The organism is Aeromonas sp. 2MA4, from assembly GCF_029237305.1.
GTDB lineage: Bacteria > Pseudomonadota > Gammaproteobacteria > Enterobacterales > Aeromonadaceae > Aeromonas > Aeromonas salmonicida.
This window is the reverse complement of sequence record NZ_JAACFY010000017.1, coordinates 1-111,828: the sequence shown is the minus strand read 5'-3', so window position 1 is coordinate 111,828 and position 111,828 is coordinate 1. Positions and strand designations below refer to the sequence as shown.

Genomic DNA, 111,828 nt, shown 5'->3' with positions numbered 1-111,828 from the left:
TGAAGCGCGTCTCATAGGCTTCGGCCAGCGCGGCTTGGAGTATGGGATCCTGCTCCAGCAGATTGAGGTCAACCGGCATGCCCGTGATCTTGGTCAATACTCGCTCCAGCTTCTGGCGCTGCAAAATGGGGCGTTCTTCGTTGAAGTTGACCTTGCCGCGAATGTTCATGCTGATCTTGGGTCTCTCCTTGAGCGCTTGCGCCAGCTTGGTCAGCCTGATCTGCTGGGTTGGAGTGAGGGCAGGCTCACCCAGCAGGAAGGGCAGCTCATCCAGATCCTCAGTGCCTCCGGTCAACGAGGCCAGCAGAGAGAAGGGGGACGTAATGGCCTTTCTGAGGGTATTGCCCAGTACATCCCAGAAGATATTGCCGAGGCTGAAATCTGGCTGATCCAGATTGCCTTTTACCTTCAGGTTCATCTGGATGACGCCGTTGGCATCGCTGAGCAGGGCGATGGCCAGCCCCAGCGGCATGTCCTTGGCCTGCTCGCTCTTGATCTTCTCTCCCAGTTGCAGCTTCTTGATGGTGATGTCGTTATCCCCCTCCAGCCGATTGCCCTGCAGCTTGTAGTTCAGCTTCATGGAGAGCTGTCCCTTGTCGATGGCATATCCGGCGTAGGTACTGGAGTAGGGGGTGAAAGTGGTGAGCTCCAGGTTGCTGAAGGTGACCGCCACATCGAGCACGGGCTGCTCGATCAGCAGATTGGTGTTGCCGCGAATGGTCACGGGGGCATAGCGGTCAACCTTGCCGTTGAAGGCGAGATCCGAACGTTGGCCGGGAATATTGCTGATATGGCGGCTCTGGCCGCTGAGGGAGGCAATGTCCACCACGAATTCCGGGCTCAGGCTGCGATCGGCAAAGCGCAGGTTGCCCTGTTCGGTACGGACCTGATCGATGGTAATGCGGGGGACGGGCCCGTTGGCGGGCTCTGTGCTGGCGGCTTGTGGCAGCACCAGTTGCTGGAGGTTGGTGATCCCATTTTCGTTGATTTCGATGCGGGCGAAGGGTTTGCGCAGCAATATGTCGCCTATCTTCACCTGCTGGCTGATGCCGTCATAGTGCAACCCGCTCAGCTCCAGACGATCTATCTGCAGCAGGCGTTGATTGTCGGCCCGATCCAGCACGAACAACTGGTCTATGTCGAGCCCCCCTGTGACCTCGAGTGTGCTCAGCGCCCCCTCGGCGTTGGTGGTCAAGGCCAGTCTGGTACGGCTGGCAAGCTGGCCGTCGCGCACCGTGATGCGCAGCAGATCCTGCAGGTAGGGTTGGGCCCATTTGAGGGGCAGCCCCTGCTGCTTGAACTCGCCCTTGAGGGTGAAAGGGGCCAGGGTGAGGTCGCCGTTAAATCCGAGGGAACTCTGGGTGTTGAGGGTGGCATTGAGGTTGAGCGGGCTGGGCTGACCAGACTGACTGCCAAGGGGACCCAGCGTGAGGTTCAGTCCGGAGATCTCGCGCAGCAGCGGCTTGCCGCTGCTCGACTCGGTCAGCTTGAACTCCCCCTGGCTGATGCGCGTCTCCTTGAGCGACCAGCGCCAGGGGTTGCCCGGAGCCGGCTTTTTGCCCGAGGGTTTATCCGCAGGCTGGGGGACAAGCAGTGCTGTCAGGTCCAGCTGCTGCGTGGCGTCGAGGGTTGCCGTGACCGCCGGGGCCTTGAGTGCGATCTTGTCGATCCTGACCGACTGCTTGTTGCCATCCAGGGCTATGCCTGCCAATGCCAGTTGTTTGAAGCGGGCAAACTCGGCGCCCTTGTTCTGCTTGAGTTGCCAGTCGCTCAAAGTCAGCTTGCCCTTTGACAATTGCCAATCCAGTCCATGCTTGCCCTGACTGAGCTGGTAGTTCAGTTCGGCGCTGGCCTCGCCCTTGACCAGATTGACCTTGAGGTAGGGGGCCCAGAGCGGCGCGAAGGGCGAGAGCGCAAGCTTGCCGAGACTGAGCTGGCCTTTGCCTGCCCCCGTCATGATATCGAGCTGGCCGCTCGCCTTGAGCGGGCTCTGCTTGTTGAGCCGGGCGGTCAACTGGAAGTGGTTGGTATTTTTCGCCGCAGTGGAGAAATCCGGCAGTTGCAGATCGAGCCCGCTCAGGGTGAGCGGGGGTATCCAGCCCGCACTGTTTTTCTTGCGACTGTCCTGGTAGCTGATTTGACCCTGTACGGCGGCCAGTTTGGCTATCTGTACCAGAAGGGGTTCGCTGCTGGTCGTGACGGGCGTCTGTGAGGGCGTCAGCACGCTGGCCAGGGCATCGGTCAGATTGAAACGTACCTCACCTTTGCTGTCGACCCGACGGATGAGATTCACCATCGGCTTGGTGAGGGTGGCGTCACTCAGAATAATGGCCTTCTGCCGCCAGCTCTGGCCAAGCTCGGGGACAAGCTGCAACTGCTCGAATGCAATGATGGGTTGCTGTTTTTCATCGAGCAGCGCCGAGGGACCGATGGCAAGGGAGGGATGGCGCAGGCTGACATGGATCTCCCCCAGCGTCAGGTTCAGACCATAGTGTTTGGCCAGCCAGGCGGGCAGGTGGCGCTGGGTGAGAGTCGGCGCTTGCCATAACAGGACCAACAGGGAGATGAGCAGTGCGGCGAAGAGATAAAGGGTATAGCGCAGCAGGCGGACACGCAGGGGTTTGGGCATGAAGGTCTCCAATTGATGCGCACAGGGTAGCAAGTTTTCAGGACATAATCATGGTGCCGCTTGATGCTGTACGCCGTACTTTGTCCACAAGCGTGTCAGGGCTCCGCTTTTCTTCAACTCGGCCAGCCAGGTTTCCAACTGGCGGGTCGAGATGTCTGCCGTCGGGCTGAGCAGTGCTCTCAGCTCATACTGCTGATCCCACTTGTCTGACCGCAGCAACTGGGCAGCCAGCTCGGGATACTGTTGGCTGAACTGGTTGAGGTAAGCGAGGTTGAGGATGGCCACCTCGCCGCGCCCCTTGAACAATCCCTGTATGGCGGTGGCATTGTCTTTCACCAGCGTGATGCGAAAGTGCTGCTTGAGCGCGTCCGCATTGGCATTGAAGTCGGCAAATCCATAGTGATAACCGGTGACGCCGATAAGCTTGCGCTGATCAATGTGTTCGAAGAAGGTTTGATCACGCCCTGGCACCTTGAGGGCGACATATATTTCGCCCCCCAGCAGTAAAGGTGGGGTCATGTGAACTTGTTCCGCATCCCAATTCCAGCGGATATCCTCGAACAGCATGAGGGAGAAGCGGCCGACAGCCAGCGCCTGATAGCGATAGGTGGCCGAGGTGGGGACAAAGACGAAACGTACCTCTTGCTGAACTTCGTTGAGCGCCGAGATGAGATCCAGCGTCAGTCCCCGATAGCGGTTTTCACTCTCCTTGACCACGAAGGGAGCATAGGGGTAGCCCCCGACCCGGATCAGGGGGTGGCTCCAGGCCGTGGAGCAGAACAAGAGTAACAACCAGCACCAGCATTTCATCGGGGGCACCAAGATGGTGAGATGATCCCAGATTCGGTTAATCTGCGCTGGTTTTCAAGCTGTTAAGGGAATTTGCACAGCGCAGCTCGGCGGCTTCCAGCTCTGCCATCACCATCTGGATATCCTCCAGTTGCTGGTGCAGGGATTGGCGCTTGGCATTGATGAGCTGGATCATGGAGTGGAGCTGGGTCTTGCTCGACCGATCCGTGTCATACATGTCGAACAGCTCGCGGATTTCCGCCAGGCTGAAGCCGAGCCGTTTGCCGCGCAATGTCAGCTTGAGGCGGATCTTGTCCTTGTGGCTGTAGATGCGGGTCTGTCCCTCCCGGGTCGGGGTGATCAGTCCCTCATCCTCGTAGTAGCGGATGGTCCTTGGCGTGATATCAAATTCATGGGCCAGCTCCGAGATGCTGTAGGTGATCTCCTTGCCGGGCAGGGACGGTGGCATGGTAGTGACTCCTGTTAGTGCGAGGATGACTGGCAAAGGCGCATCCGCAGCCGCTCTGCATTGGCGTGGAGGGCCTGGCCGACCCGGGAGCCGTTGGGACGGCCGAGCCGTTCGCTTACCCATTGGCCGGTGGCCGCCAGCTTGTCCAGATCCACCCCTGTGCTCATGCCAAGGCCGTGCAGCAGATAGATCACCTCCTCCGAGGCGACGTTGCCGGAGGCCCCCGGTGCGTAGGGGCAACCGCCGAGTCCTGCTACCGAGCAGTCTATGGTGCGGATACCGCGCTCCAGCGCCGGCAGCAGGTTGGCCAGCCCCTGGCCATAGGTGTCGTGAAAATGGACCGCGAGCCGTCCTGCCGGGATCTCGTGCAGCACAGCATCCAGCATGGGGGCGACCGTGCCAGGGGTACCGACTCCTATGGTGTCCCCCAGCGAGATCTCATGACAACCGAGATCAAGGAGTCGCTCGGCCATGGCCGCTACCCGTTTCGGGCGGGTCGGACCATCGAAGGGGCAGGCGATGACGGTGGAGAGATAACCGCGCACCTTGATGCCGAGGCGGCGTGCCTCCTGCACCAGAGGGGCGAAGCGCACCAGTGACTCCTCCACACCGATGCCGATATTGGCGCGGGTAAAACCGTCAGAACAGGCGGTGAACAGACCAATCTCGTCAGCCCGGGCGGCAATGGCGGCCTGCAGGCCTTGCAAGTTGGGCACCAAGGCACCGTAGCGGGTTAGCCCCTTGCGCGGCAGGGCCTTGAACAGTTCGGCAGAGTCGGCCATCTGCGGCACTCGCCTGGGGGAGACGAAGGCCCCCACCTCGATGCGCTGCTGGCCGCTCTCGACGAGACGGGCTATCAGCTCAAGCCGCTGGATAAGGGGCAGGGCATTGGCTTCGTTTTGCAGGCCATCGCGCGGGCCCATCTCCACCAGGCTTACCCTGTCGTCCTGCATGCCAGATTCTCTTTTCATGTACTGCTCTCTTGCGTCTTCAGCGTGCTTTCATCGGCCAGGCCGGCATCGGTAAAACGTACCAGCACGGCGCCCTGACTTACCTGTTCCCCTGCTTTGCATTGCAGGGTATCGATCACACCGTCTTGTTCGGCTTTCAAGACGTGCTCCATCTTCATCGCCTCCAGTACCAGCAGGGGTTGCCCTTTGCTGACGTGTTGCCCGACCTCGACCAGCAGTGCCACTACGATGCCATGCATGGGGGCAATGGCGCCCTGCATGGTGGTGCTGGTGTGATCATGATGGGTCTGGTGCGCGTGATCATGGGGGCAAAAGCGAATACGTTGCCCATCCAGTTGCACCATGAAATCCCTCGCCCCAACAGCCTGTATTGGGTAGCGCTGCCAGCCCCCTGCATGTTGCAGGCGGATATGATCAGCGCCCAGCGCATAGGGAATGTGCTCTCCCTGCCACTCAAGCTTGCCTGCACATTCGGTGAGGCTCAGTACCCGTGCCTCCTCGCCGATCTGCACCGCCGCCGTCCAGCTTTTGCGTTGACCCAGACGAAAGCCGGATGCCTGTTGCCAGAGGGCGCTGCCTGCACTGCGGCTGGCAAGCCAGAGGGTGGCCAGCGGCCAGGCAAGCTCGGGCACTGCCAATGGTTCTGTGGGGATGGGCCACTGGGTGTGATGGCGCATGGCCAGCACGTCCGGCTCCTGACACAGGCGCAGCAACAAGGGGCCGTTGTGCACCAGGGGGCCGAGTTCCAGCGCACCCAGCGCATCGGCGAGCCTGCCAAAGGCTTCTGCTCGGCTCTGGCCGTGGGCAATCAGCTTGGCAATCATGGGATCGTAATAGGGGCTGACGTCATCTCCGGCAGTCACACCTGTGTCGATGCGCACACCGTCCGGCCACTGCAGCCACTCTATGGGGCCGCTGGCGGGCAGAAAACCGGCTGCCACATCCTCGGCATAAAGGCGCGCTTCAACCGCATGGCCGTGCAGAACCACCTCCTCCTGGGTCAGGGGCAGGGGCTTGCCTTCGGCGACCGCCAACTGCCAGGCCACCAGGTCCTGGCCGGTGACACACTCGGTGACAGGGTGTTCCACCTGCAGGCGAGTGTTCATCTCCATAAAGAAGAATTCGTCCCCGCACAGCAAAAATTCGATGGTACCTGCCCCTCGATAATCGATGGCTTTGGCAGCGGCGACGGCGGCTTGCCCCATGGCTTGGCGCAGTGACGGGGGGATGTCGGGGGCGGGGGCCTCTTCAATCACCTTCTGGTGGCGTCGCTGCAAAGAGCAATCCCTGTCCCCCAAATAGATGGCGTTGCCGAGGCTGTCGGCAAACACCTGCACCTCCACATGACGGGCCTTGGGCAAGTAGCGCTCCAGCAAGACGCTGTCATCGCCAAAGGCGCCCAGCGCTTCGCGTTTCACGGCCGCCAGCGCCTCGTCAAATTCGTCGATCTGTTCGACCAGGCGCATCCCCTTGCCACCGCCCCCGCTGGCCGCCTTGATCAGCAGCGGCAAGCCGGTCAGCAATGCCTGCTCGCGCAGCAGCTCGAGGCGCTGATCCGCGCCGTGATAGCCGGGCAGCACGGGAACGCCGGCTGCCTGCATCAGCGACTTGGCGCCGGACTTGTCCCCCATGGCGAGGATAGCGGCGCCACTGGGGCCGATAAAACGCACACCACGCTGCTCGCAGGCGGTGGCAAAGTCGCTGTTTTCCGACAAAAAGCCGTAGCCGGGATGGATGGCATCGGCGCCTGCCTGCTGGGCGATGCGCAGTACCTTGGCCGCATCGAGATAGCTCTCCCGCGCGGGGGCAGGTCCCAGATGCCAGGCTTCGTCGGCTTCCCGCACATGCATGGCATTTTGGTCGGCATCCGAGTAGAGGGCTATGGTGTGGATGCCGAGCCGACGGGCTGTCTTGATGATGCGCACGGCGATTTCGCCGCGGTTGGCAATCAACAGCCGTCTAATCGGCGTCTGGTTGGTCATGACGGCTCCTCACATTGCGCTGAAAAAGCAAAATGGGATGATGCGCGGCGGGTTTCCTCGCCGCGGTTGGCGATCTGCAGTCGCTTGACGATGTTGCTGTGAGTCATGCTTCATCCTTGAAACGGGGGCGCCAGCTGGGGGGGCGTTTATCAAAAAAGGCCTGCATCCCCTCCTGAGCCTCGAGCCCGACCCGCACCCGGGCTATGGTCTCGACGGTTTTCTCTTCATGGAGGCGGGCGGTATGGCTTTCGATGGCGGCCAGTAGTCGCTTGGTCTCCTTCATCGCCTCCGGGCCGTTGCGACACAGGCGCATGGCCAGCGCGCGCCCTTCGGCCAGCAGCTGCTCCGGCTTGGTCAGCTGGTGCGCCACATTGAGCCGACAGGCGGTGATGGCATCGAAGGGTTCGGCGCTCAGCATGTAGCGGCGCGCCTGGCGCATGCCCATGGCGCGCACCACATAGGGGCTGATCACCGCAGGTACCAGCCCCAGGCTCACCTCGGAGAGGCAGAAGCGTGCATCTTCGCTGGCCAGCACCAGATCGCAGGCACAGACAAGGCCCAATGCACCGCCATAGGCAGCTCCCTGCACTAGCGCCAGGGTGGGGAAAGGGAGCTCATCCAGGGTTTGCATCAGCCTCGCCAGTACCCGGGCGTCTTCCCTGTTGTGTTCAAAGTCGGCGTGAGCGAGATTGCGCATCCAGTTGAGATCGGCGCCGGCACAAAAGTGCCTGCCCTCGGCGCGCAGCAGCAAGGCATGGGGGCGTTCGGCGAGCGATTGACCATGAAGATGGGCCAGTTCGTCGAGGCAATCGAGCAGCCCCAGCATGAGATCGGCATCAAAAGCGTTGTGGCGAGCGGGGCGTGACAGCACCAGTTCGGCCAGGGGCCCATGGCGCTCCAGGCGAAATCCCGCCGGAGGATCATTGAAAAGTGGATCGGACATGACGAACTCCTTACATCCGGAAGATGCCGTATTGCTCAGGTCCCGGCTCAGCACCCCGGCAGGCGGCCAGCGCCAGCGCCAGCACTGTGCGGCTTTGCGCCGGGTCTATGACGCCGTCATCCCATAACCGCGCGCTGGCGTAATAGGGATGACCCTGCTGTTCATACTGCTCGATCACGGGCGCGCGGATGGCGGCGGCTTCCTGCTCGCTCAATACCTTGCCCTCAACGGCCAGCTTGTCCCGGCGCACCTGTACCAGCACACCGGCAGCCTGCTCGCCGCCCATGACAGAGATGCGACTGTTGGGCCAGCTGAACAGAAAATCGGGCTCATAGGCGCGGCCACACATGCCGTAGTTGCCCGCGCCGAAGCTGCCGCCGACGATCAGGGTTATCTTGGGTACCCGGCTGCAGGCTACGGCGGTGACCAGTTTGGCCCCATGTTTGGCGATGCCTTCCCGCTCTGCGGTACTGCCCACCATAAAGCCGGTGATATTTTGCAGGAACAGCAGGGGAATGGAGCGCTTGTTGCAGAGCTGGATAAAGTGGGCGCCTTTCTGGGCGCTGTCGCTGTGCAACACACCGTTGTTGGCAAGGATCCCCACCTGCATGCCACAGATGCGGGCAAACCCCGTCACCAGGGTAGTGCCGAACAGTGCCTTGAATTCGTCAAATACGGAGCCATCCACCAGACGGGCGATGAGCTCGCGGGCATCGTAAGGGCGCTTGAGGCTGGTGCCCACCAGACCGTATATCTCTTCAATGGGGTACCGGGGTTCGTCATAGCCCGGGTCGCGCGAAGCGAAACCCGACGCCGGAATGGTATTTTCCCCCAGATTACCAACCAAGGTGCGGGCTATGGCCAGGGCATGGGCATCGTCTCGCGCCATGTGATCCGCCACGCCTGAGTGGGCGCAGTGCACCTCGGCGCCGCCCAGGGCCTCGGTGCTGATCTCCTCACCGGTGGCCGCTTTGACCAGTGGGGGCCCCGCCAGAAAGATGGTGGCCTGTTCCTTGACCATGATGGATTCATCCGCCATGGCGGGTACATAGGCGCCCCCGGCGGTGCAGAGCCCCATCACCACCGCCAGCTGGGGAATGCTCCGGGCGGACATGCGGGCCTGGTTGTAGAAGATGCGACCGAAGTGCTCCCGGTCGGGGAACACCTCGTCCTGCATGGGCAGGAAGGCGCCGCCGGAATCCACCAGATAGAGGCAGGGCAGGCGCAGGCGCTCGGCGATTGCCTGGGCCCTCAGGTGTTTTTTCACCGTCAGCGGGTAGTAGGTGCCCCCCTTGACGGTGGCATCGTTCACCACCAGCAGGCAGAGCCTGCCCGCAATCTGGCCGAGCCCTGTTATGATGCCGGCGGCGGGCACAGGCTCGTCATAGACCTGCCAGGCAGCCAGCGCAGAGAGTTCGAGAAAAGGTGAACCCGGGTCCAGCAGCTGGTTGATGCGCTCTCGGGGCAGCAGCTTGCCACGGGCCTGATGGCGGGCGTTGTTGGCCGCGCCCCCGCCCTGGGCTATCTCGGCGAGCCGGACATTGAGATCCTCGACCAGCGCCTGCATTGCCGTTTTGTTGGCGGCAAATTCCGGGCTGGCCGTGTCGAGACGGGAGTGTATCTGACTCATGCGTGCTCTCCCATCAGCTCTCGACCGATGAGCCAACGGCGGATCTCCGAGGTGCCGGCGCCTATCTCGTAGAGCTTGGCGTCCCGCAGCAGGCGGCCGGTGGGATACTCGTTGATGTAACCATTGCCCCCCAAGAGCTGAATGGCATCCAGCGCCATCTGGGTGGCATTCTCGGCGGCAAACAAAATGGCGGCGGCGCAATCCTTGCGACTGGTGCGGCCCTGATCGCAGGCGCTCGCTACCGAGTAGACCAGAGCCCGGCTGCTGGCCAGACGGGTATACATGTCCGCCAGCTTGCCCTGTACCAGCTGGAACTCACCTATGGCCTGGCCGAACTGCTTGCGCTCGCGCACATAAGGCAGCACAACGTCCATGCAGGCCTGCATGATGCCAAGGGGGCCGGCGGCCAGCACCACCCGTTCGTAATCGAGGCCGCTCATCAGTACCCGGGCCCCGCCGTGCAAGCTGCCGAGCAGGTTCTCCCGGGGGACGCGGCAGTTGTCAAATACCAGCTCGCAGGTACTGGAGCCGCGCATGCCGAGCTTGTCGAGCTTCTGGGCCGTGGTGAAACCTTGTGTACCCGCCTCGACGATAAAGGCCGAAATCCCCTTGGGTCCGGCGCTGGTATCGGTTTTGGCATAGATGACAAAGGTGTCGGCATCCGGGCCATTGGTGATCCACATCTTGTTGCCGTGCAGCACGAAATGATCGCCATCGTGCTTGGCGGTAAGCCGCATGCTGACAACATCGGAGCCTGCTCCCGTCTCGCTCATGGCCAGTGCCCCCACGTGCTCGCCACTGACGAGGGAGGGCAGATAGCGCGCCTTCTGATCAGGGGTGCCGTGGCGGTGGATCTGGTTGATGCAGAGGTTGGAGTGGGCGCCGTAGGAGAGGCCGACCGAGGCGCTGGCGCGACTCACCTGCTCCATCACCAGCACGTGGGCCAGATAACCGAGGCTCACGCCGTCATACTCTTCCGCCACAGTAATGCCGTGCAGCCCGAGTTCGCCCATTTGGGGCCAGAGATCCCGCGGAAACACGTTGCTGTGATCGATCTCGCTGGCGCGCGGCGCTATCACTTTCTGGCAGAAGGCCTCGACCTGCTCGGTCAGGGCGCTGAGGGTCTCATCCATCACTGCGTGCATCCTTGCTCTCCTTTGAATGGTTGGTTCTCACCCATCTGACAGCCCCTATGGTCGTAAACAGGGTGTCAAACTGGTCAGTCCATTTGTGAGTTAAGTTTACGTTAGCGTAAACGTAAATTGATTGTTAGTCTAAGGTAAATTTGTCGGGTGGCGGCTGCAAGGTGGCTCGTCCCCCTCCATCAACCGACCTCAAGGAGTGAGCGGCATGACAAGCCAATATCCATTGCAGCCTGCCAGCAAGGAGAGCAGGGCATGAGCAACCATCAGACCCAGTACGGTGATGTGCCGCTTTATATCGGTGGCGAGGCCTGTGCTTCCACGAGCGAGGCGTGGATCGAGGTGACCAATCCGGCGGATCAGAGCCTGCTGGCACGCGTGCCCAAAGCGACCCCGGCCGAGGTGGAGCGCGCGGTGCGCAGCGCTCACGACGCCTATCTGCTGTGGCGGGATGTGCCCGCCCCCGAGCGGGCGCGGGTCATGTTCAACTACCAGCATCTGCTTAAAGCCCATCACGATGAGCTGGCCTCCCTGCTGGCCCAGGAGACCGGCAAGAATCTGGCGGATGCCAGGGGGGATGTGTGGCGCGGCATCGAGGTGGTGGAGCAAGCCTGTGGCATCGCCAGCCAGACCATGGGGGAGACAATGGGCAACGTGGCGCGCAGGGTCGATGGCCACTCCTGGGTGCAGCCGCTGGGGGTCTGTGTCGGCATCACGCCGTTCAACTTCCCCGCCATGATACCCCTGTGGATGTTCCCGCTGGCGGTGGCTTGCGGCAACGGCTTCGTGCTCAAGCCTTCCGAGCAGGATCCGCTTACCCCCATGCGGCTGGCCGAGCTGTTCACCGAGGCGGGAGCCCCCAAAGGCATCCTCTCCGTTGTACACGGCGGCGCCGAGCAGGTGGATGCGCTGCTGTGTCATCCCGATGTGAAGGCGGTCAGCTTCGTCGGCTCTGCCCGGGTCGGGGCTCACGTCTATCGCACCGCCACCGAACACCTCAAACGGGCCCAGTGCTTTGTCGGTGCCAAGAACCACATGGTGATCATGCCGGATGCCAACAAGGGGCAGGTGCTGAGCAACCTGGTGGGGGCCGGCGTTGGCGCGGCCGGTCAACGCTGCATGGCCATCAGTGTGGCTGTGTTTGTCGGCAGTGCCCGCGACTGGATCCCCGAGCTTGCCGCCGAGTTTGCCAAGGTAAGGCCCGGGGTCTGGCACGATCCGGAGGCTGCCTATGGTCCCCTCATCAGCCCGGATGCGAAAGTCAGGGTAGAGGGCCTCATCGAGGCGGGGATCAAGGAGGGGGCTGAGTGTCTGCTCGATGGTCGCTTCTGCGATGTGGCGGGCTATCCGGTGGGCAACTGGGTGGGGCCGACCCTGTTTCGCGGCGTGACGCCCGAGATGCGAATTTATAAAGAGGAGATTTTCGGCCCTGTGCTCGCCTGCCTGGAAGTAGACAATCTGAACGAAGCGCTGACCCTCATCAACACCAACCCCTACGGTAACGGTACCGCCATCTTCACTGGCTGCGGCGCTGCGGCCCGCAAGTTTCGCCACGAGGTGGCCGTGGGTCAGGTGGGGATCAACGTGCCCATTCCGGTGCCGCTGCCATTTTTCTCCTTCACCGGCTGGCGTGGCTCTTTTTACGGAGATCTGCACGCCTACGGCAAGCAGGCGGTGCGCTTCTATACCGAGACCAAAACGGTGACTGAGCGCTGGTTCGACGAGGATATTCCCACAGGCCCCAATATGACTATCAGCCTGCGTTAAGGGGGGCGAAAAGACACAGGACTTGGCAATGCCGACCGGCGCGAACCTGACATCAGCCTGCGTTGAGCGCGGGCCACAGAGACAACAGACAAAGGATACAAGGAAGCGGACAAGATGGACTTTACCCTGACCGAGGATCAACAGGCTTATGTCGAGGCGGCCACCGCCTTTGCCAATGAGGCGTTCAAACCCCATGCCGCCCGCTGGGACAGAGATCACGAGTTTCCCATCCCTACCATCAAGCAGGCGGCGGCGCTCGGCTTTTGCGGCCTCTATACCCCGGAACAGTACGGCGGGCTCGGTCTGCCCCGGCTCGATGCCAGCCTGATTTTTGAGCGCCTCGCCATGGGCTGCACCTCCACCACGGCTTATCTGACCATCCACAACATGGTGAGCTGGATGCTGGGCAGCTGGCTGCCTGCCGCGGTTGCCGAGGAGTGGGTGCCCAGGCTCGCCAGCGGCGAACTGCTGAGCTCTTATTGCCTGACCGAGCCGGGGGCTGGCTCAGATGCGGCGGCCCTCAAGACTCGTGCGGTGCGTGACGGTGAGGACTACCTCATCGACGGCAGCAAGGTGTTCATCTCGGGGGCGGGCAGCACGGATGTGCTGGTGGTGATGGCTCGCACCGGAGGTGACGGGGCCAAGGGGATCTCTGCCTTCATGGTGCCCGCCGATAGTGAGGGGATTGTCTACGGCAAGGCGGAGGAGAAGATGGGCTGGAACAGTCAGCCGACCCGGGAGGTGGCCTTCAACGGGGTGCGCATTCCCGCCAGCTATCGGCTGGGGCAGGAGGGGGAAGGCTTCAAGTTCGCCATGCAGGCGCTGGATGGCGGGCGTATCAACATCGCCACCTGCTCTGTGGGTACCGCTCAGCAGGCGCTGGACGATGCACTGCGCTATGTGCAGCAGCGCCAGCAGTTTGGCCACCCCATCAGCGAATTCCAGAGCGTGCAGTTTCGCCTCGCCGACATGGCCACCGAGCTGGCAGCAGCGCGCCTGATGGTACGCCAGGCTGCCGACAAGCTGGACAGAGGCAGCCCGGACAAGAGCGCCTGGTGTGCCATGGCCAAGCGTTTTGCTACCGACGTGGGTTATCGCGTCTGTGACGAGGCTCTGCAACTCTTTGGCGGCTATGGTTATATCCGCGAGTATCCGCTTGAGCGCTACCTGCGCGATACCCGGGTACACCGCATTCTGGAAGGCACCAACGAGGTGATGAGGTTGATCATCGCCCGTCGCCTGCTGGCAGACGCTGGTCTGTCGCTGGAGTAAGGGGACAGGCACCATTGCTTGGACGACGCCAGGGCGGGGGATGGGATTGTGCATCGTCTGCCGCTTGCTGGCGAAGCCCGGCCTGTCGCTGACGTAACATATTATCTGCCTCCGAGACGTCATCAGGCTTTGTGAGCCAGCCGAAGGTTGGCTCCATTCAACCCTGTCATCATGGGGCAGTCTCATTCACAAGGACAATGCAATGACAAGGATCAGGCTCGAATATCATGGTCACGTGGCCTATATCACCCTCGACCATCCGCCCGCCAACACCTGGACCCTGGCCAGCTTGCAGGCCTTCTTGCAGATGATGGTGGAGCTCGACAGTCGCCCCGATGTGGTGGCCCTGGTGATCCGCGGGGCGGGGGACAAGTTCTTCTGCGCCGGCGCCGATCTCAAGATGTTTGCCGATGGCGATCTGGACCATGCTCGCGAGGTAGCCGAGGCCTTTGGTCATGCCTTCGAGGCGCTGGCGCGTTTTCATGGCGTCAGCATAGCCGCCATCAATGGTTACGCCATGGGCGGCGGGCTGGAAGTGGCGCTGGCCTGCGACATCCGCATCGCCGAGCTGCAAGCCAAACTTGGGTTGCCGGAAGCGTCCGTGGGCTTGCTGCCCTGCGCCGGTGGCACCCAGCGGCTCACAGAGCTGGTGGGGCCTGGCTGGGCCAAGCGCATGATCTTGTGCGGCGAGAAAGTCAGTGCCACCCTGGCCTACGAGATGGGGCTGGTGGAGGAGGTGGTCAAAGAAGGTCACGCCTGGGACGCGGCGCACCAGATGGCCCAGCTGGTGGAGCGTCAGAGCCCGAGCGCCCTGCGCGCCTGCAAGACCCTTATCAATCAGGGGCGCAGCGGCCATCGTGATGCCGCCTTGCCGCTGGAGCGCAGCCTGTTTCTCGAGCTGTTTGCAGACGCCAACCAGCGTGAAGGGGTGGCGGCCTTCCTGGAGAAGCGCCCGCCCCGCTGGCAGTATGAAAAATCCAATGGAGTGACGAATGAGTGAATCGGTTCGCATAGAGACCCATCCCACGGCGGACGGCCACCATATCGGCGTCTTGACCCTGGACAGCCCTGCGTCTCTCAATGCCCTGAGCCTGCCGATGATCCAGGCTCTGCAGCGCGAGCTAACGCGCTGGGAGCAGGATCCCGGCGTGGTCTGCGTGCTGTTGCAAGGGGCCGGCGAGAAGGCATTTTGCGCCGGTGGTGACATCCGCTCCTTCTATTACCGCAAACAGGAGGAGAGCGAGCAGGCGCTGTTTGGCTATGCGCGGGATTTTTTTGAGCAGGAGTATCAGCTCGACCACCATATCCACCGCTACGGCAAGCCCCTCATCTGTGTGGCGGATGGCATCTGCATGGGGGGGGGCATAGGCCTGTTCGCCGGCGCCGACTTTCGGGTGGTGACCGAGAAGAGCCTGTTCGCCATGCCGGAGGTGACGATCGGCCTCTATCCGGATGTGGGGGCCAGCTGGTTTTTGAGCCGGATGCCGGGGCGACTCGGGCTCTGGCTCGGTCTGACCGGCGCCCGTTTCAACGGCGTGGATGCCATCGGCCTTGGGCTGGCGGATCACGCCATCGCCAGCAGTGAGCGTGCAGCCTTGTTGCCTCGCCTGGCCGGGTTGGACTGGTGTGGCAGCCAGGCGCCCCGCGAGCAGATCGATCAGCTGTTGAGGGGCTTGCAGGCAGAGGCAGACAAAAAGCTGCCAGCGCCTGTGCTTTTGCCCCACAGGGCCAAAATTGACGCCCTGCTGGTCGGTCGCACCCTGCAAGGGGTGCTGGACAGCGTGTTTGATGCCAGCTTCGATCCCGATCAGGGTGAAGGGTGCCTGGCGCAGGCCCGCGAAACATGCCGCAGTGGCAGCCCCATCAGCCGCGCCATTCTGTGGCGCCAGTATTGGCAGGCGCGTCGCCAGTCGCTGGCCGAGGTGTTTGCCGATGAGCTGGCGCTGTCGGTCAATTGCGTGTTGAAAGGGGATTTTGTGGAAGGGGTGCGGGCACTGCTCATCGACAAGGACAAGTCCCCCCATTGGCAGGCGCCGCAAGCTGGCACTGAGTGGCTGGATGCCTTCTATCACTGGCCCGAAGGGAAAAACCCTCTGGTGCCTTGAGCCTTCGACGGGAAGGCATCAAGGCGGATGAACGGACACAGGTTGCTGGAGAGCCAGCACGGCAAGGAGCAAACGAGATGACAAGGATTGGATTTATCGGGCTGGGCAACATGGGGGGCCCCATGGCCGCCAATCTGGCCAGGGCGGGGCACGGTGTCCGGGTATTTGACTTGATGCCGGAGAGTGTCGCCAAGGCGATCGCGGCTGGCTGTATCGCCGCCGGGGATGCCCGCGAGGCGGTGGCCGATTGCGAGGTGGTCATCAGCATGCTGCCCGCCGGTGAGCATGTACGCGCGCTCTGGCTCGGCGAGAGTGCTGGAGAGAGGGGCGGACAGGATCTGCTGGCGGCCTTGCCAACGGGAGCCCTGGTGATCGACTGCTCCACCATAGATGTGGCGTCGGCCCGCCAGGTAGGGGAAGCGGCGAAAGTGCGGGGCATTCGCTTTGTCGATGCCCCCGTTTCGGGTGGCGTGGCGGGGGCGAGCGCAGGGACCCTCACCTTCATCGTCGGCGGTGAACTGGCGGATTTCGAGGCGGCCAGCCCCATTCTGGCCCACATGGGGCAGAACCTGTTCCATGCCGGGGCGCTGGGGGCGGGTCAGATCGCCAAGATGTGCAACAACATGCTGCTCGCCATCCACATGGCGGGCACGGCCGAGGCGCTGGCGCTCGGGGTGAAGGAGGGGCTGGATCCGAGTGTGCTCTCCACCATCATGGGCAAGAGCTCGGGCAACAACTGGAGCCTGGAGCGCTACAACCCCTGGCCTGGTGTGATGGAAAACGTGCCCGCCGCCCGCAATTATCAGGGGGGCTTTATGACCCGCTTGATGGTCAAAGATTTGGGACTGGCCATGGCACTGGCCGAGCATGCCCACAGCGCCGTCCCCATGGGGGCGCTTGCCCGCAACCTGTTCAACCTGCACGCGAGTCAGGGCCAGGAGAGCAAGGATTTTTCCAGCATCGTCGAGCTCTATCTGGATAAAATGCGGGATCAGTCCAAAGCCGGTTGATCTCGGGTGCTCTGCACTCAACTCATTCACCCAATCATGTATGGCCAGACAAACTGGCAAGGAGTACCCATGGATATCAAGCAGAAGATCATCGCCGTCACGGGCGCGGGGCGGGGGCTCGGCCGGGCCATTGCCCTCAGTCTGGCCAGCCAGGGCGCCGTACTGGCGTTGATCGATGTGAATCGTGCGGATTTGGAGGTGACCGAAGCCGAGGTGCGCAGTCGCGATGGTCAATGCACCCTGTTCGTCTGCAACGTGGCGAGCGAAGCCGAGGTTGAGGCGACCTTTAGTGCCATCAAAGAGCAGCTCGGCGCCTTGCATGGCCTCATCAACTGCGCCGGCATCCTGCGGGACGGCATGCTGATCAAGGTGAAAGAGGGTGCGCTGGTGGAGAAGATGAGTCTGGCCCAGTGGCAGGCCGTCATCGACGTCAACCTGACCGGCACCTTCCTCTGTGGTCGCGAAGGGGCAGCCCTGATGGCACAGGGGGGGCAGGGGGGCGTTATCGTCAACATCTCCTCCATTGCCCGTGCCGGCAACATGGGCCAGAGCAACTATGCCGCCAGCAAGGCGGGAGTGGCCTCTCTGGTGGTGACCTGGGGGCGGGAGCTGGCCCGCCACGGCATTCGGGTGATGGGCATAGCCCCTGGCGTGTTTGCCACCGACATGACGGCGGCGATGAAACCGGAGGCAATGGCCCGCATGCAGCAGGCCATCCCGGTTGGCACCCTGGGGGAGGCGCACCAGCTGGCCGACACCGTGCATTTTATTCTCGCCAATGACTATCTGTCGGGCCGTATGATAGAGCTCGACGGTGGCCTGAGACTCTAGTTTTGTCGTCCACCACTAGATGCCCCTGGCCGCTGGTACAGGGGCATTTTTATTGTGCGCTTGACTCGCGGGCCGGCCCGGCGGCGCTGACGGTCATCTGCATGCCCATGCAGGTCTGATCCGGAAAAACGGGGGCCAGGTCATGGAAAAATGTGAAATATCAACGGGTCTTTCTTAATTTGAACCAGCTCACAGGCACTCGGGGTCAGTACTGTAAAATTGCGCGCGGTCAAGACGGGGCATGATTGACGGTATGAGGGATTGCGGTCGGAATAGTCATGCAATATAGTTGCCGCCTTTTTCACGGGGTACGGATTTTTCGCCCCTCCCATATTGCGCGCAGTATGAATACGGACGCTCTGCCGCCGCCTAATCAAACAGGATTGAGATGGACAAGAAACTAGGGCTTGGCGCCCTCATCTCGCTGGTGATCGGCTCCATGGTCGGCGCCGGGGTCTTCAGTCTGCCACAAAATATTGCCGCTCATGCCAGTGCCGGGGCCGTTGCCCTGGGTTGGGCCATCACGGGTCTGGGCATGATTTGCCTCGCGCTGGTTTACCAGAATCTTTCCATGCGCCGCCCGGATCTCGATGGCGGTATCTTCAGTTACGCCAAAGCTGGTTTCGGCGATTTCATCGGTTTCAACGCCGCCTGGGGTTACTGGCTCTGTCAGCTGCTGGCCAACGTCTCCTATGCCATCGTCGTGTTCAGCGCCCTGAGCTACTTCTTTGACACGCCGGACAACGTCATCTTCGGTGACGGCAACACGCCGGTGGCCATCATACTGGCCTCCATCCTGATCTGGTCGGTGCATGCGCTGGTGCTGCGCGGGATCCAGGTCGCCGCTCTGGTGAACATCATCACCACCATCGCCAAGATGGTGCCGCTTATCGTGTTCTGCGTCGCCATACTGCTCGCCTTCAACATGCAGACCTTCACCCTGGATATCTGGGGCCACGACAACGTGGAGCTGGGATCCGTGATGGATCAGGTCAAGTCCACCATGAAGGTGACGCTCTGGGTCTTCATCGGCATCGAAGGGGCTGTGGTGGTCTCTGCCCGTGCCCGTCACCGCAAGGACGTGGGCCGTGCCACCGTGCTGGCGCTGCTCGGCGCCCTGACGCTCTATGTCATGGTGACCCTGTTCTCTCTGGGGGTCATGAGTCAGCCGGAACTGGCCCAGCTCAAGAATCCTTCCACCGCCATGATCCTTGAAAAAGTGCTGGGTCCCTGGGGCGCCTGGCTCATCAACATAGGTCTGGTGATCTCCGTGATGGGGGCCTTGCTTAGTTGGACAGTGCTGGCGGCGGAAGTACCTTACATAGCCGGCAAGACAGGTGTCTTCCCCAGCTGGTTTGCCAAGGAGAACAAGAACGGCTCGCCGCAGGTGTCGCTCTGGTGTTCCACCTGTCTGGTGCAGATCTTCCTGATCATCATCTACTTCCAGAGCAGCACCTATCTGGCGCTGGTCAACATCGCCACCTCGGCGGCGCTGGTGCCCTACGTCTTCTCCGGTGCCTATGGCCTCAAGCTGGCAATGAAGGGAGAGACCTACGAGGGTCAACCCCATCAGCGCAAGCGTGACCTGCTGCTTGCCTTGGTGGCCACTACTTATGGCTGCTGGCTGGTCTATGCCGCCGGTGTGGAGTACCTGCTGCTGGTGGCACTGCTCTACAGCCCGGGTATTTTCATTTACTGGAAGGCGCGTCAACACCACGGGTTGCGCGGCCTCAACCGACTGGAGCAGGGGATGACGGCGGCCCTGCTCGGGTGCGCCGTGCTGGCCTTCTACAAGGTGATGGACGGTACCATTCCCTTGAGTTAACCGGCACAATGAAGAGATGGCCCAAGGGCCATCTCTTTTTTTATGCGCGTGTTGGCCTTGGTGCCATGGCGCCATGGCGTTGCCTCGGGAAGGAATGTTTATGCTGTTTATGGGTTATCTGTTGCTGGGCGCGTTTGCTGGCATGCTGGCTGGGCTGTTCGGCATTGGCGGCGGTCTTATCATAGTGCCCGTGCTGGTGGTGAGCTTCAGGGCCATGGGATTTGAGCCCGACATCATCACCCATCTGGCACTTGGCACCTCGTTGCCCACCATGATCTTCACCGGTTTCAGCTCGCTGCGGGCTCACCAAGAGGCAGGTGCGGTCGACTGGGTGATGATACGGCGTCTCGGGGTCGGCATGTTGATTGGTGCCTGGCTCGGTGGCATGACCGCCAACCAGCTCAGTGCCGGCACCCTCAATGTCATCATCGGCTGTTTCGCCTGGGCCATGGCATTGCAGATGGGGCTCAACCTCAGGCCAAAGGCGGAGCGCCATCTGCCCGGCCCAGTGGGAACCGGCATAGCGGGCACCCTCATCGGCTGGATGTCGGCACTGTTCGGCATTGGCGGTGGCTCGCTGACAGTGCCTTATCTCTGCTGGAACAGCGTGCCGATGCGCAACGCGATTGCAGCCTCTGCGGCCTGCAGCATGCCCATAGCGCTGGCGGGCAGCCTCAGCTACCTCTACGCCGGCTGGGGCCATGCGGACTTGCCCGAGTGGAGTGTCGGTTTCATCTATCTGCCCGCCCTGCTCGGCATAGTGCTCACCAGCACCCAGTTTGCCCGGGTGGGCGCCAGGCTGGCACATCGACTTTCTCCCAAGCGGCTCAAGCAGGCCTTCGCCTTGCTGATGTTGCTGGTCGGGGCGAAATTCATGCTGTTTAGCTGACTCATTCGGCAGATTGTTGAAAAATAAGGCAAACGGTACGTCCGCAGGTAGAAAGCCATTGCAATGAAATGGGACTTTGCTATTCTCCTCGCCGGTGGTCCCATTGGTCCTCTCGCATTGATAACTCGTCAACCTGGTCAGGACCGGAAGGTAGCAGCCAAGGCGGGGGACTCGAGTGCCGGGATGTGGCTGGTGGGGCCACCACCTGTTTCTGCAATTCAATTAGTTACATCTTATAGCCCCCTTCAGACCTCTTGGTAATCCACTTTGTGTGGATGAATCAGGAGTCCTCAAAGTGAATCTCTGGCTCAACTTCCACGGCATCTGGTATTACCGCAAAGTCGCCATACTCCCCTGTGATCGTCGTAAAGAGATCAAAAAATCCCTGCATACCCGAGACAAGCTTTGTGCACGCCACAAGGTCGCCCAGCTGCTTGCCTTTGTGCGTTCCAGAGCGAAGCCCATTCAGTTGCATGCAGACGTCACTGTCGATCCACAAGAGCAATCAGTAGCCCAGCCGACGACTCCGGCGGCCAAACCGCTTGCACCGCTCCTGTCGGTCTTGAGTGACCGTTATCAGAAAGAGAAGGCCCTCTCCTAGGCTCCCAAAGAGCGAAAGAACCAGAAAAACTATCTCGGTTCCTTCATCGAGGCACTCGGCGACAAGCCAGCGGCAGGCTACGGCAAGGCTGATGTGGTCAAGTTCAAAGATAGGCTGCTGAACTCTGGCAAGAGCCCGACCACTATCAACAAGTATCTGCAGAAGCTCTCCCTGCTGTTTAACTGGCTGGCCAATCATCATGAGGGGGTCGTCAACCACTTCGCCGGATTGAAGCTACAGCGGGTCAAGGAGGTGAACTCACGAGGTGGATACACTGCAGAAGAACGTCGCCAGTTTATCGGGTGGGCTGAGCAGCAGGAGCCCCACCGCAGGTGGATAGCCCTGCTGGGTCTGTTCACAGGGGCCCGTGCCAACGAGATCTGCCAGCTCTATGCTGACGATGTGCAGCAGGTCGACGGCATATGGTGCCTGAATATTCGCGGCGGGCGATCAGACCAGAAGCTCAAGACAGCCAACAGTGCTCGCCTTGTGCCGCTCCATCGACACCTGCTCCAAGCAAGTTTTATCGAGTTCGTGCAGGGAAGGGCAGGGGGGCGACTCTTCACCGAGTTACCTCATCGCCAGGACGGATACAGCCATCTTTGGGGGCAGTGGTTTAGTCGTCATCGCCCTGTAGACAAAGACTTCCATAGCCTGCGGCATACCGTGGCAACATCATGGTGTACCGCTACAGTACGCGGCGGCGATCTTGGGGCATACCAATGGTGCCATCAGCTATGACAGGTACGGTGGTGGCATAGCAGTCGAGAAGTTGCAGGCAGCTATCGAAGAGGCTCTATATGAACGAGCGTAGAAGCTTGCTGAGTAGCGAGTGCGAGAAGAAGGGGCCGGTGTTTGCCCCTATGAGATGATGAACTTGTGTCGCAATGGTTGAGCCGATTGGACGGCATGTTAATGCTAAATCATGTTTAAACAGCATTTTTTGTACTTAAGTTCACTACCACAAGGACAAGGCTCATTTCTTCCCACTTTCTGCGCACGGGGTCGGTTGTCCGAGTAATTACGATCTGGCCTAGAAGTAGATGGGGTCGCACGTGATGTGCCAAAGTTGTTGATTGTCTGTTCTAGGATGATTTGCTGTTCAATGACGACCGTTTTATCGTCTTTCATCAAGGACATTGCGGTCATTACTGTTGTCAGGAAAGCGAGAAGTAGGCCAAGAAAGGTGTAAAGTTCCATTCTTGTTTTTGGAAGAATGTCGCTGATGCAGGCTAACTCAGGAGCTTCATTTTCAATTTGTTCCTGAACTTCCTCTCTTGTTAGTTTTTCCTTTTGGGCTCTATTGAGTATGTTTACGTAACGACTCAATTGTTCAACAGTCTTTCTTGGCGCATCAATTATCTCGATGACATTTCCCAAGACATTGAACACCCCATCGGGGACACTGCCCATCCCACCGCAAGCTGGACAAGGACCAGATTTATTACCTGATAAAGAAAAATTATGGATACTACCTTCAAAAGCAAATCCAGATGGAAACGCGGTTCCACAGTTGTCGCAAATCGCAGGGAAATTGGGCATTCTGCATCCTGTATGATTGCTCAAGTAATGTGCTTAATGTTACCCGTTTGAAGATGGGGCAACAACAAGAAGCTCGCAATCGACATCTTGCGAATTCCATTGGTAAGTTCTGGAAAAATTCGTGAGGACTTTTAAGGCGTTACCTTCACCCCGCTATCCTCCGTCCCCCCTATTTTCTGCCACTCTCCTAGCCGCCTACTGCTCTTCTGTTCTCCTTCATCTTCAGCATGTCCTGCTGTTCGTCTTAGTGGGGCCTTGTTGGCTCTGGTCTTTTGTGTGTATCACCTTACTGGCCGTTGAACACCACAGTCAGCAATCACAAGACAACACAAGGACGAATCAATGAATACCACAGTTGATAAAGTGAAAAACGTTGTGACTCGAAACACCTATGTTTCGCTGAGTGCGAGTGCGGACCAGATTAACTTCAACGAGATCTTCTCCATCACGGATCCCAACATTGCCCCCCAGGCGTTTGCGATGGCGCAGGTTTTCCAGCAGGCGCTGGTGCCCACTGATGACAAGAAGTCGCTTCGCTTTGATGTGCAAACAGCCATAAACCTCATCAAAAAAGCATCCTGAAATGGCGGTGATCAACTTCACCGATCAAGTGGTCGAACAATCCAACTCAGCCGTCCAGTTGATGGTAGACAAGGTGCTGGAGATATTGAGCAAGGTGTTGGGAGTCGTGCTTGGTGCAGCGCCGAAGCAAAAACTGACCGAGTCCATCGCGAGTGCGTTCACCGGCCTGGATGAACAAAAGAATGATGCCTGGATTTTCTGGGAGCACACGACAGCCCACAAGACTACCTATCAATACAACATCCTGTTCGGGGTCCAGTCCAAAGAAACCGGCCTGTTCCTCTATGGCCTGCCGATGGGGATGGAGATCACCGTCGATATCGAAAAGGAAAAAGTCCTTTTCATCACGCTGAAGGACAAAGAGTCCTACCGTGTACATCTGCAATCGCTCTCTGTTGTTGAGATGATCAAGGCGCACAGCAACCTGAAGCTGGCAGCGAAAGCTGGTGGGAAGGATCCGCATCAGGAAGCGCAAGAGTTCTTCGCTCTGCAGAAGAAAAAAGAGCCGGTCCGCATCTAATTACCGACATGCCTCAACCAAAACGCCCTTCTGTGAAGGGCGTTTTTTTATCTGGTGTCATGTGGTGATGTTCTTCTTCCATGTCAAACACAGCCAATACAGCGTGACGCAGGTTGTGTCGAGGGAACCTTCATTACATAACAACAGCCGAGTCATGCTCGACATGAAGGGGATGTTGGAGCGTAAAGCCAGCGCTTTCCTTGGGTTGTGTCGCGCTAGCCTGGGTTATCTCATGTGTTTCTGGCTCACTTGCCAAGGCGCAAGGTATCTGCGCCCATGCCTACAGCGGCCGTTATGAAGGACTAAAAAAGCCCTCTCAGGCGCCAGGCAACCTTATGCACGTCTGGCCCAGTCGTCAGCCGTTATGAGTGACGCACTCAAGGGACTTGGGTATTGGCACTGACTTGGTTGACGAGTGCATATAGGGGAGCAGACGTTCGGTTTCTTTCTTCACCACCGAGTAGCATTCACAGCTTAATCGCTCGAGTTTGGGACGATCCAGCACAGTGATTTGGCCCCGACGATATTCGATGACGCCCAGTTTTTGCAGTTTCCCTGCCGCCTCGGTGACGCCTTCACGGCGAACACCCAGCATATTGGCAATCAATTCCTGAGTCATCGTCAACTGGTTGCTGGGCAATCTGTCCAGCGATAGCAACAGCCAGCGGCACAGTTGCTGATCAATGGAGTGATGCCGATTGCAAACCGCCGTTTGTGCCATCTGAGTCAACAAGGACTGAGTGTAACGCAGCATCAGATGCAACAAATCGCCGTGGACATTGAACTCGGTCTTCAACAGCTGTCCTTTCATGCGGTAGGCGTAACCTGCGCTTTGCACAATGGCACGATTAGTGGTGCTTTCTCCGCCCATAAACAGCGCGACACCGATCAATCCTTCATTACCGACGACGGCAATTTCGGCAGATGCACCGCTTTTCATCACGTACAAGAGTGAAACGATGCAGTCGAGAGGAAAATAAACATGGTGAAGCGTATCACCTGATTCATAGAGCACCATGCCTAAAGGAAAGTTCATCAACTCAAGATGGGGATGCAATCTGCTATATGTGTCAGCTGATAGCGCAGCCAGCAGGTGATTCTGCTGGGGATGATAATTATCAGTCATACATATTCCAAATGTTAAACAAAACTTTCACCAGCCTATCATAGTCACAGATTGTTTACCTTCGGTATGTGCGCTATCGCACATAGAGGGATATATATACGTGATGAGGATTAAACAAGGGCATTTTATGTGCTCTATCGTACAGACTAGCCTGACTGGCAGGATTATTATTTTGAGTGACAAGGAATATATATACAGTCAATTTCATAGCGTAGTGACAGGGAGGTGGCGGGCTGAAAAGAACCTCCCTGAATAGTGTTTATCCATTCACTCCTGCGTTGACCCGTGTCTTATGTAACACCGCCAGGTAATATTTCAATTCATGGCTGGCGTCCTTTCACCAAGTATCATGCTGTCAGGTCGGATCGTGATTATTTCATCCGCCCTTTGTCATATTGAACGGGAGAGTAATGATGAGTGAACAAAAGCAAGTCATGTCAGGCGAAAGTGTTTCTGATTCGGTTGACGATACCAGCAAGAGGTTGCATGACGCTGTCGACAGTGCATCCAAGACAGTTCATCCTGCGCTGGATAATTTGAGCGAGCGCTCCCATCAAACGGTAGATAAATTAGCTGACGTTGCTATGAATGTTGCCGAATCCATTGAACAGAAAAGCGATAGTCTGCGAGAAATGAAAATGAAACTGTTCGACCAGTGCCGTACTCAAATTAATGACAAGCCGCTCATGGTGCTCGGTATTGCCATCTCCACCGGATTTTTAGTGGGTTGGTTACTGAAGAAGCGTTAATGAACACGGAGCGAATCACAGAGAGTGCGCCCATTCCTGACGCAGAATTGACACCGACGGAGTCGGTGTCAATTACCAGCCTGGCGACCTCTGTTTTTGGACTGCTTGGTGAACAACTGCAAGAGCGATTGCAGTTATTCAGGCTGGAAGTACAACAAGCAGTCAGTAGCCTGATTGGCATGCTTGTCTGTGGTCTGGTCGGGGCTTTTTTATTAGTCAGCTTGTGGTTGATGTTGGCTGCGGCCTCACTATGTTGGTTACTCGAGCAGGGAATGGCTACGAGTAGCGCCTTATTCATCATCAGTGTGGGCAATGGACTCGCCATTGGCGGGGTCATGATACTGTATCGTCGTTATCAGCAGAATATATGTATCGATGCGGTGGCGACCAGCAATGCACCCGTGCCATCAGACGAGTCCTCAACCATGCCTGGAGCACCTTTATGAAGCAGCCTGTAGCGTGTCATACACGCCCCCTTGTTCAGGGCTCCCGCCGGGAGAAGATTGCTATCTTGCGGCAGCGACTGCAGTCCCGTCAGTTGACGATAGTCGGGCTGTCCCATCTCATGAAGCAGGCACTGCAAACGAGGCTCACTCATCCTCTTGTGCTTTGTTCTGCTGCCTGCGCGGGTTTTGTGCTTGGTTATGAGGGACCGCAAAGGCGAGGCGCGCCAGTCACCACCGGCAGAGTGACGTCAAGTTTGGTGTCGGGCATAGATATGTTTTTGCTGGTGTCACGGCTGCTTGGTCAGCCAGAACAGAAAAACAAAGACATGTCACACCGTCAATAACACATGGCAGAATGGCCACATGTTATATTCATGCTCATGAATATATGCTTGCTTAAGCATGGTTATTATAATTCATGAGCAATCACAACCCATTATTTAGGAGAGTATATGCTATATACCCTTGCTATAGTGATGCTTCTGCTTTGGGCTGTTGGTCTGGTAACAGCCACTACCCTTGGTGGTTTCATTCATGTGCTGCTTGTTATCTCGGTAGTTGTTGTTTTACTTCGTATTATCCAAGGTCGTCGAGTGCTATGACATAATCTGACGTGTGCGCTGGTGAATATACTAACGTTAACCAATTTCAGATGTCACATTATGAATGTGGTGGTCAGTTAACTGGGCGTCATGTTCGTTAGCGCACAGACGACAAGATGATATAGCCGTAAATTATAATGTAGCATGCCAATCAATAAGGTGCTGGCTGCTTGGCTCAACAAGCGTGAGTGTGTGGTTATCGTTATTCACAGTAACGCTATACAGAGTTCTGGCACTCACAGACACCATGTTCTAATGAAGCATACATTTCAGTTTTTAATTTGAAGTGTTTAACACTATTTGGAGTAAACATTAAATGAAAACTACAAATCGCTTTTCAATTCTGTTGGCTATCGCCGTTCTGGTCACTGCAGTAGGTTGTGCATCAACTAAAAATAAAGCAGGCACGGGTGAATACTTGGATGACTCAGTGATTACCACCAAGGTTGTCACGGCTATCTTCAATGATCCGGACCTGAAATCAGCCGAGATCAATGTAGAGACCTTTAAAGGTGTCGTACAGTTGAGTGGTTTTGTTAAAGACAGCGCCAATATCAATAAAGCCGTTGTTGTCGCCAAAGGTGTCAACGGTGTCACCTCTGTCAAAAATGATCTGCGCTTGAAATAAGGCAGTGACAGTCACTATCCAAGTTGCCTAATCCAATGACTTGGCCCTGAATATGCCCCGGGGCGGATCTTGTTATGTGATCTTCCCCAGGTCGAAAAGGGCACGCTGATCACCATGTAAATATGTCTTGGTCAGTTTGATAGCGAGGCCGAACGTTGAATTTATGCTCCTGTTCCGGGAGCATTTTTATATCTATTGATGCTGCATTTTCCCGGGATTTTTCCTGCCATCCGGTGGTGATGAAGGGTGTCAGGTGGTGGTCGATTGCTTCAACGACGTAGGGTGGGTCGATCTGGTGCGCGAAGGCTTTGACTGCGTAGTACGGGTGGGCGCGCTGGGAGCCTCGAGTCTGGTGGCCCGCCTCCAGTGAATGAGTTTGGCGCTAATTGAATCGCGACGTCTCTTTTAGAGACGCATTTGGATTTGATGTCAAGTTTGATATTTGATGATTTGCTCATTATGAGATCTGGCCACGGTCGCTTGGCTAGTCGGGTTCCGTTTCACCTGTCATATTTAAGGCGGTGGCCCAGTGCCGTGATCGGAGCAAGTTTATGCGGGTGGAACGTCAGCGTCTTATTCGTTCATTGTTTGATGAATACATAGAAATGTATTCGGCACGTGATGTTCGTCTTGTTACCTGGTTTAGTGACAATTTCAGTGGCTATGCAGGCAGTAGTGACCAGCTTGTCACCGATCGGGAAGAGTGGATACGCATCACTCGCAAAGATTTCGCACAAATCCCCGAGCGGATCCATATCGAAATGCTGGATCTGTCATTGCAAGATTTGACAGAGGATGTGGTCGTCGCGACCGGTTTTTTCCACATTCACCTGCCCATACCTGACCATATCTTGTCGCGGGAGACGGCCAGATTGGTGTTGATCTTCTGCCACGAAGAGGGCGAGTGGAAAATCGCCCATAGCGGGATCTCGCTTCCTTACGGGTTGGCGCAGGATACCGAAGTCTATCCCGTGGCGCGCTTGTGCGAGCGCAACCTCGAACTGGAACGCATCATTGAGATCCGCACTCATGAGTTGGCCGAAGCCAATCGGCAGTTGGAAATCCTGAGTAACACAGATGCCCTGACCAACATTGGCAATCGACGCCTGTTCGATCACATCCTGCAGCAGGAGTGGAACCGCGGGTTGCGCAGCGGCATGCCACTGGCCTTGATCATGCTCGACATCGATCACTTCAAGCAATTCAACGATCACTATGGTCATCTGGCCGGGGACAGCTGTCTGCGGGCGCTGGCCCAGGCGTTGTCACAGTCCGGGCGCAGGGCAGGGGAGCTGGTGGCCCGCTACGGCGGTGAGGAGTTCGTCATCTTGTTGCCCAACATGAACATGCAGGCGGCGTTTGACACGGCGCAGCATCTTCACCGTCTCATCCTGACACTGGCCTTGCCACGGGCTGACTCGCCGCTGGGGATAGTGACCGTCAGTTTCGGGGTGACCAGTTTGCAGCCCTCCACCACCCAATCAGCCATTGAACTGGTGCAACAGGCGGATGCCGCCCTCTATCACGCCAAATTGGCTGGCCGCAATTGCATCGCACTGAGCGAGTAACAAGGCGATACGTTCTCACTCCACGCCATTATCTGGGGGCACTCTCGATGGAGGCCTACCGCTTGAAAAGCCCGGGTTTGTTGGTTTTTCGATTTTCCGAAAATACGATGAGCATGCGCTGCAGGGCGATAAAGCAAAACAGCAGCAGTCCTATGATGATCTTGGTCCACCAGGAGCTGAGGGTGCCGTCGAAGTTGATATAGGTCTGGATCAATCCCTGGATCAAGACGCCAAACAGCGAGCCAAAGACGGTGCCTACGCCACCACTGAGCAAGGTACCGCCAATGACCACGGCGGCGATGGCATCGAGCTCGACCCCGACGGCGGCGAGCGGATAGCCCGCCGAGGTATAGAGCGCAAACACGATGCCCGCCAGGGTCGCCAGTGTGGTGGAGAGCATATAGATGCGGATAGTGGTCTGGCGCACCGAGATCCCCATCAAGGCTGCCGAGGTGGCATTGCCGCCGATGGCATAGACGTTGTTGCCAAAGCGGGTTCGATTGGCGAGCAGCATGCCAAGTAACACCACCGCCAGCATGATCAGGGCCAGCAGGCTCAAGCGCCCACCGCCCGCCATCTTCCATGACAGACTCGACAGGTAGGTAAAGGTCGGATGATCGATGGGCAGGGATTGCTCCGAGATGAGGAAGCTTGCCCCCCGCAGAAAGAACATGCCCGCCAGCGTGATGATAAAGGCCGGGATCTTCAGGGTATCGATCAGCCAGCCCATGAGGGCACCAAAACTGGCTCCCAGCATCATGACCAGGGGGATGGCCAGACAGGGGCTTACCCCCAGATCGCCAATGAGCTTGGCGAGCAAGACCCCGGTAAATGCGATCACGGCGCCCACCGACAGATCGATGCCGCCAGAGAGGATCACGAAGGTCATGCCCACGGCCACTATGCCAAGAAAGGCATTGTCGGTCAGTATGTTGCAAATGATGCGGGTAGATAAAAAGGCGGGAAAGGAGGCAAGGCACACCAGATACCCGACCAGAAACACCATGATGGTCACCATCAAGGGAAGATTGCGTTTAAACATGGCGAGCCTCCCGGGAAAACAGGTGATTGAGTGCAGGGGATTGCATGACGAGCACCGCCAGCACCACCATGGCCTTGACAATTTGATTCCACTGAGGCTGATAGCCGGAGAGCAGAATGCCGGTGTTCACCCCTTGAATGATCAGTATGCCGAGCAGGGAGAGTGCGAGGTTGAAGCGTCCTCCCATCAGCGAGGTTCCCCCTATCACCACCGCCAGAATGGCATCCATCTCCAGCCAGAGGCCGGCATTGTTGGCATCCGCTCCCCTGATGTCGGCCGCCACTATCATGCCGGCGACGGCAGCCAGCATGCCACTCAGCAGATAGGTGGCGATCACCACCATGGGAGTATTGAGGCCGGCATTGTTGGCCGCCTTGATGTTGATCCCCACGGCTTCGATGAAGAGCCCGAGCGCGGTGCGCTTGGTCAACAACCAGATGAGCAGCGCCGCCCCCAGGGTGATGATGACAGGGGTAGGAAGATAAAAGAGTGACCCGCTGCCGAGCCAGGCCAGGGCCTCGTTGTTGAAGGTGATGATCTGCCCCTGCGTGATGAGCTGGGCGATACCGCGACCCGCTACCATCAGGATCAGGGTTGCCACTATGGGTTGGATCTTGAAGACGGCAACCAGCACGCCATTCCACAAGCCGCATAAGAGCCCGACTCCGAGCACGGAGCACAGAATGACGGGAATGCTGTGGTCGCCGGTGGCCATGCTTGCCATGGTTGCGCCGCTGATCGCCATCACGGCACCCACCGACAGGTCGATGCCGCCGGTGGAAATCACCAGTGTCATGCCAAGGGAGAGCAGGGCCACAGGGGCGCAGCGGTTGAGAATGTCGATCAGGCTGCCGAACAGGCGGCCATCCTGAATATGGATGGCGAAAAAATTGTCGGCGACCAGGGCGTTGATGAGCAGCACGCAGAGCAGGGCCCCGCATTGCGCCGTGCCTGTGGGCAAATACCGGCTGGCCCGCGCTCGCCGGATGGGGATGGGTAGTATGGATGACGTCATATCAGGCCTCACATGGCAATGGCATTCATGATGGCAGGGACAGAAAGCGCATCGGTCGCCAGCTCTGCCACCTGTTTTCTGTCTCGCAATACGATCACCCGATCGGCATAACTTACCAGCTCCTCCAGCTCCGATGAGATGACCAGCAGCGCCAGGCCATTGGCACAGAGTGATTCGATCAGGCGGATGATCTCGGCATGGGCCCCCACATCTATGCCCCGGGTGGGTTCGTCCAGGATCAGAAACTGCGGTTTGGTCAGCAGCCAGCGGGCCAGCAGCACCTTCTGCTGGTTGCCCCCTGACAAGAACTGGATCGGCTGCTCCGGACCCGGGGTCTTGATCGCCAGCTGTTCAATGAAGCGCGCCGTGATCTCGTCCTGCTCCTTGCGTGACAGGGGATGCAGCCAGCCCCGCTGGGCTTGCAGGGCCAGCACCATGTTCTCTCGCACCGAGGCCGAGGCGATGATGCCGGCGTTCTTGCGATCCTCCGGGCAAAAGCCAAAGCCGCTGGCGGCGGCCTGTCGAGCGGAGCGGATTGAGATAACCTTGCCGCGCACCCGGCATTCGCCACTGTCGCTGGGCTGAATGCCAAACATCAGCTCGGCGGTTTCGGTACGACCCGACCCCAGCAAGCCAGCCAGACCGACTATCTCCCCCGGCATGACGTCCAGGCTGAAGGGGGCTATCACTCCTTTCTTGCCATAGTGTTTGAATGACACTGTGGGGTGGTTGCTGCGCAGGGTTTTGCCCGCCCGCTGGAGCGCATTCTCGGCCAGCTCGCGCCCCAGCATCATCTTGACCAAGTCCAGCTGCGGCAGTGTGGCGGTTTCACGGGTGCCGACCAGCTCACCATTGCGCAGCACAGTGATGCGGTCGCTGATGTCGTAGACCTGGTCGAGAAAATGGGTAATGAAAATCAGGCTGACGCCCTTGTCTCTCAAGCTGCGCATGATGGAAAACAGCATCTGCACTTCGCTGGTATCCAGGCTCGCCGTCGGTTCATCCAGGATCAGGATCTTCGCTGACAACGAGATGGCCCTGGCGATGGCGACAATCTGCTGCATGGCGACCGAGTAGTGCCCCAGTGGCAGCGAGACGTCCATTTCGAAACCGTGGCTGGCCATGATGGCGCTGGCTTGCCGTGACATGCTGGCCCGATCGATGAGGCCAAACCGACGGGGTTCATGGCCGATGAACAGATTGTCGGTCACCGACATATTGGGGAGCAGGTTGACCTCCTGATAGACGGTGCCAATCCCCAAACGCTGGGCGTGGGCCGTGTCCGTGGGGGCTATCAGGGCACCATCCAGCTCGATGCGACCCGCATCACCTTGATAAACCCCGGTGAGGGTTTTTACCAGGGTGGATTTGCCCGCCCCATTTTCGCCGAGCAACGCCATTATCTCTCCCCGACGCAGTGAGAAATCCACCTGGTGCAGCGCGCGAACCCCGGGAAATGTCTTGCAGATCCCGGTGGCGTTTAATATGAGTTCATGATGGTTATCTGGCATGAAAATAGGCACTCCGGTATAGCCGGCCATATAAGAGGTTGCACTTATATGGCCGGCTATTAAAAGGACTGGCTCACGACGGACGTGACTTAGTAACCCATGCTCTTTTTCATGTCGAGCTGGGCCTGTGCATTGTCAGGCTGGAACAGAATCGACGCTGTCTTGATGTGTTTGGGGGGCAGGCTGCCATCTTTTTTATAAGCCAGCAGGGCGTCAAAGGCGGGGCCTGCCATATTCGGTGTCAATTCCACCGAGGCATTGGCTTCACCGGCGATCATCGCCTTGAATATATCCGGCACGCCATCAATTGAAATGATTTTGATGTCTTTACCCGGTTTCAGTCCTGCCTCTTTAATCGCCTGAATGGCACCGATGGCCATGTCGTCGTTATGGGCATAGACGGCGCAAATATTCTTGCCATTATTCTCGGCCTTGATAAAGCTCTCCATGACCTCTTTGCCCTTGCTGCGAGTAAAGTCGCCTGATTGGGTCCGGATGATCTTGATGGTGGGTACTTTGGCCACGGTATCGAGGAAGCCTTTTTTGCGATCCAGTGCCACGCTGGCGCCAACAGTGCCTTGTAACTCAACGACATTGCAGGCTTTTCCATCGAGTTGTCTGACCAGCCAGTCTGCAGCCACAGCCCCTTCATGCACGCTGTCTGCGGCGACGCCCGTCATGAAGAGCGAGTCATCTTTCACGGTAATATTGCGATCCAGCAGGAAGACGGGAATATCCGCCTCTTTGGCTTCTTGCAGCACGGGTTCCCAACCGGTCTGGACGACGGGGGCAATAAAGATGGCATCCACACCCTGGGCGATGAATGAGCGAATGGCCTTGATCTGGTTCTCCTGTTTTTGCTGGGCATCTGCAATTTTCAGTGTGATGCCACGTTTCTCGGCTTCTGTCTTGGCCACCGAGGTTTCGGCTGCCCGCCAGCCAGACTCGGAACCAATTTGAGAGAACCCCACCGTCATGTCGGCAGAATAAACAGTTCCCGAGAGCAAGACTGCACTGATAATTCCCGCCAGCTTCATCTTTTTATACATATGACACTCCTTTGTGATGCGTTTTTAAATAAACAGGGCTGAGCCAAATTGGTTATTGTGCCAACCAAGAGTAGAGGCTTATTTTTTTAGCGGCGGGCGCTGGTTCACAGAAAATTTTTGGCAGCATAATTCTTCATACAAACAGCAGGTAAGTTCATATATTCAGCAGGGGAGCTGTTGATTTATTTGCCTATTTATTTCGATCCCTGACCATTGTGTCCAGAGCCGGCGGATGAGGTGCCGTCAACAGCCGTACTGTCAGAGTCGCAGGCGCAGGACTAGTACGGCTCTGACTTCAGCTCGCTCATGGGGGAGACAACCCGCCAGAAGGCGTCGATGAGCGGGCCCTTGCTGTGGGGCGGGCGGATAAGGCCTATGGTCCAGCTCGCTTCGCGCTCGGTGAGAGGCAGGGTGAGCACATCCGGGTGCTCTATGGTGGTGGAGGAGGGCACCAGGGTCCAGGCGATGCCGGCAGCTGCGGTGGCCACCCCGGCTGCGAAGTCGTTCACATACTGGATATCGCGAAACCGCAATCCGCTCTGGGCCAGGTAGTTCATCAGATGATCGTAAAACGAGGGCGCCTTGTCCCGGCGCAGGATTGCCAGCGGTTTGTCCACCAGATCCGCCAGCTCGCTCACGCCGCTGTAACTGGCAGGCAGCACGGCGACAAAGTGGGCCTGCACCACGGGCAGGCAGTGCCACCCCTTGGGGGCGGGCAGGCGGCAGAAACCGAGATCCAGTCGCCCTTCGCTCAGGGCCAGCAGCTGGTGATGGGTGGAGAGATCATTGAGCTCTATGGTCACCTGGGGACGCTCGGCGCGAAAACGGGCGATGGCGGCGGGCACCAGTATCTTGGTGGCAACGCCAAAGCCGATGCGCAAGGTGCCGCTGTTGCCTGCCAGCACGTCACGAGCGGTGCGTGCCAGCTGTTCGCTGGAGGCCACCAGAGCGCTGGCATCTGCATAGAGCGCCCGCCCCAGCACTGTGAGGCGTGTGCTGCTGGCATTGCGCTCGAACAGCTCGCCGCCAAGCTCCTCCTCCAGCCGTTTTATCTGCTTGCTCAGGGCAGACTGGGTGACGTGCTGGCGCACCGCTGCCTGACCGAAGTGCAGCACTTCCCCCAGGGTAACGAAGGCTTTCAGATCTCTGAGCTCCATCCTGACTCCTTTCATTCCTGTCAGGAATGTTGAGTGGTTAAATTTGTCATTGGACGGAATTTTAGAACTGTTCGATGCTTATGCCAATTCATTTGGGGCGCAGTCAATCGCAGTCAATATAGAGCGCCGGTTCATTCGAGATGGCCTGCACCATCATCGCAGCAGGAGAAAAGCCAGATGCATCACCACACGTTCAACGATTTCCCCAAGGATTTCCTGTGGGGCGCCGCCTCTGCCGCCTATCAGGTAGAAGGGGCCTGGAACACGGATGGCAAAGGGCCCTCGGTGTGGGACCTCTTCACCAAGTTGCCTGGCAAGACCTTTGAGGGCAGCAACGGTGACGTGGCCGTCGATCACTACCATCGCATCGAAGAGGACGTGGCACTGATGGCCGAGATGGGGCTCAAGGCCTACCGCTTCTCGGTGAGCTGGCCGCGCATCTACCCGACCGGCCGGGGTGAGGTGAACGAGGCGGGTCTGGCATTTTACGAGAAGCTGATCGATACCCTGCTGGCCCACCAGATCGAGCCAGTGCTGACCCTCTATCACTGGGACTTGCCCCAGGCGCTGCAGGATGAATATGGCGGCTGGGAAGACAGACGCGTCATCGAGGATTTCGAACGCTACTGCGTGACCCTGTATCAGCGCTTTGCGGGCAAGGTGAAGTACTGGGTATCGCTCAACGAGCAGAACTACAACCTGACCAACGCCTACCAGCTCGGCACCCATCCGCCTGCAGTGCAAGACAGAAAGCGCTTCTTTGCCGCCAACCACATCGCTTTTCTGGCCAATGCCAGGGTGATCAAGGCGTTTCGTCAGCACGTGCCAAACGGCCTGATCGGCCCGAGCTTTGCCTACTCGCCCGCCTATCCGGCGTCGTGCGATCCCAAAGACATGCTGGCGTTTGAAAATGCCGAGGAGTTCACCAACTACTGGTGGCTGGATGCTTACTGCTTCGGCCGCTACCCCCAGGCGGCGCTGGCTTACTTGCGGGAAAACGGCGAGGCGCCCGAGATACTGCCAGGGGATCTGGAGCTGCTGCGGGAAGGCACACCGGATTACATAGGGGTCAACTACTACTACACCCTGACCTATACCGACAACCCCCTCGGCGGCCAGACCTTGCAGCGCATCAATACCACGGGGCAGAAGGGCACCACCCCCTCGAGCGGCATTCCGGGCCTCTACAAGACGGCGCCCAATCCGCATCTTGAGACCAGCAACTGGGACTGGGCCATAGACCCGACCGGGATGCGCATCGCCCTGCGCCGCCTCTCGTCCCGCTACGGGCTGCCGCTGATGATCACCGAGAACGGGCTGGGGGAGTTTGACCAGCTGGAAGCGGATGACAGCGTGCACGATGCCTATCGCATCGCCTACCTCAAGAGCCATCTCATTGCCTGTCAGCAGGCGCTGCAGGACGGGGTTGAGCTGATTGGTTACTGCGCCTGGTCGTTCACCGATATCCTGAGCTGGCTCAACGGCTACCAGAAGCGTTACGGCTTCGTCTATATCGACAGGGATGAGCAGCACGTCAACTCTTTGCGCCGCATCAAGAAAGACAGCTTCTACTGGTATCAGTCAGTCATCAGTTCGGGTGGCAAGGCGCTTTAACGCATCCCCTGGCCTTGTCATACGAAAAGGCCCTGCCGTGAGGCAGGGCCTTTTGCATGGCCGTTTTCCCGCCCAGTGATGGGATGGTTCGCTAGATGAACATGCCCCCCGAGGCCTCGATGCGCTGGGCATTGACCCAGCGATTGTCATCCGAGAGCAGGGCCGCTATCACGCCGCCTATGTCGTCGGGCTGGCCGACTCGCCCGAGCGCGGTCTGGCTGGCGATGAAGTCGTTGACCGCCTGGTTGTCCCGCACCACACCCCCGCCAAAATCAGTCTCGATGGCACCGGGTGCCACCACGTTGACGGCGATCCCGCGCGGGCCCAGCTCCTTGGCCAGATAGCGGGTCAGCACCTCGATTCCTCCCTTCATGGCGGCGTAGGCGGTGTAACCGGGCAGCGCGAAACGGGTGAGGCCGGTCGAGAGGTTGATGATGCGCCCGCCATCGCGGATCAGGGGCAACAGCTGCTGGGTCAGGAAGAAGGTCCCCTTGAGGTGAATGTTCATGAGGGTATCGAACTGCTGCTCCGTGGTCTGCTCGAAGCTGGCGTGGATGCCGATGCCGGCATTGTTGACCAGAAAGTCGAACCGATCGCGTTGCCACTCCCGTTGCAACAACTGGCGTACCTCAGCCGCGAAGGCGGCGAAGGAGGCACTGTCGGCCACATCCAGTGGCAAGGCGTGGGCTTTGACGCCGAGCGCATTGGCCTGCGCCACCACGGTGGCCGCCTCTTCGGCCTGGCTGCGATAGGTGATGATGAGATCGACGCCTTTGGCGGCGAGGGCCAGGGCCGAGTGTTTGCCGAGGCCGCGGCTGGCGCCTGTGATGAGGGCGATGGAACGGGTCATGGTACGACTCCTGTCAATGGGGTGGATGCTGGCTCGGGACGAGCCGGTAGTGCCACTCTATTGGTGCGTACATTATGGATAAAGAGGGTAATAATAGATGCACTGTTCCGTTTAAAGTGACAATGACGCCATGGATCAACTGGATGCGATGAGAATGTTTATGCGGGTGGCCGAGCTTGAGAGCTTCACCCGCAGTGCCGAGCAACTGGGCATGCCCAAGGCAACGCTCTCCGCGGGCATACGTCGGCTGGAGGAGCAGCTGGGCACTCGCTTGCTTCATCGCACCACCAGGCGGGTGCAACTGACCACGGATGGCCAGCTCTGCTACGCCCGCTGTCAGGCGTTGCTGGCCGACATGGAGGAGTTCAATGGGCTGTTTCGGCCGCATGGGCAACTCAGCGGCCAGCTGCGGGTGGACATGCCAAGCCGGATGGCGCGTCATCTGGTCATACCGGCGCTGCCCGCCTTTCTGGCGGCTCACCCTGACTTGCAACTGATGCTGAGCAGCACGGATCGGCGGGTCGATCTGGTGCGAGAAGGCTTCGACTGCGTAATACGGGTGGGGGCGCTGGAGTCTTCCAGCCTGGTCGCCCGTCCCCTGGGCCACTACCGCCAGATCAACTGCGCCAGCGCCACCTATCTGGCCCGCCATGGTATGCCACAGACCTTGGCCGACCTGGTGGGGCACCGACTGGTCCACTATGGCGCCGTGCCGGGGGACAGAGAGGCCGGGTTCGAGTACTTGCAGGCCGATGGCACCCGCGCCGTGCTGGCGATGGCCGGCGCCCTCACTGTGAACGACAGCGAAACCTATCTGGCCGCGGCGCTGGCGGGGTTCGGGATCATCCAGATGCCGCGAGTCGGGATAGAGGCATTGCTCGCCAGTGGGGAACTGGTCATGGTGTTGCCCCAGTGGCAGGCGCCTCCCTTGCCCATTCATGCCCTCTATGCCCATCGTCGTCAGCTTTCGCCCAGGGTGCGGGCCTTCATCCACTGGCTGGGCGGCGTGCTGGAGACGGCGCTCGCCAGTGAACTTGCCCCGGCATTGTCGAGCGGCCAGTGACGGGGCGCCTCCCTCTGTCATGCACGACATCGGTGGTCAGATACTCTGGTCTGGCTCTCTATAGTGGTAATCGAAGATCCCGGTTTGGCGCGGGCGGGGCAGATAGGCATAATGGCGCTCTCACAGAGCAGAGGAGATCTCATGAAATATATCGGAGCCCACGTCAGTGCCGCCGGCGGGGTGGAGAACACCATAGCTCGCGCCCAGGCCATCGGTGCCAATGCCTTCGCCCTGTTTACCAAGAACCAGCGCCAGTGGCAGGCGGCGCCGCTGTCCGAGGCCAGTATCCGAGCCTTCAAACTGGCGTGCGAGAAAGCCGGTTTTCGCCCGGAGCAGATCCTGCCCCACGACAGTTACCTCATCAATCTGGGCCATCCCGATCCCGACGGCTTGGCCAAGTCTCGCGATGCGTTTCTCGATGAGATAAAGCGCTGCGAGCAGCTGGGACTTTGCTACCTGAACTTCCACCCCGGCAGCCATTTGAAGCAGATCCCGGAAGCGGCCAGCCTGACACTGGTGAGCGAATCCATCAACTGGGCGCTGGAGCGTAGCCAGGGGGTGACGGCCGTGATTGAGAACACAGCCGGACAGGGCACCAACCTCGGCTGGTCGTTTGAACACCTGGCCACCCTCATCGACGGGGTGGAGGACAAGAGTCGGGTCGGTATCTGCTTCGATACTTGCCACGCCTTCGCCGCCGGTTATGACTTGCGCACCCCTGAGTCCTGCGCTCAGGTGTTTGCCGATTTCGATCGCATCGTCGGCTTCCAGTATCTCAAGGGTATGCACATCAACGGCGCCAAGTGCACCTTCGGCAGCCGGGTCGACCGCCATCACAGCTTGCGTGAAGGCAATCTGGGGGAGGCGGTATTCCACCACATCATGAATGACGAGCGTTTCGACGGCATTCCGCTGATCCTGGAGACCATAGACGAGACGATCTGGGGCGACGAGATCAGTTGGCTACGTAGTCTGGCAAAGGCGTAAAGCGCCGCGGCCACCGCATAAGGAGCAATGATGATGCAAGAAGATCCACACGCGCGGCCACTGCGCTGGGGCATTGCCGGAGCGGGCGCCATTGCCCGTCGCTTTTGCAAGGACGTGAATGAGCACGCGAGTCTGGGGCAGGTGGTGGCGATCGCCGCCCGTGATCAGGGGCGAGCCCGGGACTTTGCCGAGGAGCAGGGATTGCCCCTTGCCTATGGCAGCTACCAGGTGCTGGCGGCAAGCACCGAGGTGGAGGCCGTCTATGTAGCGGTGATCCACCCGGAGCACGCCGACCTGATCAAGCAGATGTTGCTGGCGGGCAAGCACGTGCTGGTGGAAAAGCCGGCGGTGACTCAAGTAGCAGATTGGGATGCGCTGGTGCAGCTCGCCCAGGCCCGTGGCCTGCTGCTGATGGAGGCCATGAAGGTGATGTGCTTCCCCGCCATGCGCGAATTGCTGCGGCGACTCGGCGCCTTGCCTGCCCCCAATCGGCTGCAGGCGGCCTTCGGCTCGGTGCAGGAGAGATCCGGCAAACTGTTTGATCCCGCCTTGGCCGGAGGCGCTGCCTGGGATGTGGGTGTCTATCCGCTCTGGCTCTACGCCGCCATCTGTCACCAGCTGGGGCTGGCTGCGGGTGAGCCGCAGGTCGCTCTTTCCCGCCAGACGGGCGAGGTGGACGAGGCCGCCAGCTTCCGCTTTGCCGGCCCCCTCGCGGCCGAGCTGGATGCCTCCATCGTCCAGGATCTCGACAAGGCGGCCTATCTGGGCGGTGAGGGTTGGGCCCTGCAACTGGTCGGCAAGTGGTGGAACCCCCAGCAGGTACGCTGGGTCACAGGCGATCCCTTGCCTGCCTGGCCGGGAGACATAGAGGCGCAGGTAGCGGGCGGTGGCATGCAGCACGAGGCGGATCATTTCGCCGCCTGTGTCAGGCAGGGATTGAGGGATTCCCCCTGGGTGCCGCAGGCCCTGACCAGACAAGTGCTGGGGTGGGTCGAGCACGGCCTGCAAGCCAGCTCGTGATCATGATTTGCAGAGAGGGCGCCGGGGCGCCCTCTCTTTTTTTGTCTGCGCAAGGGGAAGCCAGATGATCGGGCGCGATCATCGAGCCCGATCATCTTATTGCGCTTTTGTCCGAGTGGTTATGTCCGCCAGGGGTTGAGGCAGGGCCCCCTCTTGCGCGCGGCAAAACTGCAGAAAGCGGCGCAGGGTGGCGGAGTGGTATTTCTGCCGGTGCCAGATGAGGGAGAGCTGGCGGGGAAAACGCCGGGCAAGGGAGAAGGCCACCAGACGACCGGCTTGCAACCGATCCGACACCGCCAGGCGGGAGATGAAGGAGATCCCCAGCCCCTTTTCAACCGCCAGCATCACGGCCTCCAGGGTGTTGAGCTCAAGCCCTGCCTGCCAGCGAGGCAGCCCGGGCTGGATCTGTTGCTCGAATTGCTCGCGGCTGCCTGACTGTGGCTCGCGCAGTACCCAGGTTTCATCGCTCAGCTGGCTGAGCGACAGGCGACTGCGCCGGGCGAGGGGATGATCGGGATGAGCCACGATCAGCATCTCGTCATTGAGCCAGGGTTCACTCACCAGATCAGCATGGTGGTTCTGCCCCTCTATCAAGGCCAGATCCAGCTCGAAGTTGGCCAGCAAATGGCACAGCTGGTGGGTGTTGGTGATGGTGACTCTGGGGGGCAGGCCCAGCTCCTGTTTGCTGCTGGCCAGCAGGGTGGGGAGCAGGTAGTTGCCTATGGTCTGGCTCGCTCCCAGGCGAAGCTGGCCGCTTGGCTCTGCATCCGGGCTGAACAGGGTTTCAATATCCTGCATCCGGGTCAGCAGCTCTTCGGCGGCCGGTTGCAGCAAGCGCCCCTCGTTGTTGAGCTGCAATCTGGGGTGAATGCGATCAAACAAGGGGGTGGCGAGCTGACGCTCCAGCTCCTGCAATGACTGGGACACGGCGCCCTTGCTCAGGCAGAGCTCGTTGGCGGCCAGCCCCAGATTGCCGTAGCGGGCTATGGTGGCGAAGACCTTGAGTTGTTGCAGGGTCAGTTTCATGTTTGGTTTACCTGAACAATTGATTCAATTCATTTAGATATCGTAAACGATAGCGGCGCTTTATCCTATGCTCATCGTCTCTCACAAGAGGTTTCAGCCATGATCGCAAGAACTCGTCAATCCTTAGGCAAGGCACCGACCCCCATGGCGGGCCTGGCACTCGGGATCGCCAGTCTCGGTTGGTGCTGGGAAAACGCCGGCCAGTTCGATGGTCGCCTGCAACTGCTGGGCGCCGCCGTTGCCGCCGTGCTGCTGGTGATCCTCACCTTCAAGTTTCTGCTTCATCCACGCCTGCTGTGGCAGGATCTGGCTCACCCTGTGGTGGGCAGCGTTGTGCCCACCTATGCCATGGCCACCATGGTGGTCTCCAAGGCGGTCGGCATGCTGGCCCCCGGTCTGGGCGAGGGGCTCTGGTTGTGTGCCGTTGCGCTGCATCTGCTGTTTCTGGCCACGTTTGTCTGGCACAGAGCCAAGCAGTTCGAGATCCATCACATGGTGCCTAGCTGGTTTGTGCCGCCGGTGGGCATCATAGTGGCTGACGTGGCCTTTCCGGGTGGCCAGTTTGCCGCGCTGGCCGACGGCCTGCTCTGGTTCGGTATGCTCTGCTACGGCCTGATGTTGCCGCTGATGCTCTATCGCCTCATCTTCAGTCATGAAGTACCGGATGCCGCCAAGCCGACCATCGCCATTCTGGCGGCCCCTGCCAGTCTGTCACTCGCCGGTTATCTGACCGTGACCGAGGATCCTTCCTTGTTGCTGGTGGCCGTGCTGCTGGGGATCGCCATTCTGATGACCTGCATCATCTATCTGGCGTTTATCAAGTTGTTGCGCCTGCCGTTTTCACCGGGGTATGCCGCCTTCACCTTCCCGCTGGTGATAGGTGCCACCGCCCTGTTCAAGGTAAGCCACCTGCTGGCGCAGTGGCCACAAGCAACCCACTATGTGGAGCAGGTCAATCTGCTGGCCCACTTCGAACTGGGTGCCGCCACCCTGATCGTCGGCTATGTGGCCTTGCGCTATCTGATGTTCTTTTTGCCATTAAGGGAGATCAACATGGATCACGGCATCGCCCGACACGGCGCCCGCCGCTAGGCACGACTCTCCTGGAGAGACTCGGGGTAAGGGGTCAGTCAACGAGAAGGGCATGCGTGCACGACATGCTCCACTGGCCAGAAGTAGTGAGAGCGCTCCGCCATGGGTGGAGCGCTTTTTTGTCTGCGGTTAAGTGTTGAAGGAGACTGTTTTTGCCGCTGGGAAATCCATTTTTTGAACCAGCGCTCACCCTGAGGTGCTCACGATGAATTTCACTGGTATTACCTGTCAGGACGAATACAATGCAACCCCATTTTCTTCGTTTGACCTCATTCATGTCTTCCCAAGATCCTGTGTTTGATTCCTCTTTTCAGACCCGTTTATTGCGACCGCGTTACTGGCCAAGCTGGTTGGCACTCGGCGCACTCTGTGTGCTCGCCTTCGTGCCGCCTCGCTGGCGTGACAAGCTGGCAGAATGGCTGGCGCCGCTGGTAGTCAAGGTCTCCAAGAAACAGATCTACATCGCCAAAACCAACCTCGATATCTGCTTTGCCAACAAGAGCCAAGCCGAGCGTGATGCCATCCTGATGACCTCCATCCGCATCGGTCTCAAGACCCTGCTTGGATTTGGTGAATTTACCGTGCGCAGTCCCGCCTACCTGATGAAACGTATCCAGGTGAGTGGCTGGGAGCATATCGAGGCGGAGCAGGCCGCCGGCCGCCCCATGATACTGGTGGTGCCCCATAGCTGGCCGGTCGATGCTGCCGGCTACTACTTCACCCAGCGTGGCGTGCCCATGTGCGCCATGATGAAGAGTGCCCGCAATCCGGTATTTGACTGGCACATCAATCGGGAACGAGCCAAGAATGGTTGCCTTGTCTATGAGCGCAGTGCCGGCATCAAGTCGGTGATCAGAACCGTCAAGCGTGGACACAGTTTCTTCTATCTGCCGGACCAGGATCATGGCCGTGAGGCGAGCATCTTTGCGCCCTTCTTCGGCTATCCCAAGGCAACCCTGCCGGCTCTGCCGCGGTTGGTGCAGGTCAGTGGTGCCAAGGCAGTGCCCATGCTGGCCTGCTACGATGAGGCCAAGTACTGCTACCGTCTGGAGATAGAGGCGCCGTTTGCTGATTACCCCAGCGGCGATCTGATGGCGGACACCTGCCGCATGAACAAGATGATTGAGCAGCAACTGACTCGCGATCCGGGCCAATACATGTGGTTCCTCAAGATTTTCGATACCCGTGAAGAGCAGGAAGGGTCGGACGGCCTCTATGAAGAAGGGATCAAGCGGATCCGAGGTGATCTTCCTCCCGGCGCCTGACCTGTCATCGTGATCATGGCCCTGCGGGGCCATTTTTATTGGGTACGAGTCTGTGTGTTGGTAAGACCACTGCACCCCAAAGTGGAAAAAATTGTCAGGATAATTAAAATAACCGTTTATTTTCTATGACTTGATGGCGGCGATGTCTTCACACGATCCGGTTTTTGATACCTCATTTCATGCCCGTCTGCTTCATCCGCGCTGGTGGGGCAGTTGGCTGGCGCTTGGTTTTTTGTGTCTGCTGGCATGGGTGCCTCACGGTGTGCGCGGGCGTTTTGCCAATGCCGTGGCCCCGGCCTTGCTGCGACTTTCCAAAAAGCAGGCCTACATTGCCGAGACCAATCTCAAGATCTGTTTTCCCAAGCTGGATGACGCGGGCCGTAAGGCGCTGCTGCTCAAGGCGATCCGGACCGGTCTCAAGGCATTCATGGGCTTTGGCGAGCTGACCCTGCGCAGCTCCGCGCATCTCAAAAGCCGCATCAAGGTACGGGGCTGGGAGCATATAGAGGCGGAGCTGGCCGCCGGGCGCACCATGATACTGGTCGTGCCTCACACCTGGGCGGTGGACATGATTGGCCGCTACCTGACCGATGAGGGGCTTGCGCTCTGTACCATGATGAAGAGCCCGAAAGATCAGGTGTTTGACTGGTATATCAACCGCGAGCGATCCAAAGCCGGCAAGGTGTATGAGCGCAGTGTCGGCATCAAACCGGCCATCAAGTCCATCCGCAGCGGCTACAACTTCTTCTATCTGCCGGATCAGGATCATGGTCGTGAGAAGAGCATCTTCATCCCTTTCTTCGGTCACCCCAAGGCGACTCTGCCAGCCCTGCCCAAGCTGGTGAAGCTGACCGGTGCCCGTGCTGTGCCCATCCTCGCCTGCTATGACGAGGATGAAGAGTGCTACCGGCTTGAGATTGAACCCCCGTTTGATCCATATCCCACGGACGATTTGACCGCCGACGTCAATGCCATGAACCGCATGGTGGAGCAGCAGCTGAGCCAGTATCCAGAGCAGTACATGTGGTTTCTCAAGATCTTCGAAACCCAGGAACATCAAGAAGGGGAGGATGGTCTCTACGAAGAGGGAATTAAGCGGATCCGCAGCGGTCTGCCACCTGAACCCTGAAGGGAAAGACACTGGCTGGCGACCTGAGATGACAGCGGTGACAAGCGCTTGTCCTTTAAGCAGTTTGGTGAGTAAAACAGCGGCAAATGGGGCACTGGAAGGTGTCAAGGAACAGGGATATGCAAGCTGGCCTCATAGGGGCTATCTTCTGAGGCGCAAATAGGGTAAAAGGGCGGCCATGAAAATTCCAAATCGAATCCAACCTCTGGTTGATGACGGCCTGGTCGATGACGTCATCAGCCGGCTGATGAGCGGCAAAGAGGCCGACGTCTATGTGGTGCGCTGCGGCGACGAGATCCGCTGCGCCAAGGTCTATAAAGAGGCGTCCAAGCGTAGCTTCAAGCAGGCCGTGGTGTATCAGGAAGGGCGCAAGGTGCGTAACAGTCGCAGCGCCCGCGCCATGGAGAAAGGCTCCAAGTACGGTCGCAAACAGCACGAAGAGGTGTGGCAGAACACAGAAGTGGATGCCCTGTTCAAGCTGGCGGCGGCTGGTGTGCGGGTACCGCAGCCCTATGTCTGTCTCGACGGTGTGCTCTTGATGGAGCTTATCACCGACGAGGATGGCAATGTGGCCCCCCGTCTCAATGACGTGGCACTCTCACCCCAGCAGGCTGTCATCGATCACGACAAGGTGATCCGCTATGTGGTGCGCATGCTCTGTGCGGGCCTTATCCACGGGGATCTTTCCGAGTTCAACGTGCTGGTAGATGCCCAGGGTCCCGTCATCATAGACCTGCCCCAGGTGGTGGATGCCGCCGCCAACAACCAGGCCAAGGCGATGCTGGAGCGGGACGTCAACAACATGCGCAACTATTACGGCATGTATGCCCCCGAGCTGCTCAATACCCGTTACGCCAAGGAGATGTGGGCCCTGTTCGAAGATGGCAAGCTGACCCCGGAGAGCGAGTTGACCGGCCTGTTCGAGGAGAGCACAGAGGCCATCGATATCGATTCCGTGCTGCACGAGATCGAAAGTGCTGAAGAGGAAGCCCATGCCCGTCTGGCCCGAATGAACGCCGAGCAGGAAGACAGCTACTGATCGCCACTCATCATCACGTCATCAGTCACAACATGAGCGCCTTCGGGCGCTCATGTTGTTTATGGCTGCCGTTTGACGCGGCATCTGGCTCGCGGCTCAACGCAGGGGCGGGAGGCGGTAAAACCGTACCCAGCAGTCATCCCCTGCATGGTAGCGACGATCCAGCCACTGTCCGTTGGCAGCTTCAATGATCTTGAGGGAGGCTGCATTCGTTTCGTCGCAGCTGATGAGGACGGGGCCGGTCAATACATCTTGTTGCAACCAGCGCAGCAGGGTGCGGGCAACGCCCTCACCGCGGCGGGAGGGGCGGGTATCGTAACCTATGTGGCCAAGCCATTGCGCCGTGGCCGGGTTGTCACCGTGGCGTAGCCGCAGTGTACCGAGTATCTCCCCCTCCTCAAGTGCAAAGTAGGTAGTGGTGGGCAGATACCCCATGGGCAGATGACGGCCCTCTGCGTGATCGAGCTGGCTTTGCAGCCAGCCGTCAGGGTCAAATTGCGCCACCTGATAGAGCGGCAGACCGGCTTCGCCGCACTCGGTCACATAGCTGCGATAGGCGGGGACATCGTCAGGTTGCGCCGGGCGGCACTCTATGGTCGACTGCCTGTTCACGAGCCAGTGACCAAGGGTTGTAGCAGTTGCGGCTCCTCCTGTACGCAGGTCCGTTGTCGCCCCCCTTGCTTGGCCGCATAGAGCGCCCTGTCCGCTCTGGGGTATGCCTGCTCGAAGCACTCTCCTGGCTGCAGCGACGTCAGGCCTATGCTCATGCTGATGGGACCGCCAGCGAGCTGCGAGGTGGCCTGGGCGATCCGTTGCTGCAGGGTGTGGCAGTAATGTGGCAGCGTTTGCGGATTTTCCATCAAGAAAATGACCAGCTCGTCTCCCCCCAGTCGCCCCGCTATCCCCTGCCGTGGCAGGGTAGTGCGTATCACCTGACCCACCAGCCGCAACATGGCATCCCCGGCGGGATGACCGTGCCGGTCATTGATCTGCTTGAAGTCATCCAGGTCGATCAGCAACAGCTGACAGGGGTTGGCGCCTGCACTGACCTGTGCCTGCAACAGTTGCTGAAAATAGTGGCGGCTCAGCAGACCGGTCAGCTCATCCTGATTGGCCCGCCGCTCCAGCTCGCGCTGGGTCGCCAATAGTGCCTGTTGCTGGCGGGTATGGACAAGGCTGAGCAACAGATAGCTGCGGGCTATGGTAAAGAGCAGGCTGAGCAGGATCACGGGGCCGAGCAAGGGGTCGGTAAAGGTACTGGCGTTGAGTTCCGGCTGCCAGAGGTGCTTGGCTATCCGGAGCAGCTGCAGCAGCAACTGCAGACCGAGCAGCAGTATGGCAAAGCGCAATACCCGATAGAGGGGGGCCAGACGTTGATAACGCCAGAGCTGCCAGATCAGTACCGCGAATTGCAGGGAGAGCACGGCGGAGAGGACCATGATCCGGCTGTGGACGTCAGACAGGGGCCGCAGGCTGGCGGTCAGGGCAAACAGCACAAATCCGATGAGCGCTATGGCAGGGCAGAGCCAGCCAAGCTGGTCTGCCTCGCGTCGAAAGAAGTGGCGCAAGCCCCGCTCATACAGCAGGGGCGCGGCAAGCAGCAGCAGGTTGGTCAGCAGTATGTTGGCAAGGGAGATATCCCCCTCGAGCGGCCGGAGCAGCAGGCCGCAGAACGAAGCGGCGATGGCCAGTTCGCTGACAGACCAGTAGAGCAGGCCCCTGATGCGGCGCTGGGTATGCCACACATAGGCAAAAATGACCGCGACCCCGACATGGGACAGCGTGACAAACAGTACCAGACTCAGCAATTGTGCGGAGGAAAACAGATTATGCATCAAGGGTCTCTCAGGGCTCTTCCACCTGTTAACCGCGTCCCGACCTATGAGGTCGATAGCTGGCAGTGCTGGATCACAGCATGAATCCAACCCATTATCAATGGCTTAAGCATCCAGCCATGCATCACTGCGACGCGACCGCCCTGGCAGCCGCTGATGCGTGTGTGGGGAAAAGCAACCCCTGATCCGCTGCCCGTCACTCAGCCAGTACTGGCAGGATCATGACGGTGGCTTCTCGGCCCAGATGGGTCAGCAGGCGGCGTACATCGTCCAGCCGGATGAGCAGGGTGGCGGTATTGACCAGCGGATGGCACTGCACCTGTTCGGCCTGCCAGACTTGCTCATCCACCACCAGTTCCACCACCTGCTCCGTATCACGCACCATGGCGAGCAGGGTGACGGCACCCGGGGTTAGACCGAGCGCGGCATGCAACCGCTCCGGGGAGCCAAAGCTCAGTCGCTTGACTCCAAGCTTGGCAGCCAGCGCCTTGAGATCGACCCGGCTCTCCTGTGGCGTGACCACCAGAAACAGCCGCTCGCTTTTGGGATCGCGTAAAAACAGGTTCTTGGTCCTGGCGGCTGGCAAGTCAGGCAACAGCCGACTCGCCTCCTCACAGGTAAAGACGGGAGGGTGATCGAATCGCTGGTAGGGAATGACCAGCCGATCCAGCAGGGAATAGAGTGCCACTATGGATTCCTTGTATGGGGTGAACCGGTGCAAGCAGGTATGCCAGTGACAGCACGCTTGCCCACGTGTGCGCGTCTTCGAGCTTACCAGCATGAGCCTTGCGGTGCAGCCTGGCATGACGATTGCGGGCAAGCACTGTATGAACGTACAATACTCCCATCCCAAAACCGGCCCCTTTATCCTGAATGATTGCGACCCAGCCCACCGTGACGACGACCGCTCCTGCAAACGCGCCCCTGGACGGCTTCATCCTGACCCGCCATGGTCGGGACGTGCGCGGACGCAACGGGCACGCAGCAACGACCGAAATCGTGATGTGGCTCTGGAGTGCGCAGGGGCCGGTACGGCTGGTGGTGCCCGGGCAGGAGCCTTTGTTCTTCCTGCCACAGAGCCACATGCAGGAAGCGGCCGAGCTGTTCAAGGGCTCAGGCGTGAGCGGGCGGTTTCGGCGCCTGCCCATGCACACCTTCGATGGGCGTGCCGTGGTGGCTTGCTATTTCTCCACCTTGAGCGCTTTTCACCGTGCCATCGAGTTGTTGCTGATCCGCGGGCTGGAGCACTTCGAGGCGGATATCCGGCTGCCGGAGCGGTTTCTGATGGAGCGCTTCATCACAGCCGGAGTCCGCTTTGGCGGCAAAACGGCGCGCAAGGGGGGCAAGCACGGTTACTGGGAGGTGAACGAGGCGCGCTGTGCGCCGCAGGCGGTGACGCCGACGCTCTCCTGGGTATCTCTGGATGTGGAGTGTGCCATGGACGGGGCCCTCTTTTCGGTGGGGCTCTACAGCGAGCAGGATGCCCGCGTCATCATGATAGGCTCCCCCGAGGTCGGCGCGGATGAGTGGAGCACGACCCTGGAGTGGGTGGCGGACGAGAATGCCTTGCTCGGGGCGCTGGAGCAGTGGTTCAGCCAGCATGATCCAGACCTGGTGATCGGCTGGAACGTGGTGAATTTTGACTTTCGGCTGCTGCTGCGCCGCGCCGAGCTCAACAAGCGGCGGCTGCGGCTCGGGCGGGGGCGGGAGCTCTGTTTCTGGCGCTCATCGCGTAACGATCCCCAGACCGGCAATGTCATCATACCGGGGCGCATGGTGCTCGACGGCATAGATACCCTGAAAAGCGCCACCTGGCAGTTTGCCAGTTACAGCCTGGATGCTGTAGCAAGCGAGCTGCTCGGCCGCGGCAAGGATATCGAGGATGTGGCCAATCGGGGGGAGAAGATCACCGAACTGTTCCACTCCGACAAGGAGGCGCTGGCCCGCTACAACCTGGAAGATTGCAGGCTGGTATGGGAGATCTTCGACTACTGCCACCTCATTCCCTTTGCCATCGAGCGGGCTTCCCTTACCGGCCTTGAGCTCGATAGGGTCGGTGGCTCTGTGGCGGCGTTTACCAACCTCTATCTGCCGCGGCTCCATCGCGGTGGCTATGTGGCCCCCAATCTGCCTGCCGACGGCGGGCTGGCAAGCCCCGGCGGCTATGTGATGGACTCCAAACCCGGTCTCTATCGCCACGTACTGGTGCTCGATTTCAAGAGCCTCTATCCCAGCATCATCCGCACTTTTTGTATTGACCCCATGGGGCTGGTGGAGGGGCTGCAGCATCCTGATGAGGCGATCCCCGGCTTTCGCGGCGCCCTCTTCTCCCGTACTCGCCACTTCCTGCCGGATCTCATCGCCACCCTGTGGGCGGCGCGGGACAGGGCCAAGGCGGCCAGCAACAAGGCGCTTTCCCAGGCCATCAAGATCATCATGAACTCCTTCTACGGCGTGCTGGGCTCGGGGGGCTGCCGTTTCTACGACCCCAGGCTTGCTTCTTCCATCACCCTGCGCGGTCACAGCATTATGCAGCAGACTCGGGAGTGGATTGAGGCGCAAGGTTTCGAGGTGATCTACGGCGACACTGACTCCACTTTCGTCCACCTGGCCAGGGAGACAAGCTCGCAGCAGGCCGATGAGATTGGTCATGGTTTGGCGCGGATGATCAACGACAACTGGACGGCACTGATCAAGCGCGAGTTCGACCTGCCCAGTCATCTGGAGATCCAGTACGAGACCCACTACCGCCGCTTTCTGATGCCGACCATTCGCGGGCTGGAGAAGGGCAGCAAGAAGCGGTATGCCGGTCTGGTTGGCAAGGCGAGCGAGGGGACGGAACAACTGGTGTTCAAGGGGCTCGAGTCGGTGCGCACTGACTGGACCATGCTGGCCAAACAGTTCCAGACCAGGCTCTATGAGCTGGTGTTTCACGATGAAGATCCCAGCGGCTATGTGCGCACCATGGTGGATGAGACTCGGGCCGGCTTGCACGATGATCTGCTCATCTACCGCAAGCGGCTGCGCCAGAAGCTGGAGGAGTACCAGAAGAACGTCCCGCCCCATGTGCGGGCGGCACGGCTGGCCGATGAAGAGAACCTGCGCCGGGGCCAGCCCCAGCGCTACCAGCACAGGGGCACCATTTCCTATCTGATGACCCTCAATGGGCCTGAGCCGCTGGAATACAGGCGCAGTGCCATCGACTACGAGCACTACATCGACAAGCAGATCAGACCCATAGCGGATGCCATACTGCCGTTTATCGGCGAGTCATTCGAGCGGATCTGCGGCCAGCAGCTGGATCTGTTCTAGTCCCGTCAGACAGTGTGTTGTGACAGGGCAACGAAGGGGAAGCAGAGAGGTCAGCAAGTTGGGTCGTGAGGCGGCTTATTCAGTACAGCATCAAGGGGAGGGCGCACGGGCCCGGCCTGTTGATCCCGTAGCGATGCAGGTGGCCCTGACATGCAAAAAGCCCGCTCATGGAGCGGGCTTTTTTAATCTGGTGCGTCCTAGTGGATTCGAACCACCGACCCCCACCATGTCAAGGTGATGCTCTAACCAGCTGAGCTAAGGACGCAGGGTGCGCAATGCGACTTCTGTTTGCAGGGGAGTGGTGGGTTTAATTGGATTCGAACCAACGACCCCTACCATGTCAAGGTAGTGCTCTAACCAACTGAGCTATAAACCCACATCTGCAATCTATTATGGTGCGTCCTAGTGGATTCGAACCACCGACCCCCACCATGTCAAGGTGATGCTCTAACCAGCTGAGCTAAGGACGCATACTCGGTATTCTGTGATGGTGCGTCCTAGTGGATTCGAACCACCGACCCCCACCATGTCAAGGTGGTGCTCTAACCAGCTGAGCTAAGGACGCATCACAGAAAAAGTGGTGGGTTTAATTGGATTCGAACCAACGACCCCTACCATGTCAAGGTAGTGCTCTAACCAACTGAGCTATAAACCCACTGCAAGAATCGGTAATGACCGCTTCATGACACCAGCACTGCTGACGTGGTCGGCATACTACCCATGCCCCCAAAGGCTGTCAACAGGCGGTATGCACAAAGGAGACCGTTTGCCGAGTTCTTGCGCAGCCTGTTGATTTTACAGGCACACCCTATCCGGACTTGGGTAGCAGGGGGGGCTTGCCGCCGGGTGCTTCACAGCGCAAAAAGACCCCTTGCCAGGCCTTGGCATGGCGCACTGTGGCGGCGCGAAAATCCAGCCAGACGCGGCTCTCCAGCCCGCTGGCGTAGCTTGTCTGCCATGCCTGCAGGGCTGGCGGGGATGCATTGTCAAACAGGGCGGCCAGGGAAGGGGAAATCTGGCGGAACTGGCGATCAAGCTGAGCCAGCCAGGGTTGCAGCCCCCTGGCATAGTAGTGCGTCATTGCACCCCGCAGACGATCTTGTCGCTGTGGATCCGTGGCCGGGCAGAGTGTGGTGATGGGCAAAGGCTCCAGTTGTGCACTTATCTGGTTGAGCCAGGCCGTGGCCAGCGGCAGTGAATAGAGCAGCCGGGGCAGGGCATCCGATCGGTAGAGGCTCTCCAGCGCATCCGTCAACGGAGGCAGGGATGCCGTCACATGGTCGGGACGGGCCACCGCCTCTTGCCAGCGCTGCAACTGACCCAGTGCCTGGCGGGTCTCCAGCAGAGTGCTGGTCAGCGACAAGGAGGTTCGTCTGGGGGTCAGCACCCGGCGCAGCTCCGGGGTGCTGACCAGCGCATTCCAGAAGCGATCCGGCAACATGGCCGCTTTCTGTTGTCGCAGACTGTCCAGCCACTGTGCTACCTCGGGGTCCTGTGTCTTGCAGCGTGCCAGCCCCTGCACCAGTTGCCACTCATAGGCCAGCTGGCTGAAGTTATCCGTGCTGCGCCCGACAGGGCCGTTGCGTTCGGCCACCAGGGTGCCGAGGCCACACTGGTTGAGGGGCAAGATATCGAGCAGGCCAATGCGCAGATCTGGCAGTGGACGCTGCAGTTCCCGCTGGGCGGGGAAGGGCACCAGCGTAATGACGGGAGAGGGAGTGGACGGGAGACTCAGTACATGGGCCACCCTGGTTTGATAGGTGGCAAATTGATCCTCTATGGTGGGGGTACAGCCTGCCAGCTGCATCCCCCACAGCCAGATCAGTCCGTTACGGATGGGCGCCGAAACGGCCATAGATCACCTTGAGACGGGCGCCCAGCATCAGGGCTGCACCGGTCAGGCCGACGATAAAACCGACCCAGAAGCCCTGCGGCCCCATGCGAGGTACGACCCAATCGGTCAGTCCCAGCAGCATGCCGGTAGGCAGGCCCAGACCCCAGTAGGCGACTATGGTGACGTAGAAAATCGCCTTGGTGTCCTTGTATCCACGCAGCGCCGCGGCCGCTACCACCTGTACCGAGTCGGAGACCTGATAGATGGCGGCGAAGAACAGCAAGGTAGCCGCCAGCGTGATCACCTGCATGTCGTCTGTGTAGATGGTCGCTATCTGTTCACGCAGCAGCACTGTCAGGGCGGCGGTGCAGGCCGCGACCGCCATGCCCAGCATGAGGCCGGTACGGGCCGCGACCCGGGCGTGGTCCGGCAAGCCTTCCCCTATGCTGTGGCCGACCCGGATAGTCACCCCCACACCAATGGAGAGCGGCAGCATGAACACCAGGCTGGAGAAGTTCAGCGCTATCTGGTGGCTCGCTACCGTCTCTGCTCCGAACGGGGCCAGCATCAGGGCCACCACGGTAAACAGGGTCACCTCGCAGAAGATGGCCATGGCAATGGGAAAGCCGAGTCGGAACAGGCGCCAGATCCGGCTGCCATTGGGGCGTGCTAGCTGGACAAACAGGTTGATCTTCGTGAAGTGAGGGGAGAGTTTCACATAGATGATCATTGCCAGCAGCATGGCCCACAGCACGATGGCGGTGGCCACCCCACAACCGACACCGCCGAGTTTTGGCATGCCAAAATGGCCGTGGATGAAGATGTAGTTGGCGGGAATATTGACCGCCAGCCCGACGAAACCTATCACCATGGTGGGCATGGTGTGGGAGAGTCCCTCACTGAAGTTGCGCAGCACCTGGAACAGCACGAAGGCGGGCAGCCCCCACAAGATGGCATGCAGATAGCCGGCAGTCTTGGTGGCCATGACGGCGTCCACGTCCATGAATTGCAGGGTCAGCGGGCTGAAATAGAGCGCTATCATGGCGATGGGAGTGACCATGAGCGCCAGCCAGAAGCCCTGATGCACGGCCGGGCGGATCTCGTCCCGTTTGCGAGCCCCGTTGAGCTGGGAGACGATGGGGGTGAGCGCCATTATGATGCCCTGCACCAGCAAGATGATCGGCAACCAGAAGCTGGTGGCGACCGACACGGCCGCCAGATCCACGGCGCTGACTTGCCCCGCCATCACGGTATCGACAAAGTTCATGGCGATCTGGGCCACTTGGGCGACCAGAATGGGGCTGGCTAAACGAACGAGCTGCCTCGCCTCGGACCAATAACGTTGCACTGACACCTCCGAGTGGATCAGATAAAAAGAGCAAGAACGGATAACAGGATGGGCTTTTGCCCCCTCACCGGGAGGAGACAAAATGCGGGGGTGTCATTCTAGCCTGAAAGTCGCCCGCCGCGAAACGGTTGGCGGCAGGCTTTCTGCCCGGATCAGGCGTCCTGATGATCGCTGATCAGCAGATTGGCGGCGGCATAGGCGGCTTCCTGGCGCAGTTCGGCCGGCACCCGCTCGTCGGAGGCCACAGCATTGAGGGCCCTGATGGTCGCCGCTATGGCCTGCGGCACATAACCCTGCTCACCTGAGCCAATCTGGTTATAGGCGATGCGAATGGCCTCACAACATTGATATACCTGCATTATTTCTTCCTCATTAACCCGAATGTGAACGCCGTCACTATAGCGATCGGGGGCAAGCTTGTCAGCAGGCGTGCTTGTCTGGGCGGCGGGCCGGGGTTAACCTGCCTTTTTTCGTAGCAGGAGAAGAGACATGTTCACCGGCATAGTGCAGGGGACCGCCGAACTGGTTGCCATCAAAGCGCTTCCCAACTTTCGCACCCATGTGATCCGCATGCCAAGCCTGGCCTGGGGTGAGGGATTGGCGTTGGGGGCCTCCGTGGCCCATAACGGCTGCTGCCTGACAGTCACCCGGGTGGAAGGCGATCTGGTCAGCTTCGATCTGATCCAGGAAACCCTGCGCCTGACCAACCTTGGCACGCTGCAAGAGGGGGACAAGGTCAACGTGGAGCGGGCTGCCCGCTTTGGTGACGAGATCGGCGGTCATACCATGTCTGGCCATATCATGGGCACGGCGGAAGTGATCTCGGTCATAGACACCCCCAACAATCGTCAGGTATGGTATCGCCTTGCCCCCACGCTCATGAAGTACGTGTTGACCAAAGGCTACATCGGCATCGACGGCATCAGCCTGACAGTGGGTGAGGTGCGAGAGAGTGAATTTTGCGTCAATCTGATCCCGGAGACCCTGGCTCGTACCAACCTGGGTTGGGTCAAAGCCGGTTGGCACACCAATATCGAGATCGATCCCCAAACCCAGGCCATCGTCGATACGGTGGAGCGGGTACTGGCTGCGCGCCAGTTGGCCTGACCTGGGCGAAAGCTTCCGACATGCCATGGAAAAGGGCCTGCATTGCAGGCCCTTTTGAACGCTCGAATTTTGATGACTCGCAATCAAAACATCTGCTCGTCGTCTGCATCCACAAACAGTTGCAGGCAGTCACGGGCTTCGTCCAGATGCAGCCGCAGGTGGATGGGGTTGCAACAAGCCATGCAATCTTCGTAGAACTCCTGATCCCCCTGGCTGGCATCCAGCTCGACCCGGGTATGATGGCCACAGTGGGGGCAGACGATACGCTTGCTGGTGTACTCGATCATGGTGACCTCCTCGGGCCCTCAGGCCGCCTATCTTCCCTGATTCTAGTTGGCCGTGAGGGAGTTAACCGCGAGCAAGCGCACGTTTATGACAGTGGTCAGGGGGATACGGCGATCTGGTCCCTTTAGTGCCATTTAGTGCCATTGCTGTCTGCGGGAGCCTATGCCACCCAGCTGGCCAGCGTGGCGGCATTCAACTCACCGAGGGATCTGAGCTGGTGATCGGCAATGGCCAGACGGGGATCGCCGACCAATGCCGGGTCCGGTACTATGAGCGCTCTCATGGAGGCCGCCTTGGCCGCCAGCAGGCCGGTGAAGCTGTCTTCAATGGCCAGACAGTGTACCGGTTCTACCCCGAGTTTTTCCGCCGCGTGTATGTAAACGTCCGGATGCGGTTTGCCGAAGCGCTCCACCTCGGCGGAGTGCACCGCCAGAAAGCGATCACGGATACCGAGCTTGCCGAGCACCGCCTCGACCATGGTGAAGGGGGAGGAGGTTGCCAGCCCAATCTTGAGCCCTTGTGCCTCCATCAGTGCCAGCGCCTCCAGCACCCCCTCCTTGGGTTGGCCTTCACTCAGGATCAGGGCAATGACCTGATCCAGGATGCGTTGCATCACCTCTTCCTGGCTGGGGCCCACCCAGGGGCGAAGCCGATACCAGTGCGCTACCAGCTGGTCGATGCGCACGCCTATGGTGGAGTTGCAATCCTCCTCGCTGTGGGGATGACCCAGCCCGGAGAACACGGCCATCTGGGCCCGTTGCCAAAAGGGTTCCGAGTCGATCAGAACACCATCCATATCGAAGATCACGGCAGCTAACATCTTGTACTCCTGACAAATTTGAAGGGGGATTATAAGCCTGACGGGCAAATGCAAAAGGGGCATTGCCATGCCCCTTGCGCCTGATCACGTCAGCAACCGGTTGTGGTCAACAAATCACCTCGACCCGGGCGGCGACCGCCTTGGCTTTTTCCACCGCCTCTTCACACTGCTGCCCACGGGCCAGGGCGACCCCGAGCCGGCGGCGACCGGCGATCTCGGGCTTGCCAAACAACCGCAGCTGGGCGCCCGATACCAATGCCAGCGCCTCCCCAATGCCCTGATAGCGGATGTTCTGACTGTGACCATCCCGCAGCACCACGGCCGAGGCGCTCGGCCCGTACTGGGTGATGGTGCCGATGGGCAGCCCCAGGATGGCGCGTACATGGAGGGCAAATTCGGAGAGATCCTGAGAGATCAGGGTCACCATGCCGGTGTCGTGGGGGCGGGGGGAAACTTCGCTGAACCACACCTCGTCGCCCCTGATGAAGAGCTCGACCCCGAACAGGCCATAACCGCCAAGCGCCCCGACCACCTTGGCGGCGACCTCCTTGGAGCGGGCCAGCGCCAGGGTGCTCATCGCCTGTGGCTGCCAGGATTCGCGGTAGTCGCCATCTTCCTGGCGGTGGCCTATGGGGTCGCAAAAATGAATGCCATCCACGGCCCGCACCGTGAGCAGGGTGATCTCGTACTCGAAGGGGACGAAGCCTTCGACAATCACCTTGCCGCGACCGGCACGGCCACCCTCCTGGGCGTAGGTCCAGCTTTCGTCCAGTTTGGCGAGATCCTGCAGCACGCTCTGACCCTTGCCCGACGAGCTCATCACGGGTTTTACCACGCAGGGCAGGCCGATGGCCTCAACGGCGGCGATGAACTCCTCCTTGCTCTGGGCAAAACGGTAGGGGGAGGTGGGCAGACCCAACTCTTCGGCGGCCAGCCGGCGGATCCCTTCCCGATTCATGGTGAGCTGGGTGGCGCGGGCGTTCGGCACCACCTTGACCCCCTCTTGTTCAAGCTGTGCCAGGGTATCGGTGGCGATGGCCTCGATTTCAGGAATGATGAGATCGGGTTTGACCAGGGTGACCAGGGCGCGCAGGGCATTGCCATCGAGCATGTCCAGCACGTGGGCTTGGTGCGCCACCTGCATGGCGGGGGCATTGGGGTAACGGTCGGCGGCGATCACCTCGATCCCGAACCGTTGCAACTCGATGGCGACTTCCTTGCCGAGTTCTCCCGAGCCAAGCAGCAGGGCGCGGGTGGCGCTGGGGCGGGTGGCGGTTCCAAACATACGATCTCTCCTGATGTCGATGGTCACAATGTCGCTGTCGCTATTGGCAGCAATAGCAGGCAAAAAAAGAGGCACGCATGGCGTACCTCAGGAAACAGATTGATGGGCGCGCTGCTCCAGATGGGTAAGCAGCGTGATGGCGCCAATGATGATGGCAGCGCCGAGCCACAATCGGCCGGGGGGCGCCCAGCCAAACACCAGCCAGCCTGCCAGCACGTTCATGGGCAGCTTGGCAAAATCAAAGGGTTGTACGAACGAAGCCTCGGCCACGCTGTAGGCGCGGGCGATGGACATCTGGGCCAGTGCCGACAGTACCCCTGACACCGCCACCAGCAGCCACTGGGTTTCGCTCGGCCACTGCCACTCCGGCAGGGCCAGCATGGCATTGAAGGGGGTGCTGAAGATGAGCAGATAGACCACTATGGTGTGGGATGACTCGCTTGCTGCCTGATAGCGCACCAGCAGAGAGTAACCGGCCCAGAACAGGGCGGCCGCCACCGGCAGCAGGGAGGCCCAGCTGAAATCATCGGTCCAGGGGGCCAGGATCACCATGGCGCCGACAAAGCCCGCCAGGGTTGCCAGAATGCGGGCCCGGCTCACCTGCTCCTTGAGCAGCAGGGCAGAACCCAGGGTCGCGAACAAAGGGGAAGTCATCAAGAGCGCTATCCCCTGCCAGATGGGCACGGGCACCGCCAGCGCCCACAGCCAGAACTGGATGCCGACCACGGCCAGGGCGACTCGCAGCAGGTGCAGACGCAATTGGTTGGTCATCAGAGATTGACGCAGGCCGTGGCGCACCAGCCAGGGCAGCAGACACACCAGAGCGATCAGGTATTGATGAAAGGCAACCTGGGTCGAGGGGAGGCCGAGCTTGAAGCTGACATATTGGCTCAGACTGTTGACGGCGGCAAAGCAGAGGCCTGCCACCATCATCCAGACTGCACCGGCAAAAGGAGAGTGCCTGCGCGAGGGTGCCATGGGATCCGGGTCGCTGGAAAAAAGTGCGGCGGATCATAACGGCAATCGTTTGTTCTGCCAAGCATTGGGCGGTTGGCCATGGGGCCGTTGGCGATAGAATGAACTAAGTTCAAAAATTTTGAACAAGTTGAGCATCTATTTTCGCTATCCGCAGAGAAGCTCAATGTTTAGAGTGACCTCCATCGACAGCCAAGCTGTTCAACCGACAACCAAATGGAGTTTCACCATGGCCAATATCCTCGTACTCAAGTCCAGCATCCTGGGCCAATATTCCCAATCCAACGCCCTGATAGACGGCTTCCTGGCTGACCATCCGTCCGACACTGTCACGGTACGTGATCTGGCGACCCTGAACCTGCCGGTGCTGGACGGCGAGCTGGCCTCGGGTCTGCGCGGTGGTGACAACCTGAACGAACGTCAGCTGGCCGTCATGGCACAATCCGACGAGCTGATCGCCGAACTCAAAGGGAGCGATTTGGTGGTGATTGCCGCCCCCATGTACAACTTCAACATTCCGACCCAGCTGAAAAACTGGATTGACCTGATTGCCCGTGCCGGCGTGACCTTCCGTTACACCGAAACCGGTCCGGTCGGTCTGTTGGAGAACACCCGCGCCCTGGTGATCAGCCCCCGTGGCGGCATGCACGTCGGCAGCGCCACCGATCTGGTGACCCCCTACATGCGTACCGTGCTGGGTTTCATCGGCATCAAGGACGTGGACTTCATCTACGCCGAAGGCATGGGCATGGGTCCGGATGCGCAAGCCAAAGGCATTGAGCAGGCCAAAGGGCAGCTGGAAACCCTGGCGCTCTGATCAAGAGACTGGCCATGTCGTACCAAACAAAACAACGCAGCCCTTGGGCTGCGTTGTTTTTTCTGTGCAGGTATAACGGCAGTGGCCAGTGGGGCGGGTCAATCCTGAATGAAGTGACGACAGCCGCTGCCCACCATCAGACACACGGCGACCAGAGAGCCCAGCAACAAGGTGCTGAGCCACTGCTCGGCGCTGTCAGGCAGGCTGGGGGAAAACAAACTGATCATGAGAATGGCGCAGAGGGTGATCAGGGTGGTCTGTCGGGTCAGGATCATCATGGGTCGTCCTTGGCTGGCGTGTCACGGGTCAGAGGCTAACGGCCGTGTATGACAGCTTGATGTATCCATACATGTCGCTGGGTGTCATTCCACGGTGTCATCATCACCATATCAGCTTTTAGCGCCGGGGCCAGTGCCGTTGGCCGGGTTGTGATCCGGATCCCTATCTGAACTGTTTCTGATCCGGCCGGTAGTGGAAATCGCCGCTGGCAAGCCTGGCGACCAGGGCCTCCTGGTCGAGATCCTGTGCCTTGCAGAGATCGTCCAGATCATCAAAACGATCACGCAACTGCATATTGACCAGGCTCAGCAGCATGTTGACATCCATGGTGGCGAAATTGTTCAGGTTCATGACTTGTGCTCGCTATCCAGCAGGTGCAGTTGTTCGATGGCGTCGCTGACACTTTGCAGGTGCAGACGAATGGATTGACGCGCTTCGGCAGGCAGGTAATCGGTGAGGGTATGCTGCCAGCTGCCCGCTTCGGTCTTGAGCTGCTGGAACAGGGTAAGCCCGGCATGGGTGAGAGAGACCAGGCTGACCCGCTTGTCCTGTTCGCTGCTCTCGGTAAACAGTATCCCCTTCTCCACCAGTCGGTGGATTTCGCGGGAGATCCGCACCTTGTCCATCCCGCTCGCCTCCACCAGCTCTTTCTGGCTGATGGGGTAGTTGGGGCCGAGCACCATCATTAGGCGCCATTGGGGCACCGTCAGCTGATAACGCTGCTGGTAAAACTGCTCAAAGGTATCGCGCACCATCTCGGCGGCGTGAACCAGCTGATAGGGGGGGTAGTGCGCAAGCAGCTCTATGATCTTTGACATATGACATCCTGCTGTGACGGCTGCATCGAGTGCAGTTTCTCTTGATACTTTGACCTTGATGATACGTAACACAAGGGCGTTTGTCTGAACATGCACCAGAGAAATGTGCGGTTGCGCACGTCATACGCCGCAACCGGGTCTGTTCGAAGCTGATTTATACGACTGGCTGCTCAGCCTTTACGCAACCAGATCAAGGCGTTGTGCTTGAGCCAGGCCTCGCGGCTCTGCAGTGTGTAGAGCGCTGCTTCATCGCGACTACCCGCCTGCCAGCTCTGGGGCTCCTGTTTGGGGAGTTTGCGCTGGCCCAGCAGACAGGCCGGAATATGGGCATTGGCCTTGATGGCGGCGTCCAGCTGCGGCTGAGCCGCCTCGGGGCCGTCACAGACAAATGCCATCAAGGCCCTGTTGTAAAGCAGCCAGCTGGAAGCCTCGTCGAAGCGCACCAGCAAGGCGCGCAGGGCGGCCCAATCCCCTTGCAGGGCATAGAGACTGGAAAGAGGATAACGGCAACCCAACTCATCGGCGATACACAGGTCGAGCAGCGCCAGATATTCCTGGCGAGCCTGCTCCAGCTGGCCGAGACGCAACAGGCAATCGGCGCGGCCTGCCCTGGCGGCGAGCAGCGGGCGTGCCTCGTGGGCACTCCAGCCGTGGCCAGCCATCTGCTGCCAGAAAGCGGCATCGAACAGCGGCTCGGCATCGTCAATCACCTTGTCAAACCAGCCAAGACGAGCCAGGGGATCGCGGCAAGCATCGGCCAGTTCGAACCACTGCTGCCACTGTTCGGCCTGCTCGCTATCGAGGGCTGCCTGAGTGCCGGGCACAGCTTGATACTCATCCAGTTGCAGCAGCTGGTTGAGCGCCGCCTTCATGTTCTGGCGCTGGCGTTTGCAAAATTCCATGAAGGGCCGCTCACTGCCGGCGGCCGCGTGCAGCATCTGGGCCATGGGCTTGTCGCGAAACAGACTGAGTTCGGCAGCGAGGCTGAAACGATACTGGGTGGTGGGATCGTTCAGATCCTTGGGCTTGGGCCAGCTGGCAAATCCCTGACTGAAGCCGTAGCACCACTGGCCGAGGGGGTGACTCTGCTCGAACACTTGCTCCGGGCCGTCGGTAGAGAGGCGGCACTGGCTTGGCAAGGCCAGCTGGGCCTCGTCGGCCTGAGCTTCCAGCTCGGCGATCAGATGGTGCAGCGCCTCTGCGCTCTTCTCATCCAGTTCGGCGTCATGTGGCAACAGACCGGCCAGCGGGGCCTGCCAGTCAGGGGCATCCGGCCCCACCAGACGGGCACACAGAAAACCATGCAGCGCCGGGTAGGTCATGTCCTGCCCACTGTGGGTCTGGATCCATTGATTGAGATGACGGGTACGAGTGGATGGATTCATCGACAGTTCCTCTGGATTTGAACAGCGGCGCAGTCTACCCAAAAGTGGGGGTATTTGCAGTAAAGCACCGGTCGAATGACGATTATATCGCCATAAACCGTGAAAACGGCCTCGAAAATCATGCGGGAGAAGGGCAAGGGGCTAGGCCCTGTTGCCGCTCTTGGGGTAACATGCGCGCCCATACGGGCAATGAAAAATTGACCATCCGGATAATGAAAGAAGAGATCAGCATGTTACAGATTGGCAAGATGAACACCCTCACCGTAATCGAGCTTGAAGACAGGGGCGCCTGGCTGGCGGCCGACGAATATGGCGAGCTGCTGCTGCCCAAGCGTCAGCTGCCGGAAGGGGTGGCTGAAGGTGACGGTGTGGAGGTCTTCCTCTATCTGGATGCCGACTGTGAGCCTGTGATCACCACCGACAAGCCGTTTGCCATGGTGGGCGACATAGTCGGTCTCAAGGTGGTCAATGCCAACAAGATCGGTGCCTTTCTCGACTGGGGCATGAAAAAAGATCTGTTTGTGCCGACCCGTGAGCAGAACAAGCCGATGCAGGTGGGCCACGTCTATCTGGTGCATCTGATGCTCGACAACGAAGGCCGCATGGTAGGCACCAGCCGGCTGGAGCGGTTCCTGCGCACCGATAACCCCCCCTTCAAGGCTGGTGACGAGGTAACAGCACTGCCGGGTGAGCACACGCCGCTTGGCATCAAGGCGATCGTCAACGGTGAATATTCCGGCATGCTGTTCAAGAACGAGGTATTTGGCCGGGTGATGACGGGTCGACCGTTGACCGCCTGGGTCAAGCAGGTACGTGACGACGGCAAACTGGACCTGACCCTGCAAAAGCCGGGCATGGATCGGATGGACGATGCCGGTGGCCGGATCCTGACCCGGCTGATGAAGCAGGGTGGCAGTCTGGCTGTCGGTGACAAGAGCGAACCCGAGCTCATCTACAAGCTGTTCAACATGAGCAAGGGCACCTTCAAGAAGGCCATCGGCGGCCTCTACAAGCAGGGAAAAATCGTCATCGAAGACAACTGCATCACCCTGGTTGCCACAGATACCGACTCGGCAGTGGACAGCGAGTAAGTGCCGAGCCCCTGTATCGGCCACTGTCAGGCCAAGGACGGGCTCTGCCTCGGCTGTGGCCGTACCCTGACCGAGATTGGTCACTGGTCGGCTATGGAGAGCGACGCTCAGCTGGCCGTGATGGCAGAGCTGGACGGCTCGAAAAGCACCCATGCGTGCCCTGGTTGTGGCGAGCCGGCATTTTGCGCCGTGTCGGCCGGTGCAACAATCGCACAGTGCTGGTGCAGCCAGTTGCCTGCTCTGCCCATGAGCGAGGCCAGCGCCTGCTGGTGTCGCCGCTGTCTGGCCAAGGCCATTGCAGCGCAGCCCTGAGCGGGGCATATCAGAAAAGAGAAAGGCGCCGAGGGCGCCTTTTTTATGCCTGTTGCTGGCGATGCCAGCGCACATGGACATCGTGCTCGTTAAGAAAGCGGGGCAGCAGGAAGGTGGCGTAGATCACCTCAAACTCATCCTGATGGTCCAGCAAGCCAACCCATACCTCGACCCAGGACTCCATGTCGACCGGTACACCGAGTTCGGTTGACCAGTCTCCATTGGGCAGGGTCGCCTCGACGGCGCCACGCTGTTCGAACTCCAGTGTGATGTCGACGATTTGTTCGGGGGCCAGCATGTCTGCGGCCTGCTCAAGAAACTGATCATAGGCCCATTCGACCAGCTGATCCGGGGTACGTTGTTCCATGAAATCACTCCAGATACATCGAGGTTCGCTACTGTAGCAAGTATTGGCGGTGGCGGCCAGACCGGTGCGGATACCGATCCGCCACCTGTCCAACGGCGCGGGTAGAAGGTATGGTTGAAGGGGGATCCACTGGAGGGGTGTCATGAAGCGACGAGTGCGGCGACAGCAGATCAAGCGACGACGGGAGGCCTGGTGGTGGCACTATCTGCCGCTGCACCAGAGCACTGTGGGCGGTCATCTGGGCCCGCCGGCAGAGACATTGCCTGCTGACCCCGATCCCTGATAGATGGCTCTGATGCGCTCAGGGGCGATGTACGGCCATCGGGCATTGGTAGAAGTGGCTCTGTGCCCGATCCTCAATCGTCCTTGTATACCTTGTTGAGGGTAGCCTGGCCAAGTTGACCCATCTGGCGACGGATCCAGGCAGAGCGTTGCTGAACATAGGGGGAGGGAGGCTGGACCCGGTAGCGCCAGGGATTGGGCAGGGCGGCAGCCAGCAGAGAAGCCTCGTAACGAGTCAAGCGGGCGGCCGATTTGCCAAAATAGTGCTTGGCGGCGGCCTCGGCGCCATAGATGCCGGGGCCGAACTCCACGATATTGAGATAGACCTCGAGGATGCGGGATTTGTCCCAACCCAGCTCCATCAGCAGGGTAAACCAGGCCTCGATCCCCTTACGCAGGAAGCTGCGATCGCTCCACATGAAGAGATTCTTGGCCGTCTGCTGGCTCAGCGTGCTGGCGCCACGTACCCGCTTGCTGCGCTGGTTGTGCTTGAGTGCCGAGCTGATGGCATCCATGTCAAAGCCGCTATGGTCGGCAAAGCGCTGATCCTCTGCGGCGATCACCGCCAGTTGCAGTTCCCGCGAAATACGAGCTATGGGCACCCAGTCATGCTTGACCACTGCTATCTTGGTGGGCGGAAACAGGGCCCGTTCGATGCGCCAGGTCCACATGGGGGGATCGATGAAGCGCAGCAGCACTACCGAGACGATGGAGCCGAGCAGGGCTGCCGCCAGCAGCTTGCCGAGCCAGCTCAGCATGCGCCGTCCCAGAGCCGGACGTACCTGCTCGGGAGCATAATAGCGGGGAAGCAGATCATCGGGATCCGGAATTATTGGGGCAACCATTCGATGTGGCAGAACTTCTCGTCAACACGGCGGGAGAGCAGCATGCGGGCAAACAGGTGCTCATATTCTTGTTCGGCATTACCAAGCCCGACCCAGATCTCGGCATACTCGGTATCGCTTACGGCAAATCCCACGTCCGCTTCCCAGTCATCGGCCGGATCGGTTTCCGCCAGCAGGCCGCGACTGTTGAACTCCCGGTTGAAGACGGCAATCTCCTGCTCCGGCAAGTTGTCGGAGGCCAGCTCCATGAAAAGTTCGAGTGCGGTGTCGAGCAGTTCCTCGACGCTGTGCATTTCATCGTTCAAAGACATAGATCGTCCGTTCCAGATAATAAAAATGAGACGCCCCGTCGGCAAAGCCGAACAGTGGCGCGCGGTATTCTAGCTGGCCCCCTCTTCCTTGGCGAGATCAGGCGTGTGGCCCGCCCTGTTTGCGGCAATAAAAAACCGGACCCTGGTACAGGATCCGGTCTTCATTGGGGGAAGGGGTCACGCATGTGGCGTCAGCTCATCCCTTTTTGTCATCGGCGAAAGTGATATTGAGCTCCAGCACAGACAGCTCATCACTCTTCTTGTCCAGCTGGACCGTGATCTTGTCAGGGTCGATCTGCACATACTTGCGGATCACATCCAGCAGGTCCTGCTTGAGCTGGGGCAGGTAATCTGGCCCCCCTCTGGATGAACGCTCGTGCGCGACTATGATCTGCAACCGCTCTTTGGCCAGTTGTGCGGTGTTTTGTTTCTTGTTGGAACGAAAATAATCCAATAATGACATGTTTAACTCCCGAACAGTCGGCTAAAGAAGCCCTTCTTTTCTTCTTCCAGAAAACGAAAATCCTTGGTGTCGCCCAACAGGCGGGCAACGGCATCCTCATAGGCCTGACCGGCATCGGACTCCTTGTCCAGAATGACCGGCTCCCCCGAGTTGGAGGCGCGCAGCACAGCCTGGGACTCCGGGATCACCCCGAGCAGCTTGATGGCCAAGATATCCTGTACATCCTGTACGCTCAGCATGTCGCCACGGTTGACGCGGGTCGGGCAGTAGCGGGTGAGCAGCAGGTGTTCCTTGATCGGGTCTTCGCCGCGCTCGGCACGACGGGACTTGGAGGCCAGGATGCCAAGGATGCGATCCGAGTCACGCACGGAAGAGACTTCCGGGTTGGTGGTGACGATGGCCTCGTCGGCGAAGTAGAGCGCCATCAGGGCACCCGCTTCGATCCCGGCTGGCGAGTCGCAGACGATGTAATCAAACTTCATTTCCGCCAGCTGATCCAGGATCTTCTCGACCCCTTCATGGGTGAGGGCGTCCTTGTCCCGGGTCTGGGAGGCGGGCAGGATGAACAGATTTTCGCAGCGTTTGTCCTTGATGAGGGCCTGATTGAGGTTGGCCTCACCGTTGATCACATTGACGAAGTCATACACCACGCGCCGCTCGCAGCCCATGATGAGATCCAGGTTTCTCAGACCGATGTCAAAATCGATGACCACAGTCTTGTGGCCACGCTGAGCCAAACCTGTACTCAGGGCCGCGCTGGTTGTGGTCTTGCCAACGCCACCTTTACCCGATGTAACGACTATGATTCGCGCCATTCTCGCTTCCTTGTAACTCTATTTGATATGGTCTATTCGGAGTTGTTCGTTATCCAGCCGGACATGCACCGGCTGTTGTATCAGGCCTGCCGGCAGTGCATCGCTCAGTTGGAACGTGCCTGCGATGGATAGCAGCTCGGCCTGCAATTGCTGGCAATAAATCCGTGCCTGGGTGTTGCCCTTGGCACCGGCAATGGCCCTGCCACGCAGGGCGCCATAAATATGTATGCTGTCGTCGGCGATGACTTCGGCCCCCTGGCTCACCGAGCCCAGTATCACCAGCGAGGTGCCGGCGGCGTAGAGCTGTTGGCCGGAACGCACGGGGCCCACGTGCACCTTGCTCGGCACCAGAGGCGCCGGCGCGGCCTTCACCTCGGCCACCGGAGACGGGGTGGGTTCCGGCAGTGGCAGCGGCTCGACCTTGCGGCTCTTGCCAGAGGCCATTACCGCCAGCCCCGCGGCCTTGGCTGCCGTCTTCATCGCCTCATCCCTGGCGCCCGTGATCCCGACCAGCACGAAGTCCTCTGATTCGACCAGCCCTTTGAGCTGGTCAAAGTCGGGGATATCCGCGAGTCGTTCCACATTGATGACGAGGGGGGCACAATTAAAAAACTGAGGCGCCTGGGCGACTTTTGCCGCCAGTAACTGACTGATCCGCTCAGGCTTGCCATCGCTGATATGCAACACAGAAATAGTGAAGGTAGTCCCTTTCAATTCGTTATCGCGCTCAACCATGATCTTCCCCGAGACAGAGACGGTAATCCGTTATTGTTATTCAATTCCTGATGTTATAGTTTGCCACCATCAGAGGCAATAAACCCGTCGGATTATATCAACTTCCATGTTATGTGCAGTCTATAAAAGTCGTAAAAAAGCCGAGACCTATCTTTTTGTTGAAAGAAGAGAGGATTTCTCCCGCGTACCCGAGGTGCTGATGAGTACATTTGGTCGTCCCGAGCTGGTATTGATGACCAAACTGGATCCAGCCAAGCCCCTTGGGATTGCCTCGACCAGCCGGGTCATGGAGGCGCTCGGCAGTCAGGGCTTCTACCTGCAGGTGCCACCGCCGCCCGAAAATCTGCTGGAACAGCACAAGGCACAATTAAAGGTCAGCCGCTGATGAAGGGTCAGCTGGCACTGTTATTACTGGGGGGACTGTTAAGTACTCCGTTGCAGGCCAGCCCCGATTTTGAGCGTTACGTGATTAGCCTCAAACAGGAAGCACTGGAGGCCGGTATCAAGGCCGAGACAGTGGCGGCTGCGTTTGCCGATATTCGGGTCATCGAACCTGCCATCAAGCACGATAAAAACCAGCCGGAATTTAAAGTGACGCTGGACACTTATATTCCCCGTGCGGTCCCGCAGTGGAAAGTCAATCAGGCCAGGGCCCTATATCGTCAGCATTTGCCGCTGCTCACAAAAATAGGGGCAGAATATGGCGTACAACCGCGCTTTATTGTCGCCTTGTGGGGCGTCGAAACCAATTTCGGTAAATTGACCGGTAAATTCCCGCTCATTTCTTCGCTGGCCACGCTGGCCTGGGATGGTCGACGTGAGGCCTTTTTCAAAGGGCAGCTGTTTGATGCCCTGCATATCATAGAGCAGGGACATGTGACCCCTGCGGCCTTAAAGGGCTCCTGGGCCGGTGCCATGGGGCAGGTGCAGTTCATGCCATCTTCCTTCCTCAAATACGCAGTCGATCAGGATGGTGACGGCAAGAAGGATTTGTGGGGCAATCTCGCGGATGTGTTTGGTTCGGCAGCCAATTATCTGCATCAGAATGGCTGGCACGGGGATGAAACCTGGGGCCGTCAGGTCAAGGTGCCCAAGACGCTGGATCCCGCCTTGCTCGGGCTGGAACAGTCCAGGCCGTTATCGGCGTGGCAGACACTGGGCGTGAGGCAGCTCGATGGCACAACCTTGCCCCGCGCCGAGATGCAGGCCTTCCTGGTTCGCCCCGACGATGTGGAAGGGCGCGCCTATCTGGCTTATCCCAACTATCTGGTACTGCGCCACTGGAATCGCTCCCACTATTTCGTGGTGGCGGTGGGAACCCTGGCCGATCGTATCGTGGAGTAGCTGGCTCAGATCCTGGTACTTCCTCTGATTGGGCATTTCATACGATAAACAAGGGATGCGATTGCAGAGTGAATAAATCGCAGCGGTAATCCAGATGGCGGGCGTCTCCAAATAGCAGGCAACAAAAAGGCGGGAATTCCCGCCTTTTTGTGTTTTTGGCAAACACTGCTTATTCGCAGGCAACCTGCATCACCTTGATGGCCAGACCACCACGGGAGGTTTCACGGTACTTGGAGTCCATGTCCTTGCCGGTGATGTACATGGTCTCGATGACCTTGTCCAATGACACGCGCGGCTTGGAGGTGCGACGCAGGGCCATGCGGGAGGCGTTGACCGCCTTCATGGCGGCGATGGCGTTGCGCTCAATGCAGGGGACTTGCACCTGACCGGCCACAGGATCACAGGTCAGACCCAGGTTGTGCTCCATGCCGATCTCGGCGGCTTCACACACCTGTTCCGGGCTGCCACCCATCAGTTCGGTCAGACCGGCGGCGGCCATGGAGCAAGAGACACCCACTTCACCCTGGCAGCCCACTTCGGCGCCGGAGATGGAGGCGTTCATCTTGTAGAGCATGCCGACGGCGGCGGAGGCCAGATAGAAGCGTGTGTATTCGTCACGGCCGACCGGCTGGATGAACTTGTCGTAGTAGGCCAGCACGGCCGGTATGATGCCCGCGGCGCCGTTGGTCGGCGCGGTCACCACGCGGCCACCGGCAGCGTTCTCTTCACTCACTGCCAGGGCAAACATGTTGACCCAGTCGACGATGCTCATCGGATCGTTGGAGAGATGTTCATTGGTGGTCAGCTGACGGTAGAGCGGGGCGGCACGACGGGGCACGCGCAGCGGGCCGGCCAGGATCCCTTCGGTACGGCAGCCGCGTTCGATCCCTTCCCGCATGGTGGTCCAGATCTTGCCAAGTTTCTTGTAGATCTCTTCCGGGGTGTTGAAGCACTTCTCGTTTTCCAGCATCAGGGCGGAGATGGAGAGACCGGTCTGGCTGCAGTGGGCGAGCAGCTCTGCCGCACTCTTGAACGGATAGCTTACCGACATGTCGCCGCTGTCGGCCTTGCCGAAGTTCTCTTCGTCGACGATGAAACCGCCACCGATGGAGTAATAGGTCTTGCTGTAGGTAGCCTCATCTTCGATGAAGGCGGTCAGCTTCATGCCGTTTTCGTGCAGCGGCAGCGCCTCGTCATGGAACACCATGGCGCCCTGCGGGAAGCTGACGGTGTGGCAGTGCAGGCCGATCGGCAGGCGGCCGGTCTGCTCGACACGGGAGATGAATTCGGGGATGCCGTCGATGTCGACGTTCTCGGGCAGATTGCCCGCCAGACCCATGATGATAGCGGTATCGGTGTGATGACCTTTGCCGGTCCAGGAGAGCGAGCCATAGACATCGACCTGGATCCGGGTGATGTCACGGATCTTGCCGCCAGCACGCAGTTCATCCACGAACTGTTTGGCAGCTTTCATCGGGCCGACAGTGTGGGAAGAGGAGGGGCCAACACCGATTTTGAAGATATCAAAAACGCTGATCATGTAACAATTACCTCAGGATAGAAGGGGGCGCCATGCCCACTCGCAGAAACGGGATGATCCATGGGACGAGGGCGTCGTCGCCGAGGTCAATGAACCAGATAACCCTAGTGTAACGATTCAAAGCCTAAAAAAAGTTGAAATAGATCTATTTTTGTTGAATCAGAGGCGCGAGTATAAAATTTATTTTGATGCTTATCCATTTTGTTAAGCACTTGGCAAACGTTTTGCAAAAAAATACCCGGCCAGGCCGGGTATTGCGGGAAAAAGTGGAGTCAATTGGCTGTTTTTAACATTCTGTAATGTTAACAGCCAGGCCGCCGCGGGCTGTCTCCTTGTACTTGGTCTTCATGTCGTTGCCGGTTTCCCACATGGTTTTGATCACCTTGTCCAGCGACACCTTGTGTTCACCTGTGCCACGCAGGGCGAGGCGGGCGGCATTGATGGCCTTGACTGCGCCCATGGCGTTGCGTTCTATGCAGGGCACCTGCACCAGCCCTCCCACCGGATCGCAGGTGAGACCCAGGTTGTGTTCCATGCCGATCTCGGCGGCGTTTTCGACGATGGCGGGGCTGCCGCCCAGGATCTCGGTCAGGGCACCAGCGGCCATGGAGCAGGCGACGCCCACTTCTCCCTGACAGCCCACTTCGGCTCCTGACAGCGAGGCGTTTTTCTTGTACAGGATGCCGATGGCGGCGGCGGTGAGGAAGTAACTCAGCAGCAGCTCGTCATCCACCTTGCGCACGAAGCGGTCATAGTAATGCAACACGGCCGGAATGATGCCGGCGGCGCCGTTGGTAGGGGCTGTGACCACACGGCCACCGGCGGCGTTCTCCTCGTTGACGGCCAGCGCAAACAAGTCCACCCACTCGATCACCATCAGGGGATCCTTGTTGAAGTTGGTCTCGCAGTTGAGCTGGCGATGGAGGGCCGGGGCCCGGCGCTTCACTTTGAGGCCGCCCGGCAACACCCCTTCGCTGCGGCAGCCGCGTTCGACACAGGCTTGCATCGCCTGCCAGATCTTGCGCAGACCGGCTTTGATTTCCTCTTCGCTCCGAAATACCTTCTCGTTGGCAAGCATCAGACCCGAGATGGAGAGACCGCTCTCCTGGCAATGGGCCAGCAGCTGGGCGCCGCTCTCGAACGGGTAGGGGACGGGGTGGGCTGCATCGAAGCGGGCCGCCTCTTCCTTGGCGTTGGCAAAATGGCTCTCCTCTATGATGAAGCCACCGCCGATGGAGTAGTAGGTCTGCTCAAGCAGCAGGGCATTGCCTGCGAATGCGCGCAGCGTCATGCCGTTGGAGTGAGCGGCCAGGGTCTTGCGGCGATTGAAGATGATGGCACCGGCCCGGGCGAACTGGCTCGGCTGCTCACCCGCCAGCAGCAAGGACTGGCTGCGATCCACTTCGCTCAGGAAGGCGGGAATGGCTTCGATATCCACCGATTCCGGTTCAAAGCCAGCCAACCCCAGAATGATGGCCTTGCCTGTGCCGTGACCCTTGCCGGTCTGGCCGAGAGATCCGTAGCACTCGACTTCCACCCGTTCTGTGCCAGGCAGCAGACCTTGCTGCTTGAGCGCGTTAACAAAGGCGTAAGAGGCCCGCATCGGCCCCACCGTATGGGAGGAAGAAGGGCCGATCCCGATGGAAAACAGGTCGAAGACACTGATCATGACACCACTCCGATTATGGGTTTCGTCTAAACATTGTAAATTTTTTGTAGTCGATGGAAAGCGGGGAAGCTGAGGCGTGTGATGGCGGCATACAAATGAGTGACTGGCAGCGGGCAAAGAAGGTTGGAATGAGCGCACTGGCATCAAAGAGAAGGAGCGAGACCCGGGCCCGCTCCTTTGCACTGTTCAGTCACTCATCTGCATTCGGTCACTCAGTCGAGGAATTCGCACAGATAGGCGGTGGGGGTTTTCACTTCCAGTTTGAAAGAAGAGTGGCCGGCCACCTCGAAGGATTGGCCCTGACTGTAGGTGTGCCATTCGTCCTCATCGGCCAGCTGTATGGTGAGAGCACCCTTGACCACCGTCATTCGCTCGGGGGCGGCGGTATTGAACTGGTAGTCACCGGCTTCCATCACACCAACGGTCGCTTTGTCACTTTTTTGCTCGAAACCGATGGATTTTACATTTCCGTCAAAATATTCGTTAACTTTCAGCATGTTTTCATCCCTGTATGCACGTTTGCCCAGCAAAAGTAGCACAATGTTTTGTCAGTTGTCATGAATAAAGCTGGAAAAATCGTCATGTTCCTTTTGAATCTTCACTTTGTCGCAAAGTTATCAATAAGTTCCGTTAACGATTTGTCGATTTAAAACAGCAGATAAATATGAGATAAAACGCGCGCTCAGGGGAATGAACAGGTGTTTTCCCCCTGTCTGGTTAATTGCACTGGGAAAGTGTGAATTTTTGCTAAATAAAGGAACATTCTGTGTTAACAAAAGGACTCATTAAGAACATTGGCTTCCAGGTTGTGGTTGCCATGGTGCTGGGCGCATTGGTGGGGGCGTTCATGGGTGAACAAGCCAGCATCTTTGCACCGCTTGGTACCCTCTTTATCCAGCTGATCAAGATGCTGGTGATCCCGCTGGTGGCAGTTGCCATCCTGTCGGGAGCCGCCAATCTGGGCGCGAGCCCGGCTGCAGGCAAGATAGGCGTCACCACCCTGGCTTTCTTCCTCGGCACGTCGGCACTGGCCGTGCTGCTGGCGCTGGTGATGGGGCAAGTCTTCAAACCCGGTGTCGGCGTCGAATTTGGCTCCATGGCCTCCATGTTCTCCGGCGACTACGCCGACAAGGGCGCCCTGCCGGATGCGGTATCTACCTTGCTTGGCATGATCCCGACCAACGTCTTCCAGTCATTGAACGAAGCCAACATACTGCAGATCCTGGTGTTCTGCATGTTCCTTGGCATCGCACTGGCCAAGCAGCCCCGTGAGCGAGCCAAACCGCTGATAGATGGGCTCAACACCCTGGTGGACGCTTTCGTCTGGATGATCAACAAGGTGATGCTGATTGCACCGCTCGGTGTGTTCGGCCTGATGGCCGAGGCCATTGGGACCTACGGCTTCGACGTACTGACTCTGGTGCTCAAGTTGTTCGTGGTCTATGTGGCTGCCATCCTGATCTTCGGGTTCGTGGTCTACCCGCTGCTGGTTGTGCTCTTCTCCAACACACCGGTGCGCAAGTACTTCTCCGCCATGAAGAAGCCGCAGATCGTGGCTTTCTCCACCGCCTCTTCCATGGCGACCCTGCCGGTGACGCTGCAGACCTGCGAAAAAGATCTAAAGGTGAGCAATGCCACCGCCTCTTTCGTACTGCCACTTGGCGCCACCATCAACATGAGTGGCAACGCCATCTATTACGGTCTGGTTGCCATCTTCTTTGCCCAGGTGTTCAACGTTGACCTCGGCGTGGGGGCCTGGGTGGCCATCATCCTTACCTCTACTCTGGGGGCGATTGGTCAGGCCGGTGTGCCGGGCCCGAGCTTCCTGGTGGTGGCCGTGTTGCTGGCTGCCGGTATCCCCATCGAGGGTCTGCCGCTGTTGTTCGCTCTGGATCGTCTGTTCGACATGATCCGTACCGCGCTGAACATCACAGGGGATGCGGCCTGCGCTGTCATCGTCGACCGTTACAGCCCGGATTACGATCCGGATCGCTGGTCAAAATAACAGGTACACAAACGAGTCAATGACAAAGGGGCCTGCCGGCCCCTTTCTTTATGGTGTCTCACCCGTGTTTCGCTGCAACTGGGCCAGCGCCTGCTGGCAGCGCTGCTCGGCGGCGTCGAGCTCCAGCAACACCATCTTGATGTCTTCCAGCTGCTGTTGCAGCGTTTCCCGCTTGTCGGCCACCAGTCCCAGCATGGTTTGCAGCTGGGTACGGCTGCTCTTGTCTGCATCATAGAGATCAAACAGATCCCGGATATCTGCCAGGCTGAAGCCCAGCCGCTTGCCGCGCAGGGTCAGTTTGAGGCGCACCCTGTCCTGCTTGCTGTAAATCCGTGTCTGTCCCTGGCGGGCAGGATTCAACAGTCCCTGATCTTCATAAAAACGAATACTTCGGGTCGTAACATCAAATTCACGGGCCAGTTCACTGATGCTGTAGGTCCGCGAGTCATCCTTGTTTCGGTTCATGGCGCTATCTTGACTGTCATTTTGTTGTCAATGCAGGCTGGCACCTTACCCAAACGTCAACTGCCCCGCAAGTCTTGTTCCAACAGCGGGAGCAGCATATGTTATGTCCATGTAACAAGGAGAGTGCAATTGATGGATATTGTGATTGTTGCGGCCAAGCGTACCCCCATGGGGGCCTTCCAGGGAGCCTTGGCCAACCTGACGGCCCCCGAGCTCGGCGCTTGCGCCATTGCTGCCGCCATGGCACAAGCCGGGCTCAAGGGGGAGCAGATCGATGAAGCCTACATGGGCAATGTGCTCAGTGCCGGGGTGGGGCAGGCGCCCGCCCGTCAGGCTGTGTTGAAGGCAGGTTTGCCGGAGAGTGTGCCATGCACCACTGTCAACAAGGTGTGTGGTTCCGGCATGAAGGCGGTGATGCTGGCGGCAGACAGCTTGCGTCTGGGTGACACCGACATAGTGATCGCCGGCGGCATGGAGAGCATGAGCCGGGCGCCTTACCTGCTCGACAAGGCGCGCAGCGGTTTTCGCATGGGGCATCAGAGCGTGCTGGATCACATGTTCCTCGACGGCTTGCAGGATGCTTACGAAGGCCAGTTGATGGGGCATTATGCCCAATTGAGTGCGGATCGCGCCGGTCTGGCTCGCTCCGACATGGACGCTTTTGCCATTGCTTCCCTGACGCGTGCGCTGGCGGCCCAGCAGAGCGGTGCTTTCAAGGCCGAGCTGGCCCGGGTTACTGTCGGTGACACCCTGCTGCTCGCCGAGGATGAGCAGCCTGCCAAGGCCAGGCCCGACAAGATCCCCCATCTGAAACCGGCATTCAGCAAGCAGGGCACCATAACGGCGGCCAATGCCAGCTCCATCTCGGACGGAGCGGCGGCGCTCATCCTGATGCGAGCCGAGACGGCGGCGCAGCTGGGCCTGCCCGTGCTGGCCCATCTGGTGGGTTATCAAAGTCATGCCGCTGCGCCCGCCGAGTTTACCAATGCGCCCATCGGCGCCATCAATGCCTTGCTATCCAAGATCGACTGGCGGGCGGAAGAGGTCGATCTATTCGAGATCAATGAGGCGTTTGCCATGGTCAGCATGCTGGCCATGGCGGGTTGCAACCTGCCTCATGACAAGGTGAACGTGAACGGCGGGGCCTGCGCACTGGGGCATCCACTGGGGGCGAGTGGTGCCCGTATTCTGGTTACGCTCATTCATGCGCTGCATGCGCGCAGTCTGAAACGGGGTGTGGCAAGCCTGTGTATCGGTGGAGGGGAGGCGACTGCCGTCGCCATCGAGTTGAGCTAATCTGTTTCCGCCATGGCCTGGAATTGCTGATTGACCCAGGCGGTGGCGGCCAGATAGAGCTGGCTGACCTTCTCTTCATTGAGCCCGAGTCGGGCCGTTCTGGCGGTAATGCGCTGCCAGTTCGCACTCTCATAATCTTCACAAAACGAGAGATAGAAACCCAGGTTGCCCTTGCGTTCCAGCAGGGCGACCCGGATCTCCTCGATCAGGGGGATAGTGCCGAGCAGCCTGTCCATCGGCTGCTCCATCAAGACATCCAGCAAAGAGAACAGACCCGTGATAAAGGCTTGCTGCGCCTCCTGGGTGGGGGCATGGGTGTGCGCCAGCAGCTCGCAAAAGCGGGCCCGGATCATGGACATCTGATAGAGCTCGGCACTCTTGCCATGGCCCGCGCTGGTGGCGGCGACCAGGGTCACGAAGCGCTTGAGCTGGGTGTGACCCAGATAAACGGCCGCCTGGCGAAACGAGGAGATGGGGTTGGCGTGGCTCTTCAGGTGATTGACGTAACGCAACAGCTTGAGGGATAGCGAGATATCCTGACTCAGCAGCTGTTCGATACGATTGAGATCCGGCTCCTCCTGGTTGACTACATTGAGCAGTTGCATCACCACCACCTGGGCGGGCTGCATTGTGGTCTGCCTCACCATTTCGGGACGGCTGAAGAAGAACCCCTGGAACAGATCGATACCGAGCCGCTTCACTCGTTCAAACTCCGCCTTGTCTTCAACTTTCTCCGCCAGATAAGTGAGCTTGAGATGCTGGTGTTGCTGGATGAACACCTTGATCCGCAACAGCGAGGTGGCGCGCAGATCGAACTTGATGATGTGAATATAGGGCAGGAAGCGCTCCCATTCGTCCGACATGGTGAAGTCGTCCAGCGCCAGCTGATAACCAAGCTCATGCAACTGCTGCACTTTGGCCAGCAAGGCATCGTCAGGATCTGCATCTTCCAGGATTTCGATGACGACCTTCTCTTGTGGCAGACATTCCGCCAGCCCTTCGAGCAGAAGGGAGTGGGGAAAGTTGATAAAGCAGGGCCGCCCGCCAAGCAACTGATCGATGTTCTGTTGCAAAAATTGCTCGACGACCAGTCTGGCCGTGGCCTGCTGTGAGGAGATCACCGGAAACACATTATCCAGACTGTCGCGAAACAGCAGCTCATAGGCATAGGTGTTCAATTCCCGATCCAGAATGGGCTGCCTTGCTACGTATGAATACATGCATCTCTCCAGCGTGAGTACTGGATTGATTTTATTGTGAAGATGAGCACTATGCCAGCGCGGCGGGACCGGAAACAGTCAATAACTGGCATAGTGCTTGAATGGGAGGGCCGGGGTTGGAAGAGCCGGGTTAGAAGAGATAGTTCAGCTGCAGGCCAGCCAGCCAGGCATCCCCTTCCGAGGTGCCCTGGAAGGTAGAGGTGGTTTGCGGGATCCCGGGCTTGAGCTCCATGGTCTCGGACACATCCACTTTCTTGCCGTCGATCAGCGTCAGGCCCAGATCCAGCGAGAAGTTGCGATCAAACTGATAACCCACACCGGCGCTGTACCAGACCCGGTCCGAGTCAGGGATGGAGATGGTGCGGCGATCGGCCGGGACCGGGCTGCGATCATAGGCAATACCTGAACGTAGTTGCCATTGTGGAGCCAGCTGATAGGTCAGGCCCAGCGCATAGCGCCAGCTGTCTTCCCAGTGCTCATCCTTGATGTGCATGATGCCGTGATTGTCGAGCTCGGATTCGAGCTGCACGAATTTGCTCCAGTTGGTCCAGTTGATGCTTGAGTGCAACGCCAGGGTCGGGGTCAACTGATGGAACAGAGCCAGCTCGGCCGTGGCGGGCAGGGGCAGATCCAGGCTGCCGGTGTCGGTAAACGCCTGACCATTTTGCTCGATGCCGATGGCATCGCCGGAGAGCGTCAGGGTCACATCATGCCGATAGGAGAGACCCAGGCGAGTTGTTTCTGACAGCTCCAGCAGAGTGCCCAGGTGCCAGCCCATGGCCCAGCCATCCCCTTTCAGGTGTTTGGCTATCTTGTTGTTGGAAGGGAAGGTGCCACCCACTTCTCCCTCACCCTGAATTGCGGAAAGGCCGCCGCCGACAGACCACATCTGATTGATGCGATAGGCCAGCGAAGCACTCAAATCCAGGGTCTTGATGTCCGAGATATTGCCGAAGTGACCGGCATTGTAGTTATCCGGCATCTCGACGCCAAGGCCGTAGTAGGAGGTGGCTGCCAGCCCCAGTCGCCACTGCTCATTGAGCGGCACTATCAGATAAGCGTTCGGGACCCAGGCATCGCCAGCAATATCGTGGGCTGCTGCATCCAGATTGGCCGGGCCCATGGCGGTAGGCACCCGGGTGGTCCCCTCTATGTTGACGTCGGGGCGGACATAGATGAAACCACCAGAGAAAGCCACTGTATCGAAACGGGTCATGGCGGCGGCATTGCGGGAGAGCACGCTGGCGTTGTCAGCGATGGCTGCCTCGCCTGCGAAGGCGCGGCCCATGCCGGTAGCGGATTGTTCGGCCAGCTGGAAACCTGCTCCCTGGGCCTGGCTTGACAGTACCAGCAGGGCGACAAGAGATGGCTTCATAAAGGAGTGCATTGCGTTGTCCTTGAAAATGAACGCTGGGTTCAATCGGTCTTATGGTCGGGTGCAGGATTTTATATGGTATGACCAGTAAGGCAACGGGCTCAGCCCTGTAGGGTGTAAAACAAGATTAAATGCTGAGAAGTAAGGGGCTAATGGCTTGATAAAAAAGGAAATGTGAACAGATGTTTGCTACAGCTGTACGCTGAAAACAGGATGTTGAATAAAAAAAGAGCGCCCGTAGGCGCTCTTTTGGTTCTGCAGATAATCAGAATTTCATGTTGAACTGAGCGGAGGCCAGCAAAGCAGTACCGCTAGAGGTACCCTTCCAGCGTACCGGATCGGAGTGGCTGGTAAGGCCTTCGTTCACGTCCACTTTCTTGCCGTCCAGATAGGCCATGCCGAAATCGACACTCATGTCCTTGTCGATGTTGTAGGTGGCACCAGCGCTATACCAGACGCGGTCGGAGTCAGGAATGCTCAGGCTGCGATATTCAGCCTCGATCGCGGTCTTGTCATAGGCGAAACCGATGCGGGCTTCCCAGGACGGATTGATGTACCAAGTTCCGCCCAGAGCGTAACGGGTGGAGTCCTTGAACTTCTCGTCTTTTTGCAGACAGACGCCGCCGGCGCAGGAGTTGCTGGTGGCCTTGAGCTCCTGGAAGGCGCTCCAGTCAGTCCAGTTGACGGAGTAGTGCACGGCGAACTGCGGATTCAGACGGTGGTAACCGGCGAACTCGGCCTGGGCCGGCAGATCCAGTTTCAGATTGCCATCAACAGTGTTGTAGCCTGAGCTCAAACCCTTGAAGTCACCGTCAAAGCTCAAATCCACCTGGGAGCGATAGGTCAGAGCGAAACGATGATCCTCGTTTACCTCGTACATGGTGCCGACGTTCCAACCAAAGCCCCAAGTGTCGCCTTTCAGGTGCGCTATGGCGGTGTCGCTGTTATGGACTATACCTGTCTTGGCGGTCAGGGCCGGGGCGAGGGCACCGGCATAACGGTTTAGCTCGGCCTTGGCGTAGACGGCGTTGATGCCGGCACCGACGCTGAAGTTTGAGTTGATGCGATAGGCGATATTCGGGTTGATGTTGAAGGTCAGCAGCTCGGTATCACCGGCACCTGCACCGGCAGCGAAGTTCTTGGAGTACTCGGTCGCCAGACCGTAGTTGGAGAACATGCCGATACCCCAGGCCCACTGATCGTTCAGTGGCTGGATAAAGTAGGTAGCAGGGACGAAGGCATCCGGTGCGATATCAGACTGGCTGGCGCTGGCCATTTTAGCGGGGCCTGCATAGATATCACCTTCAACATCCACATCCGGTTTGATGTAAGTACCGGAAACGGAGAGTGCCATCTTGTCAAAACGGGTCATGGCTGCCGGGTTGCGTGACAACACGGAGGCGTTGTCGGCAATGGCGGCTTCCCCTGCATACGCACGACCCAGACCGGAGGCCGAGTGTTCGTTCAGCTGGAACGCGGCAGCGAAGGTTTGGGTACTGGCCAGAGTAACGGCGGCCGCGATCAGGCTTTTTTTGAAAAAGGCAGTTGTCATAGTGTTCTCTCTTGTAGGCAGATTTTCTGTCAGCATCAGGGCTTTTTTGCCACCGTATACGACAAGATCTGTTGTTATTTCAGCTTCTTCCCATTCAATTCTGGCGTGATTCTATGGATCTGGTAGGAGGTAAGAAATCAGACCAGTGACAGCAGAATACATAAAAGTGTCTATTGTGTTAATCATTTGTTTTAACTTGGCGTTTAAACAGTCTCTTTTGCCAGTTATTGAGTGAAAATTGAACGTTGATGCTGATCTGCATCACAAAAATAATTTTGGCTATTTGTGGTGATTGGGCGCTAATGGGTGAGGATTGTGGCGTTAAAGGAGAAGAACGAGCAGACAACCGGATTGTCTGCTCGTATAACGGACACGACGCCGTCTGAGTCAGGATCGCGTTAAACCCGGTTAAATCGACCAGTGCAAACGGGACTCCAGTTCCTGCGCCACCGGGTTCAGTGACTCCTGCATATCCCCGATCAACACCATGTTGGCTCCCTTGAGCGGCACTATCTCTCCCTTGAGCTGGCCGTCATCGAAGTTAGGCTCAAGGGTCAGTGGCACATGCTTGGGTACCAGAAACAGGGTGACAGGCCCCATCTTGCCCTGGATCACCATGTGCAGCGCCGGCCCCTGGTAGAAAGAGCAGTGATTGACATAGGTGACCTTCAACCCCTCCATGCCCATCAGGGTGGCGCCATATTTTTCCATCTTGGCGTTGATGGTACGCAGGCTTACCTTCTCATCCACATCCTTGATGAAGGGCTCCTCCCCATAGACGTGAGCCATGGCGACTTGACCGAGGGAAAGCTCTCCCGGTGTTGTCAGTGGCCAGCTTAACCAGCGGGTACTCATGCCAAGCAGGAAGGCGACCGACGCTGCCATGGCCAGCATACGCCAGCTGGTGCGTGGGCGAGATGGCAGCGGGACAACCCTTTCTGGCTCTGCCTCCAGCGCCTGCCTGAGCAAAATACGCTCGGCCAACCCTGCCGGAACCTCGACCTTCATGGCCTGATGCAGGTGACGATCCAGCTGCTTCATGTCGTCCATGTGCTTGCGATTGGCAGGGGAAGCCTGCGCCGCTTCGAGAAACTCGGGAGTCTGTTCCAGTGGATGGGTGATGGCCCGACGGCGAAATTCCAGCTCATCCATGGGTATGTCCTCTTTGTTGTGTCTTTGACTCCATGGCCTCTTTGATCTGGTTGCGGGCCCGAAACAGGCGAGTCATGACGGTATTTTTGTTCAACCCCAGCTGCGTCGCTATCTCGTCGCCGCTGAATCCCCCCAGCACCTGCAGCAGCAAGGGTTCCTGATATTCGGCGGGCAGACGGGCGATATGGCGTCTAAGCCATTCGTGCTCCATCTCCTGCTCGCTGTGCAAGGCATCCGGATCGCTCTGGGGATGCTCGTCGAGATCGATGAGATCAAATTGCCTGCGCTCGAAACGACGGGCATTTTCCCGCCGCAATATGGTGATGAGCCAGGCCTTGGCGGCTTTGTCATCAACCAGAGTATCAATGGCCTTCCAGGCGCGCAGGAAGGTCTCTTGCACCAGATCTTCCGCCACCTGGGGATCCCGGCACAGCCAGTAGGCGTAGCGGTAGATGTCCCCGTGCAGGGCATGCACCAGAGCCTCGTATTTGGTTTGTTTGTCTGCCATGCCTTCATAGACCGGAGAAGCCGTTGGATCCTTTCCGACCGTGGCACCTTTTTTTCTGAAAAAACCTAACGCCATCGCTGGGCTTCCTTTTAAATGGGGGATCCTGAGGGATCAGCGGCCTCGTCGTGCCAGCTGCCTGAGGCCATAGGCTATCGCAAATGTCTCGTACGCGCACAGCGGGACGGCGAGCCCTTGCCAACAAGCCAGGTTGTCAAGTGATGTCCCATGGGCGGTGAAACAGGCCCGTTCCAGCGCAGCAAGTCTGGCTGCCAGGTGGGGATCCTGGCGACAGGGCAGGGTGGTGAGGTGGGCATGACGCCGGTGCCAGCGCAGACCGGCCCACTTTAGCAGAGCCTGTCTGGCATGGTTTGCATCTGCGCGCTGCAGCGTTTGTTGCAAGCGGTAGAAGGCGTGCCAACGTGGCCACCCTTGCCAGAGTGCGCGCAGCAGCAGAGCCCAGATAACCCAGTAGAGGCTCTCATCACTGGGGCCAACAGGCCCGCGTTCTGCAGGCGTGGTTTCATCCATGTGCACCGATATGGCAGGTAGACGAGCATGTTCGATGCGCCCGTTTTGGGTGTTGAACCAGGGCACTTCTATGGCTGGCAGCAGATAGTCGCCAGGCTCGGTGGCCGTGAGGGCCTGACGCCACTGGCGCTCGAAACGCAGCGCCCCTTTGGCCAGAAAGCGCTCCTGTTGTTGCTCTCCGTCCGGCCTTGCCTGCATGCCAGCAGGCATATTCGCAGAGATCCCCGCCAGTTGGGACAAGGCTCGCGTGCCATCACCCCCTTCCATTGTCAGCGTCAGCGTGCGGATCACCGGCTCGCCGGCCCTGGCGCCCGAAGCGGGACTCAACTGCTGGTTCAGGGTCAGCTGGCTTGCCACGGGTTGCACCGGCGCCTTGTCAATCTTCACAAACAGGGTAGCGGCTCTGGCCGAGAGGGGGTCGCTGGTGCCGTTATCCTGCGGTAAACGGCCCTGAAAACGCGGCGAGGCCAGTGGGTGGAGCCCGGGGGCTCTGGCTTGCAACAGCCAGCTGCGGGTCAGCCGACCCGGCAATCCCGGTCCTGCCGGGGCTTGCCATTGATCATCCCCGAGTCGACGTATGGTAAAAGCGTCACTGTCGGGTTCGGTGAGATTGGGGGCCTCCATGTTGGCTGGCAGCCAGAGGCTGAGCTCATAGATGAAGGGCTGACCGGGATAGAGGGGCCCCTGATGCAGCACCCTGGCCTGCAATTCGATGGGAGAGAGGGCTGCCTGGCTGGGTGCGGATACAAGAGTCCCGGTCTGGCTGCGTTTTGGCAACGGCACCTCAGGGGTCTGTTCCGATCCCAGTGACAGTGCGGGAACAATATGGGGACCGTCATCCAGGGTATGCAGCGGGATCTGCCAGCGGGTCAGGCTGTGGACTGGCGTTGTGACCCGGCTGATGGTCACCTTGCCCACCGCGAACTGGCGCAGCAGGGGGGCGATGATGAGCTCGTTGCTCTGACGCTCCCCGTCCGCTTCTACGATAAGCAACCAGTCGCGGCTGTCCGCACCCGGCAGCAGCTCGGCCCGTGGCGGTGCTGCCAGCACTGGATGTGCAAACAGCCAGAGCAGCAGCCAGCAAGGGAGCAAGAAGCGAAGAAGAGGCGCGCTCTTTACCAAGGCTCTTCTCCTTTGTACTCCTGGCCCCATTCTGTCTTGAGCAACTGACGGCGCTGAGCCTCTTTGCGCAGCCGCTGCTCCAGCAGCAACACTGGTGGCGAGGGGGGGAGCTGGCTGTCCGGCGAGGCCGCTTGCTCGGGAGCGTCTATGGGGTCGGGATCCTGCGCCTGTGGGGTCGCTTGCGGTGGCTGAGCCCGCAGCAGCGCAAGGTTGTAGCGTGCATCCTCGTGATTGGGCTCCTTCGCCAACGCAGCCAGATAGGCTTGCTCGGCAGCGACAAGGTTACCGAGTTGCACCAGTGCGTTGCCCCGGTTGTAGTGAGCAGTGGCACTGGTTGCACTCGCATAGGCGGCGGCGGCCTGGGCATAGTCGCCGGCTCTGTACCAGGCATTACCACGCCAGAGCGGATCCTTGAAGTCGCGTGCTGCAGCCAGATAGCGTCCCTGTTGATAGGCTTGCCAGGCCTGGCTCTCCTGCACGGATAAAGAGGTAGTGGGAGCTGCCTGCAAGGGCTGTGGGTTGAGGATCCCGAATCCGGTCCCCAGCAACAGCAGCCAGAGTGTGCCGACGCGGGCCAGCAGAGCCAATGGCAGCAGGGGCAGCAACAACCAGAGGCCGAGATCCTGCGACTGATTGGCCGTCAATGTCTGGGTCATGGGGAGCGGTGCAAAGCGTGGAAGCCCCGCCTGCAACCACCGCAACTGGCCACCCAGCTCGCGGGCAAGCTGTTGCATGATCGTCACATCGGGGGCTGGCAGCTCGCGGCCGAGCGCTGCACCAAAGCCCTGCACTTCGCCGGAGACGGGGGGCAACCGGCTGGCCTTGCCGCCGCTGGCGAGCAATATATCCAGGCGTGGCGCTGCACCTTCATGGCAAAACAGCTCGCCCTGGCAGGGCCAGAGTGCGCGGATCCGGTCAGCCTGTCTTGCCGAGAGGCCGTCGCTGATCAGCAGCAGTCGTGCACGCTGGCCTGGGGCGATCTGGCTGAGGGCCAGCGCCACGGCGCGCTCAGGGGCACTCCCCTGTTTGGGCATGATGGCCGGACGCAGGTCGGGCAACAGCAGCACTATGGCCTGATGATCCCGGGTGGCAGGCATGGCGAGGTAGGCATCACCGGCAAACAGAATAAGGGCGATGGGGCGCCCCTCTTTGTTCGGGAGGGCCTCGGCCAGCATATCTTGCAGCAGCAGGCGCACCCGGGTTGCCCGGTCCGGCAGCAGATCGGTGGCCAGCATGGAGCGGGAGAGATCCAGCAACCAGATGTCGAGGGCGGGGGATGCAATGGACTGGCTCTGCTGGCGCAGGGCGGGGCCACTCAAAGCCAGTATGACGGGCAGACAGGCCAGCCAGAGCCAGGGACGGGGGCTGTGGCGTCCCGGCAGCAGGTAGGCCTGCATGGCGGGGGCGAGCAGAGGGGCCTGTTTGCGACGACGCCAGCCCTGCCACAACCAGGGCAACAGGGCCAGCAGCCAGAGCGGGCGTAGCAGTATCAGCTCCATGACGGCCATCCGGGGCCATGGCGATCAATCATGGGTGTCTCCCCGTTGCAGTTGGGGGGGCAAACGCAGCAGGCGGGGCCAGTGCAGACGGTCGGGCCACATCAGCAACAGCCAGGCGAGTGCCAGGGGCCAGGGATAGAGCTCCCGGTTCGGCAGATAGCGGGTCCGGGCCGTGGCGGCAGGCTCCAGGGTATCCAGGGTCTGGTTGATGGCATCGAGATCGCCCTGGGTCCTGGCGCGGAAATAGCGGCCCTGACCCACTTTGGCCAGCTGTTGCAGCAGGGCCTCGTCCAGCTCGGCGCTGGGGTCGCTTTGCGCCGGTTGCAGCGCGTCGACGAAGGTATCGGGGTCGGCACCCACCCCCAGGGTGTAGAGGGTCATGCCGCTGGCGGCAGCCCGCCGGGCCTCACTCAGGGGATCGGCGCTGCCCGCCGTGTTGCGGCCATCTGTGACCAGCAGCAGGGCCGTGGGGCGTTTGGGATCTGCATGCTGGCGAGCCAGCAGTATGGCTTCTCCCAGCGCAGTGGTGCGGCCAACCAGATCAAAATCGAGCTCACGGGTCAAGGTCAGCAGGGCCTTGGTCTCCTGGGTCAGGGGGGAGAGCAGGTAAGCGTGATCGGCGAAGACAACGAGGGCGATGCGATCGCCGGGGCGCGTCTCGATCAGTCGGCTTATCTGCTGGCGTACCGCGCTGAGCCTGTCCCGCTGCTCCCCCTCATCCAGCATGTCCTGGGTGCGCATGCTGTCGGAAAGGTCTACCGCCAAAATGAGATCCCGGCTGCTCTGGTAAGTGACCAGGGGGCGCTCCTGCCATTGAGGACGGCACAGGGCCAGCACCAGGGCGCACCAGCACAGCGTCATCCGCCAGAGTGGCTGGCCGGCATGGGGCCGCAGCAGGGGAAAGCCGTCGTGCAGCAGCAGGGTTCGGTTTTGTTTGTCAGCAGAGAGCGGCGGCAGGCCGAAGCGCACCAGCAATGGCAGCACCAACGCCAGCGCAAACCAGGGCCAGGCGAGGATCATGATGGCCTCCGGTCACGCAGGTGCCTGACACCTTGCTGCCAGCGGTTGAGCAAGACGGCCATCCCGGATGGCAGCCAGATGCAGGCTCGCCCCCAACTCAGGTAGGCGCAGCGCAGTGCCTTGAGTTGCCTGGCGTTTGGCACCCCCTGGCCATAGAGCCATTGGGGCCACTGGAGGGCAAATTCCCTGAAGCGGCAGCCCCCTTTACTGTCCAGAAACGCGAGCCAGGCATCCCCTTGCAAGGTGCGCACCTCGGGCCAGCGGCGTAGGGCTGCTTCGCGCAGCACGGTTTGCAATCGGGGCACCAGATCCGGCGCCTCCCAGTCAATTTGTCGCTGCCAGCGGCGATAGCGTCCAAGGTTTTTCAGCGTCATGCAGATCAGCACGGCAATCAGAAGAGTGATCAGCAGCCCCCACCAGCCCTGAATACGGGGATCTGATGCTGCAACCAGCATGGGGCCCGGGTGTATGTCACGCAGTTGCGCCGCCAGAGGTGAGAGGGGCGGGATTGTGGCCACGGCAGTGGATGCGCTGGCGAGCAGCATGCTTAAAACAGACGACATGCGCCCTCCTGCCACTGCTGTTGCAGCGACTGGCCGTTGTCGAGCCGGTAGAGGCGTTGTACCAGCGGCAGTAATTGTTGGTGGCACTGGCGGGCCAGACGTTCGGCAGCCAGTTGGTAGCGATGAGCAAAGCCAGGCTCAGTGGCATCGAGCCAGCCGTTCTGTCTGCCTGCCTGTACGGCCAGCCGTCCCTGGCTTGGCAGGCTCGCCTCCAGCGGATCCCGGATCTGCCAGCAGTGGATGTCGTGGCGCCGCCCGAGCAGTTGCAACTGCTGGCTGAGCGACTCATCGCAGGGTTGGTGGTCGGTGATCAGTGTCAATCTGGCGCCGTGAGGCAGGCTGAGTCGCGCCAGCGTCCGGGCCAGGGATTGGGATTGCAACGGCGTGCGATCCAGCCCCTCGTCATAGTGATGGCAAAGGGCTTCCAGCAAGGGCACCAGAGAGCCGCGCTGGGGGTGGATATGAAACTCGGCGCCGTGGCAGATCAGGGTGTTGGCCTGTTTCTCTCCCTGCCACAGCAGGGCTGCGGCCAGCTCACAGCCCAGTCGGGCCTTGAGTTGTATCCGTGAGCCAAAGTACATGGCAGGGGAGAGATCAATCAGCAGCCAGTGGGCCTGATCTTGCTCCTCGCTGTAGAGTCGGGTATAGGGGCGACCGAGCCGGGCTGTGACCCGCCAGTCGATGTGGCGCACCTCATCCCCCGCCTGATAGGCGCGCAGCTCGCGAAAGGTGAGCCCCGGCATGCGGCCAAGCCTGCCCTGCTGGGCCGGTTGGACGTGAGCCCTCGGCCCCTGTCTCGCCCACAGCCTGATGGCCAGCAACTGGGCCAGGGTGAGGGCAATATCGGGGTGTGCGCGGGGCTCGTCCGGTCTGGTCATGGGCATGGGGTTGCTAGGGGCATGGTATCGCGTCCAGTAGCCGGGCTATCAGGGTGTCGTTATCAAGATTGTCGGCCAATGCCTGATAACTGGGAATGAGGCGGTGGCGCAGTATGGCGGGGGCCAATTGCTGTATGTCCTCCGGCAGCACGAAATCCCGTCCGGCGAGCCAGGCCTGGGCGCGGGCGGCGCGGGCCAGGCCTATGCTGGCCCTGGGACTGGCACCGACGGCAATGAAGGGTTCAAGCTCGGGACACAGGCCGCTACCCGGGCGGGTGGCGCACACCAGTTGCACCAGATAGTGCTCAAGCCGCCCCTGCATCTGTACCTCTTGAACGCCGGTGCGGGCTGCCAGCAGATCTGCCTGACTCAGGGTCACTGGCGGGGGGGCTAGTTGCTCGCCCCGGGCGTTGAGCTGCAAGATGGCGAGCTCCATGGCTGGGCTCGGGTAATCCACCATCAATTTAAGCAAGAAGCGGTCGAGCTGGGCCTCCGGCAACGGATAGGTCCCCTCCTGCTCGATGGGGTTCTGGGTCGCTGCGACCATGAACAGCGGCGGCAGGCGCCAGCTCTTCTTGCCTACCGTTATCTGGTGCTCGGCCATCGCCTCCAGCAACGCGGATTGCACCTTGGCGGGAGCCCGGTTGATTTCATCGGCCAGCACCAGGTGATTGAACAGGGGGCCTGGCTGGAACACGAAGCTGGCATCTTGCGGGTGAAACACCTCGCTGCCGGTGAGATCGGCAGGTAGCAGATCGGGGGTAAACTGGATACGGGCGAAGCGCCCCTCCACCGCACTGGCCAGTGCCTTGACGGCACGGGTTTTGGCAAGGCCGGGCGCCCCCTCGATTAACACATGTCCTTCACATAGCAGGGCGATCAGCAGCCCCTCAATGAGGGCGCCCTGTCCCAGGATCTGGCTTGCCAGATAGTCTCTCAGTTGTCTGAACTCGGCCGCTGCCATGGGATGAACCCGTTGTTTTTATGGACGTTGTTCTTTTTATACTCCAGTTGTTCCAAGAGGGCGAGGGAGGGGGCCAAGATGACGGCAATTTAGTTTCAATCAGCCGTATGAAATTTGTGAGTGGATTGTTAAGATGTGGCCCAATGAGGTCAGACCTCTGCCTTTTAACCCAAGGAGCCAGGATGAAACAGCCATTGAAACTGACGACTCGCCAGGGCGAACGGATTGCCGTCGTGGCGGGTCTGCGTACCCCTTTTGCCAAACAGGCCACCGCCTTTCACAGCGTGCCTGCGGTGGATCTTGGCAAGCTGGTGGTGAGTGAACTGCTCGCCCGTACCAGCCTCGATCCCAAGCTTATCGACCAGCTGGTGTTCGGCCAGGTGGTGCAGATGCCGGAAGCGCCCAACATAGCCCGCGAAATCGTGCTCGGTACCGGCATGAGCGTCACCACGGATGCCTATAGCGTGTCCCGTGCCTGCGCCACCAGTTTCCAGGCGGTGGCCAACGTCACTGAATCCATCATGGCCGGCACGGTCGACATCGCCATTGCCGGTGGTGCCGACTCCTCTTCCGTGTTGCCCATCGGGGTCAGCAAGAAGCTGGCCCGCGCCCTGGTGGATCTCAACAAGGCGCGCAATCTGCAGCAGCGCTTCAATATTCTGCGTGCACTGCGACTCAAGGACCTGATGCCGGTTCCCCCTGCCGTGGCTGAATACTCCACCGGCCTCTCCATGGGACAGACCGCCGAGCAGATGGCCAAGAGCCACCAGATCAGCCGCGAGGCGCAAGATGCGCTGGCCCATCGCTCCCACACCCTGGCGGCGCAAGCATGGGCCGATGGCAAGCTGAGCGGCGAGGTGTTCACCGCCCACGTGCCCCCCTACAAGTCGCCGCTGGAGCGGGACAACAACATCCGCGAGAGCTCTGATTTGGCGAGCTACGCCAAGCTCAAACCCGTGTTTGACCGGGTGCATGGCACAGTCACTGCGGCCAACGCCACCCCGCTGACCGACGGTGCCGCCGCCGTGCTGTTGATGCGGGAAGGGCGAGCAAAAGAGCTGGGGCTGGAACCACTCGGCTATATTCGCAGCTTCGCGTTTTCCGCCATCGACGTATGGCAAGACATGCTGATGGGCCCCTCCTATGCGACGCCGCTGGCGCTGGAGCGCGCTGGCATCACACTCGCGGATCTGACCCTGATCGACATGCACGAAGCCTTTGCCGCCCAGACCCTGGCCAACCTCAAGATGTTTGCGAGCGCCGAGTTTGCCCGTGACAAGTTGGGGCGCAGTCAAGCCATCGGTGAAGTGGACATGGACAAGTTCAACGTCCTCGGTGGCTCCCTGGCCTATGGTCACCCTTTTGCCGCGACCGGTGCGCGCATGATCACCCAGACGCTTCATGAGTTGCGTCGTCGGGGTGGGGGATTGGGGCTCAATACCGCCTGTGCGGCGGGCGGGCTCGGTGTGGCCATGGTGTTGGAGGTGGAATGATGAGTGCGAAGACTTTTTCCCTGACGGTACGTCAGGATGGCATCGGTATCCTCACCATGGACGTACCGGGCGAGAGCATGAATACCCTGAAGGCCGCCTTCGTGGACGAGATCCGTGCCGTGCTGGCCGAGGTGAAGAATAACAGCGAGCTGATCGGGCTGGTGGTGGTCTCCGGCAAGAAGGACTCCTTCATCGCCGGTGCCGACATCAGCATGCTGGCGGCCTGTACCAGTGCCGAAGATGCCCAGACCCTCTCTCGCGAAGGGCAGATCATCTTCGCCGAGATCGAGTCGCTGGCCATTCCGGTGATCGCCGCCATTCACGGTCCCTGCCTCGGTGGCGGGCTGGAGCTGGCACTGGCCTGCCATGGCCGTGTGGTGACCGACCACGGCAAAACCGTGCTGGGATTGCCGGAAGTACAGCTCGGCCTGCTGCCGGGCTCTGGCGGAACCCAGCGTTTGCCGCGCCTCATCGGCGTGGCCAAGGCTCTGGATCTGATGCTGACCGGCAAGCAGGTGCGGGCCAAACAGGCCAAGAAGTTGGGGCTGGTGGATGATGTGGTGCCGCCTTCTATCCTGCTGGATGCTGCCATCAAGTTGGCCAAGCAGGGCAAACCCCGCCATCAGTTGAAACGGGATCTGCAAGGCAAGGTGCTGGAGACCAATGCGCTGGGTCGCAAGGTGCTGTTCGATCAGGCACGCAAAGGCGTCATGAGCAAAACCCGCGGCAACTATCCGGCGCCGGAGCGGATCCTGGAGGTGGTGCGCATCGGTGTGGAAGAGGGGATGCAGGCCGGTCTGGCCGCTGAATCCCGCCACTTTGGCGAGCTGGTGATGACGGCGGAATCCGCCGCCCTGCGCTCCCTCTTCTTTGCCACTACCGAGATGAAGAAAGAGGTCACCTATCAGGGTGCCGAGCCACGCAAGGTCACCCATGCCGCCGTGCTGGGCGGGGGCCTGATGGGGGGCGGTATCGCCTTCGTCACCGCCACCAAGGCGGGGGTGCCAGTGCGGATCAAGGATGTGGCGAGCGCCGGTATTGGCAATGCCATGCGTTACAGCTACGACATTCTGGCCAAGAAGCTCAAGCGTCGTCACATTCTGCGCAGCGAGCTGGAAAAACAGATGAGCCTGCTCTCCGGCACCCTGGATTACTCCGGGTTCCATCGGGTAGACATGGTGGTGGAGGCGGTGTTTGAAGATCTCGCCCTCAAACACCAGATGGTGAAAGAGGTGGAGCGCGAATGCGGTGAACACACTGTGTTTGCCTCCAACACCTCCTCCCTGCCCATCCATCAGATAGCGGCAGAAGCGGCGCACCCGGAGCGGATCGTGGGGCTGCACTATTTCAGTCCGGTGGACAAAATGCCGCTGGCCGAGATCATTCCCCACGCCGGCACCAGCGCCGAGACGGTGGCCACCACGCTGGCGTTTGCCCGTGCCCAGGGCAAGACCCCGATAGTGGTGAAAGACGAGGCCGGTTTCTACGTCAACCGCATCCTGGCGCCCTACATGAACGAGGCGGCCCGCCTTGTGCTGGAAGGGGAGCCGGTGGAGGTACTGGACAGTGCCCTGCTGGACTTCGGTTTCCCGGTCGGCCCCATTACCCTGCTCGATGAGGTGGGGATCGATGTGGGGGCCAAGATCTCCCCCATCCTCGAGAAAGAGCTGGGTGGCGAGCAGTTCCAGGCACCCAAGGCGTTCGACAAGCTGCTGCAAGACGATCGCAAAGGGCGCAAGAACGGCAAGGGTTTCTACCTCTATGGCAAGGCTGCACCACGCAATCGGCTTACCGGCAAAGAGGGCAAGAAAAAGGTCGATGAGAGCGTTTACGCCGTGCTCGGGGTCAAGCCTGCGCCCAAGCAATCCAGGATGGAAATTGCCGAGCGCTGCGTGCTGATGATGCTCAATGAAGCAGCCATGGCGCTGGACAGCGGTGTGGTAGCCTCGGCGCGAGATGGCGACATTGGTGCCATCTTCGGCATCGGCTTCCCGCCCTTCCTCGGTGGCCCGTTCCGTTACATGGACACCCTCGGCATCGACCATCTGGTGGAGCGTCTCGAGCACTACCAGAAACGCTATGGCGACCGATTTGCCCCATGCGATCGCCTCAAGGCAATGGCTGCGGAGCAGCAGCGTTTCTACGGGTAACACTTGTCGGAAACCTGAATCATGCTCTGCCTAATGGCCCGAGCAGGATGAAAGTGGTGGCCTGTTGCCTCGGATAACAAAAGACCCCCCTCAATGGCATGAGGGGGGTCTTTTTGTATTGCTATCCCGCTAGGGTGGCTTGCACGGGATGTGACTGCGATCGGCTAGATCCTCAAGCCGAGGAGTCAGGCCTTTTTCAGGTAGGCGGCGACCAGCACTATCTGTACGCCGTTGACCTTGCCTTCGATGTGCAGCGGGTTGTTGGTCAGGCGGATGCCCTTGACCAGGGTGCCGCGCTTGGCGGTGAAGCCGCCGCCCTTGACGTCCAGATCCTTGATCAAGGTAACAGAGTCCCCTTCGACCAGCACGGCGCCGTTGGAATCCAGGGTCGGTACGCTGTCGTCATCGTCGCCAGCCTGGCCAGCTTCGGCCCAGGCCTTGGTCTCGTCTTCCATGTACATCATGTCCAGCATGTCCTGAGCCCACACTTCGCCCTGGCCGGACAGGGCTTTCAGCTGACGCCACGCCATGACCTGCACGGCAGGAACCTGGCTCCACATGCTGTCGCCCAGGCAACGCCAGTGATTGACCACTGTGGTGTCCGGCTGTTCCAGCTGGCCACGGCAGGTGTCACACAGGGCAAGGCTGTGATCATCATCGCTGGCCGGTGAGTGGGGCACAGCGAAGGCAGTCAGTGCCTGTTCGGCGCCGCACAGTTCACACTTGGCGCCTGCGCGCGCTTGCAGGATGGCATTGATGGTCATGTTTTGGTTCCATTCATGTTGGTAAAATGGCCCGCCTTGAGCGAACCAGGGTAAAGAGGGGGCGGAATATAGCATAAAACCCCTCTCTTTGTCAGGCCAACGCCCAGGCTCCGGGTTGTTTGCCTGGTTGACGCCTGTGCTTATAGTCGCCTGCCGGGGCAAGGCCTGGGTTAATGACCGCCGGTCAGGCCCAAGCCCGGTCTCATGGCGGCCGATCCGCATTGGCGAGTGCTTTTTGGGAAGGGATCGCTAAAATGAGCCTCTTTTTTGACTGCAAGGCAGGGGCAAGCGTGCTGGCTCAACGTTTTCAACAACTGGATAGATTGCTGACCGAGACTCGGCGCTGGTGGCAATACCAACCCTATCATCACCTGAACCTGGCTTTTGCCGACGAGGCTCCCGCGCTGGCCGCACAGCTCAACGCCATGCCCCTCGAGCAGATCAATCGGCTCGATGGTGACATGGGGGCCCTGTGCGACCTGCTCGCCCCCTGGATCCCGGCGGGGGAGACGCTACACGCCTTGAGTGAACTTGCGCTATTTACCCCGGAGCCCATCCAGTGCGCCAAGGAGATGGCGCTGCACATGCCGGGGCGCAAGCAGGCGCAGATAGAAGCCTTTACTGGCTGCCTGCCACCCCATCAAGGCCCCTATCTGGAGTGGTGCGCAGGCAAGGGCCATCTGGGGCGGCTGGTCTCCCTGCATCGCCGGGCAGAGATCCTGAGCCTGGAGCTGCAAGGCCCGCTTTGTGAAGAGGGCCGTCGACTGGCGTCCCGCGACGGAGCTCGCATGCATTTCGTGCAGGCGGATGCCTTTGCGGCCGATGCCGGCCAGTTGCTCGTCACGGATCACCACGCCATGGCGCTGCACGCCTGTGGCGAGCTGCACACCCATTTGTTGACGCTGGTGGCAGAACGTGGTGCCCAGGGGGTGACCATCTCCCCTTGTTGCTATCACTTGATCCGCGGCACCCACTATCGCCCCTTGTCTGCTGCTGCCAAGGCCAGCGCGCTTGCGCTTGCCAAGGCGGATCTGCGGCTGCCGCTGCAGGAAACAGTCACGGCCGGCGCGCGCATCTCCCGCCTGCGCGAGCTGGAGGTGGTGTGGCGGCTCGGCTTTGACTGCCTGCAGCGTCAGGTGCGCGGGGTGAACGAATACCTGCCGGTGCCCAATATGCAAAAAAGCCTGCTCACCGGCAGCTTCGAGGCGTTTTGTGAATGGGCGGCCGAGCGCAAGGGGATAGCCCTGCCTGCGGGGATGGATCTTGCCGCATTTCTGGCCATGGGGGAGGCGCGTTATGGTGATGTCGCCCGCATGGAGCTGGTGCGCCATCTGTTTCGTCGTCCGCTCGAGATCTGGTTAGTGCTCGATCGGGCGCTCTTCCTGCAAGAGCAGGGCTACCGGGTGGAAGTGGGCGAGTTTTGTGCCAAACCCATGACGCCGCGCAATGTTTTGATCCGTGCCGTGCGATCCTCGCTCGCATGAACCTGTGAGTGGTCTGCCCCGGATTACCGCTGCTGCCAGCGGGGCAATCCGGGGATCATCAGACAAGTCATTGTCATGACCAATGGCCAGGATAAGAGGCTGAGGCAGGGCGATTATCATGCTGCTCCTGTCTTTCTCTATCCTGTTTCGACATACCAGTGGTATGCCCACGTGTCAGGCCGACATTCAGTCTCTCTTTTTATATACTTTTCATGGCCCACTGCCACTAAGTGAAATGGCTCACAGAATCGTTTTATTTCTTAATTTTTGATGAGAATTTAGTTATAAAAAGGCCTATTCTCGGGATGAACTTTTCCGAGACAAGGACTGTACCCCATGTTCAAACCCAAGCACTCTGCCTGGTTAGTTGCTGCTGCCTGTGCATTGCCAAGTTATGCCGCCATGAATATTCAGCCCGATCCACAAAATGCCGGTGGATATGTGATTGCTGCGCCAGAATTGGCCGTCGTTGAAAAAAGCAAAACTGCCAATCCCATGTATGGCGTCTGGTCAAAAGCATTGGCAACTCGGCCAAATAATATTGTCGATGCCATCATGCCAAGAGCCGCCAGCAATCCGGATAACGTCAAGCGGGTGGAGCGGGTGTTCACGGAGTCTGACTGGGAATATTTAACCCAGATGGCAGCGCCGGAATATACCTATGAACGATTCTTGCGGGCCATAGGCAAATTCCCGGCTTTTTGTGGTGAATATACCGATGGTCGGGATTCGGATGCCATCTGCAAAAAATCCATAGTGACCGCCTTTGCCCATTTTTCCCAGGAGACGGGTGGTCATATCAGCAAAGACAATATCTCTGATAATCCGCTGGCGCTGGAGGAGTGGCAACAGGCACTGGTGCATGTGCGTGAAATGGGCTGGTCAGAGGGGCAGGCGGGTTACACCACTGGGTGTGGGCAAAATGACTGGCAGAACAAGAAGTGGCCTTGCAGCACAGGGCAGGGTTATTTCGGTCGCGGCGCAAAGCAGCTCTCTTATCACTTTAACTACGGTGCCTTCTCCGAGGCGATGTTTGACGGCGATGCCTCTGTGCTGCTCAACAACCCGGGGCTGGTGGCCGACTCCTGGTTGAACCTGGCGTCCGCCATCTGGTTCTTCCTCACCCCCCAGGCACCCAAACCCGCCATGCTGCATGTGATTGACCGCACCTGGGTGCCCTCCCAGCGCGAGATAGCAGCCGGCATCGGCTACGGCTTTGGCACCACCATCAACGTCATCAACGGTGGCATAGAGTGTGGTGAACAGAACAAGGACAAGGGCCAACCGGTCAACCGGATCCGTTATTGGGAGGGGTTGGCCGAGCATTACCAGATCCCCGTCAAGGCCGACGAGAAGAACACCTGCTGGCAGCAGACCCCCTACGGCAGCCTGAATCTGAACGGTGCCACCGATGTGCTTTATACCAACTGGGATGGCAACTGGAAGTACTACCCGGACAGACCCGGCGGTTACTCCTTCGAATGTGAGCTGGTGGGTTTTCAGACCGCCTATTCTGCCCTGGTGCCGGGAGACTACGAAAAGTGTGTGACCAACTTTTACGGCTCCCATGCCAACTGGCCGAAAGTGCGCATTGTCGCCAAGCTCGATCCCGCACCGGTCGATCCGGTTGATCCGCCCGTTGACGGGCATGCTGCCAAGGTTTATACGGCGGGGGCCAAGGTCAGTCATAAGGGGGCTGTTTATCAGGCCAAATGGTGGACTCAGGGTAATGAACCCGGCAAGGGCGATCCTTGGGCGCTGGTGCCGGCCAAGTGAGATACGTGTATTTTTCACTGTACTGACGTCATCAGTCTTGCATGTGACGAAATAATGAGAAGGGAGGCATCTTGCCTCCCTTCTATTGTGGTTTTTAGTATCAACCCATTTAATGGATTGGCGGTTTTTATATACACCTGCGGCTAAGGTACATCGATGCAAGTAAACGAAGATGCATCAATCTCTTCTTGGCTAAGCAGCCCGAACTTCAATATTCTGGAACTGCATTTAGATGACTGCCACGGCTTGCAATTGCTGACGGATAACATGCACTCATTACCTGAGCAAAGGTAACTGGTTTGATTTAGGCGATTCAGCGCATTACGTTCATAGATAGACGCAATCACTGCGCCAACATTGGCTGCCGTATCTCCCTCACAAGAAAAACGCTCAACCATGATGTCTGTATTGGCGTGTCGAAACACCTGCGCAAGGCTGATTGGCAAGGTATCCCGTATTGGATTTGACATATGATCATATCGCCACACTATGCCTGCACCTATCACGACACCCACCAGAAGCAAGGCCGCTGACTCAAACTTTTTCAATAGTGATCCCCTGTCGCTTGGATATTTGTCGTGCGGTATCTGTGACCTGTTTATGGCCATGATGGCAGATGGCAGATGGCAGATGGCAGATGGCAATACGCTATTTATTATCATGTCGCCGAGGTCGTTGGTATAACCATGTTTCATTGGTGTTTTGTGAGGCAGTTAATGGCGAGGGTGCGACAGGAATGGTACTCATCTGATGCGAAATCTGGCCGAAGAACGGCTTGGATCCGTCTTGTTAGGGAGGCGTTATGCAAGGACATTGTTTGTGCGGTGGCATCGTTGTGTCGACCGGAGATCACCAGGAGGTCAATCTCTGCCACTGCACCACCTGCCGGCGCTGGTCGGGTGGGCCGCTGTTTGCGGTGCATTGCGGTGCGGACGTGCGCTTCACCGGGATCGCCCCTGTCGCCTATCGATCATCGGAGTGGGCGGAGCGCGGATTTTGCCCCACCTGCGGCACTCACCTCTTCTATCATCTGCTGCCGACGGATGAGTACATAGTGCCAGCCGGTCTTTTCCAGATGGAAAGGTTCCAGCTAACGAGCCAGATCTTCATCGATGAGAAGCCTGACTTTTACGAGTTGAAGAACGAGACGCCCACCCTGACCGGCCAGCAGGTGTTCGAGCAGTTTGCGCCCAAGCCATGATGTCGCCTTCTTGATCAGCTCATGTGTTATGACGTGCCGGGTGCGGATCACTCAGCCACCTCATTGGTGCAGGCTCGGCAGGACTTCCCTGAGCAGGTCTGGATCGAGGCAGGCATTGAAGATGCTTAACTCGTAGGGCCCTTCGATGGTGTGTATTGGGATTCACGGTTTCATCTGCCAAGAGCTGCGCATCAACCCTTGTTGCAAAAAGCGTGTGAGGTGCTGGCAGGTGCAGGTTGGCAGATCCTCTCCAGTGGTGGGCGGGACAAGGTCCGTTTTGCTGTGCTGCTGCGTCAGACCTGAATTTAGCATCATTCAGGTCTGACGCGGAGAGTCTTGGTGTGGTCACATTCCGGCTTACGGCTGCTCAGTTGCCTCTTTGATGCAGCAGTTTCGCCCCTGTTTTTTGGCCAGATAGAGCGCTGTATCGGCCCGGCGCACCATGTTGTCGACGTTATCTTGTGGGCCTTGACTGGCGCTGATGCCGATACTGACGGTAAGCGGGATCTCGATGTCGGCGCCCAATGGGTGGCTCTCTGACGCTATGGCTAGCCGGATCCGCTCTGCACTGGCCCAAGCCAGATCCAGCGAGGTTTCCGGCAGCAAGATGATGAACTCCTCGCCGCCCCAGCGGCCCAGTATGTCCACCTCCCGCAGTTGCTTGGCAATACGCCTCACCAGACTGAGGATCGCCTGATCCCCTTGCTGATGGCCGTGTGTGTCGTTGACTTGCTTGAAGTGATCGATGTCGAGCAGCAGCAGACTCATGGTATGGCCGAAACGCTGGCAGCGCTGCACTTCCTGCTTGACCAGCTCGTCGAAGCGGCGCCGGTTGGCGATCCCGGTCAGGGGATCCGTGGTGGCCGCCACTTTCAGCTCTTCCACCAGACGGGCCCGCTCCGAAATGTCCCGCAGTATGGCGGTCATCTCCGTGGTTTGGCCCAGATTGATCTTGGCGATGGTCACTTCCAGCGGAAATTCACTGCCATCGCGGCGCAAACCCATGACGGAGGCACGGGCGTGCATGGGGCGCGAGTTGATGGGGGAGTTGCTGAAGGCTCTGAAATAGCTCTCGTGGTTGGAGCGAAAGCGCAGTGGCAAAAGGGTTTCCAGCCGTTTGCCCACATAGCTCTCATCGACCCCGAACATCTCGCAGGCAGCGGTATTGATGAGCTCGATACGGGATTCGCTGCTGACGCTGATGATGCCGTCATAGGCCGAATTCACCACAGCTTCGAAACGCTTTCGACTCATTTTGAGTGCATCTTCCAGCTGCTTTTTGGCCGTGATGTCGATGGCGGTGACAATGATGCGGGTGATCCGGGACTGTTCGGGAATGATGATGGGGGAGAGGATGAAACGCCACCAGCTGGTACGCGACAGAGTATCGATGGGAAGCTCGCTCTCCAGCCCGGTTTGCTGGCTGACACAGTCATGCATCGGCTGCTCTATGCTGCCGGTGATGTAGCGGGGAAACATCTCATTGAGTCGTTTGCCTATGGTGCCCGGCACATCCAGCTCGAATGCCTGGGCAAAGGTATCGTTGGCCGAGACCAGGATGAAGCGATCATCCGCATCCAGGGAAAACACCGCCACCGCCGCACCGATGGCATCGAGAGATGATTTGATCTCGGCATGAGAACCCTTTGTAAACATGCAACCTCCATGGCGAATAACACATTGATATTCAGTATAGTGCTGCCGATTTACTCGTTGCGGGAGGCATATGGAGCTTTGATGTGAAGGTGGAGGCCTGATGCCTTGCTGACGTCACCAAGACGGCAACGGCAGCTCGTCGAGAAGCGAGCGCTATTCCTCTATGTCCAGCAGCACCAGGATGGCGCTGTCGCCGCCCCATTCACGGGGGGCTTGATGGAAGGCGCGCACATTGGGGTGCTGGGCCAGCCAGCTCGGGATCCGCTGCTTGAGGATGTGTTTGCCGATGCCGTGCATCACGGAGGCGACATGGATGTTCTCTTTCTGGCAGAGGGTGAGCAGGGCGGCCAGCTCCTGTTTTGCCTGCTGCTGGTTCATGCCGTGCAGATCCAGATAAATCTCCGGCGGATAGATGCCGCGTTTGAGCTTTTTCAGCTCGAATTTTGACACATCGTCACGCACGTAACGGGTCGGGCCATCCTCATCGAGATGGGGCTGGTACTCGTCGCTGAAAAAGTGGCCAACCCCAAGCTTTTCGCGGCTTTCCCGCAGTTCGCGTTTCTGCTTGACCGGGCGCAGGTCGGCCCTTATGGTATCTTGCTTAATTTTCCGGGTACCTTTGACAGCATCGCGAAACAGCAGGCTTTCCTCGATCGTCGGTGAGGGCGTTTTTTTCATCAGAGGCTCATTTGTCAGGTATGCGTCTTGCCCGCTATACAGTGGGTGCTCGGGCCGGATATTACTCGACTTGGAGGTGGATTTGGACAAGATATTTATCGATGAGGTGGTTGCCGAGATGCACACCATCCAGGACATGTTGCGCTGGGCCATGAGTCGTTTCAACGACGCCGGGATCTTCTACGGACATGGTACCGACAACGCCTGGGATGAGGCCGTGCAGCTGGTACTGCCCGCGCTACATCTGCCGCCTGACGTGGATCCGGGCATGCGCCACTCTCGTCTGACCACCAGCGAGCGCCATCGCATCGCCGAACTCATCATTCGCCGCGTGCAAGAACGCGTGCCGGCCGCCTACCTGACCAACAAGGCCTGGTATGCCGGTTGGGAGTTCTACGTGGATGAGCGGGTACTCATTCCCCGTTCGCCGATTGCCGAGATGGTGGCCAACCGCTTCGCCCCCTTCCTCAAGCATGAACCGACCCGGATCATGGATCTCTGTACCGGTTCAGGTTGCATCGCCATCATCATGGCTCACGAATTCCCGGATGCGGAAGTGGACGCCATCGACATCAGCGTCGATGCACTGAACGTGGCCGAGCGCAACATCACCGATCACGGTCTGGAGCAGCAGGTTATCCCGATCCGCTCCGATCTGATGCGTGATCTGCCGGTGGGTGACAAATACGATCTCATTGTCTCCAACCCGCCCTATGTGGACTCCGAAGACATGTCGGACTTGCCACAGGAGTTTCGTCACGAGCCGGAACTGGCGCTGGCTTCCGGTTCCGACGGACTCAAGCTCACCAAGCGTCTGCTGGCCAATGCCGCCGACTTCCTCAAGGATGATGGCGTGCTGGTGGTCGAAGTGGGCAACAGCATGATCCACCTGGAAGCCCAGTTCCCGGAAGTGCCCTTTACCTGGGTCGAGTTCGAGAACGGCGGTCACGGCGTGTTCGTGATGACCAAGTCCGAGCTGGAGCAGTACCAGGATCATTTCGCGATTTACAAAAGCTAAGCAGGAGCACTCATGGCAGGGAACAGTTTTGGCCAACTCTTTCGGGTCACCACCTTTGGCGAGAGCCATGGCCTGGCGCTGGGCGCCGTGGTCGATGGTTGCCCGCCCGGACTCGAGATAAGCGAAGCGGATCTGCAGATAGACCTGGATCGGCGCAAGCCGGGTACTTCCCGCTACACCACGCCGCGGCGCGAGCCGGATGAGGTGAAGATCCTCTCCGGTGTGTTCGAGGGAAAGACCACGGGCACCTCCATCGGGCTGCTTATCGAGAATACCGATCAGCGCTCCAAGGATTATTCCGACATTAAGGACGTATTTCGTCCGGGCCATGCGGATTACACCTATCACCAGAAATATGGTCAGCGAGATTATCGGGGGGGCGGTCGCTCCTCCGCCCGTGAAACTGCCATGCGGGTGGCGGCGGGTGCCATTGCCAAGAAGTACCTCAAGCAGATGCATGGCATCGAGATCACCGGCTTTCTCTCCCAGCTCGGCCCCATCAAGGCGGAAGGCTTTGACGCGGCGCAAATTGAGCAGAACCCTTTCTTCTTCCCCGATGCGGGCAAGCTGGAGGCGCTCGATCAGTACATGCGCGATCTGAAAAAAGAGGGCAACAGTGTCGGTGCCAAGGTCCAGGTCATCGCGACCAAGGTGCCTGTGGGCCTCGGCGAGCCTGTCTTCGATCGCCTTGACGCCGACATCGCCCACGCCATGATGGGCATCAATGCGGTGAAAGGGGTGGAGATAGGCGATGGCTTTGCGGTGGTGGAGCAAAAAGGCTCCGAACATCGCGACGAGATGACCCCGGCCGGCTTTGCCAGCAACCATGCGGGTGGCATTCTGGGTGGTATCTCGTCGGGTCAGGACATAGTGGTGAGCTTAGGCTTAAAGCCTACCTCCAGCATTACCGTGCCGGGCAAGACCATCAATACCGAGGGCGAGGCTATCGAGATGATCACCAAGGGGCGCCACGATCCCTGTGTCGGCATTCGCGCCGTGCCCATCGCCGAAGCCATGCTGGCGCTGGTGTTGATGGATCACCTGCTGCGCCATCGTGCCCAGAATCAGGGTGTGCTGACCCAGACGCCGCAGCTGCGCTGATCGGTTTTTCGAATGCCCGGCTGATCCGGGTGTACGATCAAGATGCACTGTCAAGAACAGAGCAAGAAGGCGACCTCAGGGTCGCCTTCTTTATGGGTTTGTGTGTAATGCTTAGCGACTGTCAGCCTGGCTGGGGTTGTGCAGATGCTGGCCGAGGGATTGCTTCGCCCTCTGGATTGCCAAAGCGACAGGGAGGCGGGGCAAAGCGAATGTTTGGCGGGGGCAGGGTGGCGATGGCCTCATTGACTCGAGCTATCTCGGCCTCGCTTACCGCCTCTTTGGCAAACATCAGGCTGACTGGCTGGTGGTGCAGCAACAACTGACAGCTGATCACCTTCTCGGCCCCCAGCTGTGTCAGGCGATAGCGTGCGTATTGCCACTCCATGATGACCCCGTCCAGACGGCGGGCCAGCAACAGATCGATCAACCTGTCGTCGGCATTGTATTCGGTGGCGCTCTTGAGGGCAGGGCAGTCCTCCATCTGCTGGGTGGGGCGGGTGCCGCGCAGCTTGCCCAGACGTAGTGCTGTCTGCTGGCACAAGTCGGGGAGGCTCTGGATACGCTGCCAGGGATTGGCATGGCCCGGTATGGGGTTGTTGCTCAAGAGCACGAAGGTGCTGCGCCGGTAGGGGACAGAGAAGCGCGCGAACTGGCGTCGCTCCGGCGTATCGAGCGCTCCCATGGCCAAGTCCAGCTGTTGCAGCTCGATGAGATGCAGGGCGCGGGCCCAGGGCAGATTGCGAAAACGCGTCTCCAGCCCCGCTTGACTGAGGATCTGGCTGGTCAGGGTGACGTCCAGCCCATCCAGAGTGCCTTGTGGATTGATGTAACTAAAAGGGGGCCAATGATTCCAGGCGACCGTCAAAGGGGGCTTGGCGCCAAGGGGCAGACTTGCCCCCAGCGCTATGATCAGCAGGGCAACGGGTCGCCATGCCCTGTGGATGCGTGTGATATGAACTGCCATGAGCCTGAACCTCCTTGTTCCGGGACTGAGATGATGGTCGCATCTTATCTGGCATCCAGCATAGCTTGATTCGAATGAGTTCTGAGGTGTGCGGGCTGAATAGGACGCTGACCCACTTTTTGGGTTTGTGCTGGGATGAATATCACATTTTTCTCGTTTATCCACAGCAACTCCGTTAGACTGCGCCTCTATTCTTTCCCCTTTGCTCTGCTCCCCGGGGAAATCGTTGTTTTCTCAATAGGCCCAGTTCTTGTGAGATGGCATCGGCTCAGCAGAGGAGCCCCACCACAAATCCCCGGCGCCACTATCCCTAGCAGGTAATTATGAGTTTTTCTTCCCTCGGTCTGGCCGAACCCTTGTTGCGTGCCGTTGCCGAGCAAGGCTACGACACCCCGTCTCCCATTCAGCTGCAAGCGATCCCCGCCGTTCTGGCTGGCCGCGACCTGATGGCGGCGGCCCAAACAGGGACTGGCAAGACCGCAGGCTTTACCCTGCCGATGCTGCAGCGTCTGATGGAGAGCAAGCGCAAGGTTTCTCCGAACCGTATTCGCGCTCTGGTACTGACCCCGACCCGTGAGCTGGCTGCCCAGGTGGGCGAGAGCGTGCGCAATTACGGCAAACATTTGCCGATGCGCAGCCATGTGGTATTTGGCGGCGTCAGCATCAATCCGCAGATGATGGCGACTCGCCGTGGTCTGGACGTGCTGGTGGCCTGCCCGGGCCGCCTGATGGACCTCTACAACCAGAATGCCGTCAAGTTCGACGAAGTCGAAATACTGGTGCTGGATGAAGCGGATCGCATGCTCGACATGGGCTTCATCCGCGACATCCGCAAGATCTTGGCCCTGATGCCCAAGCAGCGTCAGAACCTGCTCTTCTCCGCGACCTTCGCCGAAGAGATCCGCGAGTTGGCCACCGGCCTGCTCAACAATCCGGCCGTGATCGAAGTAGCGCCGCGCAACAGCACGGCCGAGCGTATCGAGCAGCTGGTGCACCCGTGTGACAAGGCCAACAAGATAGGTCTGCTGAGCCATCTGGTCACCAGCAATGACTGGCAGCAGGTACTGGTCTTCACCCGTACCAAGCACATGGCCAACCGTGTTGCCGAGACCCTCGACAAGAACGGCGTCAGCGCCGCCGCCATCCACGGCAACAAGAGCCAGGGGGCCCGTACTCGTGCCCTGGCCGGTTTCAAGGATGGCAACGTCAAGGTGCTGGTGGCGACCGACATCGCTGCCCGCGGTCTGGACATTGACAAGTTGCCGCAAGTGGTCAACTTCGAGCTGCCCAACGTGGCGGAAGACTACGTTCACCGTATCGGCCGTACCGGTCGTGCCGGTGCTGCCGGTCATGCCATCTCCCTGGTTGCTGCCGATGAAGGCAAGCTTATCAAGGCGATCGAGCGTCTGACCAAGCAGAACATCCCGTGCGAGCAGGTGGCCGGTTTTGAAGCCTCCCGCGAAACCCTGGATAACATTGCCCGTGGTATCGGCGCTCCCCTGCGCAAAGAGCCTCGTGACCCGAGCGAGCCGCGCCGTGCAGCGCCGCGTCCGCAAGGTCAAGGCCAGCGTCAGGGCGCCGGTCGCTCTGCCAATGGTGGCAACGCTGGCGGTGCTCGCACCGGCAACAGTGGCAAGCCCAAACCGCAAGGTGCGCAGCGTCCGGTTGATGCTGCTGGCAAACCGGCCCAGGCTCGTCGCCCCCGTCGCGCTACCCACAACCAGTAAGCAGGTGAGGGGACACCCTCACGCTGCATCGGTTGATGTAAAAAGCCCTGCCAATCCGGCAGGGCTTTTGTCATTTCTGGCGGGCAGTTTATTGCCGCGTTTCGTCTCGATATCACTCCCCATAAAGTTTGATCTCCAGCACATTGGCGATGGCACTGCCATTCCAGTGGTACTCCAGATGCTGGGCCTGATGGATCCGGGTAATGAGACAGGGGCGGTAGAGTACATGGCAATTGTGGCCGCTGTGACGCACCGAGCGGTAGTGGATGCCATCCACCCCCCGGGTTTTCTGCTCCAGGGCAAAGACTTGAGACTGGCTATAGCTGGTGGCGTGATAGAGAGGGGTGGAGAGAAATGCGTCCCCTGTGATATCGACCAGGTTGGCACTGAACTCGGCACAGAGCACCCGCATCTGCACTTTCTGGGCCGGTTCTCCGGTGTAGCCGAAGATCCGCTCCTGATGGTAGACAGTCTCCTTGACGGCGGTATCGAGTATAGGTGCACAGTAATAGCCACCGAAATCGCCCGTGGTAAAACGGGCCCCTTCCGGATTGACATGGGTAAAGGCGGCCATCACATAGCTGCCCCCGTGCAAGCCCACCAGCCAATCGGCCCTGGGGACGCGAGACAAGTCTCCCGCCTCCTCCCGCAACCTGTCGTTGGTCAGTGCCTCCATGGCCCATACCGCCTCCAGTTCGTCCGCATTGGCCACATCTTCATAGACACAGATAGTGGGGTAGCGGCTCGGAATGATCCGGTAGGCCCGCTCTCCCTTGAATGGGATCAGTGGCGGCTCCTGCATCAGGCCATACCCCCGCGCCAGGCGTGCAATCGGGTCGCCACTTCATAGAGATCGGCCACCCGGCCACCCTTCATGATTTCCATCGCGCTGCGACCGGCAAAGAAGGGGTGGCTGTTGGACTTGCGTACCCAGCCATAGATGCTGTCATCGGCGCTGAACAGTACCCTCAGGCTCTTGTGGATGTTGAGGAGGTAGCTCATTCGCTCCTGCATATCCACGCTGAGGCGGATCCCGCCGTTTGACTCCTTGTATTTGTTCAATGTTGAACGAGATGAAATGCCGAGCAGTGTCAGTTGTTCATCTGTGTTGCACTGCCACTTGTCCAGGATGCGGAATACCACTGGCAGTGCCTTGCTGGGGTCTATGGCGCCTTCTTTCATTGCTTTTTGTGCTGTTGCGGCCATATCTCCTCCTTGTATTGTTCACGCCGCACAAGAGGGCGTGAAGGGTTTATCTGCACTCAGTGTAGAAGATTTGTACGTATATGTACATATTTGCGTGACTAGTGATGAATATGTACATCGATGTGTGTGCTGAAGAGAGCGGTATGACGGGGCTAAGTGATACCGACCAGGATAAGGAGTCATCATTGGGTTTTACTGTACTCCTGCTGGCAAAAAGCCCCGCCAACTGGGTTGGCAGGGCTTTCGTTATCCATCATGGGGCGAGGGTTACAGCGCTGGCAGTAATCCCAGGCTGACACTCACCTGTACGCCGACGATCAGCACCCCCATGGCACCGGCAAGGCCCAGGGCCAGTACGCCACCCGGGGCGCGGTAGTGGTGCGCCTCTGCCTGCTTGCGGCTCTGCCACACCAGGGTGACCGGCAGCAGTACCGCGAGGATCGCCAGTGCAATGGCGGCGTAGCCCAGTGCCATGATGAAGCCTTGCGGGAAGTAGAGGGCAAACAACAGGGGCGGCACGAAGGTGATAAGCCCGGTCTGGCTGCGGCCCTGCCAGTTGTCCTTGCGACGAGTCACTTTGGCCATGAAATCAAACAGCCCAAGGGTCACGCCGAGGAAAGAGGTCGCCAACGCCAGATCGGCAAACAGGTGCATCGCCTGATTAAACGCAGGCCAGCTCACCAGATTGCCGACGCTGGCCAGGAGGCTATCCAGCGCCCCGCCGCTCTGGATCAGGGTCTGCTGACCGAGCAGCCCCAAAATGGCCACTTGCCACAGCACATAGAGGATGAGCGGCAGGGCGGAGCCCCACACAAAGACCCGGCGCAGCTGCTTGGGGCAATCCCCCAGATAGAGCATGACGCTCGGGATGGAGCCGTGAAAGCCGAACGAGGTGAAGATGACCGGCAAGCCTGCCAGCAGCAACCCCTGGCCGAGCGGCAGGGAGAGCAGGTGCTGCCCTTCTGCGCGGGGCAGCAGCAGCCCCAGTACCGCCACCATGATCACCAGTTTGACGGCGAACATCAGTCGATTGAGGTAATCCACCGAGCGGGTACCGACGCAGACCATGCCACCGAACAGCAAGGTAAAGGCCCAGGCAGCCTGCTCCTGGCTAATGGTCATGCCCGCATCGGCCAGCGCCTGGGCCAGCAGGCTGCTGCCGCCACTGATGTAGGCGGAGGCCAGGGAGTAAAACAGCATCAGGATACAAAAAGAGGCGATGCCCTTGCCCCAGGGGCCGAGCAGGTGATCCGCCAGCTGGTGCAGGTACCACTTGCCGGTGTTGAGGCTGGCTTCCACCTGCAACATGGCGGTGAAGGCCATCAGGGCCCAGAGCCCTATCATCAGCAGCAAAGTGGCAGGGCCGCCCAGAGATGAGGAGGCCAGCGGCAGGGCCAGCATGCCGGCGCCTATGGTGGTGCCGGCAATCAACAGGGTACAACCCAGGGTTTTGGTGTTCATTGTGTCCATCCGGATCGAGAAACTGCGTGTTCAAAAAGAGTGAAAGTGGCGGTGTCATCAAGACGCCTCCGGGGTTGAAACCGGAGGCTAGCAATATCGGAGTGGACGCATCGTTACGAAAAACCCGTTGGTTGTAAAAGTTGGTTGCCAAGTTAACGGATCAAAATAGTGGAAACAAGCCTGTAAAGTCGGATTTTGTACTGGAAGGGCGCAATAGGTGGAAATAAAAGATGACAGAACTATGTGCTGGGGAGTGAAAAGGGCTGGCAAGCCAATGGAGGAAAAACGCGCTGGCGAAGATGGCGGTCGCCGCCAGCGAGTGAGGGGGCTGCTTAGCGACGACGCTTGAGGGTCCGGCTTACGTAGTGCAGCCCGCATTGGTACTCGCCATTGATGGCCTTGAGGGCGAGCTCCAGCGCCTGGCTGGCCAGTGCATCGTGTTGCTGGGGCAGGGAGTTGATGCCAAAAGGGAGGAAATCGAGCAGGCGATCGTCGCCGAAGGTGGCCATGGTGAGCTGGCTCATGTCGGTCTCTTGTTCCAGCAAATAATCCAGTACCCCCTCCATCAATATGTAGGAGGTGGCAACCAGCGCTTCGGGCAGATGGCCGAGTTGCTGGTGAAGTTCCTTGATCAGGCGATAGCCCTCGACGCGGGAGAAATGTGCTCCTTCGCACAGGTGACGGGCCGTGGTGTGGCTGGCGACAGCCTGCTCGAAGCCCGCTTTTCGTTCCTGACTGATCGTGAGTGCTGGCAGCGCGGTGATCAAGGCAATGTGCTTGAGCGCCGGGGTGAGCAGGGAGGCGGTGAGATCAAAGCTCGCCTTCTGGTTTTCACTGGCGACGGTCACGAACTTGTCGGCGGCCATGGCCCGGTCGATGGCCAGCACATGGATACCGCGCGCCTGCTGGCGTGGATAGAAGGGGTCGTCCGGCGGCAGGCAACTGGCCACCAGCAGGGCATCCACATGGCGACTGGCCAGCATCTCGGCCAGTTCTTTCTCGGTGGCGGGTTCATCTTCCGAGCAGACGATCAGCAGCTGATAACCCTGGGCTCGGGCCCCCTGTTCGAGGCGCTTGGCGAGCTTGGCATAACTGGCGTTCTCGAGGTCGGGCAGGATAAAGCCGAGGGTCTTGGTCTGGCCGCCGCGCAGGGAGGCGGCGCGGCTGTCAGGTTGGTAGTTGTGGGCGGTCACCACCGCCATCACTTTGTCACGGGTTGCCTGACTGATGCGGTATTGATCGGCCTTGCCATTGATCACATAGCTGGCCGTGGTGCGCGAGACACCGGCGAGGGCGGCGATTTCATCCAGTTTCATCATATCGGCTCTGTTTGAGTTGCAAGGCCCACGGTCACTGCCAGGTGAGGGCACCGAAAAGTGTGCGCGGGATCATATCATTGAAAAGCACTCTTTGCGGGTACTTGATCAATTGGCTGAAACGATTCAGTCTGAGTGTAAGTGAAACGATTCAGCTTGTCAGCAGGCAATCGATGTCCGGGTATAAAAATGCGATATCGCTCCGGCGGGATGCAATCCGGTCTATTGTCAGCAGGCAAATTACCCGAATTTTCAATTGTATTGATCCGGTGAGCCGCACGGCCAGCCCGGAACCTGATGGAGAATATCTATGTTGAAGTTGGCACAGCAGCAGATTTTGCTGGGGCAGTCGGTGGCGACCAAGGCGGATGCCATCGCTCTGCTGGCAAGCAAACTGACCGAGGCCGGTCTGGTGGAAGCAGGTTATGTGGACGGCATGCTGGCGCGGGAAGCCCAGCACGCCACCTACCTTGGCAGCGGCATCGCCATTCCCCACGGCACCACGGATACCCGCCATCTGGTCAAGAGCACGGGTGTCATGGTGGCCCAGTTCCCCAAGGGAATCGAATGGGACGAGGGGCAGATCGCCTATGTGGCCATCGGCATCGCCGCCAAATCCGACGAGCATCTGGGCATTTTGCGCCAGCTTACCCATGTGCTGGGTGACGAGCAGGCGGCAGTTGCGCTGAAAAATGCCACCGATGCCGACACCATCATCGCTATTCTGACCGGGGCCAGCGCGGCGAAAGAAGTGCAGTTCCTGACCCTGGCCGACTTCCCCGCAGACGACCGTGACCAACTGCTGCTGGGGGCTGCCGCTCGCGCCAAATCCGCCGGTTGGGGGGAGGCCGCCATGGTCACTTCACTGTTGGCAAGTGACCCTGCCTATCTGGGGGAGGGAGTCTGGCTGGCCCGTACGCAAGCGACCCAGACCGGCTGGGTGTTGGCAACCCCGAGTAGCGCACTCACCGCGGGTGAACTGCCGGTCAGCGCCTTGCTGCTGCTGTGCGCCAGCGATGCGAGCCATCTGCCACAGCTGGACAATCTGGCCAAGCTGGCCGCCGCAGGCCAACTTGCCACCCTGGCTGGCGCCGAGGGTCTTGCCATGTTGCAAGCAGGGCCGGCGAGCGGCCTGTCTGATACCTTCACCATCATCAACCCCCATGGCTTGCACGCCCGTCCGGGCGCCATGCTGGTCAAGGTGGCCAAGGAGTTCGAATCCGACATTCGCGTTGCCAACCTCGATGGCAGCGGTGAAGCCGTCTCCGCCAAGAGCCTGATGAAGGTGATCGGCCTTGGGGTCAAGTGCGGTCATCGCCTGGCATTTCGCGCAGAAGGGGCGGATGCCGAAGCGGCCCTCAAGGGCATTGGCGCCGCCATCGCCGCAGGCCTGGGTGAGGGGGCGCACTGATGGATATCGTCACCATCACCCTCAACCCGGCGCTGGATCTCACCACCCGCCTTGGCGCCATGGCACTTGGTGAGGTGAACCTGGTAAGCGAAGCCAATTTGCGCGCCGCAGGCAAGGGGATCAACGTTGCCATGGTCTTGAAAGATCTGGGCCGTGACGTCGGGCTGACCGGCTGGCTCGGCGCTGACAATCAGCAGAGCTTCGTCTCGCTGTTTGCCGAGCGAGCCCTGGATGATCACTTCGTGCGCGTGGCGGGCAACACCCGCATCAACGTCAAGATCTCCGAGCAATCTGGCAGGGTCACCGATCTCAACTTGCCGGGGCTCATCATTGACGAGCGTGAAGTGAAGGCCCTGGAGGCCGCGATTGACGAGTTGGCGCCACAGGCAGACTGGTTTGTGCTGGCGGGCAGTCTGCCCAAAGGGGTGGCGCCTGATTATTGCGCCCGCCTCATTACCTTGCTCAAGGCCAAAGGCAAGCAGGTGATCTTCGATTGCAGCGGCGTGGCTCTGAAAGAGGGCATCAAGGCTGCACCGACCCTGATCAAGCCCAATCTGGAAGAGCTCAGCCAGTGGGCCGGTCGTCCCATCAAGACCCTGAGCGAGCAGGCCGAGTGTGCCCGTGAATTGCAGGCTCAGGGGATCCCCCATGTGGTCATCTCCAACGGTGCCGATGGCCTCGTCTGGTTTGGTCCGGATGCCACCTGGCAGGCCATACCACCCCGTATGCAGGTCGTCAGTACCGTCGGTGCTGGTGACTCCCTGGTGGCGGGGCTGGCCCACGGCCTCAGCCTCGGCTGGGCGCCGGAGCAGACCTTGCGTCTGGCCACCGCCGTTTCGGCGCTGGCCGTCAGTCAGGTGGCAGTCGGTTTTAACGATATGAACGTGTTGACACCTTTACTCGAGCAGGTGCGTGTGCAACGTCTGGATGACCTTGCCCCCGCTCAACTCAATACCCATTCCCCTTCAATGGAAAACTCAGGAGATGCCCAATGAAAGCAATCTTGGTCACGGCTTGCCCGGCGGGCATTGCCACCAGCTTTCTCGTTGCTAAACGGATAGAACAACAGGCCAAACTGGCGGGTTGGGAGCTCACACTCGATGTTGGCTCCAGCGTACAACCGCGCCAGATCCCCTCAAAAGAGCAGATAGCCGCCGCTGATCTGATCCTGGTGGTGGCAAGTGCCCCCGTGGATCTCGCCGCCTACGACGGCAAGCGTCTCTATCAGGGGAGCATGGATCTCGCCTTGCAGGATCCGGCTGCCGTGCTTGACACTGCCGCCAGTGGTGCCAGTGTCTATCATCATCAGGCTGCACCGGTTGCCGCCGCCCAGCCGGCCTCGGCCAAACGCATAGTCGCAGTCACCGCCTGTCCGACCGGGGTGGCCCACACCTTCATGTCGGCAGAAGCGCTCGAGACCATGGCCAAGCAGCTGGGTTACCAGATCCGCGTCGAGACTCAAGGCTCGGTCGGTGCCCAGAATGCCCTGACCGCGGATGAAATCGCCGCCGCCGATCTGGTGTTCCTCGCCACCGACATCGAAGTGGACATGACCCGCTTTGATGGCAAGCAGGTGTATCGCACCAGTACCGGTGCTGCGCTGAAGAAGACCCGCGCCGAGCTCGACAAGGCTTGGCTGGAAGCCAAGGTCTATCGCCACAGCGGCGCCAGTCAGCCCAAGAAGGAGGAGAAGGCGGGCCCCTACAAGCACCTGCTGACCGGTGTCTCCTTCATGTTGCCCATGGTGGTGGCCGGTGGTCTCATCATTGCCATCTCCTTCATCTTTGGTATCGAAGCGTTCAAGGTGGAAGGCAGCCTTGCCGCCGCCTTGATGACGATTGGTGGTGCCTCAGCCTTCGCCCTGATGATCCCTGTGCTGGCCGGTTACATTGCCTACTCCATCGCCGATCGTCCGGGTCTGGCGCCAGGCATGATTGGCGGTATGCTGGCAAGCTCCCTGGGCGCCGGTTTCCTCGGCGGTATCGTCGCCGGTTTCCTGGCCGGTTACAGTGCCAAGTACCTGAGTGACAAGGTGCGCCTGCCGGTGACCCTGGAAGCGCTCAAACCCATCCTCATCATCCCGCTGTTTGCCAGCCTGTTTACCGGTCTGGTGATGATCTACGTGGTGGGTGGTCCGGTTGCGGGCATCATGAGTGCCATGACAGAGTTCCTCAACAACATGGGCTCTGCCAACGCCGTGCTGCTGGGTGTCATCATAGGTGCCATGATGTGCTTCGACATGGGTGGTCCGGTCAACAAGGCGGCCTACGCCTTCGGTGTCGGCTTGCTCGCCTCCAAAACCTATGCCCCCATGGCTGCCGTGATGGCCGCCGGTATGGTACCGGCACTGGGGATGGGGATCGCCACCTTCTTGGCGCGCGCCAAGTTCATCAAGACGGAGCAGGAAGCAGGCAAGGCCTCCTTCGTACTGGGTCTGTGCTTCATCTCCGAGGGGGCCATTCCGTTTGCCGCCAAGGATCCGATGCGCGTCATCCCGGCCTGCATGGCGGGTGGCGCTCTGACTGGCGCACTCTCCATGCTGTTCGGTTGCGAGCTGGTTGCGCCTCACGGTGGTCTGTTCGTGCTCTTCATTCCGAACGCCATCAGTCATGTGTTCATGTACATACTGGCAATCGCCGCCGGTTCCCTGGTGACAGGGGTTGGCTACGCTATGCTCAAGCGCGGCGAAGAGCAGGCCAAACTGGCGACGACCTGACAACGTCAAGGGTGTAAATGACAAGGCGACCTGCGGGTCGCCTTGTCTGTTTCTGATGGGGGTAAACAAGCGGAAGAAGAGGGCTAGCTGTGATCTCTCTGTAGGTTGTTCACTCGGGGCATTCCCGGAAAACTGGAGGCGCCAACCAAACCAATCATCCGAGGTGCCCCAGTGAACAACCATAAAAATGCCCGATTAACCGTCTTTG

106 protein-coding genes, 5 tRNA genes and 1 other RNA gene (1 of these 112 only partly in view) are annotated in these 111,828 nt (G+C 59.4%); 46 read left to right on the top strand and 66 right to left on the bottom strand.

Annotation, left to right across the window (positions count from 1 at the left end; translation table 11 throughout):
- From GWQ31_RS16825 to GWQ31_RS16790, 8 genes are all read right to left on the bottom strand, one after another.
- Nucleotides 1-2,629, bottom strand: partial view of a DUF748 domain-containing protein gene (locus GWQ31_RS16825; RefSeq protein ID WP_275909866.1) — the 5' portion only. The gene continues 263 nt to the left of window position 1, outside the view; 2,629 of the gene's 2,892 nt are visible here — the first part of the coding sequence; the start codon lies at nt 2,627-2,629; its stop codon lies beyond the left edge, outside the window.
- Nucleotides 2,630-2,677: 48 nt separating this feature from the next.
- Nucleotides 2,678-3,439, bottom strand: a complete 762-nt coding sequence (locus tag GWQ31_RS16820; protein ID WP_275909865.1) for a transporter substrate-binding domain-containing protein — start codon at nt 3,437-3,439, stop codon at nt 2,678-2,680.
- 37 nt (nt 3,440-3,476) lie between these two features.
- A complete protein-coding gene (locus GWQ31_RS16815; protein ID WP_275909864.1) occupies nt 3,477-3,887 on the bottom strand; it encodes a MerR family DNA-binding transcriptional regulator in 411 nt (136 codons plus the stop codon).
- Nucleotides 3,888-3,901: 14 nt separating this feature from the next.
- Nucleotides 3,902-4,858, bottom strand: coding sequence for a hydroxymethylglutaryl-CoA lyase (locus GWQ31_RS16810; protein ID WP_275909863.1), 957 nt, complete (start codon nt 4,856-4,858; stop codon nt 3,902-3,904).
- Nucleotides 4,855-6,840 (bottom strand): biotin carboxylase N-terminal domain-containing protein, encoded by a 1,986-nt coding sequence (locus GWQ31_RS16805; RefSeq protein WP_275909862.1) that lies wholly within the window; start codon nt 6,838-6,840, stop codon nt 4,855-4,857. Before GWQ31_RS16805 ends, GWQ31_RS16810 begins: the two co-directional genes overlap by 4 nt.
- A 103-nt stretch (nt 6,841-6,943) precedes the next feature.
- Nucleotides 6,944-7,783 carry an enoyl-CoA hydratase-related protein gene (locus GWQ31_RS16800; protein WP_219597333.1) on the bottom strand — a complete coding sequence of 280 codons (840 nt, stop codon included), beginning with the start codon at nt 7,781-7,783 and terminating at the stop codon, nt 6,944-6,946.
- Between the two features lie 10 nt (nt 7,784-7,793).
- A complete protein-coding gene (locus tag GWQ31_RS16795; RefSeq protein ID WP_275909861.1) occupies nt 7,794-9,413 on the bottom strand; it encodes a carboxyl transferase domain-containing protein in 1,620 nt (539 codons plus the stop codon).
- Complete coding sequence (locus tag GWQ31_RS16790) at nt 9,410-10,558, bottom strand: isovaleryl-CoA dehydrogenase (RefSeq protein ID WP_275909860.1); 1,149 nt, start codon at nt 10,556-10,558, stop codon at nt 9,410-9,412. Before GWQ31_RS16790 ends, GWQ31_RS16795 begins: the two co-directional genes overlap by 4 nt.
- Before the next feature lie 252 nt (nt 10,559-10,810).
- Here GWQ31_RS16790 and GWQ31_RS16785 point away from each other — a divergent pair, with 252 nt between their 5' ends.
- From GWQ31_RS16785 to GWQ31_RS16735, 11 genes are all read left to right on the top strand, one after another.
- The gene (locus GWQ31_RS16785; RefSeq protein ID WP_275909859.1) at nt 10,811-12,322 is read left to right on the top strand and encodes a CoA-acylating methylmalonate-semialdehyde dehydrogenase; all 1,512 of its coding nucleotides are present in this window, start codon (nt 10,811-10,813) and stop codon (nt 12,320-12,322) included.
- A gap of 114 nt (nt 12,323-12,436) precedes the next feature.
- Entirely contained in the window at nt 12,437-13,594 is a 1,158-nt protein-coding gene (locus GWQ31_RS16780) for an acyl-CoA dehydrogenase family protein (RefSeq protein ID WP_275909858.1), read from the top strand.
- 202 nt (nt 13,595-13,796) lie between these two features.
- Nucleotides 13,797-14,594: an enoyl-CoA hydratase gene (locus GWQ31_RS16775; RefSeq protein ID WP_096119405.1), complete on the top strand. Its 798-nt coding sequence runs from the start codon at nt 13,797-13,799 to the stop codon at nt 14,592-14,594.
- Entirely contained in the window at nt 14,587-15,699 is a 1,113-nt protein-coding gene (locus GWQ31_RS16770; protein WP_275909857.1) for an enoyl-CoA hydratase/isomerase family protein, read from the top strand. Before GWQ31_RS16775 ends, GWQ31_RS16770 begins: the two co-directional genes overlap by 8 nt.
- A 77-nt stretch (nt 15,700-15,776) precedes the next feature.
- Nucleotides 15,777-16,709 carry a 3-hydroxyisobutyrate dehydrogenase gene (gene mmsB, locus GWQ31_RS16765; protein ID WP_159166494.1) on the top strand — a complete coding sequence of 311 codons (933 nt, stop codon included), beginning with the start codon at nt 15,777-15,779 and terminating at the stop codon, nt 16,707-16,709.
- Nucleotides 16,710-16,778: 69 nt separating this feature from the next.
- Nucleotides 16,779-17,540 (top strand): SDR family oxidoreductase, encoded by a 762-nt coding sequence (locus GWQ31_RS16760; RefSeq protein ID WP_265421456.1) that lies wholly within the window; start codon nt 16,779-16,781, stop codon nt 17,538-17,540.
- A gap of 388 nt (nt 17,541-17,928) precedes the next feature.
- Nucleotides 17,929-19,365, top strand: a complete 1,437-nt coding sequence (gene arcD / locus GWQ31_RS16755) for an arginine-ornithine antiporter (protein ID WP_021140247.1) — start codon at nt 17,929-17,931, stop codon at nt 19,363-19,365.
- Between the two features lie 100 nt (nt 19,366-19,465).
- On the top strand, nt 19,466-20,254 hold the full coding sequence (locus GWQ31_RS16750; protein WP_265453000.1) for a sulfite exporter TauE/SafE family protein: 789 nt from the start codon (nt 19,466-19,468) through the stop codon (nt 20,252-20,254).
- 101 nt (nt 20,255-20,355) lie between these two features.
- Nucleotides 20,356-20,452, top strand: an RNA gene (gene ffs / locus GWQ31_RS16745) — signal recognition particle sRNA small type.
- Between the two features lie 97 nt (nt 20,453-20,549).
- Entirely contained in the window at nt 20,550-20,855 is a 306-nt protein-coding gene (locus tag GWQ31_RS16740) for a hypothetical protein (protein WP_275909856.1), read from the top strand.
- A gap of 93 nt (nt 20,856-20,948) precedes the next feature.
- A complete protein-coding gene (locus GWQ31_RS16735; protein WP_275909855.1) occupies nt 20,949-21,596 on the top strand; it encodes a site-specific integrase in 648 nt (215 codons plus the stop codon).
- A 177-nt stretch (nt 21,597-21,773) separates the two neighbouring features.
- Here the strand turns inward: GWQ31_RS16735 and GWQ31_RS16730 are convergent, their stop codons facing one another.
- Entirely contained in the window at nt 21,774-22,397 is a 624-nt protein-coding gene (locus tag GWQ31_RS16730) for an SEC-C metal-binding domain-containing protein (protein WP_275909854.1), read from the bottom strand.
- Nucleotides 22,398-22,739: 342 nt separating this feature from the next.
- Between GWQ31_RS16730 and GWQ31_RS16725 the strand changes: the two genes are divergently transcribed.
- The gene (locus GWQ31_RS16725) at nt 22,740-22,979 is read left to right on the top strand and encodes a hypothetical protein (protein ID WP_265421453.1); all 240 of its coding nucleotides are present in this window, start codon (nt 22,740-22,742) and stop codon (nt 22,977-22,979) included.
- Nucleotide 22,980: 1 nt separating this feature from the next.
- Nucleotides 22,981-23,499, top strand: coding sequence for a cytolytic delta-endotoxin (insecticidal protein) (locus tag GWQ31_RS16720; RefSeq protein ID WP_021139303.1), 519 nt, complete (start codon nt 22,981-22,983; stop codon nt 23,497-23,499).
- Nucleotides 23,500-23,854: 355 nt separating this feature from the next.
- On the opposite strand, the gene GWQ31_RS16715 is transcribed toward GWQ31_RS16720, so the two are convergent.
- Nucleotides 23,855-24,625 (bottom strand): Crp/Fnr family transcriptional regulator, encoded by a 771-nt coding sequence (locus tag GWQ31_RS16715; protein ID WP_275909853.1) that lies wholly within the window; start codon nt 24,623-24,625, stop codon nt 23,855-23,857.
- A gap of 413 nt (nt 24,626-25,038) precedes the next feature.
- Between GWQ31_RS16715 and GWQ31_RS16710 the strand changes: the two genes are divergently transcribed.
- The 4 genes from GWQ31_RS16710 to GWQ31_RS16695 all read left to right on the top strand — a co-directional run bounded on the left by GWQ31_RS16710 (nt 25,039) and on the right by GWQ31_RS16695 (nt 28,618).
- The gene (locus tag GWQ31_RS16710; protein WP_265421451.1) at nt 25,039-25,374 is read left to right on the top strand and encodes a hypothetical protein; all 336 of its coding nucleotides are present in this window, start codon (nt 25,039-25,041) and stop codon (nt 25,372-25,374) included.
- Nucleotides 25,374-25,820 (top strand): hypothetical protein, encoded by a 447-nt coding sequence (locus GWQ31_RS16705; RefSeq protein WP_265421450.1) that lies wholly within the window; start codon nt 25,374-25,376, stop codon nt 25,818-25,820. The genes GWQ31_RS16710 and GWQ31_RS16705 overlap by 1 nt, the downstream gene beginning before the upstream one ends.
- A 918-nt stretch (nt 25,821-26,738) precedes the next feature.
- Nucleotides 26,739-27,050, top strand: a complete 312-nt coding sequence (locus GWQ31_RS16700; RefSeq protein WP_011898735.1) for a BON domain-containing protein — start codon at nt 26,739-26,741, stop codon at nt 27,048-27,050.
- Nucleotides 27,051-27,601: 551 nt separating this feature from the next.
- Nucleotides 27,602-28,618 carry a diguanylate cyclase gene (locus GWQ31_RS16695; protein WP_275909852.1) on the top strand — a complete coding sequence of 339 codons (1,017 nt, stop codon included), beginning with the start codon at nt 27,602-27,604 and terminating at the stop codon, nt 28,616-28,618.
- A 55-nt stretch (nt 28,619-28,673) separates the two neighbouring features.
- Here the strand turns inward: GWQ31_RS16695 and yjfF are convergent, their stop codons facing one another.
- The 5 genes from yjfF to GWQ31_RS16670 all read right to left on the bottom strand — a co-directional run bounded on the left by yjfF (nt 28,674) and on the right by GWQ31_RS16670 (nt 34,392).
- A complete protein-coding gene (yjfF, locus tag GWQ31_RS16690; RefSeq protein WP_275909851.1) occupies nt 28,674-29,660 on the bottom strand; it encodes a galactofuranose ABC transporter, permease protein YjfF in 987 nt (328 codons plus the stop codon).
- Nucleotides 29,653-30,675: a galactofuranose ABC transporter, ATP-binding protein YtfT gene (ytfT, locus tag GWQ31_RS16685; RefSeq protein ID WP_275909850.1), complete on the bottom strand. Its 1,023-nt coding sequence runs from the start codon at nt 30,673-30,675 to the stop codon at nt 29,653-29,655. Before ytfT ends, yjfF begins: the two co-directional genes overlap by 8 nt.
- Before the next feature lie 8 nt (nt 30,676-30,683).
- Nucleotides 30,684-32,186 carry a galactofuranose ABC transporter, ATP-binding protein YtfR gene (gene ytfR, locus GWQ31_RS16680; RefSeq protein WP_265421728.1) on the bottom strand — a complete coding sequence of 501 codons (1,503 nt, stop codon included), beginning with the start codon at nt 32,184-32,186 and terminating at the stop codon, nt 30,684-30,686.
- An 89-nt stretch (nt 32,187-32,275) separates the two neighbouring features.
- On the bottom strand, nt 32,276-33,235 hold the full coding sequence (ytfQ, locus tag GWQ31_RS16675; RefSeq protein ID WP_265434034.1) for a galactofuranose ABC transporter, galactofuranose-binding protein YtfQ: 960 nt from the start codon (nt 33,233-33,235) through the stop codon (nt 32,276-32,278).
- A 278-nt stretch (nt 33,236-33,513) separates the two neighbouring features.
- On the bottom strand, nt 33,514-34,392 hold the full coding sequence (locus GWQ31_RS16670) for a LysR family transcriptional regulator (protein ID WP_275909849.1): 879 nt from the start codon (nt 34,390-34,392) through the stop codon (nt 33,514-33,516).
- Nucleotides 34,393-34,569: 177 nt separating this feature from the next.
- On the opposite strand from GWQ31_RS16670, the gene GWQ31_RS16665 reads away from it, so the two are divergent.
- A complete protein-coding gene (locus tag GWQ31_RS16665; protein ID WP_234576970.1) occupies nt 34,570-36,006 on the top strand; it encodes a glycoside hydrolase family 1 protein in 1,437 nt (478 codons plus the stop codon).
- 91 nt (nt 36,007-36,097) lie between these two features.
- Here GWQ31_RS16665 and GWQ31_RS16660 read toward each other — a convergent pair whose 3' ends face one another.
- Nucleotides 36,098-36,856 (bottom strand): SDR family oxidoreductase, encoded by a 759-nt coding sequence (locus tag GWQ31_RS16660; RefSeq protein WP_265421732.1) that lies wholly within the window; start codon nt 36,854-36,856, stop codon nt 36,098-36,100.
- Between the two features lie 130 nt (nt 36,857-36,986).
- On the opposite strand from GWQ31_RS16660, the gene GWQ31_RS16655 reads away from it, so the two are divergent.
- The 3 genes from GWQ31_RS16655 to GWQ31_RS16645 all read left to right on the top strand — a co-directional run bounded on the left by GWQ31_RS16655 (nt 36,987) and on the right by GWQ31_RS16645 (nt 39,926).
- Entirely contained in the window at nt 36,987-37,919 is a 933-nt protein-coding gene (locus tag GWQ31_RS16655; RefSeq protein ID WP_265421733.1) for a LysR family transcriptional regulator, read from the top strand.
- A gap of 141 nt (nt 37,920-38,060) precedes the next feature.
- On the top strand, nt 38,061-38,906 hold the full coding sequence (nfo, locus tag GWQ31_RS16650; protein WP_275909848.1) for a deoxyribonuclease IV: 846 nt from the start codon (nt 38,061-38,063) through the stop codon (nt 38,904-38,906).
- A gap of 27 nt (nt 38,907-38,933) precedes the next feature.
- Nucleotides 38,934-39,926 carry a Gfo/Idh/MocA family oxidoreductase gene (locus tag GWQ31_RS16645; protein WP_275909847.1) on the top strand — a complete coding sequence of 331 codons (993 nt, stop codon included), beginning with the start codon at nt 38,934-38,936 and terminating at the stop codon, nt 39,924-39,926.
- Nucleotides 39,927-40,022: 96 nt separating this feature from the next.
- On the opposite strand, the gene GWQ31_RS16640 is transcribed toward GWQ31_RS16645, so the two are convergent.
- Complete coding sequence (locus GWQ31_RS16640; protein WP_059114072.1) at nt 40,023-40,952, bottom strand: LysR substrate-binding domain-containing protein; 930 nt, start codon at nt 40,950-40,952, stop codon at nt 40,023-40,025.
- Nucleotides 40,953-41,051: 99 nt separating this feature from the next.
- Between GWQ31_RS16640 and GWQ31_RS16635 the strand changes: the two genes are divergently transcribed.
- From GWQ31_RS16635 to GWQ31_RS16620, 4 genes are all read left to right on the top strand, one after another.
- Nucleotides 41,052-42,044: a TDT family transporter gene (locus tag GWQ31_RS16635; RefSeq protein WP_275909846.1), complete on the top strand. Its 993-nt coding sequence runs from the start codon at nt 41,052-41,054 to the stop codon at nt 42,042-42,044.
- Between the two features lie 275 nt (nt 42,045-42,319).
- Nucleotides 42,320-43,309, top strand: coding sequence for a lauroyl-Kdo(2)-lipid IV(A) myristoyltransferase (gene lpxM / locus GWQ31_RS16630; RefSeq protein WP_265421736.1), 990 nt, complete (start codon nt 42,320-42,322; stop codon nt 43,307-43,309).
- 133 nt (nt 43,310-43,442) lie between these two features.
- Entirely contained in the window at nt 43,443-44,438 is a 996-nt protein-coding gene (locus GWQ31_RS16625; RefSeq protein WP_265421737.1) for a lauroyl-Kdo(2)-lipid IV(A) myristoyltransferase, read from the top strand.
- 178 nt (nt 44,439-44,616) lie between these two features.
- Nucleotides 44,617-45,477 carry a PA4780 family RIO1-like protein kinase gene (locus GWQ31_RS16620; protein ID WP_275909845.1) on the top strand — a complete coding sequence of 287 codons (861 nt, stop codon included), beginning with the start codon at nt 44,617-44,619 and terminating at the stop codon, nt 45,475-45,477.
- A gap of 96 nt (nt 45,478-45,573) precedes the next feature.
- On the opposite strand, the gene GWQ31_RS16615 is transcribed toward GWQ31_RS16620, so the two are convergent.
- The 3 genes from GWQ31_RS16615 to GWQ31_RS16605 all read right to left on the bottom strand — a co-directional run bounded on the left by GWQ31_RS16615 (nt 45,574) and on the right by GWQ31_RS16605 (nt 48,000).
- The gene (locus GWQ31_RS16615; RefSeq protein ID WP_275909844.1) at nt 45,574-46,089 is read right to left on the bottom strand and encodes a GNAT family N-acetyltransferase; all 516 of its coding nucleotides are present in this window, start codon (nt 46,087-46,089) and stop codon (nt 45,574-45,576) included.
- Nucleotides 46,086-47,312: a GGDEF domain-containing protein gene (locus GWQ31_RS16610; RefSeq protein WP_275909843.1), complete on the bottom strand. Its 1,227-nt coding sequence runs from the start codon at nt 47,310-47,312 to the stop codon at nt 46,086-46,088. Before GWQ31_RS16610 ends, GWQ31_RS16615 begins: the two co-directional genes overlap by 4 nt.
- Before the next feature lie 196 nt (nt 47,313-47,508).
- Entirely contained in the window at nt 47,509-48,000 is a 492-nt protein-coding gene (locus GWQ31_RS16605) for a prolyl-tRNA synthetase associated domain-containing protein (protein ID WP_275909842.1), read from the bottom strand.
- 185 nt (nt 48,001-48,185) lie between these two features.
- Between GWQ31_RS16605 and GWQ31_RS16600 the strand changes: the two genes are divergently transcribed.
- Nucleotides 48,186-50,624 (top strand): DNA polymerase II, encoded by a 2,439-nt coding sequence (locus tag GWQ31_RS16600; RefSeq protein ID WP_275909841.1) that lies wholly within the window; start codon nt 48,186-48,188, stop codon nt 50,622-50,624.
- 188 nt (nt 50,625-50,812) lie between these two features.
- On the opposite strand, the gene GWQ31_RS16595 is transcribed toward GWQ31_RS16600, so the two are convergent.
- The 8 genes from GWQ31_RS16595 to GWQ31_RS16560 all read right to left on the bottom strand — a co-directional run bounded on the left by GWQ31_RS16595 (nt 50,813) and on the right by GWQ31_RS16560 (nt 54,165).
- A tRNA-Val gene (locus tag GWQ31_RS16595) sits at nt 50,813-50,889 on the bottom strand.
- A gap of 34 nt (nt 50,890-50,923) precedes the next feature.
- Nucleotides 50,924-51,000, bottom strand: a tRNA-Val gene (locus GWQ31_RS16590).
- 17 nt (nt 51,001-51,017) lie between these two features.
- Nucleotides 51,018-51,094: transfer RNA gene (locus GWQ31_RS16585), tRNA-Val, on the bottom strand.
- 18 nt (nt 51,095-51,112) lie between these two features.
- Nucleotides 51,113-51,189 (bottom strand) — tRNA-Val (locus GWQ31_RS16580).
- A 13-nt stretch (nt 51,190-51,202) separates the two neighbouring features.
- Nucleotides 51,203-51,279 (bottom strand) — tRNA-Val (locus GWQ31_RS16575).
- A gap of 153 nt (nt 51,280-51,432) precedes the next feature.
- On the bottom strand, nt 51,433-52,479 hold the full coding sequence (locus tag GWQ31_RS16570) for a DUF3080 family protein (protein WP_275909840.1): 1,047 nt from the start codon (nt 52,477-52,479) through the stop codon (nt 51,433-51,435).
- Nucleotides 52,454-53,806 (bottom strand): MATE family efflux transporter, encoded by a 1,353-nt coding sequence (locus tag GWQ31_RS16565; RefSeq protein WP_275909839.1) that lies wholly within the window; start codon nt 53,804-53,806, stop codon nt 52,454-52,456. The genes GWQ31_RS16570 and GWQ31_RS16565 overlap by 26 nt, the downstream gene beginning before the upstream one ends.
- A 152-nt stretch (nt 53,807-53,958) precedes the next feature.
- Nucleotides 53,959-54,165: a YaeP family protein gene (locus GWQ31_RS16560; protein WP_005311233.1), complete on the bottom strand. Its 207-nt coding sequence runs from the start codon at nt 54,163-54,165 to the stop codon at nt 53,959-53,961.
- 130 nt (nt 54,166-54,295) lie between these two features.
- On the opposite strand from GWQ31_RS16560, the gene GWQ31_RS16555 reads away from it, so the two are divergent.
- Complete coding sequence (locus tag GWQ31_RS16555; protein ID WP_275909838.1) at nt 54,296-54,913, top strand: riboflavin synthase subunit alpha; 618 nt, start codon at nt 54,296-54,298, stop codon at nt 54,911-54,913.
- 83 nt (nt 54,914-54,996) lie between these two features.
- On the opposite strand, the gene GWQ31_RS16550 is transcribed toward GWQ31_RS16555, so the two are convergent.
- The 4 genes from GWQ31_RS16550 to GWQ31_RS16535 all read right to left on the bottom strand — a co-directional run bounded on the left by GWQ31_RS16550 (nt 54,997) and on the right by GWQ31_RS16535 (nt 58,281).
- Nucleotides 54,997-55,200: a CPXCG motif-containing cysteine-rich protein gene (locus GWQ31_RS16550; RefSeq protein WP_017412080.1), complete on the bottom strand. Its 204-nt coding sequence runs from the start codon at nt 55,198-55,200 to the stop codon at nt 54,997-54,999.
- A gap of 158 nt (nt 55,201-55,358) precedes the next feature.
- Nucleotides 55,359-56,018 (bottom strand): hexitol phosphatase HxpB, encoded by a 660-nt coding sequence (gene hxpB / locus GWQ31_RS16545; protein WP_017412079.1) that lies wholly within the window; start codon nt 56,016-56,018, stop codon nt 55,359-55,361.
- Nucleotides 56,019-56,124: 106 nt separating this feature from the next.
- Nucleotides 56,125-57,303, bottom strand: coding sequence for a formate-dependent phosphoribosylglycinamide formyltransferase (purT, locus tag GWQ31_RS16540; protein WP_275909837.1), 1,179 nt, complete (start codon nt 57,301-57,303; stop codon nt 56,125-56,127).
- 87 nt (nt 57,304-57,390) lie between these two features.
- A complete protein-coding gene (locus GWQ31_RS16535; RefSeq protein ID WP_042871757.1) occupies nt 57,391-58,281 on the bottom strand; it encodes a DMT family transporter in 891 nt (296 codons plus the stop codon).
- A 226-nt stretch (nt 58,282-58,507) separates the two neighbouring features.
- Here GWQ31_RS16535 and GWQ31_RS16530 point away from each other — a divergent pair, with 226 nt between their 5' ends.
- Entirely contained in the window at nt 58,508-59,095 is a 588-nt protein-coding gene (locus GWQ31_RS16530; protein WP_275909836.1) for an FMN-dependent NADH-azoreductase, read from the top strand.
- Nucleotides 59,096-59,193: 98 nt separating this feature from the next.
- On the opposite strand, the gene GWQ31_RS16525 is transcribed toward GWQ31_RS16530, so the two are convergent.
- From GWQ31_RS16525 to GWQ31_RS16510, 4 genes are all read right to left on the bottom strand, one after another.
- Complete coding sequence (locus tag GWQ31_RS16525) at nt 59,194-59,373, bottom strand: hypothetical protein (protein ID WP_005311246.1); 180 nt, start codon at nt 59,371-59,373, stop codon at nt 59,194-59,196.
- A gap of 163 nt (nt 59,374-59,536) precedes the next feature.
- On the bottom strand, nt 59,537-59,725 hold the full coding sequence (locus tag GWQ31_RS16520; RefSeq protein WP_125599244.1) for a DUF4250 domain-containing protein: 189 nt from the start codon (nt 59,723-59,725) through the stop codon (nt 59,537-59,539).
- Nucleotides 59,722-60,192: a MarR family transcriptional regulator gene (locus tag GWQ31_RS16515; protein WP_005311250.1), complete on the bottom strand. Its 471-nt coding sequence runs from the start codon at nt 60,190-60,192 to the stop codon at nt 59,722-59,724. The genes GWQ31_RS16520 and GWQ31_RS16515 overlap by 4 nt, the downstream gene beginning before the upstream one ends.
- A 170-nt stretch (nt 60,193-60,362) precedes the next feature.
- Nucleotides 60,363-61,577, bottom strand: a complete 1,215-nt coding sequence (locus tag GWQ31_RS16510) for a UPF0149 family protein (protein ID WP_275909835.1) — start codon at nt 61,575-61,577, stop codon at nt 60,363-60,365.
- Between the two features lie 212 nt (nt 61,578-61,789).
- Between GWQ31_RS16510 and GWQ31_RS16505 the strand changes: the two genes are divergently transcribed.
- Nucleotides 61,790-62,668 carry a S1-like domain-containing RNA-binding protein gene (locus GWQ31_RS16505; RefSeq protein ID WP_005311254.1) on the top strand — a complete coding sequence of 293 codons (879 nt, stop codon included), beginning with the start codon at nt 61,790-61,792 and terminating at the stop codon, nt 62,666-62,668.
- The gene (locus tag GWQ31_RS16500) at nt 62,669-62,980 is read left to right on the top strand and encodes a DUF1289 domain-containing protein (RefSeq protein ID WP_021139268.1); all 312 of its coding nucleotides are present in this window, start codon (nt 62,669-62,671) and stop codon (nt 62,978-62,980) included.
- Between the two features lie 43 nt (nt 62,981-63,023).
- Here GWQ31_RS16500 and GWQ31_RS16495 read toward each other — a convergent pair whose 3' ends face one another.
- Nucleotides 63,024-63,347, bottom strand: a complete 324-nt coding sequence (locus GWQ31_RS16495; RefSeq protein WP_005311259.1) for an HI1450 family dsDNA-mimic protein — start codon at nt 63,345-63,347, stop codon at nt 63,024-63,026.
- A gap of 142 nt (nt 63,348-63,489) precedes the next feature.
- Between GWQ31_RS16495 and GWQ31_RS16490 the strand changes: the two genes are divergently transcribed.
- Nucleotides 63,490-63,630, top strand: coding sequence for a hypothetical protein (locus GWQ31_RS16490; RefSeq protein ID WP_162829730.1), 141 nt, complete (start codon nt 63,490-63,492; stop codon nt 63,628-63,630).
- Nucleotides 63,631-63,703: 73 nt separating this feature from the next.
- On the opposite strand, the gene mtgA is transcribed toward GWQ31_RS16490, so the two are convergent.
- The 5 genes from mtgA to minC all read right to left on the bottom strand — a co-directional run bounded on the left by mtgA (nt 63,704) and on the right by minC (nt 66,798).
- Complete coding sequence (gene mtgA / locus GWQ31_RS16485) at nt 63,704-64,474, bottom strand: monofunctional biosynthetic peptidoglycan transglycosylase (RefSeq protein ID WP_275909834.1); 771 nt, start codon at nt 64,472-64,474, stop codon at nt 63,704-63,706.
- Entirely contained in the window at nt 64,459-64,785 is a 327-nt protein-coding gene (locus tag GWQ31_RS16480) for an HI1450 family dsDNA-mimic protein (protein ID WP_265462124.1), read from the bottom strand. Before GWQ31_RS16480 ends, mtgA begins: the two co-directional genes overlap by 16 nt.
- A 196-nt stretch (nt 64,786-64,981) precedes the next feature.
- Nucleotides 64,982-65,248: a cell division topological specificity factor MinE gene (gene minE, locus GWQ31_RS16475; protein WP_005311265.1), complete on the bottom strand. Its 267-nt coding sequence runs from the start codon at nt 65,246-65,248 to the stop codon at nt 64,982-64,984.
- Between the two features lie 2 nt (nt 65,249-65,250).
- Nucleotides 65,251-66,063 carry a septum site-determining protein MinD gene (gene minD, locus GWQ31_RS16470; RefSeq protein WP_005311266.1) on the bottom strand — a complete coding sequence of 271 codons (813 nt, stop codon included), beginning with the start codon at nt 66,061-66,063 and terminating at the stop codon, nt 65,251-65,253.
- Between the two features lie 18 nt (nt 66,064-66,081).
- A complete protein-coding gene (minC, locus tag GWQ31_RS16465; RefSeq protein ID WP_111587799.1) occupies nt 66,082-66,798 on the bottom strand; it encodes a septum site-determining protein MinC in 717 nt (238 codons plus the stop codon).
- A 106-nt stretch (nt 66,799-66,904) separates the two neighbouring features.
- Between minC and GWQ31_RS16460 the strand changes: the two genes are divergently transcribed.
- Together GWQ31_RS16460 and GWQ31_RS16455 are read left to right on the top strand one after the other, a co-directional pair.
- A complete protein-coding gene (locus tag GWQ31_RS16460; protein WP_059167725.1) occupies nt 66,905-67,183 on the top strand; it encodes a YcgL domain-containing protein in 279 nt (92 codons plus the stop codon).
- A complete protein-coding gene (locus tag GWQ31_RS16455; RefSeq protein WP_275909833.1) occupies nt 67,183-68,142 on the top strand; it encodes a lytic murein transglycosylase in 960 nt (319 codons plus the stop codon). Before GWQ31_RS16460 ends, GWQ31_RS16455 begins: the two co-directional genes overlap by 1 nt.
- A 169-nt stretch (nt 68,143-68,311) precedes the next feature.
- Here the strand turns inward: GWQ31_RS16455 and GWQ31_RS16450 are convergent, their stop codons facing one another.
- The 3 genes from GWQ31_RS16450 to GWQ31_RS16440 form a co-directional block, all read right to left on the bottom strand.
- Nucleotides 68,312-69,682: an L-serine ammonia-lyase gene (locus GWQ31_RS16450; protein ID WP_021139264.1), complete on the bottom strand. Its 1,371-nt coding sequence runs from the start codon at nt 69,680-69,682 to the stop codon at nt 68,312-68,314.
- A 286-nt stretch (nt 69,683-69,968) separates the two neighbouring features.
- A complete protein-coding gene (locus tag GWQ31_RS16445; RefSeq protein WP_275909832.1) occupies nt 69,969-71,351 on the bottom strand; it encodes an L-serine ammonia-lyase in 1,383 nt (460 codons plus the stop codon).
- Between the two features lie 212 nt (nt 71,352-71,563).
- Entirely contained in the window at nt 71,564-71,848 is a 285-nt protein-coding gene (locus GWQ31_RS16440) for a pyrimidine/purine nucleoside phosphorylase (protein WP_201302849.1), read from the bottom strand.
- A gap of 269 nt (nt 71,849-72,117) precedes the next feature.
- On the opposite strand from GWQ31_RS16440, the gene GWQ31_RS16435 reads away from it, so the two are divergent.
- Nucleotides 72,118-73,356 carry a dicarboxylate/amino acid:cation symporter gene (locus tag GWQ31_RS16435; RefSeq protein ID WP_099993332.1) on the top strand — a complete coding sequence of 413 codons (1,239 nt, stop codon included), beginning with the start codon at nt 72,118-72,120 and terminating at the stop codon, nt 73,354-73,356.
- Nucleotides 73,357-73,404: 48 nt separating this feature from the next.
- On the opposite strand, the gene GWQ31_RS16430 is transcribed toward GWQ31_RS16435, so the two are convergent.
- A complete protein-coding gene (locus GWQ31_RS16430) occupies nt 73,405-73,821 on the bottom strand; it encodes a MerR family DNA-binding transcriptional regulator (RefSeq protein WP_265421753.1) in 417 nt (138 codons plus the stop codon).
- A gap of 132 nt (nt 73,822-73,953) precedes the next feature.
- Here GWQ31_RS16430 and GWQ31_RS16425 point away from each other — a divergent pair, with 132 nt between their 5' ends.
- Nucleotides 73,954-75,117 carry an acetyl-CoA C-acyltransferase gene (locus tag GWQ31_RS16425; protein WP_234576934.1) on the top strand — a complete coding sequence of 388 codons (1,164 nt, stop codon included), beginning with the start codon at nt 73,954-73,956 and terminating at the stop codon, nt 75,115-75,117.
- Here the strand turns inward: GWQ31_RS16425 and GWQ31_RS16420 are convergent.
- The 11 genes from GWQ31_RS16420 to GWQ31_RS16370 form a co-directional block, all read right to left on the bottom strand.
- The gene (locus tag GWQ31_RS16420; RefSeq protein ID WP_034524016.1) at nt 75,114-76,337 is read right to left on the bottom strand and encodes an EAL domain-containing protein; all 1,224 of its coding nucleotides are present in this window, start codon (nt 76,335-76,337) and stop codon (nt 75,114-75,116) included. The two genes, GWQ31_RS16425 and GWQ31_RS16420, sit on opposite strands and share 4 nt — an antisense overlap.
- 130 nt (nt 76,338-76,467) lie before the next feature.
- On the bottom strand, nt 76,468-77,724 hold the full coding sequence (locus GWQ31_RS16415; protein WP_275909831.1) for an outer membrane protein transport protein: 1,257 nt from the start codon (nt 77,722-77,724) through the stop codon (nt 76,468-76,470).
- 253 nt (nt 77,725-77,977) lie between these two features.
- The gene (locus tag GWQ31_RS16410) at nt 77,978-79,264 is read right to left on the bottom strand and encodes an outer membrane protein transport protein (protein WP_087755651.1); all 1,287 of its coding nucleotides are present in this window, start codon (nt 79,262-79,264) and stop codon (nt 77,978-77,980) included.
- Between the two features lie 408 nt (nt 79,265-79,672).
- Nucleotides 79,673-80,416 (bottom strand): DUF3379 domain-containing protein, encoded by a 744-nt coding sequence (locus GWQ31_RS16405; RefSeq protein ID WP_275909830.1) that lies wholly within the window; start codon nt 80,414-80,416, stop codon nt 79,673-79,675.
- Nucleotides 80,409-80,999: a sigma-70 family RNA polymerase sigma factor gene (locus GWQ31_RS16400; protein ID WP_011898743.1), complete on the bottom strand. Its 591-nt coding sequence runs from the start codon at nt 80,997-80,999 to the stop codon at nt 80,409-80,411. The genes GWQ31_RS16405 and GWQ31_RS16400 overlap by 8 nt, the downstream gene beginning before the upstream one ends.
- A gap of 36 nt (nt 81,000-81,035) precedes the next feature.
- Nucleotides 81,036-82,544 (bottom strand): hypothetical protein, encoded by a 1,509-nt coding sequence (locus GWQ31_RS16395; protein ID WP_275909868.1) that lies wholly within the window; start codon nt 82,542-82,544, stop codon nt 81,036-81,038.
- 23 nt (nt 82,545-82,567) lie between these two features.
- Nucleotides 82,568-84,073, bottom strand: a complete 1,506-nt coding sequence (locus tag GWQ31_RS16390) for a VWA domain-containing protein (RefSeq protein WP_275909829.1) — start codon at nt 84,071-84,073, stop codon at nt 82,568-82,570.
- A gap of 24 nt (nt 84,074-84,097) precedes the next feature.
- Nucleotides 84,098-85,093 (bottom strand): VWA domain-containing protein, encoded by a 996-nt coding sequence (locus GWQ31_RS16385; RefSeq protein WP_265421757.1) that lies wholly within the window; start codon nt 85,091-85,093, stop codon nt 84,098-84,100.
- Complete coding sequence (locus GWQ31_RS16380; protein WP_275909828.1) at nt 85,090-85,656, bottom strand: DUF4381 domain-containing protein; 567 nt, start codon at nt 85,654-85,656, stop codon at nt 85,090-85,092. Before GWQ31_RS16380 ends, GWQ31_RS16385 begins: the two co-directional genes overlap by 4 nt.
- Nucleotides 85,641-86,534 (bottom strand): DUF58 domain-containing protein, encoded by an 894-nt coding sequence (locus GWQ31_RS16375; protein WP_275909867.1) that lies wholly within the window; start codon nt 86,532-86,534, stop codon nt 85,641-85,643. Before GWQ31_RS16375 ends, GWQ31_RS16380 begins: the two co-directional genes overlap by 16 nt.
- 13 nt (nt 86,535-86,547) lie before the next feature.
- Nucleotides 86,548-87,498: a MoxR family ATPase gene (locus GWQ31_RS16370; protein ID WP_021140047.1), complete on the bottom strand. Its 951-nt coding sequence runs from the start codon at nt 87,496-87,498 to the stop codon at nt 86,548-86,550.
- A gap of 182 nt (nt 87,499-87,680) precedes the next feature.
- On the opposite strand from GWQ31_RS16370, the gene fadI reads away from it, so the two are divergent.
- Together fadI and fadJ are read left to right on the top strand one after the other, a co-directional pair.
- Nucleotides 87,681-88,991, top strand: coding sequence for an acetyl-CoA C-acyltransferase FadI (fadI, locus tag GWQ31_RS16365; protein WP_275909827.1), 1,311 nt, complete (start codon nt 87,681-87,683; stop codon nt 88,989-88,991).
- Nucleotides 88,991-91,141 (top strand): fatty acid oxidation complex subunit alpha FadJ, encoded by a 2,151-nt coding sequence (fadJ, locus tag GWQ31_RS16360; RefSeq protein WP_275909826.1) that lies wholly within the window; start codon nt 88,991-88,993, stop codon nt 91,139-91,141. The genes fadI and fadJ overlap by 1 nt, the downstream gene beginning before the upstream one ends.
- Nucleotides 91,142-91,326: 185 nt before the next feature.
- On the opposite strand, the gene GWQ31_RS16355 is transcribed toward fadJ, so the two are convergent.
- Complete coding sequence (locus tag GWQ31_RS16355; protein WP_017412092.1) at nt 91,327-91,905, bottom strand: alkylphosphonate utilization protein; 579 nt, start codon at nt 91,903-91,905, stop codon at nt 91,327-91,329.
- A gap of 254 nt (nt 91,906-92,159) precedes the next feature.
- On the opposite strand from GWQ31_RS16355, the gene GWQ31_RS16350 reads away from it, so the two are divergent.
- Both GWQ31_RS16350 and GWQ31_RS16345 read left to right on the top strand, forming a co-directional pair.
- The gene (locus GWQ31_RS16350; RefSeq protein WP_275909825.1) at nt 92,160-93,389 is read left to right on the top strand and encodes a methyltransferase; all 1,230 of its coding nucleotides are present in this window, start codon (nt 92,160-92,162) and stop codon (nt 93,387-93,389) included.
- 336 nt (nt 93,390-93,725) lie between these two features.
- Nucleotides 93,726-95,165 carry a chitinase gene (locus GWQ31_RS16345; protein ID WP_275909824.1) on the top strand — a complete coding sequence of 480 codons (1,440 nt, stop codon included), beginning with the start codon at nt 93,726-93,728 and terminating at the stop codon, nt 95,163-95,165.
- A gap of 143 nt (nt 95,166-95,308) precedes the next feature.
- Here GWQ31_RS16345 and GWQ31_RS16340 read toward each other — a convergent pair whose 3' ends face one another.
- Nucleotides 95,309-95,713, bottom strand: a complete 405-nt coding sequence (locus tag GWQ31_RS16340) for a hypothetical protein (RefSeq protein ID WP_275909823.1) — start codon at nt 95,711-95,713, stop codon at nt 95,309-95,311.
- 254 nt (nt 95,714-95,967) lie between these two features.
- Here GWQ31_RS16340 and GWQ31_RS16335 point away from each other — a divergent pair, with 254 nt between their 5' ends.
- The gene (locus GWQ31_RS16335; protein WP_011898674.1) at nt 95,968-96,366 is read left to right on the top strand and encodes a GFA family protein; all 399 of its coding nucleotides are present in this window, start codon (nt 95,968-95,970) and stop codon (nt 96,364-96,366) included.
- Between the two features lie 357 nt (nt 96,367-96,723).
- Here the strand turns inward: GWQ31_RS16335 and GWQ31_RS16330 are convergent, their stop codons facing one another.
- On the bottom strand, nt 96,724-98,022 hold the full coding sequence (locus tag GWQ31_RS16330; RefSeq protein WP_058393944.1) for a diguanylate cyclase: 1,299 nt from the start codon (nt 98,020-98,022) through the stop codon (nt 96,724-96,726).
- A gap of 153 nt (nt 98,023-98,175) precedes the next feature.
- On the bottom strand, nt 98,176-98,700 hold the full coding sequence (smrB, locus tag GWQ31_RS16325; RefSeq protein ID WP_108536440.1) for an endonuclease SmrB: 525 nt from the start codon (nt 98,698-98,700) through the stop codon (nt 98,176-98,178).
- An 82-nt stretch (nt 98,701-98,782) separates the two neighbouring features.
- Between smrB and prmB the strand changes: the two genes are divergently transcribed.
- Together prmB and aroC are read left to right on the top strand one after the other, a co-directional pair.
- Nucleotides 98,783-99,718 (top strand): 50S ribosomal protein L3 N(5)-glutamine methyltransferase, encoded by a 936-nt coding sequence (gene prmB, locus GWQ31_RS16320; protein WP_275909822.1) that lies wholly within the window; start codon nt 98,783-98,785, stop codon nt 99,716-99,718.
- A gap of 12 nt (nt 99,719-99,730) precedes the next feature.
- Nucleotides 99,731-100,819, top strand: coding sequence for a chorismate synthase (gene aroC, locus GWQ31_RS16315; protein WP_275909821.1), 1,089 nt, complete (start codon nt 99,731-99,733; stop codon nt 100,817-100,819).
- A 121-nt stretch (nt 100,820-100,940) separates the two neighbouring features.
- On the opposite strand, the gene GWQ31_RS16310 is transcribed toward aroC, so the two are convergent.
- On the bottom strand, nt 100,941-101,783 hold the full coding sequence (locus GWQ31_RS16310; protein ID WP_275909820.1) for a transporter substrate-binding domain-containing protein: 843 nt from the start codon (nt 101,781-101,783) through the stop codon (nt 100,941-100,943).
- Between the two features lie 323 nt (nt 101,784-102,106).
- Between GWQ31_RS16310 and GWQ31_RS16305 the strand changes: the two genes are divergently transcribed.
- Entirely contained in the window at nt 102,107-103,510 is a 1,404-nt protein-coding gene (locus GWQ31_RS16305; protein WP_058393941.1) for a DEAD/DEAH box helicase, read from the top strand.
- Between the two features lie 112 nt (nt 103,511-103,622).
- On the opposite strand, the gene GWQ31_RS16300 is transcribed toward GWQ31_RS16305, so the two are convergent.
- The 4 genes from GWQ31_RS16300 to cra form a co-directional block, all read right to left on the bottom strand.
- Nucleotides 103,623-104,312, bottom strand: a complete 690-nt coding sequence (locus GWQ31_RS16300) for an RES family NAD+ phosphorylase (protein ID WP_275909819.1) — start codon at nt 104,310-104,312, stop codon at nt 103,623-103,625.
- Nucleotides 104,312-104,716 (bottom strand): antitoxin Xre-like helix-turn-helix domain-containing protein, encoded by a 405-nt coding sequence (locus GWQ31_RS16295; protein ID WP_275909818.1) that lies wholly within the window; start codon nt 104,714-104,716, stop codon nt 104,312-104,314. Before GWQ31_RS16295 ends, GWQ31_RS16300 begins: the two co-directional genes overlap by 1 nt.
- A gap of 267 nt (nt 104,717-104,983) precedes the next feature.
- Entirely contained in the window at nt 104,984-106,177 is a 1,194-nt protein-coding gene (locus GWQ31_RS16290) for an aromatic amino acid transport family protein (RefSeq protein WP_099993298.1), read from the bottom strand.
- Nucleotides 106,178-106,509: 332 nt separating this feature from the next.
- The gene (cra, locus tag GWQ31_RS16285; protein WP_275909817.1) at nt 106,510-107,496 is read right to left on the bottom strand and encodes a catabolite repressor/activator; all 987 of its coding nucleotides are present in this window, start codon (nt 107,494-107,496) and stop codon (nt 106,510-106,512) included.
- 307 nt (nt 107,497-107,803) lie between these two features.
- Between cra and fruB the strand changes: the two genes are divergently transcribed.
- The 3 genes from fruB to fruA are packed head-to-tail and all read left to right on the top strand — an operon-like array spanning nt 107,804 to nt 111,620.
- Nucleotides 107,804-108,904 (top strand): fused PTS fructose transporter subunit IIA/HPr protein, encoded by a 1,101-nt coding sequence (fruB, locus tag GWQ31_RS16280; protein ID WP_275909816.1) that lies wholly within the window; start codon nt 107,804-107,806, stop codon nt 108,902-108,904.
- Nucleotides 108,904-109,899, top strand: coding sequence for a 1-phosphofructokinase (gene pfkB, locus GWQ31_RS16275; RefSeq protein WP_275909815.1), 996 nt, complete (start codon nt 108,904-108,906; stop codon nt 109,897-109,899). The genes fruB and pfkB overlap by 1 nt, the downstream gene beginning before the upstream one ends.
- Nucleotides 109,896-111,620: a PTS fructose transporter subunit IIBC gene (fruA, locus tag GWQ31_RS16270; RefSeq protein ID WP_099993292.1), complete on the top strand. Its 1,725-nt coding sequence runs from the start codon at nt 109,896-109,898 to the stop codon at nt 111,618-111,620. Before pfkB ends, fruA begins: the two co-directional genes overlap by 4 nt.
- Nucleotides 111,621-111,828: the final 208 nt, after the last annotated feature.

What these genes read in the sequence shown, in the direction of transcription:
- GWQ31_RS16385 (WP_265421757.1), bottom strand. Translation starts at nt 85,093, where the DNA reads ATGATCCTCGCCTGGCCCTGGTTTGCGCTGGCGTTGGTGCTGCCATTG.
- GWQ31_RS16510 (WP_275909835.1), bottom strand. Translation starts at nt 61,577, where the DNA reads ATGAATCCATCCACTCGTACCCGTCATCTCAATCAATGGATCCAGACC.
- purT (WP_275909837.1), bottom strand. Translation starts at nt 57,303, where the DNA reads ATGTTTGGAACCGCCACCCGCCCCAGCGCCACCCGCGCCCTGCTGCTT.
- GWQ31_RS16445 (WP_275909832.1), bottom strand. Translation starts at nt 71,351, where the DNA reads ATGATCAGTGTCTTCGACCTGTTTTCCATCGGGATCGGCCCTTCTTCC.
- GWQ31_RS16760 (WP_265421456.1), top strand. Translation starts at nt 16,779, where the DNA reads ATGGATATCAAGCAGAAGATCATCGCCGTCACGGGCGCGGGGCGGGGG.
- GWQ31_RS16525 (WP_005311246.1), bottom strand. Translation starts at nt 59,373, where the DNA reads ATGATGATCCTGACCCGACAGACCACCCTGATCACCCTCTGCGCCATT.
- GWQ31_RS16570 (WP_275909840.1), bottom strand. Translation starts at nt 52,479, where the DNA reads ATGGCCGTTTCGGCGCCCATCCGTAACGGACTGATCTGGCTGTGGGGG.
- GWQ31_RS16810 (WP_275909863.1), bottom strand. Translation starts at nt 4,858, where the DNA reads ATGAAAAGAGAATCTGGCATGCAGGACGACAGGGTAAGCCTGGTGGAG.
- arcD (WP_021140247.1), top strand. Translation starts at nt 17,929, where the DNA reads ATGGACAAGAAACTAGGGCTTGGCGCCCTCATCTCGCTGGTGATCGGC.
- GWQ31_RS16815 (WP_275909864.1), bottom strand. Translation starts at nt 3,887, where the DNA reads ATGCCACCGTCCCTGCCCGGCAAGGAGATCACCTACAGCATCTCGGAG.
- GWQ31_RS16400 (WP_011898743.1), bottom strand. Translation starts at nt 80,999, where the DNA reads ATGGCGTTAGGTTTTTTCAGAAAAAAAGGTGCCACGGTCGGAAAGGAT.
- ytfR (WP_265421728.1), bottom strand. Translation starts at nt 32,186, where the DNA reads ATGCCAGATAACCATCATGAACTCATATTAAACGCCACCGGGATCTGC.
- GWQ31_RS16450 (WP_021139264.1), bottom strand. Translation starts at nt 69,682, where the DNA reads ATGATCAGCGTTTTTGATATCTTCAAAATCGGTGTTGGCCCCTCCTCT.
- GWQ31_RS16440 (WP_201302849.1), bottom strand. Translation starts at nt 71,848, where the DNA reads ATGCTGAAAGTTAACGAATATTTTGACGGAAATGTAAAATCCATCGGT.
- fruB (WP_275909816.1), top strand. Translation starts at nt 107,804, where the DNA reads ATGTTGAAGTTGGCACAGCAGCAGATTTTGCTGGGGCAGTCGGTGGCG.
- minC (WP_111587799.1), bottom strand. Translation starts at nt 66,798, where the DNA reads ATGGTTGAGCGCGATAACGAATTGAAAGGGACTACCTTCACTATTTCT.
- GWQ31_RS16460 (WP_059167725.1), top strand. Translation starts at nt 66,905, where the DNA reads ATGTTATGTGCAGTCTATAAAAGTCGTAAAAAAGCCGAGACCTATCTT.
- GWQ31_RS16640 (WP_059114072.1), bottom strand. Translation starts at nt 40,952, where the DNA reads ATGAAACTGACCCTGCAACAACTCAAGGTCTTCGCCACCATAGCCCGC.
- GWQ31_RS16620 (WP_275909845.1), top strand. Translation starts at nt 44,617, where the DNA reads ATGAAAATTCCAAATCGAATCCAACCTCTGGTTGATGACGGCCTGGTC.
- GWQ31_RS16310 (WP_275909820.1), bottom strand. Translation starts at nt 101,783, where the DNA reads ATGGCAGTTCATATCACACGCATCCACAGGGCATGGCGACCCGTTGCC.
- GWQ31_RS16705 (WP_265421450.1), top strand. Translation starts at nt 25,374, where the DNA reads ATGAACACGGAGCGAATCACAGAGAGTGCGCCCATTCCTGACGCAGAA.
- aroC (WP_275909821.1), top strand. Translation starts at nt 99,731, where the DNA reads ATGGCAGGGAACAGTTTTGGCCAACTCTTTCGGGTCACCACCTTTGGC.
- GWQ31_RS16600 (WP_275909841.1), top strand. Translation starts at nt 48,186, where the DNA reads ATGATTGCGACCCAGCCCACCGTGACGACGACCGCTCCTGCAAACGCG.
- GWQ31_RS16670 (WP_275909849.1), bottom strand. Translation starts at nt 34,392, where the DNA reads ATGGAGCTCAGAGATCTGAAAGCCTTCGTTACCCTGGGGGAAGTGCTG.
- GWQ31_RS16430 (WP_265421753.1), bottom strand. Translation starts at nt 73,821, where the DNA reads ATGAACCGAAACAAGGATGACTCGCGGACCTACAGCATCAGTGAACTG.
- GWQ31_RS16820 (WP_275909865.1), bottom strand. Translation starts at nt 3,439, where the DNA reads ATGAAATGCTGGTGCTGGTTGTTACTCTTGTTCTGCTCCACGGCCTGG.
- GWQ31_RS16425 (WP_234576934.1), top strand. Translation starts at nt 73,954, where the DNA reads ATGGATATTGTGATTGTTGCGGCCAAGCGTACCCCCATGGGGGCCTTC.
- hxpB (WP_017412079.1), bottom strand. Translation starts at nt 56,018, where the DNA reads ATGTTAGCTGCCGTGATCTTCGATATGGATGGTGTTCTGATCGACTCG.
- GWQ31_RS16610 (WP_275909843.1), bottom strand. Translation starts at nt 47,312, where the DNA reads ATGCATAATCTGTTTTCCTCCGCACAATTGCTGAGTCTGGTACTGTTT.
- GWQ31_RS16800 (WP_219597333.1), bottom strand. Translation starts at nt 7,783, where the DNA reads ATGTCCGATCCACTTTTCAATGATCCTCCGGCGGGATTTCGCCTGGAG.
- GWQ31_RS16350 (WP_275909825.1), top strand. Translation starts at nt 92,160, where the DNA reads ATGAGCCTCTTTTTTGACTGCAAGGCAGGGGCAAGCGTGCTGGCTCAA.
- GWQ31_RS16710 (WP_265421451.1), top strand. Translation starts at nt 25,039, where the DNA reads ATGAGTGAACAAAAGCAAGTCATGTCAGGCGAAAGTGTTTCTGATTCG.
- fadI (WP_275909827.1), top strand. Translation starts at nt 87,681, where the DNA reads ATGAAACAGCCATTGAAACTGACGACTCGCCAGGGCGAACGGATTGCC.
- GWQ31_RS16770 (WP_275909857.1), top strand. Translation starts at nt 14,587, where the DNA reads ATGAGTGAATCGGTTCGCATAGAGACCCATCCCACGGCGGACGGCCAC.
- GWQ31_RS16635 (WP_275909846.1), top strand. Translation starts at nt 41,052, where the DNA reads ATGATCGCAAGAACTCGTCAATCCTTAGGCAAGGCACCGACCCCCATG.
- GWQ31_RS16795 (WP_275909861.1), bottom strand. Translation starts at nt 9,413, where the DNA reads ATGAGTCAGATACACTCCCGTCTCGACACGGCCAGCCCGGAATTTGCC.
- GWQ31_RS16295 (WP_275909818.1), bottom strand. Translation starts at nt 104,716, where the DNA reads ATGGCCGCAACAGCACAAAAAGCAATGAAAGAAGGCGCCATAGACCCC.
- GWQ31_RS16335 (WP_011898674.1), top strand. Translation starts at nt 95,968, where the DNA reads ATGCAAGGACATTGTTTGTGCGGTGGCATCGTTGTGTCGACCGGAGAT.
- GWQ31_RS16530 (WP_275909836.1), top strand. Translation starts at nt 58,508, where the DNA reads ATGGCCAATATCCTCGTACTCAAGTCCAGCATCCTGGGCCAATATTCC.
- GWQ31_RS16720 (WP_021139303.1), top strand. Translation starts at nt 22,981, where the DNA reads ATGGCGGTGATCAACTTCACCGATCAAGTGGTCGAACAATCCAACTCA.
- GWQ31_RS16370 (WP_021140047.1), bottom strand. Translation starts at nt 87,498, where the DNA reads ATGGCAGCGGCCGAGTTCAGACAACTGAGAGACTATCTGGCAAGCCAG.
- GWQ31_RS16515 (WP_005311250.1), bottom strand. Translation starts at nt 60,192, where the DNA reads ATGTCAAAGATCATAGAGCTGCTTGCGCACTACCCCCCCTATCAGCTG.
- GWQ31_RS16480 (WP_265462124.1), bottom strand. Translation starts at nt 64,785, where the DNA reads ATGTCTTTGAACGATGAAATGCACAGCGTCGAGGAACTGCTCGACACC.
- mmsB (WP_159166494.1), top strand. Translation starts at nt 15,777, where the DNA reads ATGACAAGGATTGGATTTATCGGGCTGGGCAACATGGGGGGCCCCATG.
- GWQ31_RS16725 (WP_265421453.1), top strand. Translation starts at nt 22,740, where the DNA reads ATGAATACCACAGTTGATAAAGTGAAAAACGTTGTGACTCGAAACACC.
- GWQ31_RS16695 (WP_275909852.1), top strand. Translation starts at nt 27,602, where the DNA reads ATGCGGGTGGAACGTCAGCGTCTTATTCGTTCATTGTTTGATGAATAC.
- GWQ31_RS16560 (WP_005311233.1), bottom strand. Translation starts at nt 54,165, where the DNA reads ATGCAGGTATATCAATGTTGTGAGGCCATTCGCATCGCCTATAACCAG.
- GWQ31_RS16495 (WP_005311259.1), bottom strand. Translation starts at nt 63,347, where the DNA reads ATGGAACAACGTACCCCGGATCAGCTGGTCGAATGGGCCTATGATCAG.
- GWQ31_RS16660 (WP_265421732.1), bottom strand. Translation starts at nt 36,856, where the DNA reads ATGACCCGTTCCATCGCCCTCATCACAGGCGCCAGCCGCGGCCTCGGC.
- minD (WP_005311266.1), bottom strand. Translation starts at nt 66,063, where the DNA reads ATGGCGCGAATCATAGTCGTTACATCGGGTAAAGGTGGCGTTGGCAAG.
- GWQ31_RS16775 (WP_096119405.1), top strand. Translation starts at nt 13,797, where the DNA reads ATGACAAGGATCAGGCTCGAATATCATGGTCACGTGGCCTATATCACC.
- fruA (WP_099993292.1), top strand. Translation starts at nt 109,896, where the DNA reads ATGAAAGCAATCTTGGTCACGGCTTGCCCGGCGGGCATTGCCACCAGC.
- minE (WP_005311265.1), bottom strand. Translation starts at nt 65,248, where the DNA reads ATGTCATTATTGGATTATTTTCGTTCCAACAAGAAACAAAACACCGCA.
- GWQ31_RS16520 (WP_125599244.1), bottom strand. Translation starts at nt 59,725, where the DNA reads ATGAACCTGAACAATTTCGCCACCATGGATGTCAACATGCTGCTGAGC.
- GWQ31_RS16455 (WP_275909833.1), top strand. Translation starts at nt 67,183, where the DNA reads ATGAAGGGTCAGCTGGCACTGTTATTACTGGGGGGACTGTTAAGTACT.
- GWQ31_RS16420 (WP_034524016.1), bottom strand. Translation starts at nt 76,337, where the DNA reads ATGTATTCATACGTAGCAAGGCAGCCCATTCTGGATCGGGAATTGAAC.
- GWQ31_RS16490 (WP_162829730.1), top strand. Translation starts at nt 63,490, where the DNA reads ATGAAGCGACGAGTGCGGCGACAGCAGATCAAGCGACGACGGGAGGCC.
- GWQ31_RS16700 (WP_011898735.1), top strand. Translation starts at nt 26,739, where the DNA reads ATGAAAACTACAAATCGCTTTTCAATTCTGTTGGCTATCGCCGTTCTG.
- GWQ31_RS16405 (WP_275909830.1), bottom strand. Translation starts at nt 80,416, where the DNA reads ATGGATGAGCTGGAATTTCGCCGTCGGGCCATCACCCATCCACTGGAA.
- nfo (WP_275909848.1), top strand. Translation starts at nt 38,061, where the DNA reads ATGAAATATATCGGAGCCCACGTCAGTGCCGCCGGCGGGGTGGAGAAC.
- GWQ31_RS16375 (WP_275909867.1), bottom strand. Translation starts at nt 86,534, where the DNA reads ATGACCAGACCGGACGAGCCCCGCGCACACCCCGATATTGCCCTCACC.
- GWQ31_RS16730 (WP_275909854.1), bottom strand. Translation starts at nt 22,397, where the DNA reads ATGCCCAATTTCCCTGCGATTTGCGACAACTGTGGAACCGCGTTTCCA.
- GWQ31_RS16380 (WP_275909828.1), bottom strand. Translation starts at nt 85,656, where the DNA reads ATGTCGTCTGTTTTAAGCATGCTGCTCGCCAGCGCATCCACTGCCGTG.
- fadJ (WP_275909826.1), top strand. Translation starts at nt 88,991, where the DNA reads ATGAGTGCGAAGACTTTTTCCCTGACGGTACGTCAGGATGGCATCGGT.
- GWQ31_RS16330 (WP_058393944.1), bottom strand. Translation starts at nt 98,022, where the DNA reads ATGTTTACAAAGGGTTCTCATGCCGAGATCAAATCATCTCTCGATGCC.
- cra (WP_275909817.1), bottom strand. Translation starts at nt 107,496, where the DNA reads ATGATGAAACTGGATGAAATCGCCGCCCTCGCCGGTGTCTCGCGCACC.
- smrB (WP_108536440.1), bottom strand. Translation starts at nt 98,700, where the DNA reads ATGAAAAAAACGCCCTCACCGACGATCGAGGAAAGCCTGCTGTTTCGC.
- GWQ31_RS16305 (WP_058393941.1), top strand. Translation starts at nt 102,107, where the DNA reads ATGAGTTTTTCTTCCCTCGGTCTGGCCGAACCCTTGTTGCGTGCCGTT.
- GWQ31_RS16665 (WP_234576970.1), top strand. Translation starts at nt 34,570, where the DNA reads ATGCATCACCACACGTTCAACGATTTCCCCAAGGATTTCCTGTGGGGC.
- GWQ31_RS16550 (WP_017412080.1), bottom strand. Translation starts at nt 55,200, where the DNA reads ATGATCGAGTACACCAGCAAGCGTATCGTCTGCCCCCACTGTGGCCAT.
- GWQ31_RS16290 (WP_099993298.1), bottom strand. Translation starts at nt 106,177, where the DNA reads ATGAACACCAAAACCCTGGGTTGTACCCTGTTGATTGCCGGCACCACC.
- GWQ31_RS16390 (WP_275909829.1), bottom strand. Translation starts at nt 84,073, where the DNA reads ATGGAGCTGATACTGCTACGCCCGCTCTGGCTGCTGGCCCTGTTGCCC.
- GWQ31_RS16645 (WP_275909847.1), top strand. Translation starts at nt 38,934, where the DNA reads ATGATGATGCAAGAAGATCCACACGCGCGGCCACTGCGCTGGGGCATT.
- GWQ31_RS16535 (WP_042871757.1), bottom strand. Translation starts at nt 58,281, where the DNA reads ATGGCACCCTCGCGCAGGCACTCTCCTTTTGCCGGTGCAGTCTGGATG.
- GWQ31_RS16780 (WP_275909858.1), top strand. Translation starts at nt 12,437, where the DNA reads ATGGACTTTACCCTGACCGAGGATCAACAGGCTTATGTCGAGGCGGCC.
- mtgA (WP_275909834.1), bottom strand. Translation starts at nt 64,474, where the DNA reads ATGGTTGCCCCAATAATTCCGGATCCCGATGATCTGCTTCCCCGCTAT.
- GWQ31_RS16415 (WP_275909831.1), bottom strand. Translation starts at nt 77,724, where the DNA reads ATGCACTCCTTTATGAAGCCATCTCTTGTCGCCCTGCTGGTACTGTCA.
- GWQ31_RS16750 (WP_265453000.1), top strand. Translation starts at nt 19,466, where the DNA reads ATGCTGTTTATGGGTTATCTGTTGCTGGGCGCGTTTGCTGGCATGCTG.
- lpxM (WP_265421736.1), top strand. Translation starts at nt 42,320, where the DNA reads ATGTCTTCCCAAGATCCTGTGTTTGATTCCTCTTTTCAGACCCGTTTA.
- GWQ31_RS16655 (WP_265421733.1), top strand. Translation starts at nt 36,987, where the DNA reads ATGGATCAACTGGATGCGATGAGAATGTTTATGCGGGTGGCCGAGCTT.
- GWQ31_RS16345 (WP_275909824.1), top strand. Translation starts at nt 93,726, where the DNA reads ATGTTCAAACCCAAGCACTCTGCCTGGTTAGTTGCTGCTGCCTGTGCA.
- GWQ31_RS16785 (WP_275909859.1), top strand. Translation starts at nt 10,811, where the DNA reads ATGAGCAACCATCAGACCCAGTACGGTGATGTGCCGCTTTATATCGGT.
- GWQ31_RS16805 (WP_275909862.1), bottom strand. Translation starts at nt 6,840, where the DNA reads ATGACCAACCAGACGCCGATTAGACGGCTGTTGATTGCCAACCGCGGC.
- GWQ31_RS16505 (WP_005311254.1), top strand. Translation starts at nt 61,790, where the DNA reads ATGAAAGAAGAGATCAGCATGTTACAGATTGGCAAGATGAACACCCTC.
- GWQ31_RS16715 (WP_275909853.1), bottom strand. Translation starts at nt 24,625, where the DNA reads ATGACTGATAATTATCATCCCCAGCAGAATCACCTGCTGGCTGCGCTA.
- GWQ31_RS16555 (WP_275909838.1), top strand. Translation starts at nt 54,296, where the DNA reads ATGTTCACCGGCATAGTGCAGGGGACCGCCGAACTGGTTGCCATCAAA.
- GWQ31_RS16300 (WP_275909819.1), bottom strand. Translation starts at nt 104,312, where the DNA reads ATGCAGGAGCCGCCACTGATCCCATTCAAGGGAGAGCGGGCCTACCGG.
- yjfF (WP_275909851.1), bottom strand. Translation starts at nt 29,660, where the DNA reads ATGTTTAAACGCAATCTTCCCTTGATGGTGACCATCATGGTGTTTCTG.
- pfkB (WP_275909815.1), top strand. Translation starts at nt 108,904, where the DNA reads ATGGATATCGTCACCATCACCCTCAACCCGGCGCTGGATCTCACCACC.
- ytfT (WP_275909850.1), bottom strand. Translation starts at nt 30,675, where the DNA reads ATGACGTCATCCATACTACCCATCCCCATCCGGCGAGCGCGGGCCAGC.
- GWQ31_RS16355 (WP_017412092.1), bottom strand. Translation starts at nt 91,905, where the DNA reads ATGACCATCAATGCCATCCTGCAAGCGCGCGCAGGCGCCAAGTGTGAA.
- ytfQ (WP_265434034.1), bottom strand. Translation starts at nt 33,235, where the DNA reads ATGTATAAAAAGATGAAGCTGGCGGGAATTATCAGTGCAGTCTTGCTC.
- GWQ31_RS16410 (WP_087755651.1), bottom strand. Translation starts at nt 79,264, where the DNA reads ATGACAACTGCCTTTTTCAAAAAAAGCCTGATCGCGGCCGCCGTTACT.
- GWQ31_RS16790 (WP_275909860.1), bottom strand. Translation starts at nt 10,558, where the DNA reads ATGCACGCAGTGATGGATGAGACCCTCAGCGCCCTGACCGAGCAGGTC.
- GWQ31_RS16625 (WP_265421737.1), top strand. Translation starts at nt 43,443, where the DNA reads ATGGCGGCGATGTCTTCACACGATCCGGTTTTTGATACCTCATTTCAT.